Source organism: Streptomyces sp. NBC_00354, assembly GCF_036106915.1.
Classification (GTDB): domain Bacteria; phylum Actinomycetota; class Actinomycetes; order Streptomycetales; family Streptomycetaceae; genus Streptomyces.
The window spans coordinates 8,679,928-8,793,202 of the sequence record NZ_CP107983.1 but is presented as its reverse complement, the minus strand read 5'-3'; the positions used below and the strand labels follow the sequence as shown (position 1 = coordinate 8,793,202).

The 113,275-nt window shown below is 68.5% G+C and carries 107 protein-coding genes, 1 tRNA gene and 24 pseudogenes (2 of these 132 running past the window's edge); 52 read left to right on the top strand and 80 right to left on the bottom strand.

The annotated features are described in order from the left end of the window. Both OHT74_RS40770 and OHT74_RS40765 read right to left on the bottom strand, forming a co-directional pair. Positions 1-1,109, bottom strand: the 5' portion of a protein-coding gene (locus tag OHT74_RS40770; RefSeq protein WP_328623201.1) for a reverse transcriptase/maturase family protein. 673 nt of this gene lie to the left of the window's left edge; only the first 1,109 of its 1,782 coding nucleotides appear in the window; it begins with the start codon at positions 1,107-1,109; its stop codon lies off the left edge, out of view. Between the two features lie 534 nt (positions 1,110-1,643). Beyond that, positions 1,644-1,748: pseudogene (locus tag OHT74_RS40765) on the bottom strand (IS5/IS1182 family transposase); the annotation flags it as partial. A gap of 252 nt (positions 1,749-2,000) precedes the next feature. On the opposite strand from OHT74_RS40765, the gene OHT74_RS40760 reads away from it, so the two are divergent. Beyond that, a tRNA-Met gene (locus OHT74_RS40760) sits at positions 2,001-2,074 on the top strand. A 1,202-nt stretch (positions 2,075-3,276) separates the two neighbouring features. Here OHT74_RS40760 and OHT74_RS40755 read toward each other — a convergent pair. The 3 genes from OHT74_RS40755 to OHT74_RS40745 all read right to left on the bottom strand — a co-directional run bounded on the left by OHT74_RS40755 (position 3,277) and on the right by OHT74_RS40745 (position 5,169). After that, the gene (locus OHT74_RS40755) at positions 3,277-3,744 is read right to left on the bottom strand and encodes a lamin tail domain-containing protein (protein ID WP_328623200.1); all 468 of its coding nucleotides are present in this window, start codon (positions 3,742-3,744) and stop codon (positions 3,277-3,279) included. A gap of 650 nt (positions 3,745-4,394) precedes the next feature. Further along, positions 4,395-4,619 (bottom strand): hypothetical protein, encoded by a 225-nt coding sequence (locus tag OHT74_RS40750; protein WP_328623199.1) that lies wholly within the window; start codon positions 4,617-4,619, stop codon positions 4,395-4,397. A gap of 229 nt (positions 4,620-4,848) precedes the next feature. Then, positions 4,849-5,169, bottom strand: coding sequence for a hypothetical protein (locus OHT74_RS40745; protein ID WP_328623198.1), 321 nt, complete (start codon positions 5,167-5,169; stop codon positions 4,849-4,851). A gap of 156 nt (positions 5,170-5,325) precedes the next feature. Here OHT74_RS40745 and OHT74_RS40740 point away from each other — a divergent pair. The 6 genes and pseudogenes from OHT74_RS40740 to OHT74_RS40715 form a co-directional block, all read left to right on the top strand. Continuing rightward, a pseudogene (locus OHT74_RS40740) lies at positions 5,326-6,006 on the top strand (transposase); the annotation flags it as partial. A gap of 283 nt (positions 6,007-6,289) precedes the next feature. Next, the gene (locus OHT74_RS40735; protein ID WP_328623197.1) at positions 6,290-6,826 is read left to right on the top strand and encodes a hypothetical protein; all 537 of its coding nucleotides are present in this window, start codon (positions 6,290-6,292) and stop codon (positions 6,824-6,826) included. 197 nt (positions 6,827-7,023) lie between these two features. After that, positions 7,024-9,573, top strand: a complete 2,550-nt coding sequence (locus tag OHT74_RS40730; protein WP_328623196.1) for a DUF6603 domain-containing protein — start codon at positions 7,024-7,026, stop codon at positions 9,571-9,573. A gap of 107 nt (positions 9,574-9,680) precedes the next feature. After that, positions 9,681-11,948: a hypothetical protein gene (locus OHT74_RS40725; protein ID WP_328623195.1), complete on the top strand. Its 2,268-nt coding sequence runs from the start codon at positions 9,681-9,683 to the stop codon at positions 11,946-11,948. A gap of 38 nt (positions 11,949-11,986) precedes the next feature. Continuing rightward, entirely contained in the window at positions 11,987-15,448 is a 3,462-nt protein-coding gene (locus OHT74_RS40720; RefSeq protein WP_328623194.1) for a hypothetical protein, read from the top strand. A gap of 64 nt (positions 15,449-15,512) precedes the next feature. Next, positions 15,513-16,655, top strand: a complete 1,143-nt coding sequence (locus tag OHT74_RS40715) for a hypothetical protein (RefSeq protein ID WP_328623193.1) — start codon at positions 15,513-15,515, stop codon at positions 16,653-16,655. A gap of 151 nt (positions 16,656-16,806) precedes the next feature. On the opposite strand, the pseudogene OHT74_RS40710 reads toward OHT74_RS40715, so the two are convergent. Beyond that, positions 16,807-17,085: pseudogene (locus tag OHT74_RS40710) on the bottom strand (helicase-related protein); the annotation flags it as partial. Between OHT74_RS40710 and OHT74_RS40705 the strand changes: the two are divergent. After that, complete coding sequence (locus OHT74_RS40705) at positions 17,063-17,251, top strand: hypothetical protein (protein WP_328623192.1); 189 nt, start codon at positions 17,063-17,065, stop codon at positions 17,249-17,251. The pseudogene OHT74_RS40710 and the gene OHT74_RS40705 sit on opposite strands and share 23 nt — an antisense overlap. Before the next feature lie 285 nt (positions 17,252-17,536). Beyond that, the gene (locus OHT74_RS40700) at positions 17,537-19,108 is read left to right on the top strand and encodes an alpha/beta hydrolase (RefSeq protein WP_328623191.1); all 1,572 of its coding nucleotides are present in this window, start codon (positions 17,537-17,539) and stop codon (positions 19,106-19,108) included. A gap of 11 nt (positions 19,109-19,119) precedes the next feature. Here the strand turns inward: OHT74_RS40700 and OHT74_RS40695 are convergent, their stop codons facing one another. Beyond that, a complete protein-coding gene (locus OHT74_RS40695; protein ID WP_328623190.1) occupies positions 19,120-19,224 on the bottom strand; it encodes a two-component response regulator in 105 nt (34 codons plus the stop codon). A gap of 927 nt (positions 19,225-20,151) precedes the next feature. Between OHT74_RS40695 and OHT74_RS40690 the strand changes: the two genes are divergently transcribed. Continuing rightward, entirely contained in the window at positions 20,152-20,310 is a 159-nt protein-coding gene (locus tag OHT74_RS40690; protein ID WP_266673782.1) for a hypothetical protein, read from the top strand. Positions 20,311-20,326: 16 nt separating this feature from the next. Then, a complete protein-coding gene (locus OHT74_RS40685; protein ID WP_328623189.1) occupies positions 20,327-20,494 on the top strand; it encodes a hypothetical protein in 168 nt (55 codons plus the stop codon). Between the two features lie 279 nt (positions 20,495-20,773). Here the strand turns inward: OHT74_RS40685 and OHT74_RS40680 are convergent, their stop codons facing one another. Next, entirely contained in the window at positions 20,774-21,925 is a 1,152-nt protein-coding gene (locus OHT74_RS40680) for a hypothetical protein (protein WP_328623188.1), read from the bottom strand. Positions 21,926-22,212: 287 nt separating this feature from the next. Here OHT74_RS40680 and OHT74_RS40675 point away from each other — a divergent pair, with 287 nt between their 5' ends. Next, positions 22,213-23,238, top strand: a complete 1,026-nt coding sequence (locus OHT74_RS40675) for a hypothetical protein (RefSeq protein WP_328623187.1) — start codon at positions 22,213-22,215, stop codon at positions 23,236-23,238. Positions 23,239-23,268: 30 nt separating this feature from the next. Here OHT74_RS40675 and OHT74_RS40670 read toward each other — a convergent pair. Then, positions 23,269-23,789, bottom strand: a pseudogene (locus OHT74_RS40670) (transposase family protein); the annotation flags it as partial. A gap of 255 nt (positions 23,790-24,044) precedes the next feature. Between OHT74_RS40670 and OHT74_RS40665 the strand changes: the two are divergent. Continuing rightward, positions 24,045-24,209, top strand: a pseudogene (locus OHT74_RS40665) (dienelactone hydrolase family protein); the annotation flags it as partial. A 124-nt stretch (positions 24,210-24,333) separates the two neighbouring features. Beyond that, a complete protein-coding gene (locus OHT74_RS40660; RefSeq protein ID WP_328623186.1) occupies positions 24,334-24,684 on the top strand; it encodes a hypothetical protein in 351 nt (116 codons plus the stop codon). 18 nt (positions 24,685-24,702) lie between these two features. Here OHT74_RS40660 and istB read toward each other — a convergent pair whose 3' ends face one another. Further along, on the bottom strand, positions 24,703-25,473 hold the full coding sequence (gene istB, locus OHT74_RS40655) for an IS21-like element helper ATPase IstB (protein ID WP_328623185.1): 771 nt from the start codon (positions 25,471-25,473) through the stop codon (positions 24,703-24,705). Further along, positions 25,470-26,888, bottom strand: a complete 1,419-nt coding sequence (istA, locus tag OHT74_RS40650; RefSeq protein WP_328623184.1) for an IS21 family transposase — start codon at positions 26,886-26,888, stop codon at positions 25,470-25,472. The genes istB and istA overlap by 4 nt, the downstream gene beginning before the upstream one ends. 123 nt (positions 26,889-27,011) lie before the next feature. Between istA and OHT74_RS40645 the strand changes: the two are divergent. The 10 genes and pseudogenes from OHT74_RS40645 to OHT74_RS40600 all read left to right on the top strand — a co-directional run. Further along, positions 27,012-27,578 (top strand): annotated as a pseudogene (locus OHT74_RS40645) (dienelactone hydrolase family protein); the annotation flags it as partial. A gap of 266 nt (positions 27,579-27,844) precedes the next feature. Next, positions 27,845-29,041 (top strand): IS110 family transposase, encoded by a 1,197-nt coding sequence (locus tag OHT74_RS40640; protein ID WP_328623497.1) that lies wholly within the window; start codon positions 27,845-27,847, stop codon positions 29,039-29,041. Positions 29,042-29,142: 101 nt separating this feature from the next. After that, positions 29,143-29,553, top strand: a complete 411-nt coding sequence (locus OHT74_RS40635; RefSeq protein WP_266673776.1) for a RidA family protein — start codon at positions 29,143-29,145, stop codon at positions 29,551-29,553. A 117-nt stretch (positions 29,554-29,670) separates the two neighbouring features. After that, positions 29,671-30,236 (top strand): annotated as a pseudogene (locus tag OHT74_RS40630) (transposase); the annotation flags it as partial. Between the two features lie 104 nt (positions 30,237-30,340). Beyond that, positions 30,341-31,153, top strand: a complete 813-nt coding sequence (locus OHT74_RS40625) for an RICIN domain-containing protein (RefSeq protein ID WP_328623183.1) — start codon at positions 30,341-30,343, stop codon at positions 31,151-31,153. Between the two features lie 357 nt (positions 31,154-31,510). Then, entirely contained in the window at positions 31,511-31,828 is a 318-nt protein-coding gene (locus OHT74_RS40620) for a hypothetical protein (RefSeq protein WP_328623182.1), read from the top strand. A gap of 98 nt (positions 31,829-31,926) precedes the next feature. Then, positions 31,927-32,717: pseudogene (locus tag OHT74_RS40615) on the top strand (helix-turn-helix domain-containing protein); the annotation flags it as partial. A 589-nt stretch (positions 32,718-33,306) separates the two neighbouring features. Then, positions 33,307-33,522: pseudogene (locus OHT74_RS40610) on the top strand (NADPH:quinone reductase); the annotation flags it as partial. Positions 33,523-33,532: 10 nt separating this feature from the next. Next, the gene (locus OHT74_RS40605) at positions 33,533-33,766 is read left to right on the top strand and encodes a GNAT family N-acetyltransferase (RefSeq protein ID WP_328623181.1); all 234 of its coding nucleotides are present in this window, start codon (positions 33,533-33,535) and stop codon (positions 33,764-33,766) included. A 302-nt stretch (positions 33,767-34,068) separates the two neighbouring features. Next, complete coding sequence (locus tag OHT74_RS40600) at positions 34,069-35,469, top strand: glycoside hydrolase family 43 protein (protein ID WP_328623180.1); 1,401 nt, start codon at positions 34,069-34,071, stop codon at positions 35,467-35,469. A 211-nt stretch (positions 35,470-35,680) separates the two neighbouring features. Here the strand turns inward: OHT74_RS40600 and OHT74_RS40595 are convergent, their stop codons facing one another. The 4 genes and pseudogenes from OHT74_RS40595 to OHT74_RS42340 all read right to left on the bottom strand — a co-directional run bounded on the left by OHT74_RS40595 (position 35,681) and on the right by OHT74_RS42340 (position 39,194). Next, a complete protein-coding gene (locus OHT74_RS40595) occupies positions 35,681-35,830 on the bottom strand; it encodes a prealbumin-like fold domain-containing protein (RefSeq protein ID WP_266614052.1) in 150 nt (49 codons plus the stop codon). 221 nt (positions 35,831-36,051) lie between these two features. After that, positions 36,052-36,159 (bottom strand): annotated as a pseudogene (locus OHT74_RS42345) (YceI family protein); the annotation flags it as partial. 108 nt (positions 36,160-36,267) lie between these two features. Beyond that, positions 36,268-37,971 carry a cellulose-binding protein gene (locus OHT74_RS40585; protein WP_266674693.1) on the bottom strand — a complete coding sequence of 568 codons (1,704 nt, stop codon included), beginning with the start codon at positions 37,969-37,971 and terminating at the stop codon, positions 36,268-36,270. Positions 37,972-38,846: 875 nt separating this feature from the next. After that, on the bottom strand, positions 38,847-39,194 hold the full coding sequence (locus OHT74_RS42340; RefSeq protein WP_266674813.1) for a hypothetical protein: 348 nt from the start codon (positions 39,192-39,194) through the stop codon (positions 38,847-38,849). Between OHT74_RS42340 and OHT74_RS40580 the strand changes: the two genes are divergently transcribed. Beyond that, positions 39,090-39,350 carry a WhiB family transcriptional regulator gene (locus OHT74_RS40580; RefSeq protein ID WP_266674803.1) on the top strand — a complete coding sequence of 87 codons (261 nt, stop codon included), beginning with the start codon at positions 39,090-39,092 and terminating at the stop codon, positions 39,348-39,350. The genes OHT74_RS42340 and OHT74_RS40580 overlap by 105 nt on opposite strands. A 103-nt stretch (positions 39,351-39,453) precedes the next feature. Here OHT74_RS40580 and OHT74_RS40575 read toward each other — a convergent pair whose 3' ends face one another. The 7 genes and pseudogenes from OHT74_RS40575 to OHT74_RS40545 form a co-directional block, all read right to left on the bottom strand. Then, complete coding sequence (locus OHT74_RS40575; protein ID WP_328623178.1) at positions 39,454-40,092, bottom strand: hypothetical protein; 639 nt, start codon at positions 40,090-40,092, stop codon at positions 39,454-39,456. Between the two features lie 73 nt (positions 40,093-40,165). Continuing rightward, a complete protein-coding gene (locus OHT74_RS40570) occupies positions 40,166-40,312 on the bottom strand; it encodes a hypothetical protein (RefSeq protein WP_328623177.1) in 147 nt (48 codons plus the stop codon). Positions 40,313-40,664: 352 nt separating this feature from the next. Then, positions 40,665-41,108 (bottom strand): RICIN domain-containing protein, encoded by a 444-nt coding sequence (locus OHT74_RS40565; protein WP_328623496.1) that lies wholly within the window; start codon positions 41,106-41,108, stop codon positions 40,665-40,667. 18 nt (positions 41,109-41,126) lie between these two features. Continuing rightward, a pseudogene (locus tag OHT74_RS40560) lies at positions 41,127-42,743 on the bottom strand (glycoside hydrolase family 43 protein); the annotation flags it as partial. Between the two features lie 412 nt (positions 42,744-43,155). Next, complete coding sequence (locus OHT74_RS40555) at positions 43,156-44,958, bottom strand: family 43 glycosylhydrolase (RefSeq protein WP_328623176.1); 1,803 nt, start codon at positions 44,956-44,958, stop codon at positions 43,156-43,158. Between the two features lie 1,667 nt (positions 44,959-46,625). Next, positions 46,626-46,955 (bottom strand): annotated as a pseudogene (locus OHT74_RS40550) (transposase); the annotation flags it as partial. Positions 46,956-47,340: 385 nt separating this feature from the next. Then, positions 47,341-47,481, bottom strand: coding sequence for a hypothetical protein (locus tag OHT74_RS40545; protein WP_328623175.1), 141 nt, complete (start codon positions 47,479-47,481; stop codon positions 47,341-47,343). A 114-nt stretch (positions 47,482-47,595) separates the two neighbouring features. On the opposite strand from OHT74_RS40545, the gene OHT74_RS40540 reads away from it, so the two are divergent. Further along, a complete protein-coding gene (locus OHT74_RS40540; protein WP_328623174.1) occupies positions 47,596-48,222 on the top strand; it encodes a hypothetical protein in 627 nt (208 codons plus the stop codon). A 1,095-nt stretch (positions 48,223-49,317) separates the two neighbouring features. Here OHT74_RS40540 and OHT74_RS40535 read toward each other — a convergent pair. Both OHT74_RS40535 and OHT74_RS40530 read right to left on the bottom strand, forming a co-directional pair. After that, on the bottom strand, positions 49,318-49,761 hold the full coding sequence (locus OHT74_RS40535; RefSeq protein ID WP_328623173.1) for a hypothetical protein: 444 nt from the start codon (positions 49,759-49,761) through the stop codon (positions 49,318-49,320). A gap of 292 nt (positions 49,762-50,053) precedes the next feature. Continuing rightward, positions 50,054-51,578: pseudogene (locus OHT74_RS40530) on the bottom strand (ISL3 family transposase). A gap of 246 nt (positions 51,579-51,824) precedes the next feature. Here OHT74_RS40530 and OHT74_RS40525 point away from each other — a divergent pair. The 3 genes from OHT74_RS40525 to OHT74_RS40515 all read left to right on the top strand — a co-directional run bounded on the left by OHT74_RS40525 (position 51,825) and on the right by OHT74_RS40515 (position 53,312). After that, complete coding sequence (locus OHT74_RS40525) at positions 51,825-52,856, top strand: helix-turn-helix domain-containing protein (protein ID WP_328623172.1); 1,032 nt, start codon at positions 51,825-51,827, stop codon at positions 52,854-52,856. A 9-nt stretch (positions 52,857-52,865) separates the two neighbouring features. Further along, entirely contained in the window at positions 52,866-53,003 is a 138-nt protein-coding gene (locus OHT74_RS40520; RefSeq protein WP_328623171.1) for a DUF6233 domain-containing protein, read from the top strand. Between the two features lie 174 nt (positions 53,004-53,177). Next, positions 53,178-53,312, top strand: coding sequence for a hypothetical protein (locus OHT74_RS40515; RefSeq protein ID WP_328623170.1), 135 nt, complete (start codon positions 53,178-53,180; stop codon positions 53,310-53,312). Positions 53,313-53,357: 45 nt separating this feature from the next. Here OHT74_RS40515 and OHT74_RS40510 read toward each other — a convergent pair whose 3' ends face one another. Further along, positions 53,358-54,077, bottom strand: a complete 720-nt coding sequence (locus tag OHT74_RS40510; RefSeq protein ID WP_328623169.1) for a hypothetical protein — start codon at positions 54,075-54,077, stop codon at positions 53,358-53,360. A gap of 167 nt (positions 54,078-54,244) precedes the next feature. Then, a complete protein-coding gene (locus OHT74_RS40505; protein WP_328623168.1) occupies positions 54,245-54,499 on the bottom strand; it encodes a hypothetical protein in 255 nt (84 codons plus the stop codon). Positions 54,500-54,616: 117 nt separating this feature from the next. Here OHT74_RS40505 and OHT74_RS40500 point away from each other — a divergent pair, with 117 nt between their 5' ends. Next, positions 54,617-55,162, top strand: a complete 546-nt coding sequence (locus tag OHT74_RS40500; protein WP_328623167.1) for a hypothetical protein — start codon at positions 54,617-54,619, stop codon at positions 55,160-55,162. A 133-nt stretch (positions 55,163-55,295) separates the two neighbouring features. On the opposite strand, the gene OHT74_RS40495 is transcribed toward OHT74_RS40500, so the two are convergent. Continuing rightward, complete coding sequence (locus OHT74_RS40495; protein ID WP_266674729.1) at positions 55,296-55,847, bottom strand: GNAT family N-acetyltransferase; 552 nt, start codon at positions 55,845-55,847, stop codon at positions 55,296-55,298. Between the two features lie 249 nt (positions 55,848-56,096). Beyond that, on the bottom strand, positions 56,097-56,369 hold the full coding sequence (locus OHT74_RS40490) for a hypothetical protein (protein ID WP_328623166.1): 273 nt from the start codon (positions 56,367-56,369) through the stop codon (positions 56,097-56,099). 290 nt (positions 56,370-56,659) lie between these two features. Here OHT74_RS40490 and OHT74_RS40485 point away from each other — a divergent pair, with 290 nt between their 5' ends. The 3 genes and pseudogenes from OHT74_RS40485 (at position 56,660) to OHT74_RS40470 (ending at position 58,175) form a co-directional block, all read left to right on the top strand. Beyond that, positions 56,660-56,980 (top strand): hypothetical protein, encoded by a 321-nt coding sequence (locus tag OHT74_RS40485; protein ID WP_266674757.1) that lies wholly within the window; start codon positions 56,660-56,662, stop codon positions 56,978-56,980. A 365-nt stretch (positions 56,981-57,345) separates the two neighbouring features. Then, positions 57,346-57,732: a PP2C family protein-serine/threonine phosphatase gene (locus tag OHT74_RS40475; RefSeq protein ID WP_328623165.1), complete on the top strand. Its 387-nt coding sequence runs from the start codon at positions 57,346-57,348 to the stop codon at positions 57,730-57,732. Next, a pseudogene (locus OHT74_RS40470) lies at positions 57,669-58,175 on the top strand (PP2C family protein-serine/threonine phosphatase). Before OHT74_RS40475 ends, OHT74_RS40470 begins: the two are co-directional and overlap by 64 nt. A gap of 5 nt (positions 58,176-58,180) precedes the next feature. Here the strand turns inward: OHT74_RS40470 and OHT74_RS40465 are convergent. Continuing rightward, the gene (locus OHT74_RS40465; protein ID WP_266674759.1) at positions 58,181-58,336 is read right to left on the bottom strand and encodes a DUF6131 family protein; all 156 of its coding nucleotides are present in this window, start codon (positions 58,334-58,336) and stop codon (positions 58,181-58,183) included. Between the two features lie 93 nt (positions 58,337-58,429). Between OHT74_RS40465 and OHT74_RS40460 the strand changes: the two genes are divergently transcribed. Next, entirely contained in the window at positions 58,430-58,795 is a 366-nt protein-coding gene (locus OHT74_RS40460) for a hypothetical protein (RefSeq protein ID WP_328623164.1), read from the top strand. 86 nt (positions 58,796-58,881) lie between these two features. Here OHT74_RS40460 and OHT74_RS40455 read toward each other — a convergent pair whose 3' ends face one another. Continuing rightward, positions 58,882-60,162, bottom strand: coding sequence for an alpha/beta hydrolase (locus OHT74_RS40455; RefSeq protein ID WP_328623163.1), 1,281 nt, complete (start codon positions 60,160-60,162; stop codon positions 58,882-58,884). A 122-nt stretch (positions 60,163-60,284) separates the two neighbouring features. Here OHT74_RS40455 and OHT74_RS40450 point away from each other — a divergent pair, with 122 nt between their 5' ends. After that, on the top strand, positions 60,285-60,902 hold the full coding sequence (locus OHT74_RS40450) for a TetR/AcrR family transcriptional regulator (RefSeq protein ID WP_328623162.1): 618 nt from the start codon (positions 60,285-60,287) through the stop codon (positions 60,900-60,902). A gap of 5 nt (positions 60,903-60,907) precedes the next feature. On the opposite strand, the gene OHT74_RS40445 is transcribed toward OHT74_RS40450, so the two are convergent. The 33 genes and pseudogenes from OHT74_RS40445 to OHT74_RS40285 form a co-directional block, all read right to left on the bottom strand. Further along, the gene (locus OHT74_RS40445) at positions 60,908-61,168 is read right to left on the bottom strand and encodes a hypothetical protein (protein ID WP_328623161.1); all 261 of its coding nucleotides are present in this window, start codon (positions 61,166-61,168) and stop codon (positions 60,908-60,910) included. 103 nt (positions 61,169-61,271) lie between these two features. Further along, positions 61,272-61,817 (bottom strand): hypothetical protein, encoded by a 546-nt coding sequence (locus tag OHT74_RS40440; RefSeq protein ID WP_328623160.1) that lies wholly within the window; start codon positions 61,815-61,817, stop codon positions 61,272-61,274. Next, positions 61,814-62,275, bottom strand: a complete 462-nt coding sequence (locus OHT74_RS40435; protein ID WP_328623159.1) for a hypothetical protein — start codon at positions 62,273-62,275, stop codon at positions 61,814-61,816. Before OHT74_RS40435 ends, OHT74_RS40440 begins: the two co-directional genes overlap by 4 nt. After that, positions 62,262-63,530, bottom strand: coding sequence for a tyrosine-type recombinase/integrase (locus OHT74_RS40430; RefSeq protein WP_328623495.1), 1,269 nt, complete (start codon positions 63,528-63,530; stop codon positions 62,262-62,264). Before OHT74_RS40430 ends, OHT74_RS40435 begins: the two co-directional genes overlap by 14 nt. Positions 63,531-63,979: 449 nt before the next feature. Next, positions 63,980-64,774 carry a hypothetical protein gene (locus OHT74_RS40425; protein WP_328623158.1) on the bottom strand — a complete coding sequence of 265 codons (795 nt, stop codon included), beginning with the start codon at positions 64,772-64,774 and terminating at the stop codon, positions 63,980-63,982. After that, the gene (locus OHT74_RS40420) at positions 64,771-65,586 is read right to left on the bottom strand and encodes a tyrosine-type recombinase/integrase (RefSeq protein ID WP_328623157.1); all 816 of its coding nucleotides are present in this window, start codon (positions 65,584-65,586) and stop codon (positions 64,771-64,773) included. The genes OHT74_RS40425 and OHT74_RS40420 overlap by 4 nt, the downstream gene beginning before the upstream one ends. 367 nt (positions 65,587-65,953) lie before the next feature. Next, positions 65,954-66,925: a hypothetical protein gene (locus OHT74_RS40415; RefSeq protein WP_328623156.1), complete on the bottom strand. Its 972-nt coding sequence runs from the start codon at positions 66,923-66,925 to the stop codon at positions 65,954-65,956. 544 nt (positions 66,926-67,469) lie between these two features. Further along, entirely contained in the window at positions 67,470-69,881 is a 2,412-nt protein-coding gene (locus OHT74_RS40405) for a tyrosine-type recombinase/integrase (RefSeq protein ID WP_328623155.1), read from the bottom strand. Then, on the bottom strand, positions 69,874-71,079 hold the full coding sequence (locus tag OHT74_RS40400; protein WP_328623154.1) for a tyrosine-type recombinase/integrase: 1,206 nt from the start codon (positions 71,077-71,079) through the stop codon (positions 69,874-69,876). Before OHT74_RS40400 ends, OHT74_RS40405 begins: the two co-directional genes overlap by 8 nt. Positions 71,080-71,137: 58 nt before the next feature. Further along, positions 71,138-74,293, bottom strand: coding sequence for a tyrosine-type recombinase/integrase (locus tag OHT74_RS40395; RefSeq protein WP_328623153.1), 3,156 nt, complete (start codon positions 74,291-74,293; stop codon positions 71,138-71,140). 205 nt (positions 74,294-74,498) lie between these two features. After that, positions 74,499-74,654, bottom strand: a pseudogene (locus tag OHT74_RS40390) (site-specific integrase); the annotation flags it as partial. Between the two features lie 519 nt (positions 74,655-75,173). Continuing rightward, entirely contained in the window at positions 75,174-76,202 is a 1,029-nt protein-coding gene (locus OHT74_RS40385; protein WP_328623152.1) for an iron-containing redox enzyme family protein, read from the bottom strand. Next, complete coding sequence (locus OHT74_RS40380) at positions 76,199-76,465, bottom strand: CDGSH iron-sulfur domain-containing protein (protein WP_266674783.1); 267 nt, start codon at positions 76,463-76,465, stop codon at positions 76,199-76,201. The genes OHT74_RS40385 and OHT74_RS40380 overlap by 4 nt, the downstream gene beginning before the upstream one ends. Continuing rightward, positions 76,449-77,126 carry a HemK2/MTQ2 family protein methyltransferase gene (locus tag OHT74_RS40375; RefSeq protein ID WP_328623151.1) on the bottom strand — a complete coding sequence of 226 codons (678 nt, stop codon included), beginning with the start codon at positions 77,124-77,126 and terminating at the stop codon, positions 76,449-76,451. Before OHT74_RS40375 ends, OHT74_RS40380 begins: the two co-directional genes overlap by 17 nt. 361 nt (positions 77,127-77,487) lie before the next feature. After that, complete coding sequence (locus OHT74_RS40370; RefSeq protein WP_328623494.1) at positions 77,488-78,102, bottom strand: ISAs1 family transposase; 615 nt, start codon at positions 78,100-78,102, stop codon at positions 77,488-77,490. Further along, positions 78,099-78,458, bottom strand: a complete 360-nt coding sequence (locus OHT74_RS40365; protein ID WP_328623511.1) for a hypothetical protein — start codon at positions 78,456-78,458, stop codon at positions 78,099-78,101. Before OHT74_RS40365 ends, OHT74_RS40370 begins: the two co-directional genes overlap by 4 nt. 303 nt (positions 78,459-78,761) lie before the next feature. Then, entirely contained in the window at positions 78,762-79,004 is a 243-nt protein-coding gene (locus tag OHT74_RS40360; RefSeq protein WP_266674787.1) for a DUF6479 family protein, read from the bottom strand. After that, positions 78,955-79,281, bottom strand: coding sequence for a GYD domain-containing protein (locus OHT74_RS40355; protein ID WP_323139699.1), 327 nt, complete (start codon positions 79,279-79,281; stop codon positions 78,955-78,957). The genes OHT74_RS40360 and OHT74_RS40355 overlap by 50 nt, the downstream gene beginning before the upstream one ends. A gap of 515 nt (positions 79,282-79,796) precedes the next feature. Then, entirely contained in the window at positions 79,797-80,063 is a 267-nt protein-coding gene (locus OHT74_RS40350) for a DUF4235 domain-containing protein (RefSeq protein ID WP_266674791.1), read from the bottom strand. Then, positions 80,060-80,422, bottom strand: coding sequence for a DUF3618 domain-containing protein (locus OHT74_RS40345; protein WP_328623150.1), 363 nt, complete (start codon positions 80,420-80,422; stop codon positions 80,060-80,062). The genes OHT74_RS40350 and OHT74_RS40345 overlap by 4 nt, the downstream gene beginning before the upstream one ends. Further along, positions 80,419-80,832, bottom strand: coding sequence for a phage holin family protein (locus tag OHT74_RS40340; RefSeq protein ID WP_328623149.1), 414 nt, complete (start codon positions 80,830-80,832; stop codon positions 80,419-80,421). Before OHT74_RS40340 ends, OHT74_RS40345 begins: the two co-directional genes overlap by 4 nt. A gap of 167 nt (positions 80,833-80,999) precedes the next feature. Beyond that, positions 81,000-81,221: pseudogene (locus OHT74_RS40335) on the bottom strand (YhjD/YihY/BrkB family envelope integrity protein); the annotation flags it as partial. Beyond that, positions 81,212-81,373, bottom strand: a pseudogene (locus tag OHT74_RS42335) (ISL3 family transposase); the annotation flags it as partial. The pseudogenes OHT74_RS42335 and OHT74_RS40335, both read right to left, overlap by 10 nt. A gap of 600 nt (positions 81,374-81,973) precedes the next feature. After that, positions 81,974-82,546, bottom strand: a complete 573-nt coding sequence (locus OHT74_RS40330; protein WP_328623148.1) for a hypothetical protein — start codon at positions 82,544-82,546, stop codon at positions 81,974-81,976. Between the two features lie 406 nt (positions 82,547-82,952). Beyond that, the gene (locus OHT74_RS40325) at positions 82,953-83,276 is read right to left on the bottom strand and encodes a hypothetical protein (RefSeq protein WP_328623147.1); all 324 of its coding nucleotides are present in this window, start codon (positions 83,274-83,276) and stop codon (positions 82,953-82,955) included. Continuing rightward, on the bottom strand, positions 83,273-83,641 hold the full coding sequence (locus OHT74_RS40320; protein ID WP_328623146.1) for a DUF6247 family protein: 369 nt from the start codon (positions 83,639-83,641) through the stop codon (positions 83,273-83,275). Before OHT74_RS40320 ends, OHT74_RS40325 begins: the two co-directional genes overlap by 4 nt. 39 nt (positions 83,642-83,680) lie before the next feature. Continuing rightward, positions 83,681-83,878 carry a type II toxin-antitoxin system prevent-host-death family antitoxin gene (locus OHT74_RS40315; RefSeq protein WP_266659371.1) on the bottom strand — a complete coding sequence of 66 codons (198 nt, stop codon included), beginning with the start codon at positions 83,876-83,878 and terminating at the stop codon, positions 83,681-83,683. A 410-nt stretch (positions 83,879-84,288) separates the two neighbouring features. Continuing rightward, positions 84,289-84,870 (bottom strand): hypothetical protein, encoded by a 582-nt coding sequence (locus OHT74_RS40310; protein WP_328623145.1) that lies wholly within the window; start codon positions 84,868-84,870, stop codon positions 84,289-84,291. A 107-nt stretch (positions 84,871-84,977) separates the two neighbouring features. Next, positions 84,978-85,220 carry a hypothetical protein gene (locus tag OHT74_RS40305; protein WP_328623144.1) on the bottom strand — a complete coding sequence of 81 codons (243 nt, stop codon included), beginning with the start codon at positions 85,218-85,220 and terminating at the stop codon, positions 84,978-84,980. A gap of 71 nt (positions 85,221-85,291) precedes the next feature. Further along, positions 85,292-86,332, bottom strand: a complete 1,041-nt coding sequence (locus OHT74_RS40300; RefSeq protein ID WP_328623143.1) for a YihY/virulence factor BrkB family protein — start codon at positions 86,330-86,332, stop codon at positions 85,292-85,294. Between the two features lie 93 nt (positions 86,333-86,425). Next, positions 86,426-86,752: pseudogene (locus OHT74_RS40295) on the bottom strand (CorA family divalent cation transporter); the annotation flags it as partial. Positions 86,753-87,120: 368 nt separating this feature from the next. Beyond that, the gene (locus OHT74_RS40290) at positions 87,121-87,306 is read right to left on the bottom strand and encodes a hypothetical protein (RefSeq protein ID WP_328623142.1); all 186 of its coding nucleotides are present in this window, start codon (positions 87,304-87,306) and stop codon (positions 87,121-87,123) included. Between the two features lie 268 nt (positions 87,307-87,574). After that, positions 87,575-88,126: a hypothetical protein gene (locus OHT74_RS40285; RefSeq protein WP_443047666.1), complete on the bottom strand. Its 552-nt coding sequence runs from the start codon at positions 88,124-88,126 to the stop codon at positions 87,575-87,577. Between the two features lie 244 nt (positions 88,127-88,370). Between OHT74_RS40285 and OHT74_RS40280 the strand changes: the two genes are divergently transcribed. The 6 genes from OHT74_RS40280 to OHT74_RS40255 all read left to right on the top strand — a co-directional run bounded on the left by OHT74_RS40280 (position 88,371) and on the right by OHT74_RS40255 (position 92,629). Next, a complete protein-coding gene (locus OHT74_RS40280) occupies positions 88,371-88,931 on the top strand; it encodes a hemerythrin domain-containing protein (protein WP_266659380.1) in 561 nt (186 codons plus the stop codon). Positions 88,932-89,140: 209 nt separating this feature from the next. Beyond that, positions 89,141-89,659: a hypothetical protein gene (locus OHT74_RS40275; RefSeq protein ID WP_266659382.1), complete on the top strand. Its 519-nt coding sequence runs from the start codon at positions 89,141-89,143 to the stop codon at positions 89,657-89,659. A gap of 551 nt (positions 89,660-90,210) precedes the next feature. After that, positions 90,211-91,044, top strand: a complete 834-nt coding sequence (locus tag OHT74_RS40270) for a DUF1206 domain-containing protein (protein WP_266659386.1) — start codon at positions 90,211-90,213, stop codon at positions 91,042-91,044. 1,026 nt (positions 91,045-92,070) lie between these two features. Next, positions 92,071-92,202, top strand: a complete 132-nt coding sequence (locus OHT74_RS40265) for a hypothetical protein (protein ID WP_266659388.1) — start codon at positions 92,071-92,073, stop codon at positions 92,200-92,202. A gap of 17 nt (positions 92,203-92,219) precedes the next feature. After that, entirely contained in the window at positions 92,220-92,378 is a 159-nt protein-coding gene (locus OHT74_RS40260) for a DUF6233 domain-containing protein (RefSeq protein ID WP_328623140.1), read from the top strand. Positions 92,379-92,401: 23 nt separating this feature from the next. Continuing rightward, positions 92,402-92,629 (top strand): hypothetical protein, encoded by a 228-nt coding sequence (locus OHT74_RS40255; protein ID WP_328623139.1) that lies wholly within the window; start codon positions 92,402-92,404, stop codon positions 92,627-92,629. A gap of 79 nt (positions 92,630-92,708) precedes the next feature. Here the strand turns inward: OHT74_RS40255 and OHT74_RS40250 are convergent, their stop codons facing one another. Beyond that, complete coding sequence (locus OHT74_RS40250; protein ID WP_328622765.1) at positions 92,709-92,912, bottom strand: hypothetical protein; 204 nt, start codon at positions 92,910-92,912, stop codon at positions 92,709-92,711. Between the two features lie 259 nt (positions 92,913-93,171). Between OHT74_RS40250 and OHT74_RS40245 the strand changes: the two genes are divergently transcribed. Together OHT74_RS40245 and OHT74_RS40240 are read left to right on the top strand one after the other, a co-directional pair. Then, a complete protein-coding gene (locus OHT74_RS40245; RefSeq protein ID WP_328622764.1) occupies positions 93,172-93,597 on the top strand; it encodes a hypothetical protein in 426 nt (141 codons plus the stop codon). A gap of 1,372 nt (positions 93,598-94,969) precedes the next feature. Then, positions 94,970-95,146 (top strand): hypothetical protein, encoded by a 177-nt coding sequence (locus OHT74_RS40240; protein WP_266659394.1) that lies wholly within the window; start codon positions 94,970-94,972, stop codon positions 95,144-95,146. A gap of 156 nt (positions 95,147-95,302) precedes the next feature. Here the strand turns inward: OHT74_RS40240 and OHT74_RS40235 are convergent, their stop codons facing one another. The 5 genes and pseudogenes from OHT74_RS40235 to OHT74_RS40215 all read right to left on the bottom strand — a co-directional run bounded on the left by OHT74_RS40235 (position 95,303) and on the right by OHT74_RS40215 (position 98,321). Next, positions 95,303-96,313, bottom strand: coding sequence for a glutathione S-transferase family protein (locus OHT74_RS40235; RefSeq protein ID WP_328623138.1), 1,011 nt, complete (start codon positions 96,311-96,313; stop codon positions 95,303-95,305). A gap of 131 nt (positions 96,314-96,444) precedes the next feature. Next, complete coding sequence (locus OHT74_RS40230; protein ID WP_328623493.1) at positions 96,445-96,804, bottom strand: CDGSH iron-sulfur domain-containing protein; 360 nt, start codon at positions 96,802-96,804, stop codon at positions 96,445-96,447. Positions 96,805-96,847: 43 nt separating this feature from the next. Beyond that, positions 96,848-97,258, bottom strand: a complete 411-nt coding sequence (locus tag OHT74_RS40225; protein WP_328623137.1) for a methyltransferase — start codon at positions 97,256-97,258, stop codon at positions 96,848-96,850. A 148-nt stretch (positions 97,259-97,406) separates the two neighbouring features. Next, a pseudogene (locus OHT74_RS40220) lies at positions 97,407-97,661 on the bottom strand (metallophosphoesterase); the annotation flags it as partial. 279 nt (positions 97,662-97,940) lie between these two features. Continuing rightward, entirely contained in the window at positions 97,941-98,321 is a 381-nt protein-coding gene (locus tag OHT74_RS40215; RefSeq protein WP_266659396.1) for a hypothetical protein, read from the bottom strand. A 271-nt stretch (positions 98,322-98,592) separates the two neighbouring features. Here OHT74_RS40215 and OHT74_RS40210 point away from each other — a divergent pair. Beyond that, positions 98,593-99,524 (top strand): IS5 family transposase gene (locus OHT74_RS40210; RefSeq protein ID WP_443047665.1). Its coding sequence is split into 2 segments (ribosomal slippage): positions 98,593-98,970 and positions 98,973-99,524, totalling 930 coding nucleotides; the frame shifts between segments, so codons are not numbered across the junction. A gap of 15 nt (positions 99,525-99,539) precedes the next feature. Here the strand turns inward: OHT74_RS40210 and OHT74_RS40205 are convergent. Further along, positions 99,540-99,971 (bottom strand): RICIN domain-containing protein, encoded by a 432-nt coding sequence (locus OHT74_RS40205; protein ID WP_328623136.1) that lies wholly within the window; start codon positions 99,969-99,971, stop codon positions 99,540-99,542. A 470-nt stretch (positions 99,972-100,441) separates the two neighbouring features. Here OHT74_RS40205 and OHT74_RS40200 point away from each other — a divergent pair, with 470 nt between their 5' ends. From OHT74_RS40200 to OHT74_RS40190, 3 genes and pseudogenes are all read left to right on the top strand, one after another. Further along, positions 100,442-100,729 (top strand): universal stress protein, encoded by a 288-nt coding sequence (locus OHT74_RS40200; RefSeq protein ID WP_328623492.1) that lies wholly within the window; start codon positions 100,442-100,444, stop codon positions 100,727-100,729. A gap of 499 nt (positions 100,730-101,228) precedes the next feature. Next, positions 101,229-101,431, top strand: a pseudogene (locus tag OHT74_RS40195) (DNA polymerase ligase N-terminal domain-containing protein); the annotation flags it as partial. Between the two features lie 188 nt (positions 101,432-101,619). Continuing rightward, positions 101,620-102,567, top strand: coding sequence for an NmrA/HSCARG family protein (locus OHT74_RS40190; protein ID WP_328623135.1), 948 nt, complete (start codon positions 101,620-101,622; stop codon positions 102,565-102,567). Positions 102,568-102,651: 84 nt separating this feature from the next. Here OHT74_RS40190 and OHT74_RS42330 read toward each other — a convergent pair. Then, a pseudogene (locus tag OHT74_RS42330) lies at positions 102,652-102,750 on the bottom strand (SDR family oxidoreductase); the annotation flags it as partial. Between the two features lie 247 nt (positions 102,751-102,997). Next, entirely contained in the window at positions 102,998-103,201 is a 204-nt protein-coding gene (locus tag OHT74_RS40185; RefSeq protein WP_328623134.1) for a hypothetical protein, read from the bottom strand. A 180-nt stretch (positions 103,202-103,381) separates the two neighbouring features. Between OHT74_RS40185 and OHT74_RS40180 the strand changes: the two genes are divergently transcribed. Continuing rightward, positions 103,382-103,927: a hypothetical protein gene (locus OHT74_RS40180; RefSeq protein ID WP_328623491.1), complete on the top strand. Its 546-nt coding sequence runs from the start codon at positions 103,382-103,384 to the stop codon at positions 103,925-103,927. Between the two features lie 196 nt (positions 103,928-104,123). On the opposite strand, the gene OHT74_RS40175 is transcribed toward OHT74_RS40180, so the two are convergent. Beyond that, positions 104,124-104,462: a PRC-barrel domain-containing protein gene (locus tag OHT74_RS40175; RefSeq protein ID WP_328623490.1), complete on the bottom strand. Its 339-nt coding sequence runs from the start codon at positions 104,460-104,462 to the stop codon at positions 104,124-104,126. Between the two features lie 162 nt (positions 104,463-104,624). Here OHT74_RS40175 and OHT74_RS40170 point away from each other — a divergent pair, with 162 nt between their 5' ends. After that, positions 104,625-105,077, top strand: coding sequence for a DUF6479 family protein (locus OHT74_RS40170; protein WP_328623133.1), 453 nt, complete (start codon positions 104,625-104,627; stop codon positions 105,075-105,077). 140 nt (positions 105,078-105,217) lie between these two features. Here OHT74_RS40170 and OHT74_RS40165 read toward each other — a convergent pair whose 3' ends face one another. The 3 genes and pseudogenes from OHT74_RS40165 to OHT74_RS40155 all read right to left on the bottom strand — a co-directional run bounded on the left by OHT74_RS40165 (position 105,218) and on the right by OHT74_RS40155 (position 107,324). Further along, positions 105,218-105,475 carry a hypothetical protein gene (locus OHT74_RS40165; RefSeq protein WP_328623132.1) on the bottom strand — a complete coding sequence of 86 codons (258 nt, stop codon included), beginning with the start codon at positions 105,473-105,475 and terminating at the stop codon, positions 105,218-105,220. A 244-nt stretch (positions 105,476-105,719) separates the two neighbouring features. Beyond that, a pseudogene (locus OHT74_RS40160) lies at positions 105,720-106,675 on the bottom strand (TIGR03557 family F420-dependent LLM class oxidoreductase). A gap of 202 nt (positions 106,676-106,877) precedes the next feature. Then, positions 106,878-107,324 carry an SRPBCC family protein gene (locus OHT74_RS40155; RefSeq protein WP_328623131.1) on the bottom strand — a complete coding sequence of 149 codons (447 nt, stop codon included), beginning with the start codon at positions 107,322-107,324 and terminating at the stop codon, positions 106,878-106,880. Between the two features lie 248 nt (positions 107,325-107,572). On the opposite strand from OHT74_RS40155, the gene OHT74_RS40150 reads away from it, so the two are divergent. Beyond that, positions 107,573-107,839: a hypothetical protein gene (locus tag OHT74_RS40150; RefSeq protein ID WP_328623130.1), complete on the top strand. Its 267-nt coding sequence runs from the start codon at positions 107,573-107,575 to the stop codon at positions 107,837-107,839. Positions 107,840-108,501: 662 nt separating this feature from the next. Next, on the top strand, positions 108,502-108,786 hold the full coding sequence (locus OHT74_RS40145; RefSeq protein ID WP_328623129.1) for an isoamylase early set domain-containing protein: 285 nt from the start codon (positions 108,502-108,504) through the stop codon (positions 108,784-108,786). Positions 108,787-109,794: 1,008 nt separating this feature from the next. Here the strand turns inward: OHT74_RS40145 and OHT74_RS40135 are convergent. From OHT74_RS40135 to OHT74_RS40125, 3 genes and pseudogenes are all read right to left on the bottom strand, one after another. Beyond that, positions 109,795-110,532: an IS3 family transposase gene (locus OHT74_RS40135; protein ID WP_328623128.1), complete on the bottom strand. Its 738-nt coding sequence runs from the start codon at positions 110,530-110,532 to the stop codon at positions 109,795-109,797. A 340-nt stretch (positions 110,533-110,872) separates the two neighbouring features. Further along, positions 110,873-111,898: pseudogene (locus OHT74_RS40130) on the bottom strand (IS4 family transposase); the annotation flags it as partial. Positions 111,899-112,258: 360 nt separating this feature from the next. After that, on the bottom strand, positions 112,259-112,570 hold the full coding sequence (locus OHT74_RS40125; RefSeq protein ID WP_443047662.1) for a transposase: 312 nt from the start codon (positions 112,568-112,570) through the stop codon (positions 112,259-112,261). Between the two features lie 71 nt (positions 112,571-112,641). Between OHT74_RS40125 and OHT74_RS40120 the strand changes: the two are divergent. Then, a pseudogene (locus OHT74_RS40120) lies at positions 112,642-113,034 on the top strand (LysR substrate-binding domain-containing protein); the annotation flags it as partial. Between the two features lie 221 nt (positions 113,035-113,255). Here OHT74_RS40120 and OHT74_RS40115 read toward each other — a convergent pair. Further along, on the bottom strand, positions 113,256-113,275 hold the final stretch of the coding sequence (locus OHT74_RS40115) for a TetR/AcrR family transcriptional regulator (RefSeq protein ID WP_266673795.1). 652 nt of this gene lie beyond the right edge of the window; 20 of the gene's 672 nt are visible here — the last part of the coding sequence; its start codon lies off the right edge, out of view — the gene reads right to left on this strand; the stop codon is at positions 113,256-113,258.

Genomic DNA, 113,275 nt, shown 5'->3' with positions numbered 1-113,275 from the left:
TTGACACGCCGGTAACGGCCAGTCTTCTTCGTGTCGTTGTGCTGAGTCGTGATCTCGTAGCCGAGGAACCTCGCAGCCCCGGTACGGGCATGAGTGATCAGCGTTTTGGCCTGGGATAGTTCCAGCCTGAGTTCGTCACGCAGGAACTCCGCCAGGCGGTGCTTGATCTGCTCGGCCTCGGCTTTCGGTCCGGTGAATCCGAGGAGATGGTCGTCCGCATAGCGGATGTAACGCAGCCTCCGGTATCCAGGATCGTTCGGATCCGCGCTCGGCAGGCTGACCATCTGCTGACGAAGTGCCCGGGCTTCTGCCCGGTCGCCGCGCCGGCGGGCTTTCGCCAGGAGATTCTGCAACTCCAGATAGGCGGGGTTGCGGGCCCGGCGGTCTCCCCGGGTGTATTCCGGGATCAGAACTTTCTCGACGAACTCGTCCAGCTTGTGCAGGTAGATGTTGGACAGGACCGGGGATGCCACTCCACCTTGCGGCGCTCCGGAGAGTGTGGCGCCCCACTTCCAGTCCTCCAGGTATCCGGCTGTCAGCATGTTGCGCACCAGCCGCAGAAACCGCTGGTCATGGATCTTCTCGCCAATGATCGACAGCAGGACCTCGTGGTCCAGGCTGCCGAAGCAATCGGCAATGTCGCCCTCGATGAACCAAGATGTCCCGGTCCACGTGTGGGCCACCTCCCGCAGAGCGGTGTGGCAGCCCCGGCGGGGGCGAAACCCATGAGAGCGGTCGGAGAATGCCGGATCGTAGTACGCCTCCAACAAGAGGCGGACGACTTCACCGACGAGTTTGTCCGACCAGGTCGGCAATCCCAGCGGGCGTGTCTTCCCATCCTTCTTCGGGATGAACACGCGCCGGACCGGCCGGAAGCGGTATCGCTCGTGACGCACCGCTTCGATGATCCGGCTGATCTTCCGCTGAGACATCCCGTCCACGGTTTCCGGCGTGACCCCGGGCGTCATCGCACCATGGTTGGCATAGATGCGACCGTAGGCCATGAGATACAACTGCGGGTTGAAAAGCTGTCGATACAGTTCGTCGCACGACAGGCCGCGCCTGCCGCGCTCACGCAGGACACCCAGCACCGTTTTGGCGCTCTGCATTACGCATACCTCCCAGGTCTCGGTGTCCGAATCACCTGGCCCCCTTCGCCCTGCGGACAGCTTTCCCGTCCCCCTTGGCCGGTCCTGACTCCGGCGACTACTACGAGGCCTCCGTCGCCATGGGACTCGCGTCCCGTAGGCGATCCCACGTTCGTCTCTATCTGTACGTTCTAGCGCGACTTAGGCGTCCCACTCATCTCCTTGAATGTCCTCGCTGGACATCGCCCCGCACCCCGGAAGTGCCCCGGCCAACAATCGAAGCCAAAGCAGAGTGCGGCGCCGGTTTCAGTAGTCTTTCCGGCGGATGGGAACTTGCATCTTCTGGAGATTGGGCTTCAAACAATCCAGTCTTCGCCATATCGCGCGGGCCGCCCAGTACACCGTCCCTGACAACTGGGCCCGGTTACTGGTTTCCTGACATGCTGTTGTCCCCTTCACCTTTCGGATCCAGGTAAGTCATTCGGCCCAGGAACCTCCTTCCGAGTTCCTCCCGGCTCAGCCGGGGATACAAACAGAGCGCCTCGTGGCGCACATGGTCCGCTCCACGACCCACCGGTAGACGCCGAGGCCGGATCCGTGCGGGACACCTCGGCGGGCAATCACCGGTTTGACGCCCAGCGCCCGGACGAGACGACGGTATTCGGCCCGGCTCGACTGCCGTCGGCCGTCAGGTGGCGCCCGCGGCCCGCGAGTGAGCGCTTCCCGACGTCCGGGGCCAGCATGCCCAAGCGCAGGACCCGCCGAGCGGCGAATACCCGAATGCGTGCACCGCCTCGAAACGCGCACCGCTCAAGGAGACTGCCGTCGCCCCAGAGGAACCTGCCGGCCGGCACCCTGCAGGAAAGCCGGTCGAGCACGGGCCGGGCGGTGCCGTAGGGTGGGGTTAACCGACGCGGGGTGGAGCAGCTCGGTAGCTCGCTGGGCTCATAACCCAGAGGTCGCAGGTTCAAATCCTGTCCCCGCTACTACACCGGCAGGGCCCGAATCCTCAAAGGATCCGGGCCCTTCTGCCGTATTGGGGCGCTTCGAGCCGCGGGGCCCGGTGACACATGGCCCGCTGTCAGCAGCAGGAGAGGGCGTAGGAGTCCGGACCCGCCGGATCGTTCTGCTGCGCTACGGCTACTGACAGCCGGAACCCTTTCCGCCGAGGCACAGCGCCAATCACGCCCAACAGGTGAACGGCGCAGATCGGCAGAGCAGGTGCCGTCAACACGTCAGCGCACATGGTCCGGACCGGGAAGGAGACCAGGTCGCGACCGAGGGGCCGGGGGCGGGGGGCGGGGGTGCTCATGAGCGGGTTCCTCTTGGCGGGCGGCACTGTAGTGACCCGTTTCGCCCACCCGGCATTCCCCGGCCCGCCGCGTCGCGGCGGCCGAGGAGCAAGAGCTGCGCCTCGCGGGGCGGCGGGTCGCCGGAGCGGTGCCGTCAGCCGTCCCCGGCGAGGATCAGATCGGCTGCGTGGTGCGGGCAGGCAAGGGTGTGCCACATCACCGCAAGGAACTCTCCCTCGGCGCTGAGAGTCCGCGCTCCACCAGTGGTCGCAGTGGCCCGGCAAAAGCCGCAGAAGACGACCTTCGAAGGGAACAGGTCCGCCGAAGGGCGGGCTTGTGACGTCGGTTCCATCGTCTGCTCCAGCAGTGCCGGCACGGGCAAGACCTCTCACCTATTACCCACCGACGCTCCCAGCAGTCACAGACATGCAGGGAGAAACCGTGGAAAACCAGCCCGGCAACAACAGACCCGCACTTCCCGTCAGACATGGCAAGACCCCGGGACAGGGGGGCCGTCCCGGGGCCACCGGTCGCGGCACCGCAAGAGGGGGGAGCGGTTGTGCATCTGACGCGACGATACGGATAAACGATTCAGCAGCCGCACGGTTACGGCAGCACCCAACCAGCCCCGCGCCATCACAGGCTGCACAGGTCAGCCACTGGAGGACTGTACGCCTTCCCCGAACCCAGCACGTCGGCCACAGTGTCATCCAGGCGCAGCAGGGCGAAGCGTTGCGGGGCGGCGCCGACCCCCTCGGTCGATGGCGGTGTTGGCGCTGATCTCCGCGACCGGTTACGGGACCACGAGTGGGCCGAGGGGCTTGCGGCGGTCCCCCTTTAGGTGCGGTGTCGGCGGCCGCCCGCCGTCCAGGCGGCCGCCGACACCTTGACACCGGTCAGTGGTGGCGTCGGCCCCAGGACTCGGTGTCGACCGTGCGGCCGCGGTCATCGCGCAGCGTCGCGGTGTCGGCGTGGTTGTCCCAGATGTAGTCGCGGCGGTTCTGGAACAGGTCGGTGCGGGCGTTGTGGCCGGTGCCGGTGTGGATGCGGATGGTGGCGCGGCCGTTGATGCGGATGTTGTCGAAGCGGTAGCGGTTGCCGTCGTCGTCGCGCAGGGTCCAGCCGCGGAGGTTGACGGCGGCGCGGGTGGTGTTGGTGATCTCCACCCACTCCGCGTTCAGGGACCGGTTCGAACGGTCCTCCCGTCCGGGGCTGTCGGCCTGGACCCGGCTGATCTCCACCCGCGGGTGCTGGCGGCGGTCACGGTCCTGGGCGGCCGCCGGCAGTGCGGCAGCGCCGACCACGGCCCCGGCGGCCAGGACGGTCGCGGCGATACGACGGACGGAGGAAGAAACAGACGACATGAGTGACGCTCCCTCAACAACGCTGCTGCCAGCCGAAACCGGCGGCAGAGGCGGTGTGGAATCCCGGCGCGGAGTGAGCCGAGGGCCACACTCTCCACCCCGCACCTGCCCCACCACAGCCCTTGCCGAGGCCGGTTACCAGACACGGACATACCCGTCATACTCGCCTGCATATTGCACACATACTTCCCAGGCGTGACCCTGACATCCACTGGCGGCTACACCCACCCAGCCCACGGCTGGCACCCGGGAACAGCGCGCTCCGGCGCACCCCCAGGCGCAATCCTCCCCCGCCTCACCCACCCGGAGCAGTTGATCAAGTAACAACCGTTCTGCGGAATTCTTCGCACCCACGCCTGTAGTTCGACAAATCCTTCGCGCCCTGCGCGAACCGAAACACTCGCCCGTCCACAGCCACCCGGCGTCTCGGCGGAACCAGCCGGACAACCCGTCCTCCCCCGCCGCTTGATCGGCCAAGGCCAGCCACCGATCACCGAACTGGAACCGGCATCCACCCGAGCCGACCAGCACACGAGGCCGCCCGCACGCTCCCGTTCCGGCAAGAACATCCGTCGGGCTGCAGACAAGATGCGGTTCCGGACCGGCTCACACCTCGCCTGACCCTCCCGCGGGCACCAGGCCGTGTTCGTCTACAGCGCCGGCTCGCCTCGAAGACGCAGGTAATCGGTCTGCATCGCGAAATCGGTGTCTGATCTGCGCCGGTCATAGACCGTCTCGGGCCGGATACCCGCGGCGAGGACCGCATGCCCGAGCGCACCATGGGCCGCGAGGTGCTCGTAGAACACGGTCCACTGCGCGTCGGAGGCGGCGTCGACGGGCTCGGGCGTGCCGAGGGCGGCGGTGGCTTGGTCCATGGCAACGGCGAAACCGGCATCGCGACGGCGGCGCTGGTAGACCGTCGCGGAGGTGATGCCGACCTCGGCCGCGGCCTTCGTCGTCGCGATGCCAGCGTGCAGGTGGTCGAGGAACTGGCGGCGGCCTGCGGGGTGAGAGACCAGAGATCAGATCATCTCGGTAAACCGGACGGTGCCGTTGACGGCTCCAAGCACCTGCAAGCCCGGGTTCCCAGAGCAGCGAAAATCCTCAGGAGGGCACGGCTTGGCCCAGATGGCCTTGCCACTGGTACTGCCACGGGGCGGTATTGCACCGGACGGGGCGTGCCGAGGCATCGAGCCGGTCCCCGTGCACCATCGTGATTTTGTGGAGCCTGAGATCATCGTCGGCCTCGTCGGCCTCGGAGGCACCTTGATCGGTGCTGTTGCCGCGTTCGGGGGCGTTGTCTAGCAGCAGCGCAAGCAGGCAAAGCATGCGCGAGAGCGGCGGCGCGATGAGCGGGCCGAGTCCGCCACAGACAGTCTCATGGCAGATGTGGAGACCGTACGAAAGCTCGTCATGGCTGGACACGGCAAGGATCTTTCGGGCGACTCGGAGGAGGCTCGCCTGTGGAGGGAAGCGCTGGACGAGACCGTCATCGGGATCCGTCTCGGCTCGCTCCGGATCCCAGACGAGGACCTACGCCGGACCATCCTTGCGGCTTGTGCGTTCGACTTCGGTCGGCACCAGGGCGTGGGCCTCCTCGAATGCGCCCGCCGCCTCCAACTGGCCCTGAACACCGTAAAACGCTATGCCCGCGCCGACCGGCCGGAGCGGATGCTCCGGGTCCCCAAATACCGGTCCAGCCTCGTCGATCCCCACCGCGAGCACCTGCGAAGACGCCGGGCCGAGGACCCCGCCGTCCCCGTCCAGCACCTCTTCGAAGAGATCAAGGCCCTCGGGTTCACAGGCTGCCTCAACCTCCTGCACAAGTACATCAACCAAGGCCGCGCGGACGCCGACCGCAGCCACATCTCCCCACGCAGGCTCGCGCGGATGCTCCTGACCAGGCCCGAGAACCTCAAGGCCGGACATCGCGATCTCCTGGACCAGCTGACCGCTGCCTGTTCCGAGATGACCTACCTGGCCACCGCCGTCCGGTCTTTCGCCCCGCTGCTGAAGCCTCAGCCCGAGAACGCCGACGCGCTCGATCTCTGGATCGCCCAGGTCCGTACTGCCGACCTGCCGCACCTGCATGCCTTCAGTCGCGGCCTCGAGCGAGACCGCGACGCCGTGATCGCCGCGGTCACACTTCCGTACAGCAACGGCCCGACCGAGGGGATCAACACCAAGACCAAGCGGATCGCCCGCCAGATGCACGGACGAGCAGGCTTCACCCTGCTCCGCCACCGCATCCTCCTCGGATAACACCACCCTCCGTCACCACCGAATCTGAGACAGAGCCCGGTCAACGGTGCCGTCACCCGATCAGTGGCCACTCTGAAAATGCTCAGTGCACCGAGAGCCCGGGCGGCGAGGGTTCACCCCCGAGCCCAAACGGTGGGTGGTCGCAGACCCTTGGCACCCTCATGCTCCACAGGGGCCTCACACGCGAAGCCAGCCAGCTCGGCGACGTGGATCCACTGGTCCATGACCGACGTCATGCTCCGCCGCCTCACCTGCACCTCCACCCGACCTGGCGCGCCCCGCCATGGCACTGGGAGCGTCCAGGCGACAACTTCTGGAGGCGATCGAGACCCGACAGCGGCTTGTGGCCGAGACGGCTGAGCGGCTGCATGGACAGATCGCCCACCTCACCGGGCAACTCGCCGCCGCAGAACGCACCCTGGAACGCCTGAACATCACGCATGAGACCGTTCTGGAACTGACCTCCGAGGACGGCACCGAGCCGCCCGGGCAACTGCCACCCGGCTACCGCGAAATCCTCATCCTCTTCGCACGGGAGGAAGAAGGACTACGCGCCAAGGACGTTTCCCACGCGCCCGGTACCGGACTGGAGCCACGACCTACCGAAGGCATCCGCGCCAAGCTGAAACACCTGGCCAACCGCGGCAACTCACCGACCCCGGACTCTTCACCCTGCTCCGGCCCACACCGCCCAAGCCGGACACCGACTCAAACTGAACCACGGCGAATCACCGTGGAACACATTCTGCGATCTCCAGGGAAGGCCGGTTGCCGGCCCCGGATGCCTTCCTTGCTCCATGGAAACGCTTCTGCAGATTAGGTCGACGGTTTGCGGCAGATCCACACTCTGGTGAAGTTCGCAGACTCCTTTCAGCCGTTTTCGTCACTCGGAGTATTTAGATCAACACTCAGAGTGCTCCATTGGTTGGGCTCCTCGCAGCGGACACGTCAGCCCGTCGTCGGACCGGCACAGGCTTCCGCCTTCCCCTTTTGCCGCGAGTAGAGGGCTGGATTGCTGTGACAGCACGCGTAGAAGACGTTCGGAAGCTTCTCGACCAGGCGGCGGGTGGTGCGGTCGAGATCCCGGTGTCCGTGTTCGCCGACCCGGACGCCGCGGCGCTCATCTTTCCGGGCGGCACGGTGCGGATCGACGGCGCATTGTGCGATCCGCAGGCCCTGTCGGTCGGCGGGCAGGCCACGATCACCGCGTCCTCGGCACCGGTGGATCTCGCGTTCACCGTCGACGGCGAGTGGGTGACCGGAACGGTGGCCATGGTTGATCTCGGCGAGGCCCGCGGCCTGGTCCTGGTCGACGGTGCCCCGGCCGGCACTGATCTGCCCGCCGGTGCCTGGGCGCTGGCGGACGGCCGGGCGCTGCGGCTGACCCGGCGCATGCCCGCGCCGTCGACCGACCCCGAACGCCTGGACGGCCTGGGCCGCGCCCTGCCCGCCGTGAAGCACCGCGACGGAGCCGCATGTGACCGCACCCCGCAGGCGCTGGTGACCGAGCACGGCATCCTCACGCCCCGCCCCGGGCCGCGTCGCCGCAAGGGCATGCGGGTCCTGGAGGCGCCGTCGGTGCGCGGCTGGTCGCCGATCGGCACGCCCGGCGGCGACAACGGCCTGAGCGTCGACTACTACAGTCCGCCGCTGCGGATCGCCGGCGCGCTGACTGCCCTGCCGGCTCCCGACGGCTATCGAACAGTGGTCGGCGGGGTGTTGCTGGTGGACACCGGTGCGTTCAACGGCACGGCGATGGGCGCGTACGTCGTACCAGACGGCAGCGGCACGGACCCGTCGCTGTTCGCCTACGGCTCGCTCGGCAGTCAGGTCGGCTTCGGCCCGCCGCTGTTCCAGGTGCGCGGCATCTCTGCCGGGTTCGGCTGGAACAGCCGCGTGCGCGTTCCGGCGGCCGACGCGCTGGGCAGCTTCCCGTTCCTGGTCGCGCTCGACAACCCGGGGGAGATCGGCGCGGATGACGAGGAGGTCGACCCGCTCAGGGTCCTGGGCGAGCTGATCGGCGGCGGAAATCCGTGGGTGCGGCCGCAGGAGGGCGACCTCTGGTTCGCCGCAGGCCTGGCCTTCGACTGCTTCGAGACCTTCCGCGGCCATGCCATGGCGCTGGTGCAGACCGGATCGGACCTGACGATCAGCCTGCTCGGCGTGGCCGGGATGCAGCTGCCCACCAAGAGCGACAAGAAGATCGCCCGGGTGGAGATCGGCATCGAGGCTACCTTGCGGCCCACCGCGGGGGAGCTGAGCATCGGCGCGGCGTTCACGGAGAAGACGTTCCTCATCGACCCGAACTGCAAGCTGCGCGGCGGCGTCGGCATGAAGTTCTGGTTCGGCAACCACGCCAACGCCGGCGACTTCGCCTTCATGCTCGGCGCGATCCCCGCAGGCCGGGAACTGCCCGCCCGCTACCCCAAGCAGCAACCGGCTGGTCTGACCTGGGGCGTCGGCTCCAACGTCAACATCACCGGCAATGCCTACGCCGCGTTCACGCCCAAGTCCCTGATGGCCGGCGGCTCGCTGGACGTCGTCTTCCAGTCCGGGATGCTGCGCGCCTGGCTGAGTGCCCGGGTGGACGCGCTGCTGGAGTGGAACCCCTTCTACTTCGACGTCGGCATGGGCATTCGGGTCGGGGTCTCCGCGACCATCAAAATCTGGTTCGTCAAGATCAGGATCTCGATCGAGGTCGGCGTCAGCGTCCGGGTCTGGGGCCCCGCGGTGGGCGGCGAGGCCACCGTCCACCTGTGGTTCATCTCCTTCACCATCGGCTTCGGCGCCGACCGCCGCAACCAGACCCCGGCGCTGGACTGGGGCGGCTTCCAGGGGATGCTGCCGCCGCCCGAGAACATGGTCCGCACCACCCCGATCGCCGGATACACCGGCGAGGGCGCCCCTGCCACCCGCGGCGCGGTCAAGCCGTGGCTGGTCAGCAGCGGCGGCTTCACGTTCACCGCCGACACCCAGGCCCCCGCCAGCAAGGTCTACCTGAACCAGGGCGGCGACACCCTGGAGATCGCCAACGACAGCCGCGGGGTGGACATCCTGCCCATGCACTTGCGGGGCAAGGGCAGCGAACTACGGGTCTGGCTCACCCGAGACGGCAGCCCGTACAAGCTGACGCCCTGGGGCCGCGCCATCCTGCGCGGCAATGTGCCCAACGGCCTGTGGGGCGAGCGGGCCGACGCTCCGAACGACGGGATTATCCCCGACCGGATCCTCGGGATCCGGCTGACGTCGCCGCCGGTCGACCACGGCACCTCCACCGGATTCCTTGACGAGGAGGCCATCTCCTTCGACCCGATCAACCCCGACGGCAACGAGCCGCTGTCTGCAGGCGAACCGGCCACCGGCCCGGAGCCGACCCGGCCCGGCGGGGTGATCGCCGCGATCCAGGACGGCATCGACACCACCGCCACCCGCGGCAACCGCACCGCCCTGGCCCAGGCCCTCACCGGCCTCGGCGCGAACCTCGGCGCGCTCGACACCGACCTGAGCGCCTACGCGAACACCGCGGGCACCGCCTTCACCGCCGAGCCGATGATCGTCGCCGGCTGACCGGACACGCCGCACCGGGCCGCCAACACCGTCCCCGTGGGGCGGCCCGTACCGCCGTGCGCTGCCCCCCTTCGCCCTCCGCCGCGTCTTGTCGAAAGGCACGCCCTGTGACCACCACGTCCGAACCCGCCCCCCAGCCGCGCACCACCGCGCCGGGCGCCGAGCACCGCACCCGGTTCTTCGACCACCGCATCCCCTCGCTGTACGCCGGCCGCTACCGGATCGACAACCGGCAGACCCTCAAGGACCTCGACGGCGCGGACCGCGTCATCGACGCCACCCCGCAGCCCTTCGACGTCGTCCAGCCGCGCTTCAGCTTCGACCCGACCGGCATCAACGCGCAGTTCCCCGTGCCGGACGCCGTCGGCACCTACAGCTTGACCCTCGCCCACATCAACCTCGACGCCCCCGGCCTGCCCTGGAACCGCCCACTGGGCCCGGGACAGCCTGCCGCTGTGCCGTGGATGGCCCTGCTGCTGTTCCGCGAGGACGAGCTGCCGGAGGACCCGGACGCGGTGGGCCTGGTCAAGGCCGGCACCGTGCGCCGGCTCCTGGGCGATGCCCTCGGCGACGGCCAGCCGCCCGCGCTGCCGCCCGCGAGCCTGCGCCCGGACGAGTACGACGAGCAGTGCGCCACCATCTTCGTCCCAAAGGCTGTCTTCGACGCGGTCAAGCCGCTGCCCGTCGAGATGGGCTACCTCGCGCACCTGCGCGAGGGCGGACGCCCCGACGCCACCGAGCTCAGTGACGCCCCTGAGCCGGACGAGGGCGAACTCAACGCTGTCCTGGTCGCCAACCGCTTCCCCGCCGCCACCGGCGGACGACACGTCGCCCACCTGGTCTCCCTCGAAGGCCACGACCGGTACCTGACCGCCCCCGCGCCCACCGAAGGTCTGCGCCTGGTCTCCCTCACCAGCTGGTCCTTCACCACCGAGCCCGACTCCGGCATCGGCTTCGGCGACCTCGCCCAACACTTGGCCGCCACCACCGACGGCCCCACTGACGATGCCGTCCCGCGCCCGGCGGAGGATCTGCGCCTGCGCGTACCGACCACCGGCCCGGCCAATCCGGCCGGCCCGCAGAAGGAGGCTCTGGACCGCATGGCAGGCGGGGCCGTCGCCCTGCCGCAGCGGCTGGAGACCGGCGAGCGCACCCTCGCCTTCTACCGCGGACCGCTCACGGCCCAGCCGGCTCGGCGGCTGCCCCCGGCGGCCGCCACCCGCCTGGACTCCCCCGGCGAGGCGCTGATCTACCTGCAGCAGTACGGCGTCTTCGACACCGCCTACGCCGCCGCGTTCACCACCGGCCGCACCCTCGCCCTCGCGGACGCCGAGTTCCGAACGGCCCTACTGGAGTTCCGCTCCGCCGCCCGCACCGCGGCCCGCCGCCTGGCCTCCCACCCCGAACTCGCCGCCAGCGCCGCGAGCGCGCTGACCGGCCGGCACCTCACCGCGCCCCTGGCCTGCGAGGCCTTCGACCGCCTCCTGGCGGACGGCGACAGCCGTTCCGGCGGCGCCCGCCTCACCCAGGCCCTCACCCAGGCCGGCCCGCAGCTGCGCGCCGGCCGCCGCCGCACCGCCACCCGCACCCGACGCAGCCCCGGCGACGCGCGCGCCGTCCTCGCCCAGCCCGGCGTCGCCGCCCTCCTCACCCAGGCCGCCCCCGACGACTTCGCGAAGGTCACCGGCTGGCTGGACGCGCTGCGCCGCCTGGAACTGCTGAGCCTGTCCCACCTGGTCCCCCACCCGCGCGCACTGCCGGCCGAGAGCATCCGCTTCGCCTACCTCGATCCCGCCTGGGTGCAGGCGGCCGTCGACGGCGCGCTGAGCGTCGGTGTCGGCCACACCCTGGACGCCGACCTCAACGCCCTCGCCACCGGTGGCGGGCCCGTCCCGAAGTGCGCGGTGCTGATCAACTCCAGCCTGGTGGCGAACTGGCCCAACACCATCGTCACCGCCTACAAGGGCACCGAAGTCGTCGAACCCGTGCGCGACGCCGTCTTCGGCACGGAGATCCGCTTGATGCTCTTCCCGGAGGTCATCGACCGCTTCGAGCTGGCCGAGCCGCCGCGCGGCCTGTGCTTCGGTATCAGCGATGTCGGCACCATCGAGCTGCGCGAGATCACCGGGAACCGGATCGGCCACCCCATGGGCGAGTTCCCGACCGCCGACACCCTCTCCGACATCTTCGGCCGCTTTGCCCGCTTCCTGCGCCCCGGCGGCCGGGACGTCCTCAACGTCGACGGCACCGGCGACGCACTGCTGCCCGCCCTGTCCCGGGCCCACGGGCTCCAAGGGACCCAGCGGATCTCCTCCGCCCAGTTCGCCCTGCAGATGATCAACGCACCGCAGGCACAGACCTTCTCCCGGCCCTGAGCCCCGACCACCCCGCACCGACGAAAGGACCCTGGGCCATGTCCGTGGACAACACCCTCATCGTGCCGGTCGAGGTCGCCGCCCTCGCCGTCAACCGGCAGACCCGCGACACCGGAACCCCGCACACGTTCCACCGGTGGATCACCAACTACAAGGACATCGGCGAAGGCGTCCCCCCGGAGCCCGACCCGTTCTCCAGCCCCGAGCCGTGGACCGGCCGGGAGGACCGCCTCGGTGTCTACCTCCAGTGGGAACTGCCCGCCGCTCTCACCCGCGGCCGCCACGACGAGGATGAAGGCATCGGGGACTTCCCCCTGGTGCCCAACCGGTGGCTCGTCGTCCGCTACGCCGACAGCACCCGCACACTCAAAGCCTGGATCGTCGAGAGCGACTACCTCGACCCCGAGAAGGGCAGCGTCTCCTTCCAGGACCCCGACTTCGACCCCGGCAGTGACAGCGAAGAAGCCGCCGCGACCCTGATCGGCAGGTGCCACGAGCTCACCGGCCCTTGGCGCGAGCCCACCGACCGCCGCGCGCCGTTCCTCACCGCGATCGGCCCCGGCCTGCTGACCTTCTCCGTCTTCCAGCCCTACAACACCAACGTCTTCTCCCTCCACGACACCCTCCTGGACACACCCGAGGGCGAACTGCCCGCACAGGAACAGCTCAGCTACCTCGTCGCCGGCTGGTACGCGGATGCCGACAGCGACATCCTCGACGGCACCGACGACCTTGCCGCGCTGCTGGAGCGCCTGCAGTGGAGGCCGCCCGTCGGCTCCGGCAGCGGCATCCGCTCCTCCGTCTACTCCGGCACCGTCCTGCACCTGGACTGGGACCTGACCGGCCCCGTCCCCGACTCGCCCTGCCCGAAGCCGGGCGACGTCACCCCGATCGTGTCCAACAGCATCGCCGAAGCCGTCGCCGAACTCGGCGCCCAGGTAGACGGCGAAGGCGCCCTGTCCGCAGATGAGGCCGGCCTGTTCCGGGCGTTCCTGCTCGGCGGCATCGACGCCCTGGAGGAACGCGACCGCCCCGAGGCCGACATCCTCACCGACCGCCGCGCCCACGACAACGCCTTCGGCCCCGTCGCCGGCGGATACCGCTGGTTCATCGGCGAACGCGGCGAGGAAACCGGCCGCAGCACATCCCGGGCGGCCCGGGCGGCGGAGGCCGAGACCGTCGCCGACCTCAACCGCCGCCAGGCCGCCCACGACGCCACCGAAGCCGAACTCGACACCGCCCGCGAACACCTCTACCACCTGTGGTGGCTCACCCACCTGAAAAAGAAGTCCGCAGACTTCATCGGCCGCATCGACGACGAACTCGACCCGAGCAACGCGGACGGTGCGGCCGGGCGCGTCTTCGCCCTCGCCGGCGACCTGGCCCGACAGCGCGCCGACCTGCCCTGGGGCAGGAGCGAGGCCGACCTCGCGGCGCGTATCGACGCCCTGTATCCGGCTTACGGCGCCCGCGCCGCCCGCCGCCTGATCCGGGTGCCCGCCGAGGAATTCGAGTACAGCGCGGATCCGGTCCTCACCCTGGAAGGCGCCAACCTCCACGCCCCCCTCACCCGCGACACCGCCCTGCCCTGCCGCACCCCCGAACGCCTGGTCACCCGCGCCTCCGGCATCACCACCACCGACGTCGCAGGCGTCGCCGCCCAGATCAACCTCACCGGACAACAACCGCCCTGCCTCCCCGCGCTGCTCAGCGAGTTCCTCATCCTCGACCGCGCCCTGCGCAGCGGCGCGATCCGGGACGTCACCGGCACCCTGCCCGAATACGGCACCGCACCGTGGACGATGCCCTGGCAGCCGCTGTTCCTGCTCTGGAAGGCCGAGTACTTCCCCCTGCCATTCCGCGACGGCGACACACCGCACTGGGAGTTCATCGACGGCTCCCGCTACCGGTGGAAGGGCACCGGAGAACCCGGCACCCCGCTCGTCGTCTCCGGCCGCCAGATGCTCGCCCCCAGCGCTGGCCACATCATCGACGGCACCCTGCAGAGCTACGCCCGCGTGCGCGACCAGCTGCCCGCCGACACCGTGCGGCACGTACGCTCGCAGGCCCGCGAGGCGGACTACCTCTCCCAGACGCTCGACGGCTTCGGCGCCGCTATCGCCCAACGCCAACCCCTTGCCGGCCTCCAGCCCACCGGCGAGCTCGCCGACCTCATCGGCAACGGCGACTACCCCCCGCCCAACCCCGGCCCGATGAAGGTCGGCGACTGGGACCCCGACCCCGTCTCCACCTTCCAGGAACTACGCGCCGGCCAGCTCGCCTTCCTCGACCTCGCCGTCGTCGACCGCTTCGGACGCTCCGTCGTCGTTATCCACTCCCAGCCCGAGATGCCGGACACCATGCGGCCGGCCCACCCTGTCAGCGGCTACGACTCCGACCGGCTGGTCGAGCTTGGGCCACGCCTGCTCCAGCCCGCCCGGCTGCGCTTCGACTTCCTCGCCGCCACCACCGACGAGGACACCGACCTCACCCCCGGCACCAACCCCGTCTGCGCCTGGCTGCTCCACAACCGCCTCGACCAGTCCCTCGTCGTCCACGCCCCCGACGGCGCCGCACTCGGCGAACTCCGCGTCACCCTGAACACCACCGGCCAGCGGGAGGTGTCCTGGTCCGCCCTGCCCGGCTCCGAGGTGACCCGCTTCGAACAGCTGGAGACACTGGCCCCCCACCCCTACCGGCTGCTCGACGCCGTGAGGACCCGCGGACCCGAGACCTTCGACGCGTTCCGCGCCACCGTCGACCAGGCGCTGCAGGACATCGACCCGGACGGCCCGGCCGACCCCGGCCTCGGCTTCCTCCTCGGCCGCCCGCTCGCCCTGGTCCGCACCCGCCTCACCATGAACCTGCGCGGCCCCCTGCGCACCGACGTCAGCTGGCAAAACCTCTTCCAGCCGTCTCCCTCCCAGCTGCCCACCTACCCCTGGGCGATCCGCCTCGGCGAGGAACTGCAGAGCGACGACGGCCTGGTCGGCTACGTCCTCGACGACGACTACGAGCACTTCGAAACGGTCGTCGACCCGGCCACCGGCAGCGGGGAGTACCTGCGGCCGATCGGAGAGCTGCCCAGCCTGGAACTGGACTTCGGGGAGCACAGCACCGCGGTCGCCACCGTGCTGCTGGACCCGCGCGCCGCCGTCCACGCCACCACCGACATCCTCGCCACCAAGAAGGTGTTCGTCCCCCAGGAATTCACCGACTCGGCAATCGCCCGCATGAGCGTGAACTTCCGCACCGGCCCGCTCCTGGCCGCCACCACCACCCTGCGCGGCCCGCAGGGCGACAGCGAGGAAACCGTCCTCATGCCCACGCCTGCCGGCGTGGTCGGCACCTGGAGCTGGTCGGAGAACCGCGGCGGCGCGTGGGAGAAGCTGCCAATCCTCGGCCAGGACCAGTACGACCTTCCCCTCGCCGAACCCGAGATCCGCTCCGGCTTCCTCACCCTCGACGACGCCGCCGCACACAGCCGCAACCACCACTGAACCGCCACCACCGTGCCGCCCCCGCCCGGGGCGGCACAGCTACCGAACTCCTGAGGAGCCAGCCGTGACCCTGGTCGTCCAGATGCAGGACGCAGGCACTACCGCAAACGACCCCCTGCTCTCCTACTCCGTCACCACCGACCCGAGCCCGCTGAAGGCCTCACCGGAGAACCCGCAGGCCCCGGAAGAGAGCGGGGAGATCGTCATCGCCGTCTCCCGGAACAGCGGAACCCCGGCCGATGTGAAGTCGATCCGGCTGCAGGTACCCGCCGGCACCATGTCACCGGACCTCGCCACCGACCTCGCGAAGATCAGCCCGAGGATCACCCTCACCGGCTGGAGCGCACGACTGGACGCCGCAGCGAAAGAGTTCATCTTCTCCCCCGCGGTCAGCCACACGCCCATCGGCCCCGACCTCGGCTTCACCATCCAGCTGTCCGACATCCCGATGAGCCGCAAGGTCGGCACCGCCCCCATCACCCTGACGGAAGAATCCCGCACCGGAAGCTCCGCGTTCCAGGACCGGACCACCGTCTTCAACATCGGGAAGTTTCCCGCCGACTTCTACCTGCGCAACTTCCTGTGCGAACCCTCCATCATCAACAATGGCGGCGACGTAAGGCTCACCTGGGAACGCTCCGCCAACGCCAAGTACGAACTGCTCTACCCGGGCGTCGAACGCGACGTCACCGACCGCACCAGCCTGGAACTCGAAGGCATCAAATCCGACACCACCTTCTACATCCGCGCCACCACCGGAGACCCCACCAACCCCGTCACCCGCATCCTCACCACCCAGGTCACCGTCCTCAAACCCGACCTCGACATCGGCGGACTCACCGCCGAGGGCCCCACCTCCCTGAACGGATCTCGGACAAGGCTCCTGGTACATGACGTCAGCCTCGCCGGGAACATCGTGCGCGCCAGTTGGAAGGCCCATTCATCGGGATTCGCGTTGGCCAAGGTCTACTCCTTCGGTAGGCACATCCGCGCCATCGTTAACGACATGGCCATCTCCGCCCACGCCCCGACGGGGAACGCGGACGAGAGGGCCTACAACACCAACCTGGTGCCCATCGCCAAGGGAGAAACCATCCAGATCCACATGCTCCGCGATGGGCAGCATGCAGGGGGATTCGAGCTGCACTGGGTCCCGCTGGGGCTCCAATCTCCTCCTCCGGAACTGGAGCACAAGGAGATCACCTGACCCGGACCTGCGGTTTGAGAACACCTCGCACTATGTATCGGCTCGTCCGGAGCGGCGCGGGGCCGCAGAGAAGGAGTTCGTCTTCTTCTCCCCTGCGGCCATCCACCCACTCATCGGCCCAGACCTCGGCTTCATCACCCAGCTGTCCGACACGCCGGCTTGCCAAGGAAGACGAGGGCTGCGGTCGTCGAGGGCGGCGAGGGCTCTCGCCGGAGGTGAGGACCACGTCGGTCAGGGCGCGTTTGCAGGCGAGGAGTTCGTTGATGTGGTCTTCCACGGTGCCCTCGGTGATCAGGTGGTGGACGTGGACGGTGCGGTGCTGGCCGATCCGGTGGGCGCGGTCGGTGGCCTGGTCCTCGACGGCGGCGTTCCAGCTGCGACCGTAGCGGATGATGTGGCCCGCGCGGGTGAGGGTCAGCCCGGTCCCGGCCAGCGTCGTCGGCACCTGGAGCTGGTCGGAGAACCGCGGCGGCGCGTGGGAGAAGCTGCCAATCCTCGGCCAGGACCAGTACGACCTTCCCCTCGCCGAACCCGAGATCCGCTCCGGCTTCCTCACCCTCGACGACGCCGCCGCACACAGCCGCAACCACCACTGAACCGCCACCACCGTGCCGCCCCCGCCCGGGGCGGCACCTACCAACGCCGTCCAGGATCGCGCCGGCCTCGGATGTCGGCAGCACCAGCGTGGCCGGGACGGCCCTCAGCGCAGCCCCGCCGACGGTCTCCTCCCGGAGGAGGAGGCCGGACCGGGCCGCAGGTCCCGGACCAGGGGGTGGACGGGACCGGGGTCCTCGTGCCCTTGGGCGATGTGCCGTACCAGGGCGGGTTCCTAGCCTCGGGGCATGCGATCACACGAAGCGGACGATGCTCAAGGAGACCCCGTGACCACTGTCAGCCCCGCCGCACGCCGTGCCTTGGCCGTGGGCCTCACCCTCGCCGCCTGCCTCACGTCCTCCCCCGTCCTGGCCACGGCCGCCGAGACCCCCGCCCAGGACAGCTCCGGGGCCGGACTGGACCGGTACTACCGCCAGCACCTCGGCTGGGGCAGCTGCATCAAGGGCCCCGACGACACCACGGGCCGCGATCTGGACCAGGCAGGCGTGCAGTGCGCGGACGTGACCGTGCCCCTGGACTACGCCGACCCCCGGGGGCGCACGATCACCGTGGCGATCTCCCGGCTCAAGGCCACCGACACCCGCCACCGCATCGGCGCGATCCTCCTCAACAACGGCGGTCCGGGCGGTCCCGCGCTCCAGTCCCCGCCGCAGGCCCGTGCGTCGATGAAGGAGGTCGGCGCGCGCTACGACATCGTCGGCTTCGACCCGCGCTTCATCGGGCGCAGCACCGCGCTGGACTGCGGCTTGCCCGTCGGCATGACCTGGCTGTCCGCCGGCACCGGCCGGGCGGGCTTCGACCGCCAGGTCGCCCTGCAGAAGAGCCTGGCCGACAAGTGCCGGGCCACCGACGCCGCGGTGCTCCCGCACATCACCACCCGCAACACGGCCCGCGACATGGACGTCATCCGCGGCACGCTCGGCGAGCGGAAGATCTCCTTCCTGGGCTACTCGTACGGCACCTACCTGGGCACGGTCTACACGCAGATGTTCCCCGGCCGCCACGACCGGATGGTGCTGGACGGGGCGATCAACCCGAGCGACTACCGCCCCCGGCTGCTGAAGGGCACCGAGCGCGAGAACGAGAAGGCGCTGTCCGACTGGGCCGCCTGGGCCGCGGAGCACCACGACACCTACGGCCTCGGCCGCAGCCGCGCCGAGGTGCTCGCCGCCGTCGACCGCATCGTCGCGGCGGCCGCGCGCGGTCCGCTGACCATCGGCGCCGGCGCCGATGCCTTCCGGATCGACGACAGCCAGGTGCCGCTCCTCCTCTTCTCGGGCATCGCGGACGACACCGCCCCGGCGCGGGCGTCGTTCGGCGAGCTGCTTTCCGTACTGGCCAAAGCCGCGGAGGGCGGGCCGACGACCGTGCCGCCGATGCTCGTCCCGGAACTCCGGTACGTGCTGCGCGGTGAGGGCGAGCCCACCGGCGCGCAGTCCGCCGTCATCTGCGGGGACGTGGCCGCCGCGCGCGATCCCGAGCTCTACTGGCGGGACATCGAGCGCAACCGCACCGCGCACCCGCTGTTCGGCGCTCTGACCAACAACATCAACCCGTGCGCCTTCTGGGACTCGCCGCGCGAAGAGCCAACCCGGGTGCGGCGCGATGCCCCTGCACTGATCGTCGCCGCCACCGGTGACCCGCGTACGACGTACAAGGGAAGCGTCGAGCTGCACAAGCAGCTGCCGAGCTCCAGGCTGGTCACCCTCGAGGGCGCCAACCGGCACGCCCTCTTCGGGCGCTACGGCAACGCCTGCGTGGACGACCATGTCAACCGGTACCTGGCCACCGGCAAGCTGCCGGCGAGGGACCGAACCTGCCTCAAGCAGGCGGGGTAGCGGCCCGCGGTTCACGTTCCGAGTGCGCGGGCCAGCAGCATTCTGCGGTTGTTCGTCGCGGTCTTGGCGAACACCGACTTGAGGTGGTCCTGCACGGTGTGCTCGGAGACGAACATCTAGCGGGCCACCGTGTGGCTGTCCCGCCCTTCACCAGATGGCTGTCACCGAGGAGATCCAGCGAGACGCTCTCGCGTCGCCCTGACCAGATTCTGAAGTTAGATCGGCCCCGTCGAGCCTCATGGATCCGGAGGCTCGGCGGCGCCGATCTGTAGGGTCGAGCCGCCTCAGAACTCGATGATGCTGTTGAGGAACATGACGGTTCCAGCGAAGGAAACCACTGCAGTACCGGCCCGCGACAGCCGGATCGAAGCGCCAGGTCCAGATGCCGGCCGCAGCCGCGACGATCACGCCGCCGAAAAGGATGAGGGCGGATCACAGGGACACGATCGGCCCACCAGGCGTGGTCACGCGGCGGCTCCCGGGTTCTTGCCGGGTGCCGGGCGCCTCCAGTCCACGAGGTCGTACTTGTGGACTCGGGTGTATCCCAGCGGGGACAGCGGCTCGGACCTGAATGCGATCTCTCGCTTCACGTCAGTACGCGACCTGGGCGTCTCTCACTCAACGACAGTGGATAAACCCCGATCTCTCACATCCATGACAGTGACCACACACCCCGAAACAGCCCCCGACCAGCATCAACACACCAGAGCCCACTGTCTCTCACACCGCTGTCACCGAACCGAGAGATCGCACCAGGGTCCGGGCGGGGCGCGGAAGCGTTCCAGAAGGGCGTCCAGGCCCTCACGCAGTACCAGAAGCGGGAAGCGGCGGCCCGCCCGGGCGGGCGCACGTCGAGCAGCTCCCCGACAACAGCGAGCACCGCACCGGGGGTGTGGATCGTCAACCAAAAGCAGCGCCGCGAGCGACTCCCACCCCGACCAACTCGCCGCCCTCGCCCACCTCGGCGTGGACTGGGCGCGGGCGTGACGACCCGTCCCGCCTACACGCGGTGTCCAGCTCACAACAAGATCGTTGGAGAGGGTATGAACCGTCACACCACACGGGCGATCCTCGCCCTCACCGCAACCGCGGCCGCCCTCGCCATCGCGGCGCCCGCCCACGCCGCACCCTCCGCGCCGACAACCCAGACCGCGGCCCCCGCCCAGCCCGTGCCCGACGAGGGCGACGAAAAACGCGACTGACAGGGGCAGCATCGGGATGGCCCTCGACCTCCTCACCGGTACGGCCCCGGAAGCCTCCCCCAGCCCCGGAGGACTCGTCGTCCACACCGGCTCGGGCGGCCAGTTCCACCAGGCCTACCCCGGCACCGTCCCCGGCTACGGCGGCTACGGCGGGTTCGGCGGCGGGTTCGGCCCCTACTTCTAGGCCCCCACCCTCCCCTACCAACAACAGCACCAGGCGGTGCCCGCTCCTCCCGCCACACCAGCCGAAGGAGCGGGCACCCATCCGGCCGGCCTATGCATCAGCCGGGCCACCGAACCAGAACGGGCACTGCCAGGTCATCGGGCAGCGCCAGCACCCGCCGAGGGTGCAGCCTCCGTCACGACGCCGGTACGCCTGCGGGCCAGCTCCGCGCACCGGATACCGCCGCCGGAGTGCCACTCCAACACCGAGCCGGCGGCCGTTCCGTGCTCCTCGCACCAGTCAACAGGGACAACTCCGCCGCAGTCGTGCCGCTTGCACGCGCATGCCTCCCCCGGGCCGGCAATACGCCACCCCGTGACGGACCACACCGCCCGCCGGCCCCTCCGCAGCGGCACCCCGCAGACCGGCCGGCCAGGCCAACGTCACCCGCAGGCCACCCGACCCCGAACGGAACCGCTCGATCACCCGCACCTCCCCCAGCACCGCCAACGGGCCGGTACCGGGCGCGGCCAGCCGGCGCAACGACGCCCCGAACTCCCCCGCCGCAAGCTCCGCCAGCGCGTCGGCGTCCGCGTCGGTGGACCAGCCCGACAACTCGTCCTCGCCGGCCGCGTCGTCGGCCAGGTCCAGCCACGGGTCATCGAGGCGGAACCGGTGCGTGGCACCGTGGGCCCCGGCCAGCACCAGCGAGGCGACCGTCGGCCCCGTGGGCACTTCGATCTTGTCGTGAGTGAGGAGCCAGGCCACGACCGCGCGGCGGTCGAACCGCGGGTGCACGTCCGTACCGGCCACCGGGTCGGGGAAGTCGGGCTGCCGGCGGCGCCAGTTCACCACCGCGGCCCAGCCCACCCTGGCGATCCGCGCCACCTCCGCCAGGAACACCCGGTCACCGCCGGGCGCGGCTGGGTGGAGGCCTGCGAGCGGGGAGCGGCGGCCAGCCGTGACGGTGCGCACGGCCCGCCAGTCCACGGAGGGGCGGACCACCTCCAGCAGCGCGATCTCCTGGGCGTCGTAGAGGGGGACCGCGGTCACCCCGCCGTGGTGCTTGTAGTCGACGTCCACGGAGGCGACCGGGGACAGCCACCCGAGCCGGCCGGCGATCAGGTCGAAGTCGGTGCGGCGGACCCCGAGGCGGCGCGCGGCCTGGTCCGGGCCGAGGGGGACGTGCCGGTCGAGGAGGGCGGGCAGGTCCCGGCGGCGGGCGAGCGCGGCCACCTGGTCCGGGTGGACGTCGGGGAACTGCGTGTCCCCGCCGAGGCAGACCAGGAGACCGGCCCTCACGAGGTGGCCGACCACCGAGGCAGTCACCCTCGGCCGGAGGATCGGGAGCGGCTCCCCGAGGGCCTCCGTCAGCCGGTCCGCGGCCACCCCGGCACTGATCGGGCCCCGCAGGGCCGCGCGCACCTGCTCCGGGTCGGCGGCCTCCACCACCGCCCGCGACCACAGCCCACGGCCGGCGTCTGCCGGCGGGACCAGACCCGAACCGACCGCCCACCGCCAGGCCGCCAGGCCGCCAGGCCGCCAACGGCACCCGCAGCCCAAGTCTCTCCGGTGCCCAAAATCCGGGGTCAAGGCCCGTTCTGGAGGGCGGAGGTGATAAGCGAGAAAACCGCCACTTCGTGACGGATTGTCAGATTCGGTGGCGGTGAGTGCCGACACCGAGAGTCACGGCGGACGCTCTTATCTTTCACTTAGAACGTGTCCCTAGCGTCTCGTTCATGATGATGCAACGTGGTGCAGTCGGATCTGTTGTCCTCACGGCCGTGGCCTTGACGGCCACCGTCGGGGTGGCCGTCGCGGCTCCCGCCCCAGACAAGGCCGCCTCGGTGTCCCACGGCAAGGTGACGGACAATCTATACATGTCGCTCGGCGCATTCGAGGATGCCACGTCCGGCGAGGACCCTAAGGTCAAGGCCGCGATTGACCGTACGGACATCGGCGGCGTACAGGTGGTGGTGCCCTGGAAGGCCCTTGAGGGGAAGAAGGGGGAGTACAAGTGGTCGCGGCTGGACAATGCCCTGAAGTATCTCCAGGAACGCCACAAGAAACTGTTCGTCCAGGTTCAGGATCGGTTCTTCGATGTAGCCATGAAGGACGCCAACGTGCCCCAATATGTGAAGGACGAGGGCGGGGTCGCGCCGACGGTCGATGAGAACCCTGACAACCCCACCACGCATGGGGCCATGGCCGCGCAGTGGAACAAAGAGGTGCGAGCAGACTTCCAGGCCATGCTGAAGGCGATGGCGGAGAAGTTCGACGGCAAGCTCGCCGGGGTGAACCTTCCGGAGACTGCGGTCGAGGTGGACACCAAGAAAGATCAGACCAAGTACACCTCGAAGTCCTACATCGATGCCGAGATCGATAACATGCGCTACGGCAAGAAGGTCTTCACCAAGACGCAGTTCATCCAGTACATCAACTTCCTGCCGGGTGACGACGACCACAAGCGCATGAAGGAGATGTTCGACCTCGCCAGGGACAAGAAGATCGGCATCGGAGGACCGGACACCCTGCCGGACCGGAAGTACCAGATGGAGAACTCCTACAAGTTCCTCCACGAATACAAGGATGCCCTTCCCCTCGTCGCGATGGCCGTCCAGGAACCCGACATCAACGCCAAGGACCCCAAGACCGGTAAGCCTTACACGCGCGAACGGTTCACGGACTTCGCCCACGACTACCTCGGTGCGCGCCAAATGTTCTGGACCACCGAAGCAGACTGGCTGCAGAATCCCCCGGCATGACACGTGCACGTGTGCGGCCACTGAGCATTTTCAGCGGTAAGTCTCCAGAGTGAGGATGGCTTTGGTGACTGACGTCAGCTTGTTGGGGCTGCAGCGTGCTTCGCGGAGGATGCGCCAGGCCTTGATCCGGGCGATGGCTCTTTCGACGGGCCATCGGAGGCGGGAGTGTGCCCGGTTGACGGATTTCTGTTCGATCGTGAGGTCTTTCCCCGGTCGTCGTCGGTGGGGAACTGCGATGGTGTCTCCGGCTCCCTGGTAGGCCTTGTCGGCCAGGACGGGGATGCCGAGCCGGACGCATGTGGCGATGATCCGGTGTCGGCGGGCCGCGGTCAGATCGTGGACCCGGCCTGCCAGAGCGGGTGAAATCCAGACCAGCTTGCCGTCCGGTGCAATGATGACCTGCAGGTTCACCCCGTGGCGGCGGCGTTTTCCTGAATAGTCCGCGCGGCTGTCGCCGACGAGGTCGCACTCGGCGAGGTCCCTTCGAGGAGGACATACCGGGCGTCGGCGGCTCTGAGGGATGCGGTCAGGCCTGGTGCCCGGGCGGCCAGGGTGCTGTTCGACCTGCTCCTGGAGATCTTCGAGGAACGAGGTGTGAGCGTCATCCTTCGGTGAGAGCCTGTGAACAAACCCCGTCTGCGCGCAGCGGCGTCCGGTGCGCCCGCCCTTCGGGCGGACGGCGGTTTGTTCACAGGCTCTGAGCTGAACCGCTGACGGGGTGGTTCCGGAATACGCCAGAGACCTGCCTTCTGCCAGCGGCAGAACACCGGCCCGACCGGGCTCGACGATCACTACAGTCCAGGTTCATGACGACAGTTACAACGCGCACGATCGACTACGCGGCCGACGGCCTGACGATGATCGGGCACCTCGCGCTCCCGGCCGGTGTCGACCGCCGGCCCGCGGTCCTGATCGGGCCTGAGGGGGTGGGGCTCAGCGACGTCGAGCGCCGCCGGGCCGATGCGCTCGCTGTCGACGTACGAGTGGAAGGCCCCAGCTCGGTACGGATGAACGTCCCCAGTTCGGTGGCTCGGATCGTGATGGTGCGAGGATGTGCGGGTGGGGACTCCTGGGGCTTCTTTCCGCTGGCAGCGCTTGATCGAAGCGCTTGCGGTACTTGGTGCGGACTCGGCCGATCAACTCGCCTGGATCGACAAGCACAAGGTCGTGACCGACGAGCTGGCCCTGGAATTCGATGACGCCTTTCGCCTGATGGCCGACCGCCAGCAGGAAGAGTTCCTGGATGCGGAAGCCTCGGGCAAGCTGCAGCTGATTGACGCGGTGCTCGAGGAGATGAGCGGCAGTGAGAATGCCGAGCGTTGGTCAAGGGAAGCGCTGGCCACCGACGCAGGGTGGCGTCAGGTTCGGTCCCTCGCGCGCGACCTGCTGGTCAGCCTGCAGGGTGATTGGCGTCGGCCACTTCCCGGGATTCACGTCGTGCGATGACAGGATCGGGCAGTTCGTTCAGGCCACGTCGGTGTCCCGTTCGATGGCTTTGAGGCGGTTCTTGAGTCGGTAGCTGGGGCCGTTGATGGAGATCACGTCGCAGTGATGCAGGAGGCGGTCGAGGATGGCGGTGGCGAGGACTTCGTCGCCGAACACCTGTCCCCATTCGCTGAAGGTCTTGTTCGAGGTCAGGATGATCGAGCCCTTTTCATACCGCTTTGAGATGACCTGGAAGACCAGATTCGCTTCTCCGCGTTCGAGGATCTCGTAGCCCACCTCGTCGACGACGAGGACACCCGGCCGCAGGTAGGTGCCGAGCTTGTTGGCCAGGCGCCCGGCTGCCTCGGCGGCTTTGAGGTTGCGGACCATGTCGTCGAGGCTGGTGAAGTAGACCGAGTAGCCGGCCCGGCAGGCCGCGACGGCCAGAGCGACAGCGATATGTGTCTTGCCCACTCCCGGCGGGCCCAGGAGAGCGGCGTTCGCCTTGGCCTCGACGAATGAGAGGGTGGCCAGGTCCTTGACCTTGCGCGGGTCGAGGTCGGGCTGGAACGAGAAGTCGTACTCATCGAGCGTCTTGTGGTGCGGGAGCCGGGAGAGCCGCAGGCCCTGGCGGAAGCGGCGGTCGTCGCGGACGGCCAGTTCCTCGGAGAGGACCAGGTCGAGGAAGTCGAGGTAGCCCATCTTCGCCTCGTCGGCCCGGCGGGTGAACTCGTTGATGGTTTCCGCGAGGTGGGGCAGGCCGAGCTTGCCGGCCGTGGAACGGATGCGGTTGCCGGTCAGCTCGCTCAAGACGGTTCCTTCGTCGCTCGATGGGTGGTGAAGGGACGGGTGCCGGTCAGCTCGTCATAGACCGACAACGGCCGACGTCCGACCTCGATCCGGGTGGCCGCGGCCCTGTTCAGCAGTGCCTGCAACGGGCCTGTCTCCTCGCCCCGCGGCCGCTCTTGCCGAGGCTGGATGGGGATGTCGCCGGTAGTGGTCCGGCGGTTCTTGCCGGTGGGCAGGCCGTCCCAGTGCGATTCGTCGACGACACGGGCACCGCGGCCGATCGCCCGGGGATGGGCGGCCAGCAGTGTGCTGCCATGGATGTCGGCGAGGGTGCCATGCAGCATGACCTGGGACTTCGTCGCCCGGACCTCGACCAGCTGACGAGCACGGACTCGCCGGGCCGGCACGGAGTAGAGGTTCCCGTCGAAGGAGACCAGGCAGTCCTTGCCGACGTGCCGCAACTGCCGCTCGGCCACCAGATACGGCACCGACGGCAGCGGCTTGAGGGCCGCGTGGTCCCTCGCGGCCCTCTCCGCGATGACCTCCCGGTGCGTCTGGTGGATCTGGGCCCGCCGCAGCGGCACCCAGGCGGTGAACGCGGCGTCCATCTCCTCGACGGAGGAGAACGACCGGCCGGACAGAACGTGGTCGCGGACGATCAGGACCTGCCGCTCGACTCGGCCCTTGCCCTGCGGGCGGTAGGCGGCCAGCACGTCGATGTCGAAGTCGTAGTGGCCGGCGAAGCCGACCGCTTCCGGATGCAGCGGGACCGCCTCACCAGGGGCAACGTGGCGTCGGACGACGGTCTTGGTCCGGTCGTAAACGATCGTCATCGGCGCCCCGCCGAAGTGCGCGAAAGCCCGCCGGTGGCAGTCGAAGAAGGTCTGCAGGTCCTGGCTCGTGGTGAAGCAGCAGAACGGATCGCGCGAGTACGACAGCGTCATGTGGAAGGAGTAGACCTTCGGGATGCCCATGTGAGCGAGGATCTTCCCCTCGTCACCCCAGTCGACCTGGGCCTGAGCCCCCGGGATCACCTCGAACCGGCGGTGCATCCCCGCCAGTTCCTTGGGCGTGATCCCGAGTTCCTCGGCGATCCGGGGCCGGGCCGTCTGGACGTAGAGCTTGACCCGCTGATAGTTCCCGGTGAACCCGTAATCCTGGGTCAGCCGCTCGTGGATGACCGCGGCCTTCATCAGGACCTCGGCCCGGAGCATCGAGTCGATCAGCGGCCTAAACTCGTCGATCACCCTCGCCCGAGACCGCCCACTCGGCGACCGCCGCGGAGGCGTCGCCGGACCCGGTGCCGACAGGTATTTGCGGACCGTCTTACGGTCCAGCCCAGTTTCCCTGGCGATCTCCGACAGGCTCATCGCCCCGGACTCCAGCAGGCCGCGAAAGCGTCGAAGCTCCAGCCAACGCTGCGGATCCAAGACCACTGCCAGCCCCCTCCGCCGCCCGAATCGACCAAGCAGCAGAGTGCCGAGCAGCAGGTCTCACCGCATCAGCAACTGCCCCTTTTCATTCGTACGAGGCTGGGGACGTTCACGTGTACGCCGACACTCGCCGAGCTGGGATACGTGGCGCTGGCCTTCGACCTCCACGGCGGGCGCTATTTGGGCGACCCTGAGGAGATGTTGGCCCGTTGCATGCCGCTGCTCGCCGACCCCGACCGGATGCGAGGCATCGGCCACGCGGCGCTCGACGTGCTCCGCGCCGAGCCGCGGACCGACCCGGACCGGATCGCCGCCGTCGGCTACGGCACCGGGGGCGCAATCGCGCTGGAACTCGGGCGCGACGGCGTCGACCTGCGCGCGATCGCGACAGTCAACGGACTGACCACGGGCCGACCAGGCGAGACGGCGCGCATTCACTGCCCGGTGTGGGCCGGGGTCGGGTCGGAAGACCCGATCATGCCGCCCGCGCAACGGGACGCATTCACCGCCGAGATGCAGGCTGCGGGCGTCGACTGGCGCCTCGTGGTCTACGGCGGCGCCTTGCACGCCTTCCATCACCCACCGGTCGACCACATCGTGCTTCCCGGGGTCGGTTATCACCCTCAGCACGCGCAGCGAGCTTGGCGGGACGTCGTCGACCTGCTCGCCGAGTGCCTGCCCATAACGGAGTGATCTGGGCAGACTGGGGATTGTTCACAGGCTCTGACCTTGTCCTACCTTCCAAGCGTGGTTCTGAGCCGGTCATTCGTAAGATCGGCAGGGCCCAGGGGTTCGGGGTATGGCTGTGAGCTTGTCGCCGTTGGATGGCTCAAAGAACTTGGCCGCCCTGGACCCCGCGACGACTCGACCGCTAATTGGGATACGCGACTCGATCGCTTCGTAGGACAACGTCGGCGAGGTCGTCTGCGGGACTGTTCTTGGACGACGAGCTGGCGGAGGTGACCGTGCCCCAGATCTGGGCCGGAGTGGACATCGGCAAGAAGCATCACCATTGCGTGGTGCTCGACGCACAGGGTGAACGCCTGCTCTCGCGGCGGGTTCTCAACGACGAGTCGGCCCTGCTCGAACTCATCGGGGATGTCCTCGCGCTCTCCGAGGACACGCTCTGGGCCGTCGACATCAACCACGGTGGCGCCGCCCTGCTCATCGGGCTCCTGCTCAGCCACGGCCAGCCGATGGTCTACCTCACCGGCCTGGCCGTGCACCAGGCCTCGTCCGGATACCGCGGCCAGGGCAAGACAGATGAGAAAGACGCCTTTGTCATTGCCGACCAGGCCCGCATGCGCCGCGACCTCGGCCTGCTGCGAGCCGGCGACGAGAAGGCCGTCGACCTGCGGATACTGACCACCCGCCGCACCGATCTAGTCAGTGACCGCACCCGCCAGATCAACCGGCTGCGAGCCCAACTCCTCGAGATATTCCCTGCGCTGGAGCGGACTCTCGACCTGAGCAACAAGGGGCCCGTCATACTCCTGACCGGCTACCAGAGTCCGGCTGCCATCCGCCGCAGTGGTGCTCGACGCATCGGAACCTGGCTGAAGAACCACAAGGTCAAGAACGCGGACGCCGTCGCCCAGGCCGCAGTCGAAGCGGCCCAGTCCCAGCAAACCGAGCTGCCCGGCGAGAACCTGGCCGGCACTATGGTGGCCCGTCTCGCGAAGGGGGTGATGGCCCTCAACGCGGAGATCGCCGAACTCGACGCTCTCATCGAAGCCCGATTTTACGAGCACCCGCACGCTGAGGTGATCCGCAGCCTGCCAGGCATGGGCGCCCTGCTCGGCGCCGAGTTCATCGCCGCCACCGGCGGCGACATGGAAGCCTTCGGGACCGCCGACCGCCTAGCTGCCTTCGCCGGCCTATCCCCAGTGCCACGTGACTCAGGACGCGTCAGTGGCAACATGCGTCGGCCGCGTCGCTACCACCGCGGCCTCCTGAGGGCCTTCTACCTCTCCTCGATGGCCAGCCTCAGATCGTGTCCTGCCTCGCGGACCTACTACTGGCGCAAGCGGAGCGAAGGGAAGGGGCACAAGCAGGCACTGCTCGCCCTCGCCCGCCGGAGAGCCAACGTTCTCTGGGCGATGATCCGCGACGGAGCGTGCTACCAGCCCTCACCATCCGTCACCGCAGCCGCTTGACATCAGCATTGGGAAGTTCTTTAACCTCACGTCACTGCGGAATGCTTGCCGGTGGAGAAAATGCGGTGCGTGCTGGCACCACGCTGGTCAGACTCGCTGACATGACTGAGAAGATCACCCGCATCAACCCCGAGCAGCTGCATGAGACACCCGGCTACCACCACATCACCGTGGTGGAGGCAGGCCGTACCGCCTATCTGGCGGGGCAGTGCCCGCTTGATCGGAATGGTGACCTCGTCGGTTCCGGTTCCCTCGAGACGCAGGTCGACCAGGTTGTCGCGAACGCGCTCGCTGCCCTGGCAGCGGTGAGTGCCCAGCCTGAACATGTGGTGCGGTCAGTGATCTACGTGCGGAGCGATGAGAGGGACATTCTCGGAGCCGCATGGCGTCGGCTCACCGAGTCTGCCCTGGGGCCGGCATTCACCACCGCCAGTACGCTCTTGGGCGTCGCCCAGCTGGGCTTTCCGGGACAGCTCGTCGAGGTGGATCTCACCGTGGCGCTGCCTGACTGACTTCGAACGGCGTATCGAACTGGGTAGCCCAGCTGGGCATTCGCGGGACGCTGGGGCGGCCTTCGTCTGATCATGTGCTCCGACCAAGGTGCAGCGATCGAGACGAAGGCCGTGAAGGTGAGTCTGCTGCCTGACGCCGGTCCCGGGGAAGCGTTCGCGCAAGCGTCACGCTTCCGGGAGGACCTATTCGACTGCCTGACCGTGCGCGGGGACGAGCTGTTCGAGCTCGTGGACGCATTGCTGTGCGCGGACGGCCCGGTGACGTCGCCGGTGGATCTGACGCTGGTGGCCGAGCACCGGCGTGGGCACGGTGCGATGTACGAGGCGTTGAACCACGGGAACGTGGACGTACCCCGGTTGCGGCAGGTGCTGGCCGGTCTACCGATGCCGCGGGCCGACGACGGGCGCCTGGTCCTGGCGGTTGATGTCAGCAACTGGCTCCGCCCTGACGCGCCGACCAGCGCGGATCGCCTGTTCTGCCACGTCTACGGCCGCAGCGGACGGTCCTCGGACCAGTTCATCCCCGGCTGGCCGTACTCGTTTGTCGCCGCCCTCGAATCGGGCCGGACGTCCTGGTGCCAGCTCCTGGATGCCGTCCGCCTCGGCCCGAGGACGACGTCGCCGAGGCCACTGCCTCCCAGCTCCGCCGGGTGGTCACCGACCTGATCGAGATGGGCCGCTGGCAAGGACCTGGCTGATCATCGCCGCCCGCAGCCGGTCGCCCTGGCTCTTTCCCCTCGGCCGTACCCAGCGCGACTTCGCGCCCAACCGGCTGTGGTACGGGCCGGTGAGCGGTGGCGGCCTGCTGTGCACCGTCGACTGCTGGGAGCAGGACGAGAGCGGCGCCTACGAGCAGTACGACGGGATTCTCTACGAGTTTCTGCAGCAGAGTCTGGAGGACCTCAAAGACCCCACGACCTGGATCCAAGCTGTTGAGGAATTCGTCGCGGAGGGGTTCGCAGGAGGCCTCGCCAGTCTTTTCATCGAACTGGTGGCCCATGCCATCGCCATTGGGATCGCGGCCATCATCGAGGCCTGCACCTCTTGGATGGCTGACGACCACGTCGCCACCTCTGTCCTCGCCCTCACCCTCGACGCCCTGAAGGACATCACAAGCCAGGAATACACCCTCTACGTCGACGGGCGGGACCACGGAGAGGGAATGGCCTACCTCTACCTCCAGCTCGACAGGATCAACCAGCCGCTGCGCACGGTGCTCAACGTCTACAGCGGCAAGGCCCTGGACGTACCGGATGGGAACCGCAACGAGCACGTCTACATCCAGCAGTACGAACCCAACGGCACGGAAGCCCAGCAGTGGCTGTTCGAGGAAGTGGCCACCAACCAGTACGTCGTGTGGAACGCCGGCAGCATGCGAGTCCTGGACCTGAGGGGCGGGTGGACGGACAACGGATCCGACATCTGGCAGTTCGACTACAACGGCACTCCCGCGCAGATCTGGCAGCTCGACGCTTTCGGAGACGAGCGCGTCTTCAAGCACCCGCCCCAGGTCGATCACGACCCGTTCGGCCGGATCCCCGGCCGCTCGGCAGGTCTACTGTTCCCCGACCTGCCGCAGGGATGCCGAACGCTACCGTGACCAGGCCCGCGAGCAGGACCGAGCCCGCCGCCTCGGCGAAACGCCTCACCCGGCCGCGGCCTCGCCTCCCGTGATGCCCGGCCTGCCGGCGACACCCAAACCCGCGACACGAGCCGTCTACCGCCAGGCTCCGGAACGGGACCCACTGGAGCCTACGGCAACCCGCAACTGCCCCCACTGCCAGCAGCCCGTCACCATCGTCGCTCTCCTCGCAACGCCGGAAGTCGCCCGGCCCTCCATGCCGACCGGGCTTCCCGATGTCGTCCCACTCCGCAGGGCTCCGTGACAGCGCCATCAACGGGTCGGCAGCCTGGAAATCCAGCTGCCGACCACAGGCCCTGATGGCAGAGTCCGCCCATGGTCTTCCTACGTTGTGAAGCGGTCCGGTGGGTCGATGACGAACCCCGGCCCGGCCTGATCGAGGTCCGCTTCACCGACGCCCACCATCAGCAGTGGGCCTTCATCGACAAGTGGCCCGTCTTCGCCGGAGGCGACAACCTGGCCCCCGACTCCCGCTACCCCGCCGAGGTCAGCATCCTCTGCAACATCCTGACGACCGGCAACACCACGGACACCTCGGACACGGTCAAGATCTCCGTCACTCCTTGGGGACTCGAATCGCTCGAAGGGCACGTTGAGTTCGAGGTGCGGGCTGATCAATTGACTACCAGCTGAGGTTCACGATCACCGGGCCCCGCCGACCTGACGGTCGACGGGGCCCACGCATGCTCTCGGGCTCCCCATCTTCCCCATACCGTTCACGCTGCAACGAAGTGAGGCGAAGAGCGACAGCGGCCGTTTTCAAGAATCCCCATCACGTCCGTGAGATCGATGACGACGAGGGCCGGCGGCTGCTGCGGATCATCCGCAGGGGTACCGGGTCGGTGGTGACCTGGCGGCGAGCCCAGATAGTGCTGCTGTCTGCGCAGGGCATGCCGGTGGCAAGGATCGCCGAGGTGTCGTTCACCAGCGATGACCGGGTCCGCGATGTGATCCACAACTTCAACGCCGCTGGCTTCAGCTCGCTGTATCCGAAGTACCAGGGCGGCCGCCCGAAGACGTTCACACTGCCCGAGCGGCGCGAGATCAAGAAGATCGCGAAGTCCAAGCCGACCGAGCACGACCTGCCGTTCTCAACCTGGAGCCTGACCAAGCTGGCGGACTTCCTGGTCACCGAGGGGGTGGTCGACAACATCAGCCACGAGGGCCTGCGCATCCTGCTCCGCGAGGAAGGCGTCTCCTTTCAACGCCTGAAGACCTGGAGAACCTCCCGCGATCCGGACTACGCAGCCAAGAAGGCACGAGTCGAGCACCTCTACGCGATCGCCGACGGCGAAGTCATACCCGAGGACAGCGAGCCCGAAGTCATCTTCTGCATGGACGAGTTCGGCCCCCTCAACCTGATGCCGCACCCAGGCCGACAATGGGCCGAACGCGGAGGCAAGCACAAGGATCCCGCCGGTGGCCCAGCCGACGGTGCCGCGCGACCTACAACCGCTACGGCGGAGTACGGCACCTGTTCGCCGCCCTGGACCTGGCCAAGGACAAGCTCTACGTCCACATCACTGCAAACCGGTCAAGCGTCGGTGCACATTCTGATACGCCATGCGAGGGGCCGGGGCTTCGGTTGAAGAGCCCAGTCCGCACTGCTCGGCCCGACGTCCGTGGCGAGGTCGAAAATCCCAGGTCCGGTCTTCTCGCTTGGCGGGGTTCGTTCGCGATACCGGGAGGTCTAGCCAGGCACGCGGCACCGCTACCGTCCAGCTCCGCATAACGATCACCACATTGGGTGTGGAAGGGGCGGTCGGCGGGGCGGGGTCTGTGGCTGTGGCTCGCCGAGTTTCCGTACATCACGAGGGTGAAGTCTGGGATGCGCACAAAGGGGCCGGTCGCAGTCTATCTGTACGAACCAGAGCTCTGGGAAGCGGTCTACGACGCCCAGCGGGAGATTTTGGCGGCGCTGCGCCATCCGCACGCACACACCACCCGGAAGGCCTGCGCGAGGACGGCGGGCCTGCCCGTCTTAGGCCGGGACTTGTCCGCTCGGCTCAGTTGACGGTGACGGTGTAGGTGATGCGCTCGGGCGCCTGGGAGGCGGTGGTCGCCCCCGTGGTGGGTGTGGCGGAGGGCCCAGTTGCCTCGGGAGGCAGGGCGAGATCCCCTTCTGGCCGCTGCTGTTCAACAACGTCACCCTGCGACTGCTCGGCAGCGACGACTTCCCCGCCGAGGCCAAGCGCCAGGCCGCCCGCGACCTCACCGCCGCAGCCGCCGTCGGCGCCCGTCACCCGCTGGACGACATCGCCAAGGCCCACGACCACGTCGACGCCGGCGGTGGCCACGGCCGCATCCTGCTCACCATCCCCCAATAGCGCAGACGGAGTGCTGGCCGGCCACCGGGGGAGGGGCGTCGCGCTGGCGATGAAGCTTCTGGCGATCAGCTTCGCGCGTTCGCACGGCGTGCACTGGATGCGGGCCTTCCACCACCCGGGCAACGCTGCGGCCATCGGCATGAACCGGCGGCTGGGCTTCGTCGAGGCCGACGTGCCCGTCCGGGACGACGGATCGGGTCGGGCTGCCATTCCCGGCCGGGCAGCGGGACGACCTTGCGCGTGACCTTGACGCGCTACTCGGGCTGACCCATAGTGATGGCCACCGAGCCGCTCTCATCTACCGCGTGACCTGGCTGAATTGATTGTTAGCGCTAACATTCGATCCTGCTTCCACCGTCCCCGCACTCCCGACGGGCTGGGCTCCACGGAACGGGGAGCAACCTCCCGCCCCGGGACGTAACGTCCGCGACCACCCGCGGGACCCGTTGCATCCCGTGGTCCGGGCGCCCCCGCCCAGCACTGCGACGGTGCATGCCGTGACTGCCGAGAACGGCCGCCCGCCCCCCCACGCACCCTGGAGCGCAAATGACCGCAACAACCGGCCCCGGCCCCCACCCGTCGCGACGCCTGTTCTTCGGTATGGCCGCCACCGTCCCGCTGGCCCTGTCCGGAACGCTGGCCCTGGGCGCACGGCCCGCCTACGCCGCGGACGCGGCCTACGTCATGGGCTACTTCACCGAGTCCGCGACCATGCTGGAGGCCGACTACGGCCTGCACCTGGCGGTCAGCACCGACGGCCTGCGCTGGATGCCGCTCAACCAGAACAACCCCGTGGTGACCCCGACCGCGGGTGCGGGCGGTCTGCGTGATCCGTTCATCATGCGCAAGCAGGACGGCACCTTCGTCGTCCTCGCCACCGACCTCAAGGGCACCGACTGGGGCTACAACAGCCAGTACATCCACGTCTGGGACTCCGCGGACCTGCGCACCCTCACCGGCTACCGCCGGCTGAAGCTGCACGACATGGTGACCCACAGCTGGGCACCCGAGGCGTTCTGGGACGCCGGCCGCGGCGAGTACGGGATCATCTACTCGTCGGTCAATGCCAGCGGCCACAACGTGCTCATGGTGAACTACACCACCAACTTCCAGACGGTGACGTCCCCGCAGGTCTTCTTCGACCCCGGCTACGACATCATCGACGGCAACCTCGCCGTGGGCGTGAACGGCGTCAACTACCTCTACTACAGGGGGAGGGACCAGGCCCTCGTGGGCGCGCGGTCGACCACCCTGCAGCCGGGCAGCTTCACGCCCTTCAGCACGGCGGCCGCCCACGGCGGCACCGAGGCGCCGACCCTGGTGAAGTCCCTGACCTCCGGATCCTGGTACCTGTGGGGCGACACCTACACGCCGAACGGCGTCTTCTACGCCTGGCAGAGCAACGACCTCGCCGCCGGCACCTGGACCGCGCTCGACCAGCGCGACTACACCCAGCCGCTCAACTCCAAGCACTGCACCATCGCGACGATCACCACGACCGAGTACGACAACCTCGTGGCGAAGTGGGGCAGCCCCGCCTGGAACCGGCTGAAGTCCTACAACTACCCCGACCGTTACGTCCGTCATGCCAACTCCGTCGGCCGGATCGACGTCTACCCGTTCGACCCGTACACCGACTCGCAGTGGAAGCTCGTACGCGGCCTGGCCGACAGCGCGGGCGTGTCCTTCCAGTCGGTCAACTTCCCGACCCGCTACCTGCGGCACTCCAACTACGACCTGCGGCTGGAAGAGAACGACGGCACCGCGACCTTCGCCGCGGACGCCACGTTCCACAGGACCGCCGGCCTGGCCGACTCCTCCTGGTCGTCCTTCCGTTCGCACAACTTCCCGACGCATTACATCCGGCACACCGGCTACGTCCTGCGCATCGACCCGATCGCCACCACCACGGAGAAGGCCGACGCCACCTTCCACGTCGGCTACTGACGGGGGTCGGCTCGGGCCTTTGGCGTCACGGCCGTTGGGAAACGCCGGCCTGGTCCCTTCGGGGTGAACCCGAAGGGACAGGCGGTGTGTGGGGAGATCGACCCGGACGGGCCCGTCGACCGTACGCGGTGGGGCAGGGGGAAGTCCGGTTACGGAAGGTGAACGCGGGCGCGTGTCTTGACGCGCACCGCGCGGGGCTGGCTTCATGTGCCTACGAATGGGAGTGCTCCCAGCGGTGCGGTGCTTTGGTCTCCTGCCAGTAGTAGCTCCCCAGCGGGACGGTCGCGGTGCAGACACCGTCGGCGCCGGTGGTGCAGGTGGCGCCCACGGACGTGTCCGGGGCGGCGCTACCGGTCTGCAAAAGGCCGGAGATCAGCAGCGGGGCGGGGCGCAGCGATCGGCGCTGCCTCCTGCGGTGCGCCAGACGTAGCGCCAGTTCCGGTAGATGCCCCGCATGGTGGCATCGGTGGAGTCTGCGAACAGCACCGACCCGGTCTCGTCCCGGAAGGTCAGAACGGCGTCGAGGAGTCGCCGTTCGATGCCCTGACCCCGCCAGGCGGGCAACACCGCCAGGTCCCCGAAGATCGCGAAGTCCTCACGCGGCAGTTCCACGGTGGCCCGGAACGCAGCCGCCTGCGGGCCACCCCACGGGCCGGGACCGGTGCCGAGGTAGGCCAGGTCCAGGTCAACGACCCCGGCCTTGTTTGTTACCTGACCGCCGGCGCGGAGGCCGACGGCCCGGCGCGCACGCCACGGGTGGGTGGCGTGGCTGCCGGGCCGTCGGTCACTCACGCGGTCTCACTTCCCGTGCAAAGCCTTGCGGCGACGTCCGCGAAGCACCAGGACGCTGCCGGCAGCGATGACCAGCAGGCCACCGATGGCGCTGTACGTGACAGCGTTGCCCGCCCCGGTGGAAGCCAGGCCGCCGGACGTGCTGCTCGGGGTCGGCTGGCCGACGGGTGCGCCGATCCCCGCCTGCGCACGGGTGCCGGTCGTGCCGGAGACAACCGGTGTGGGGACGGTCGGCGTGGGGACGGGCGTCGGCTTGTCAGCGCTAGCAGTCCCCGCCGCGGGCTTCAGCTGAAGAGTCGTGATCGAGTACGGCGGCAGCGTCTGTGCGACCGCCGTGCCCCGCTCCGCCGTCGTCAGGGCGGTGCCTTCCTTGGCATACGAAACGGTCGTGACCGCCCCGGCGGCCGGGGTGAATCCGGCGTACGAGAGCGACACCTCCGCCGCGTTCTCCGGGCTCTTGTTGGTCAGCATGACGTTCAGACCGCCGTTGCTGCTCCGCACCGCGTGCACGGTGACCGACGAGTTGCCCGAGGACGACTTGACTATGGTGTCACCAGGCTGCGCCAGTGCGGTCAGCGAGCGGATGCCCCAGTAGGTGGGGAAGGTTGTGTCGCGCGGCGGTTGGCACTTCCCCCCGGCGCAGGTTCCAGCGGAGAGAATGCCCCCGTCCTGGTAGTCGGTCTGGCCGTGGACGGTGGTGGGTGCTTGGTCCGTGCCGTTGTGCAGGTTCCACCAGTCCACGTGGGTGGCACCCTGCTCGAACCAGGTCATGTAGGTGTCCGGCGCGAACAGGGCCGCGGCCTGGCTGGTCAAGGCGGGCGAGCCGACGCCGTCGGTCTCGGTGACCGCGATCTCCACCGAAGCGGCGCGCGAGCCCGTGTACTTGGCGATCAGCGAGCGCAGCTCGGACGTGGTAGCGGCGATCTTGGAGGGGGTGTTCAGCAGGTCGGCCGTGGTGGTGCCGCCCGGATACCAGTGGACGATGACGAAATCGATCGAGCTTCCCGCGATGGAGAGCACCGTGTTGTTCCAGTCGGCGGTGTCACCGGGAGCCTTCTCCTTGTCCGGCCAGCCGCCGGGGGTGGTGAGCACCGCTCCGATCTTCACCGTCGGGTCCACGGCCTTCATCGCCTTCGAGTAGGCGACCAGGTTCTTCCCGTACTCCCTCGGGCTCTTGTCGGCGTGATCGTCCCTTTCCCAGCCCTTGCCGTTGCCGTAGTGCCCGTTGCCGTAGACCTCGTTGCCGATCTCCCAGTACTTAACGCCGTAACCCTTGTCGACGTTGGAGTACTTGACCCAGTCGGCGGCCTCCTGGGCGGTGCCGGAACCGTAGTTCGCGGTCAGGATCGGCTGGGCGCCGACCTTCTTCGCGATGTCCATGAAGCGGTCGAAGTTGGTGTTGGAGGGGATCCAGCCCTTGCCGTCGCCGGAGGTGTGGGTCTTCCAGTGGTATTCGTCCGCGCCGGAACCGCCGGGATAGCGCAGCTGCCGAACTCCCGCGGCCTTCATCAGCGAGGTCACATTGGCGTCCCCCATGTGCTCGTCGCCGAAGCCCAGATTGAGGCCGACACCACTGCTGGGCACCGTGCCCAAGGAGGCACCGGCATTCACACTGATGTCGACGGTCGGCGCGGCGCCCGCGCTGGGCGCCAGGGCGCCGACACCGGCCGAGGCGGCGAGCACCGCCCCCGCGACAAAGCGCCGGCGCATCCGGCTACGGCGGGGCGTGCGATCCGAGGGCATCGGCTGCTCGGCGGATCTCGGGTCGTCTGATGACACGTGGGGCTCCGATCGGGTGTTGACATAGAGGGCGTAGCGCCGCTGATCACGGCTCGCCCTCGTCGGTACACCCCTAAGTGGCCACTCAGAGCGGAAAGGTTGCCATCTCAATCATTTTTTCTCCGAGACGCGGTCGCACCGTCTCACCGGACCCGGTGGCCCCGTGACACGCCCGGGCTGGTCCTTGCCGCCGGGGCCGCGGGCAGGAGCGCCACCTCGGAGCGTCTATCAGTAGGTGCCCGTCCTGGCGCTGGATAGCTTGCTCCCGTCCACCACCGCGTGACGCCACCGGTGGTGCCGCTCGTTGGGCCCGGGTGACAACTCCTCCCCCGCTCCCGTCCGACCCCGGCGACCGGCCGCACCCGGCGGCGGCCGCAGCGGGCTGCTACTTGCGCCCCGACGGCACACCCGCCGTCCCCGCACTGACCGTGACCGTGCGGTCGGCCACCATCGGCCCGGTCAGACGAGTGCGGCTGTGCCGCTTCGCAAGTGACGTCTGCGGGGTAACGGTCGTTGAACGTGAGTCAGCGCAGTGCACACAAACCCCGAGTCCCGTCATGGTCTCGGGGTTTCGTGCTGCCCGGCAGGCACCCCGGCCCGGTCTCACAGCTCGGACCGGCGACGCCGAGGACGATCCGCCCCCGACCCGGTGGACCGACGGCTCCGAACTGGACAAATGGTTGTGCCCAACACCCTGCTTAGCCTGTGCCGCATCTTGCTTCGGCGCACGATACCCCCAGGTCAGCGGGTTATGGAAACAACCCCTCCCTCCCGTCCCTGGAGGCCGGGCCGACGGGTAAGACCGATCACACGAAGGCCAGTCGTTGCTGCCGCGCAACCCAGCTGCGGCCAAGCGCACGTTCACCCGTAGGAGTTGCTGCCTGATTCCGATGTTCCGTGCCCCGCCCGATTGGCGTACCGTCACCGAACTGCCAACGTCCCATGGTGGGGGGCAGGCCGATCGGGGAGAGGACGGCATGGGGGCGGTCGCGGGTGATGACGACGAATGGGGCGAGCGGGCACTTTGCCGTACTACTGACCCCGAAGAGCTGTTCGCAGAAGGCGCCGCCCAGAACAGGGCGAAGGCTGTCTGTGGCGGCTGCCCGGTGCGCACGGAATGCCTCGCCCATGCTCTTGATCAGCGTATCGAGCACGGTGTCTGGGGAGGTATGACGGATCGGGAGCGACGCGCGCTCCTACGCCGGCGCCCCACGGTGACGTCGTGGCGAAAGCTGCTGGAGGCCGCCCGCAGGGAGCACGACCGGTCAGCGCGTGCCGCAAACGGAGCGGGCTGGCAGGCAGCCGGCTGACGCGGTCGGTACGAAGCCGACGAGGCGACCCCTCTTCACAAGTCCGCGTTTAAACTCCGCGGCCTCGCCCGAGGGGCCAACCTGACACGGGGGGCCGAAAGGCTCACCCCAACATGGGCTCGAGGACAACGTCGATCGTCAGGGCGAACCGGGGCCGTGTGGTGCGACTGGTGCCTTGAGCCGCCTGGAGAGTCCGATCGCTGCTGCTGCCGAGCCACAGCCCCACGACGAGATCGGGAAGGTACTGCTCCATGGGGACCGCAGTGTGCCGGATCGCTGCGTGGCCGACGGTGAACTGCTTGGACGAGGGACGGGCGGCGGCACCCTCGACGGCGGCAAGGAACTTCGCCGGAACCACGAGAACATCCCCGGTGCCCCGAATCAGCCAGTACACCGCACTGGCACTGTGCTCCAGCAGGTCGTGCAGCTGACGGCGCTTGATGGTCCACGTGTCCTCGCGCCCGGTGCGCCCCGGCGTCAGCGCGGTGGACTTCTTGACTTGGATGAGGTCTCCCGTCCGCAGCTGCAGCCGGCCGGGCACGCGAACGTCGACGACGACCCCGATGTCGGCGCCGTTGGTCCGCTCCTCCTTCTTCGTCACGGTGCGGTGACCGACCCGCAGATGCGGGTCGGTCACGCCCGTCAGCCGCGCGTGAGAAGGAAGGGCGGAGAACTCGCGGACGAGGCCTTCGAGCAGCGTGGCGGTCAGGTGCTCTTCCTCGGCCGCCCCGAGGTCGTCCATAGAACCGGCGAACCCAGCAACCGCGCGACGAGTCGCACCCCGAACAAGACCCTCTGGCCCCAATACCAGTGACTTAGAGCGGTTTGCGCTGCTTGTTGGCGGAGACGGTGCGGTAGTGCAGTGCGATCCGGACTGCCTCGGCGGGGTCGCGGGTGGGTTGTGGCCAGTTCCGGTGCGGGATGCGTTTGAGTTTGTAGTTGGACATCTTGCGTTCGACCACGTGGCGGTTGCTGCGTCGTCGCCGTCTCGGCAGGAGCCGGGCCAGGATCTCGCGGACCCCGTCGAGCAGTGCGCCGGCTAATCGCGCAGCGGGAAAACGCGACCTGCCGTGCCTGGCACACGGCTCAGGGCGGCGCCACGTCTCCCGAGCGCGCGGCGCGGCACGCAGCGGTCAGGACCGGGCAACCCGGCGTTCGATCCTCTTCAGAAAGGGTTGCCGTCCGGTCCAAGATTCTTTCGGACCTCGCTGTCGGCCGTGCGACCTCGGGCGCGCGCAGACCGAAACTCCCCCTGCCCAGCGGGCAGGGGGAGTTTCGGTGGGCTTGAACCGGATACCGGTGTCAGCAGGAGGACTAGCCCGTGGAGCCGACGCGGACGAGCTTCCACTGCTGGTTCACGCCGCCCCAGTCCGAATACTGGACGATGTCGGTCCCGTCGGCGGAGGAGAAGCCCGGTACCTCGACGGCCTTCCCGCTGTTGCGGTTGATCAACCGGACGTATCCGTCCGGTGAGTCCACCAACCGGAACTGCTGGTTCACACCACCGTGGTCGCTCCACTGGTGGATGGCGGCGTTGTCGGCCGTCGACCAGCCGGAGACGTCCAGCAGCTTGCCGGAGTGCCTCGCCTTCAACCGGTAGTAGCCGCCACCGGAGTCCACGAACTGGAACTGCTGGTTGGGCCCGTCGTACCGGGCCCACTGCGTGAGCGCGGCGCCGTCCGCGGAGCTCACGCCCGCCACGTCCAGTGCCTTGCCGCTGTTGCGATTGACCATGGCGTACCAGGCGTTGGTGTCCACAGGGGCCGCTTGCTCCGCCGGCGCGCGCAACTCGAAGCGTTCCACCAGCACTTCGCCGCCGAGGGCCCGGGTGGCGTGGTTGAAGACGGCGAAGCGGTGGCCCATGAAGAAATGAGGCCTCTCGCTCATGGTGAAGGCCGGGCCGAGCCGGGTGAAGGTCGTGCCGTCGGTGCTGTAGGAGAACGTCGCCTGGCGGCCCGGCCCCGGGCTGATGTCGGCGGCGGCGCGCAGCCAGACGCGGCCGCCGGACGCGGGGAGGTCGGCGCGGGCCTGCTCGGTGCCGGTGCTGCTGGTGTTCCAGCTGGCGTCCATGGTCAGGCCGTCGAACATCACCAGCCTGCTGACGCCGTCCTGCCGTGTGACGCCAATCCAGGCGGAGGAGTCCCGCAGCATCGCCAGCCCGGCCCGGTCGCCGTCCGCCATCCCGGAGCAGTCGAGCACGACGGTCGCGGTGGAGGCGGGGCCCTGGATGCGGCGGGTGAGGGTGTTACGGGCGTTGTAGAGGTCGTCGGTGACGGTGGCGGTCCTGAGGGTGAGCCCGTTGTTGACGGTGAACGCGGCGGTGTCGGGGTTGTGGTTCCACTCCCAGTACGGCGCCAGCGCCGTTCCCTGGAAGGTGTCGGCGCCGGTCATCGGCGGGAGCGGGTGCGGGGTGACCGGGTAGGGGTATGTCTCGCCCCACGTGCCGTTGACGGTCTGGAGCTCGGGCCAGCCCTCGGCGTTCCAGGTGACCGGGGCCAGGGCGGGGACGCGGCCGCCGGGATAGGCGTCGATGAAGCCCATGTAGTACCAGTCGCCGTTCGGGGTGTCGACCAGCGAGCCCTGGTGCGGTATGCCGCCGCCGGGGATCGGGCCGGGCAGGTTCAACAGCACCTCCCGCATCTTGTACGGGCCGAAGGGGCCTGATATGGATTTCCAGATGTACTGGCCGTTGGGCGGGCGGGTGACGAAGATGTAGTAGTTCCCGTTGATCTTGTAGAAGCGGGAGCCCTCCATCAGGTGCAACGCGTCGGGCTTGGTGAGCACGTGCTCGGACCTGACCTCGGTGCGCATGTCCGGGGAGAGCTGCGCGACGTGGATCTCGTTGGCGCCGTACGCCACGTACGGGGTGCCGTCGTCGTCGAAGAGCAGCCCCGCGTCGTAGTAGATGCTGCCGATCTCGGCGTGCCGGGTCCAGGGGCCCGCCGCGTCGGTGGCGCTGTATACGTACGACCGCTGCCAGCCGATCTGGCCCAGCCAGTAGAAGGTCTTGTCGCTGGGGCGATAGCGCATCGAGGACGCGTAGATGCCCGCGACGTACGCCCGCCCGCCGTTGAGGTCGTACGCGTCGCCGAAGTCGAGGACCGGCACCGAGTGGCCGATGAACTCCCAGTTGACCAGGTCGTAGGAGCGCAGGACGGGCGCGCCCGGCGAGAAGTGCATGGTCGAGCCGGTGTAGTAGTACGCGTCGCCGACGCGGATGACCTCGAGGTCGGCGAAGTCCTGCCAGATCACCGGGTTGGTGAACCGCTCCTGCTGGGCCGTCGTGGCCGCCGCCGCGCTCGCGCCTATCGCCGTCAGCGTGTTGCCCGCGACCAGGCCGACGGTGGCCGCCATGACTTTCCGGCGGCTGTGGGGGTGTTGGAGCCAGGACATACGAGATCAGCTTCCTCACGCGTGGGGGACCGAGAGCCGAAGTGTTAGCGTTAACATTTCCGAGGACGAGCCGTGCAGGGGGTGATCTGAGTGTCCCTCAGCATGTGCAGGAGCAGCCAGAGTGTTTGTCATTTCTGTCTACAAGAGGCCACCAAGGGGAAGCGAATGCTCCGCATCGGAACGAACAAGGGGACCGAGGGCTAAAGTTCGACATATCGGACATGATTCTGAATGTCGAACGAGAATACCAGCGTGCCATGGCGCCATGCCCCGGGAGCGCCGCGCCCTGCACCTCGTTAACGTGACCCGAGGGCTGACCCAGGCCGGGCGGCGAGATGAAGCCGTCGCGCAAAGGCCCTGGACGACAGGGTCGGGCACCGGGTTGCCGGCCCGGGCCCGACCCTGTGTTGGTTCAGCTCTTGCCGGTCAGGCGCCAGACCTGGTTCTTTTTGGTGGCCAGGGCACTGGCGGAGTCACAGGTCCACTGGTGGACCAATGCTCCGACGGCGGTGGAGATCCCGCTGACGTCCACGCACTTGCCGCTGTGCACCGCGACGAGCTGGTAGTCGTTGGCGGCGACACGCCGCAGCGTGAACTGCTGGTTCGTGCCGCCGTGGCAGGTCCACTGGTGGACCGCCTCACCGTCGGCGGTGGAGACACCGCGGATGTCGAGGCACTTGCCGCTGTGGCGGTTCACCAGGGAATAGGTGTCCGCCACCCCTTGCACCGGACGGAAGTCGAACCGCTGTTCCTCACCGGCGCCGCAGGTGTACTGCCGGTACTGAGTGCCGTCGGTGGTGCTCTGGTTGGGGTCGTCCAGGCAGTGCCCGCTGTGCTGGGCGACGGCGGTTGACGAGAGGGTGGACTGGCCGGTGGTGAACTGCCACCAGTTCATATTGAACAGGTACCCGCTGCCACCGGCGAAGCGCAGGTACAGATCGTGGGTCCCGGTCGCACCGGTAACAGGGCACGAGACCGTGCTCCAGGTCTGCCAGCCTCCGGTGCCCGACACCGCGCATGTCCCGACCGTCGGCCCAGTAGGACTGTCCAGGTGCAGCTCAACTCGGCCGCCGCTGGTGTTTGATGCCACCCTGGCGGTGAACGAGCCGGCACCGGTGCCGAATGCTACGCCCTTGACCTTGATGTAATCGCCGTTTTCAATCCAGCTGATGTTCATCCCGCCCTCGCTGGAGGGTTCGGTTTCGATGCCGCTGCCCCACGCGATGGACTCGGCTTCCTGGCGGACATAAGGATCGAGCGTGCCGGCCTGCGGCGCCCCGGCCGTCGTCATATTGATCGTCGGGATCGTTCCGTCAGCGTTGTAGGAGAACTTCTCCACTGCGACCGAGCGGGTGAAGCCGCCGCCGCCCGGGAGGGCGCCGTTGTGATAGAAGAAATACGAGTTGCCCTGCAAGTCCACGATGCCCGCGTGGTTGGTGAAGCTGTTGCCCTGGGCGGGCATGACTGTTCCACGGTATGTCCACGGCCCGGTCGGGCTGGGTGCCGTGGAGTAGGCGATGAACTCCGAGCAGCACTTGGCCGCATACACCATGTAGTACAGGCCGTTCCGCTTGTAGACCCATGGTGCTTCTTCGTACAGCGTAGGACGGTCGGGGTTGTCGGTGCGGGACCCGAAGCCCTCGGTGGTGAGCGGAATTCTGACGGGGCTGCCTGCGTAGGACGTCATGTCCGCGTTCAGCTTGACGTACCAAAGGTTCGGGTTGCCCCAGTACAGGTAGGCCTGGCCGTCGTCGTCGATGAAGACGGTCGGGTCGATCTCACTGTTCTCCACCAGCGGGTGGCCGAGGGCGTCCCGGAACGGGCCGGTGGGGCTGTCCGACACCGCCACGCCGATGGCGAATTGGCCGGTCGCCCGGACCGACACCGGCACGTACCAGTAGAACTTGCCGTCCCGTTCGACGGCCTGGCCCGCCCACGCGTTGGCGCCCGCCCAGCTGAAGGTGTTCAGGCTGAGCGGTGAGCCGTGGTCGGTCCAGTTGACCATGTCGGCGGAGGACCACACCCGCCAGTCATTCATCACGAAGGAGGAGGTGGAGCCGTCCTCGTCGTGCCCGGTGTAGAGGTAGACCCGCCCGTTGTGCACCAGTGGGGCAGGGTCGGCGGTGTAGACGTGCTGCACGATCGGGTTGTCGGCCCTGGCCGCTGTGGGATGCACCGCGGCGGGAAGGACGGCGAACGCCAATATGAGGATCATCAGCACCCAGGCTGCCCGGGCGAGGCTCGTACCGGCGGCGGGTGACCTCACTGCAGTCGGGTGAGCCGTTGGCCTGTGGACGGCGGCACTGGCCATGGTGTGGTCCTTCCTGGTGCTGCGCGTCGGGGACTGAGCAGCTGGTCAGATGCGGAGGAGGGACGTTGCTGCGCTCGGGGTGTGGTCAGTGTGAACCGTGCGATGCGGACGGAGCCGCCGAGCGCTGGCGCTCCGTCAGACCGTCTTCGCCTACTCGGATGCCGGGTGGGCGGCCGCTGCCTGCACGGGAGTTGGTGGTGTCGGCCATTGTGCTGCCTTTCGGTCGTCCGGGCCGGTGACCGTGTCCCGCATCGGGGCGGCTGGTCATCTGGATTGGTGCGCTGAACTGCGCGAACGGACTGTTTGTCCGGGGCGGCGGCAAGACGTGACCCCTGCGGGGTGGGGATGCCGGGCCTCCGGCGCATTGTTAGCGCTAACAACTTGAAGCCGAACATCCGGTGTGTTGCAGGGAGAAAACCACGGCGCATGAGAGGCCGTCAAGTACCCGCGTCGCAACCTGCCCGTTACTGAGGCGTCATCAGAATCTCGTCCTGTCAGAGTTGCTGACGGGACGGACGTGAGCTGCCGTACCGGCCGGGCCTGCTCACCCTGCAGCGCTGATCCGCCTGATCCGCCTGATCCGCCTGATCCACGGTGATCGCGCTGTGGTGCGGTCCGCCGACGTGTAGACGAGCGGTTTACGGCGTGGGCAACTCCACCTGCTGACCGAAACTCACCGCACCGAGGAACCCCAGCCGCGCATCGGCTGGGGTTCCTCATCCTGTGCGCAGGCGGTTTCAGGGCCCCCGGTTGGGGAGCCTGGACTGCCTGTCGTGACGGACATCTCAGCAGGGAGCGGCAGGACAGGCCGGAAGCGGCGGCGGCGACACCACCATCACCGTCAACGGCATCACCGTGACCGCGAACGGGGGCCGCGGAGGCAGTGCCTACGAAGCAGGCGCCGGCAGCGGCGGAACGGCGGCCCCGACGTCCTGGCGCAATATCGGTGATTTAGGTGGGTTTTCGCTTGGTCGGGCCGGTTTTGGTTGGCCCGACCAGCGCGACCGTGGGGATGCCGGGTTGGGGTGGGCCGAGGTGCTCGGTGCGTTTGAGTGCCCAGTTGGACATCTTGCGTTTGATGACGCGGGGGTTGGAGCACAACCGCCTTGGGGGCAACAGTCGTTCGTGGATCTCACTCAGAGCTCGGGCGAGTGCTCGGGCGAGTCGGGGGGTGTCTCTATGTCCTTCGTCAAGGATGTGGTGCCGGGTATGGGGCTGTTTGGGGCGGTCATGAGGCGAGGGTGATGGGGGACTGTAAATCGTTCGGCTCTGGCTCACTTCCGGTGGTGACTGACAGTCATGCCGTGGGTTACAGGGTGTGCGTATCTGATCTCTGCAGGCCAGGGGCCGAGTTCGTGACGTGCCGTTCTCCACTGCGCGGGCAATGCAACCGCCGAGTCATCGCTGGGGAGTGCCTGCCAAACCAGGCTGTTCGGCGTGGCAATCGGTAAAGATCCAGCTCAGAGCAGATCTCTGCACCACCCGGAAGAACAACACTCTCCGTCACCACCGAATGTGAGCCAGAGCTTCGATCGGCTCTGTCTCAGATTCGGTGGTGACGGAGAGTGTTGTTATCCGAGGAGGATGCGGTGGCGGAGCAGGGTGAAGCCTGCTCGTCCGTGCATCTGGCGGGCGATCCGCTTGGTCTTTGCGTTGATCCCCTCGGTCGGGCCGTTGCTGCACGGAAGTGTGACCGCGGCGATCACGGCGTCGCGGTCTCGCTCGAGGCCGCGACTGAAGGCATGCAGGTGCGGCAGGTCGGCAGTACGGACCTGGGCGATCCAGAGATCGAGCGCGTCGGCGTTCTCGGGCTGAGGCTTCAGCAGCGGGGCGAAAGACCGGACGGCGGTGGCCAGGTAGGTCATCTCGGAACAGGCAGCGGTCAGCTGGTCCAGGAGATCCCCGCACCTGCCCCACCACAGCCCTTGTCGAGGCCGGTTACCAGACACGGACATACCAGTCATACTCGCCTGCATATTGCACACATGCTTCCCGGCGTGACCCTGACATCCACTGGCGGCTACACCCACCCGGCCCACCAGCGGCACCCGGCAACAGCACGCCCCGGCGCACCCCCAAGCGCACTCCTCCCCCCGCCTCACCCACCCGGAGCAATCGATCAAGTAACAACCGTTCTGCGGAATTCTTCGCACCCACGCCTGTAGTTCGACAAATCCTTCGCTCCCTGCACGGGCCGAAACATTCGCCCGTCCACAGCCACCCGGCGTCTCGGTGGAACCAACCGGACAACCGGTCCTCCCCTGCCGCTTGATCGGCCAGGGCCAGTCACCGATCATCGAGCTGGAACCGGGCGTCCATCCGCGCCGCCCAACCCGCGAGGCCGGCCGGCACGCTCTTGCTGCACTCGATCCTGGCGTTGGCCAGCAGCCAGGCCACGACCGCCAGCCAGTCGCACTCCGAATACAACTCCGTGCCACCCAACGGGTCCCGGGGCCGTCCAGCAGCACGTATTTGCCATGCGCACGCCAGCGATCCTAGAGTCGGCGCGTTCTGATCATTGACACGGGAGTTCCGGCCACCATGCGCATCCAACGACTCGTCGCCGTCGCGACCGCGGCCCTGCTCTCCCTCGCGACTCTGACCGCGTGCGGGAGCGAGAGCGGAGCCAGTTCTATCGATGGTTCTCTGGGCAACCCGGCACCCGCGAAGAACGGCGGCACCGACGCACTGGGCGGCACCGACCAGAACGGCAAGGCCGGGCTGCCCAAGGCGGGCTCGATGGCAAAAGCCGCCCAGATCGTCAACACCTACGCCGACTGCAACGACCTCTCCACCGACCCGCACGACGACGACTTCTTCCCCGGCGACGAGACCTACGACCAGAAGTGGGGCGTTACCGAGCGCGGCGCCTGCGGCAGGGGCACCCGCATCTTCATGTTCAAAGACCTGAAGACCTTCCAGGCCAGGTACAAGGCTGAACTCGACGAGGACCGGAAGGAAAGCCCGAACAAGGGCCACCGCGGCAAATTCCTCCTCGGCCAGGACTTCGCCGTCCTGCCCGACCAGAAGGCGGTCATCCGCAACGCGATCAAGCCCGGCGGCCTCCTGATCCTCAATTGCCACCCGGACTTCAACCCGCCCAGTGGCTACCGCAAGGACCCCGCACTCGTGAAGGGCTGCGTCCTGACCAACTACTTCGAAGACTAATCCGCCACTCCACGCCGCAGGAAGCTCCTCTACGCCGAGGCACTGCGCAGCACGGGAGAACGCAGAAGCCCTCGCCCCACCGCGCCAGGCCTGCCCGAGACGCCCGCGTGGCTGATCGAACGCGGCACCTGATCGGGCGGCCTTCCGGTCCGTACCCGCTCCCCCGGCTTGGACGAGACACTGACCTGCTGAACACCCTGCTCGACGCCGTCACCGAGCCACGCCTGGAACTCAACCTCCCGGCTGACAGCTCTCCTACGAGTCCGCATCGGTGAATGCACCATGAGCCGGAACAACCGGTCGATGACGAAATGGCCGCATGCCGAGGCCTCGAAGCGTGCCGTGTCGCGGTGCAGTCGTCGAACAGGCCATCCGGCAGGCCGTGGTTGCCGTCCCTTGCCCACGACGACGACGGCCGGGTCGTCAATGGTCAGGCGGCCGGGGCCGGACGCCAGCGGACGGGTAAGCGAGTGCTGTCGGCCCGGCTGCGTGACGGCGACGTGTGACGGCGGCCGATGCCCGGCCGACAACCGACGCGGCGGGCGGACTCCTCGCCAAGCCCCATCTCACGCGTTCGGCATCCCGCGTGACATGCGCGGACGAGGTTGACGCCCGACGCTGACACCAGCCACCCCCACAAAGCCCTCACCCTTCTCACATCCACCCGCCGACCACGCGCAAGCAGCCCCAGCGTCGCAGCGGACCGAGGACGCGGAGTCGCCTGTTGTGTACGCCGGGGCATGGTGCCGGCCGCTTCCACCAGCAGCACGGCCCCGGCCTGCGAGACCACCCCGCGACCGCCGCCCTCAGCGCGGACACGTGGGTACGACCCGATACGCTTCTTCACCTGGAAAGTGCCTCCGGCAGGGGCGGGAACAAGGGCCTAGACAATCCTCATTCTCGCTGGTCAGAGGCACTTTCTGCTGTCCTGATCACCAGCTGGACAGCCCGCTTCGTGAAAGCGCGAGGCTAGCTCGATTTGCCCTGAGAGCCTACGGCGGTGCGCACGGCGTCGATAGAGCCTGCTGTTCAGCCGCCGCATCGCCCAAGCCGCCCCACACTTCCTGAGCGGCGGGTGTTCAGGAAGGAAGAGGCTCAGCTAACCCACTTCGTGCAGACGGCACCGTGGTTGGGATAGGCCATGCAGGCGCGCAGGGACGTGCCGTCGGGCCAGTACTGCATCGAGCCGTGGAACGTCGACTTGAGCGCGAACATGCCGCGCAGCCCGTCCCAGTGTGCCCCGCCGTCCGTCGAGCGGTCGATCCACCCGTGCCAGTCGTTCCCGGTCCCAGTGGGATTCGATATCTCGGCCCATCCGAACCACTGCCCGTTGTGGCGCCCCGATTTGAGCGCGATGTTTATCCACTCACCTCCGGACGAGTAACTCTTGTTGGCGTCGCTGTCCTTCTTCTCCCAGCTCAGTCCGTAGGGGTCCCAGTTGTCGCAGCCGTACCCGCTGCAGTCCCAGCCTGAGGCCGCGGCTGAGCTGGTTCCCGTGGCCGCGTAGAGAGCGGCGACAGTCGCAGCTGTGACAGCCAAGATCTTGAATGTGTTCCGAGACACGTGGTCCTCCCGTTCGAGTTGTGTGCCAAACAGCGTCCGGACCCCGAACTATGAGGCTTGACGGAGCGCAGTCAATTTCCTTGGAGCTGTCAGCTTCTCCCGGGATGAAGGGGGTGTCATTGTCCTGGTGTGCAGAAAACGTTGGCTGTGCGTGCGAGGCGGGCAATGCGTGCTCCTACTCGCTCAGCGGAGAGCGGCTGTTGAGCGACGTTGGGGTCTGTCAATCGTTCGGGTCTGTCCCGTAGTCGGTGGTGACGCGGGGTAGTGGTCAGGGCAGGAGGATGCGGTGGCGCAGGAGGTCGAAGCCGGCGCGTCCGTGCATCTGTCTCGTGATCCTCTTGGTGCGGGTGTTGACGCCTTCGGTTCGGCCGTTGTGGTAGGGCAGGGTGAGGCCGGCGTCGACGGCGGCCCGGTCGATTTCGAGGCCGTTGGTGAGGCTGCGCAGGTGGGGCAGGTCGACGGTGCGGGCGGCCGTGATCCACTCAGTCTGTTTCACGTCGTTGCCCTCGGCCGGTTTCAGTAGGGCTGCGAAGCCGCGTACGAGTTGGGCGAGTGCGGCCATCTCCGGGCAGGCTGCGGCGATCTTCTCCAGCAGGACCGCTTCCTTCGGGCGCAGGTCCTCGGGGGTCGGTGAGCAGGAGGCGGCCGACGTGACGTGGGGTGGTGACGGGGCGGTCGCCTTCGGCGCGGCCCTGGTTGAGGTAGCGGACCAGCAGGTTCGCGCTGCCGGTGTAGCCCAGCTTCCGGATCTCTTCGAGGAGATGGGTGACCGGGACGGCCGGCTCCTCGGCGCGGCGCCGGCGCAGATGGTCGCGGTAGGGGTCGACGAGGGTGGGCCGGTAGGCCGGGGCGATGCGCAGTGCCTGTGGTTCGGGTATGCGGGCGTAGCGTTTGACAGTATTCAGGGCGACGCCCAGGCGGCGGGAGCAGGCCGACGCCCTGGCCGAGGAGATCGTGGACTTTGTTCCAGCGTTCGCGGGTGGTCTGCTCGCGTACTCCGCCGGGGCGGGGCGGGTTGATCGTGGCCCAGCAGCCGGCATGCGCTCGGACCTCGAGCTGGACTTTGTCGCAGAGATTTCGCCACAGGTGCCACCGGTCGCTGACCTGCACCGCGTCGGGCAGGGCGCGGCGGACGGCCTCAGCATAGGTGGCCGAGCCGTCCCGGCACACGATCTCGACACCGGGATGTGTCCGCAGCCAGACTTCCAGGGTGGCGCCTCGCGGTCGGGCAGGACCTCGAGGGGTCGGCCGGTCTCGGCATCCGTGATGATCGTGGCGTAGCGGTGGCGGCGGCGCAGGGCGAAATCATCCACGCCGATCACTCGCGGGATGGCCTGCTGTGGCAGTGGCAAGCGTCGCAGATGGCGCAGTGCGGTGCTGCGGGAGACCGGAACGGCCAACAGGCCGGTCAGACGCGCGGCCGCCCGACCGCATAACTCCCGCGCCACCTGGGATATCTGGGCGGTCAGCCGCGCCGTGCGGCGCTGATGACGCTCCAGCAGCCCGGGGATCTGCTCGCGGAAAGTCTGCCGAAGGCAGCCCGGCACCGGACAGACCAGCCGTCGTACGCGCAGGTGGACGACGACCTCGCGGCCGTCGACCGGCACGTCCGTCACCGTCCGGCGGTGATAGCCGTGCCCCTTCGCTGTCGGGGTCCCGCACACCGGACACGGCACCGCCACAGTCCGGGTGCGAGCCGTGACCACCACCGCGTCACCGCCGTCCGCCACATCCTCGACGACCAGCGCCGACAGACCGGAAAACACCGTCCCCAGCAGGGACTTGAAATCCATCACAAATTCATGATCAAGGACAGCTACCCGGCGTCACCACCGACTACGGGACAGACCCGAACGATTTACAGTCCCGGGGATGGACAGTCGAACGGTGTACGCCGGGCAGCATCTACACCGCATGGCCACGAGTATCACTAGGACTCCGCTGCCCATGCTCTAGCTGTCAGCGCACGCATTTGGCGTGGAGTGCACCCCGAAGGTGACCGGCAGGGTGCTCGCCCGCCACCCGCTAGGTGCCTGAGCATGAAGGTGGACCTGGTGACCGGATGGGCTAGGGGCGCGATGACAGCCAGAGAAGTTGAATCGGAGCTGTCCGTCTCCGTATCCACCAACAGCGTCAGCGATCGGGACGGCTTCGAGTGGTGGAACGGGATGGTCAGCGAAGCAGTCGGGGCTGTGTCGATCACCAGCCAGCATGCCGACCGCTTCAGAGGAGCAGCGACGTCGCTGCGTCTGCCGCAGACCGAGGTGTCTTCTTTCTCCTTCTCGCCGATGTCGGCCCAGCGGGCACCCGCGGACATCCGGCGCTCCGACCCGGACTGCTACTTCCTCTTCCTGGTGCACGGCAGCCCAATGGGGCTGGAACAGCGCCGCAGCAACACCCTGCTCAAGGCCAGAGACATGGCCCTGTTCGACACCTCCCGATCTCTGGCCTGCGAGTTCGAGGATCACAGCAGACTCTCGCGCGTCACCCTGCTCCGGCTGCCCAGAACCACCCTGCCGCTCCCACCCGACCGGATCGACAGACTGCTGGGCACCCGCCTGTCCTCCCGCACAGGAGCGGGCGCGCTCCTCGCCGGCTACCTGGCCGGCCTGCGCGAGAGCACCGACCGATGTGAAGCCGACGAGCTACAGCGCTTGGGCGCCATCGCGGTCGATCTGGCCACGGTCTTCCTGGCCAGCCGACTCGACAGTCCCCCTACCCTTCCGGCCGAGACCCGCCACCAGGCTCTGCTCGCCCGGATCCAGGCCTTCATCGACCACAACCTGGCCGACCCCGATCTAACTCCGGCCACCATCGCAGTACACCACCACATCTCCGTACGCCTACTGCACCAGCTGTTCCAGCAGCAGCCGGAGACGGTTGGCGCCACGATCCGCCAGCGCCGACTGGAGCGCAGCCGAGCCGATCTCACCAATCCGCGGATCGCGCACCGGAGTATCGGCCAGACCGCAGCCCGATGGGGCTTTCGCCACCAGGCTCATTTCGCCCGCGCTTTCCGCCTCGCGTACGGAATGTCTCCCAGCGACTTCCGACGCATGGTCGGCACGTAAGGGACCGCGTTGCACGCCGGGGACTGCTGGGACGCCCGGAAACGCTGCATGGCCCTGAGCACCGACGAGGCGCGTCGGGCGCTGGCCGAGGGGGTACCCGCGTGCCCGCACTGCCGGCCTGACGTCGCCCTCGGAGTGCTCGAGTGACCGGGGGGCGCGCCGCGTCCGCTGCGCCGGCGTAATCCCCGGCCCCACCCCGGTCTCGGCAGCCTGCCCGGGGTGCCCCCGGGGGTGACGTCCGGGTCTGTGCGGCGTTGTCCCCGGCATGGACGAGACACTGGACCTGCTGGACACCCTGCTCGACGGCGTCACCGAACCCGCGTGAAGCTCATCAGCGAAGACGAGTTCCGGGCGTTGATGGTGCTCTTCGGGCTCCTCGATGACACCGGCCAGAGCGATGACATCCGCCGGGCCGCAGGCGAGATGCGGTTCCGGATCGGCTCCCGCCTCGCCTGACCTCCCACGGCATCAGGCCGTCTGCGACTACAGAGCCGGCTCGTCTCAAAGGCGCAGGTGGTCGGTCTGCTGCGCGAAATCGGTGTCTGATCTGCGCCGGTCATAGACCGTCTCGGGCCGGATCCCCGCGGCGAGGGCCGCCTGCCGGAGCACGCCGTGAACGGCGAGATGTTCGTAGAAGATGGTCCACTGCGCATCAGTGGCGGCGCCGGCGGGCTCCGGGGTGCTGCGGGTGGCGGTGGCCCGGTCCATGGCCGCCGCGAAACCCGCATCTCGGCGGCGGCGCTGATAGACCGTCGCGGAAGTGATGCCGACCTCCGCCGCAGCCTTCGTCGTCGCCATCCCGGCCCGCAGATACTCGAGGAACGGGCGGCGGCGCTCCGGGGTAAAGCGGGAGGGACGGCGCTCCGCCCGCTTCACGGTCGCGGTGGCCACCGCATCGCACGCGGCGGCGAACGCCGGCTGCTCGCTGCGCCACGTGTTGGCCTGACCGGCACCGTCAAACAGGATCTGGGAGGCCAGGCTGGGAGACGCGCCCAGGGCCAGGAGCCGCAGGTAGTCCGCCCGGCCGACGATGCCCACCATCTCGATGCCGTCCGGGTCCACTCCGGCCAGCGCGAGCGCCAGCCCCGTATCGCTGCGTGCCGCGCGGAACACCTCGCGGACCGGTACTCCCAGATCCTCTGCCACCGTCTGGACGGCCTCACCGGTGCGCAGCCGGGCCAGCAGCGGGGAGCGGATGCGGGCCGGGAGCTTGTCGGGCATGAGCGCACCGTAGGACGACGCCTACGGTGCCGGCCCTCCCGACACACCAGGCCCGTGGCGACGGTCACCACCGCCTGACGCGTCGTGCCCTCGCACGAATCTGCATTCCGTGTGTCGCGCATGCTCCGTCGGAGGGTGCCAGCTCCCCGGAAGCGCCCCGCCGCTCCTCACTGCTTCTTGGTAATGACCATCGTGCCGCCCGTGACGGCGTACCTTGCTCCCTTGACGTCGGACAGGGTGTCGGCGAACAGGATCTGGGACGCCAGGCTGGGAGACGCTCCCAGGGCCCGCAGCCGCAGGTAGTCCGCGCGGCCGACGATGCCCACGGTCTCGATGCCGTCCGGGTCCACTCCGGCCAGCGCGAGCGCGAGCGCCAGCCCCGCATCAGTCCGGGCCGCGCGGAACACCTCGCGGACCGGCACTCCCAGATCCTCTACCACTGCCTGGACGGCCTCACCGGTGCGCAGCCGGGCCAGCATGGCGGAAACAACGAGGCCAACGATCGGATGGTCTGAAAGAAGCGGGCCTAGCATCCCCTCATGAACACAGTGATCTTGACCGTCAGTCTGGCCTTCGCCGGCTACCTGGCGACGTACCTCAATGGGCTGAGGCTCGCGCAGCGACAGGCCCGGCTCGCCCGGGTAAACCAGCAGCTGAGCGACTTCTACGGTCCACTCTTCGCACTCATGGAGGCTAACAGCCGTGCCTACGAGGCGTTTTGCGAGAGATATGTCCGCTCTGATGGGGTCCACCCCTTCGACCACGACATACCCCCCACCGAGGAGGAGATCGCCGAGTGGCGCACCTGGGCCACGACCGTCTTCCTGCCCAACATCCAGAAAATGCGCGACGTGGTCGTCACCAAGGCCGACCTCCTCATCGAGGAGGAGGTGCCGCCGGTCCTGCTTGACCTGTGCGCCCACGTCTCTGGCTACGAGATCACCGCAGCGCGCTGGGCATGTGGCGAGTTCGGCGAATACAAGTCCGTCATCCAGTTCCCGGGACCGGAGCTGAAGGAGTACACCACGACGCGCTTCGCTCGACTCAAGAAGGAGCAAGCTGCCCTTCTCGGCCGACGCCGGTGAAGCCCTCACGAGGACTGGCTGGGCGTACATGCCAGACCAATCGCATGGGAGGAGTCTCTCGCTGCTGTTGATCAAGGTTTGGGCGGGCAACCCCGCCGCCTGATGGCTGACGGGGCGTGTGCCGGACGGACATTCAACGCGTAGTGTCCGGCCATTCCTCGCGCAGCATCCCGAACAGCACGGTGTCGTAGCGCTTGCCCGCCACCAGCACGGTGGACCGGCGTCGGCCCTCCTCGCGGAAGCCCGCCTTGGTGAAGGCGTGGACGGCCCGCTCGTTGCCGCTCCAGGTGTCGAGCTCGATCCGGTGCAGCCCGAAGACCCCGAACAGGTGCCCCACCAGCAGTCGCAGCGCGTCGGAGCCATGGCCGCGGCCCCAGCGGTCCCGCTCGCCGATGGTGACGCCGACCGTGGCCAGCCCGGCGAACGGGTCCAGGTCGCGGTAGTCCACCATACCGATCACCGACCCGTCGGCCAGATCCTCGACCGTGAAGACGGCCGACTCCATCGGGTTCAGCCGCAGCATCGTCTCGAAGCCGAGCTCGACGGCCTCCGCCGTGACGGGGCCGAAGCGCGGGTTTCCGCCAGCGGCCCAGTGGACGACTTCCGGATCGTTGCGCCACCGAACGTGATGGCCCGCATCCCGCGCACGGAGTGCGCGAAGTCTTACCAACTGTCCTTCGATCATGGACAGATCATAGGTCTCGACATGATCGTCGACGACCTTGAGATCGATGGCCTGCACCTGACCCGTTTCCTGTGCGACAGGCACATCATCCTCTGGACGGGCACGAGGCCAGACCGGGGCTGAGCTCCGCTCAGCCGCTCCTATCTCTCTCGGCGACATTCCACATGCCAGGGACCGCCATGTGCTCTCCGTCGCCACCCGATAAACGGTCTCGGCAGTGATGTGCGTAGCCAATCCGAAAAAGACGGCCTAGGTGTGCAGGCGGCTGTTGGGGCCGTCGTGGTCGGTGCTCTCGTCGTTGAACCAGTAGTCGCCCGCCGCCAGGTAACGGAAGGACTGAGTCGTTGCGCCCGGGAGTGCGACCGTCACCGCCCGCTTGCCGTCCTTGCGCGGCTCGAGCGTGTGGACTCCGGGCTGCCAGTCGTTGAAGTCCCCCACCACGCTCACCGGCCCCGGCGGATCCTCCCGCGGCAGGACGAACGTGACCTCGGTACCGTCCTTGCGCGGCCTGCGCTCCAGCATGAGTGGCTCCAAATCGGCGAGGGGCACAACGGAAACCCCATCCTCAGGTGACCCGATGCCGGCCGCGCCCCCCGCGCAGCCGAAGGCGTGAGCGTGTCACCCGCCCGGCCCACCCTTCCCCCTGCCCGGCGCGCAGTCGGGGGTTCGTGCATGTCAGGGTGGCAGGGCGATTTGAGGGTCCACACGCGCGGGACCCGGCCGGTTGAAGCCACCCCGGCCGGGTCCCGCCACGGACCGGGGCAGCGCCACGGACACCCCACACGCCCTGGCAGGCCCTCTACAGTGGGCCTGTGGATGATCACGAGACGGACCTCCTGGACGCGGTGCGCACCGCTCTCATCGAAGCAGGGTTCGACCCTGGAAGCGGGGGCGGCCAGGGCGTGCATCTGGTCCGCCACGCCCGGGGCGTGATGGTGGGCTGGATGCCCGAAGAGATCGACGAGTTGCTTACCCGCACCAGCGGTGCGCACGCGTCGGCCGAGGGCGGTACGGGGCTGGCCGGGCTACACCACGCCACTGGTCTCGCCCTGGCTGCCGCACTCCGTACCGCAGGCTTCACCACCGAAACCCTCGACGACCACATCCTCGTACTACCCCCACCACCAGCGTGAAAGCACCGCCGCAGCCCCGGTCGCTGTGTCCTTCACCCAGTGTCGTCACAGCCCCCGGACGGGCCCACCGCACCGGTCAGGCCGCCGACCCGGCGGCTCCCGGCCAGCACCAGCGGCCTGGAGCTGCGCACCGGCCCAGGACGTTGAGGAAAGCCGAATGGGTGAACAGCCCCAGCGCGATGGGATGACTGGGACTGAATCGGGTCAGGCAGCGGGCTCGTAGACGAAGGTGGTCGTCGGGCAGTCCTCCGCGAGACCGAGGAGCGCCTGGCGCTCGGCCTCGTCCACAGCCAGATCCCAGCGCAGCTTCGTGCCCACCCAGGTCGCGGCATAGGTGCAGGATCTGCTGGGCCAAGCGGCACGAGGTGGGCGTCACCGAGCGTGCCACCCTCACCGCCGCGTCCAGTTACATCGCGCAGGCGGTGGAGCTCGCCCTGTACCTCGACGAACGCATCTCCGTGGCCCGGCAGCTCCAGGAAGCCATGCTCACTGATCTCCCCCTCACCAACCCCGTTGAGATCAGCGCCTTGTACCAGCCGGCCGCGGTCGGCGACATGATCGGTGGGGACTGGTACGACGCCTACCACCTGCCGCCCGCCTCACCCGGCGGTGAGCGCGGAGCACTCATGGTCACGGTGGGCGACATCACCGGCCACGACATGCACGCCGCCACGATCACGGGCCAGAGATCCGCAGCAGGCTGCGCCAGGCCACCCTCGACCACCCGCCGTACAGCCCCGCCACGGCGCTGACCGCCCTCGATGCAGCGTGCTCGGTCCTGCCCATCGACGCCAGCGGCACACTGGTGCACGCCCGCCTCGACCTCCCCGACGGCGGTCCCGGCTGGACGCTGACCTGGTCCAACGCCGGCCACCCGCCGCCGCTGCTCCGTACTCCTGACGGCCGGGTGACCCCCCTGGTGGAGCACGACGTCCTCTTCCACCCTGGCCTCGGGCCGTTCCACCGCACCGAGGCGTGACACAACCCTCCCACGGGCTCAACGCTGTTGCTCTATACGGACGGGCTCATCGAACGCCGCGGCCACGACATCGATGTCTCCATCGCACAACTCGTCGCCCTGCTCGCCCGCTACGGTGACCGGCCGCTGGCCGAACTGCTCCGCCGGATCAGCAGCAAGCCGGCGGACCCAGCTCCCGGAGACGACGTCGTCGTGCTGGCCCTGCGCGTTCCCTGACGGCACTACCAGTAGTGTCGGCGGCCGCCGACCGCGTGACCGGCCGCTCCCAGGATCCAGAGGACGGCCCCGATCACGAGCAGAATGATCCCGATGGTCCACAGGATCGAAATTCCCGACACGAAGCCGATGACGAGAAGAATGACGCCGAGGACGAGCATGATGTGCTCCGTTTCAGCTTGACGGTTCACAACCAGGGTGGGCGCCAGCCGTGTCCGGCGGCTTGTCCGGGCATGGATCCAAGGAGCAATTCCGTGATTCTCATCCTCGGGCTCATCATTCTGATCACCGCTATCGTGGTCGGCTTGGCCGGAGTATTCGGCAATACCGGTGCGGGGCACGATCTCGGCGTCGGCGGCGATTTCTCGATTTTCGGCTACCACGCAACTGGTTCGACCGGATCTCTCTTTCTGATCGGAATCATCGTCGGAGCCATAGCCCTATTGGGACTGACTCTGGTCATGATGGGCGGCCGCCGTTCGGCCCGTCGCTCGGCGCAGGCCCGACGGGAACTCGGCACATCACGGCGTGAGGTCGCCGCTGTCGACCGCGAGCGCGACGATCTGATCAAGCAACGTGACGACGCCCGCGCCGAGACCGATGCTCCTTTTCCGGACTAAGAACTCGTCCTTGGCTGTACTTCGCGCAAGAGCCCGGGCGGCTTCGCGGTTTCGTCCGTCTACGCCGGTGCCGGGCTGCGACGACTTCATTTGTGGTTGCGCATGAAGGTAGGGATCTCGTCGCGGGTCGGGTAGTTCGGCAGGGGGGCCGGCTTGTCCTGAAGGAACGCAGTGATGACGGCGGCGGCCCGGTCGTTGTTGTCGTCGAGGCCGTTCCACATGTGATGGCCGACTCCGGGCATGTACTGCGTGCGCTGGATGGCGGGGTCATTGGCGAGGGTGGCGGTCGCCCATTGACGGACCTGGGAGGAGCATTCGGCGATCATCAGCATCGCGGGGGTCCGGGACTGCCTCAGTAGCGGTGCGATGGAGGGCGAGTCCTTGACTGTCTGCTGGACGCGGAGGCTGGCGGCGGGGCTGAAGGAGAAGTTCTGTTCGGTGTCCTCGCTGGGGATGCGGTGCGCGTCGCCCGCGCAGTAGGCGGATGCGGTGTCGCTGCCGAGGTCTGCGGCGGTGAAGGCGTTGGCGCCTTCGGCCTGTCCGATCAGTCCGGTGTCGGGGCTGAGGAGTCCGAGTCGCATGAGGCCGAATGACACGGCGTACCGGGGGACGTGCGTCGATCGCGGTCCGGTCGGGTTCGGGGCGAGGCTTTGTGCGGATGCTCGGCCCTTGTGCCCGGTGATGTGTGCGGTGGGGCCGTCCATGGGCCCGGGCTCGGCGATGATCGCCCGGTGCAGGCGTGTGGCGACGCCTGGGTCGGCCAGGGCTCGGGTGAGCACGACTCCGCCCCCGGAGAATCCGAGGATGTCGACCTTGCCCTTGTCCAGGCGGTCGACGAAGGCGGCGAGGTCACGGATCGCCCTGGAGATCGTGTACTGGTCCATGGGGAGCAGGTCGCTTCGTCCGCCGCCGGCCTGTTCGTAGGCGTAGACGTCGTAGCCCTGGCGTGCCAGGAGTTGCAGAAAGGTGTGGTCTTGCACCGAGATGCCGCGGATGGGTCCTCCGTGGAGGTACACGAACGGGACGGGATGCCGGGGGCCGGGGTTCGCAGGCGGGTAGCGATAGACCGCGACCCGGCTGCCCGTGGCCAGGTTCCAGTGCTGAGTGGACACGAACGGCAGCGCGGGCGGATACCGCCGGGCCGTCGGTGCGGTCGGGATGCAGACCGCCGCCGTCAACGCCGCCGCGACGACCACCGGCAGGAACAGCACGAGCCGCGCCGGCCAGGTGCGGTGCCGACCCCGCCACAGCGCGAGGACGGTCCCGGTCCCGAGGGTCGTCAACCACGCGGCGAGCCCCGAACCCGCCCCGTCCGTGAGTGCGATCAGCGCGAGGAAGACGACGACCAGCGCCGCAACGGCGGCCAAGGCCAACAGTAGGCGTCCGGTGAAGCGGACGAGACGTATGGCGGACGTGGGCACGGCGGACCTCCGACAGTTTCAGAACACTGTTTCAAAACGACGTTATCAGAGGGGGTAGGCTGCTGACCGTGGGTAGGCCCAGAACAAACGACGAGGCCGTCAAAGAGCGGCTTGTGGAGTGCGCGACCGAGATGCTCGCCACCCGTCCGCGGGAGTCCGTCACGGTCCGCGCCGTGGCCACTGCCGCCGAGGCGTCGACGACGGCGGTGTACTCCTTGTTCGGCGGTAAGGACGGGCTGATCCGTGCGGTGCGCGACAGAGCCGTCGCCGGCCTGTTCCAGGACCTGTCGGCGGTACAGACCTCCGCGGACTCTCTCGCCGACCTCTACGCACTGGCCGTCGCCTACCGTCGTTGGGGGCGCGGACACAGCCACCTCTACACGGTGCTGTTCGGTGGTGTGCAGTCCTTCGACCCGTCGGGAGAGGCCGGTGCCAGTGACCCGATCCGCCCGCTCCTCGCGGCGATCGATCGTGCCTTGACCGCGTCCGTCCTCGCCGGCGAAGCAACGTCGATCGCCCTGTCGATCTGGGCTGCCCTGCACGGGCTCGTGACTCTCGAACTCGCCGGGGCCCTCGACGCCACCACGGCCGAGGCCGCTTTCCGCTCGACGATTCACGCCACGCTGCGCGGATGGACGACCCCGGAGGTGTTCCGCAGTCTTCGCCAAGCCGAACTCGCCCGGTGACCGGATCAGGGCCGGAATCCAGGCTCTCCCGACCCTGGCTGAAGCCGTGGTGCGTGGTCGGTGAAGACCGGCATGCCAAGGTCAACCAGGTGCGGCCGTCCATCGGTCGGAGCCCGTTTGAGGCTGTTGAGCTTGGCCATCGCGGCGTCAAAGCTGACTTGAAGTCCTTCGACCTCGCCGAGCCAGCCGTTGGCGCGGGCCTCGCGGAGGCGCTCGCGGAGGTTCTGGATGATCTCCAGGAGGCGGGGCCGCTGGCGAGGATCCATCTGGAGGACCGGGCAACGGATGCAAGCTTCTCTGAACTACCGCTTGGTTCCCGCCGGATGAGCTGTCGAGCTCATCCATGCGGTAGGCGCGGGCCTCACGACCTCAGCACATCTTCCCGATCTTCAATGCTCGCGCCCGCTCTCCACTGTTCTCCGGGCGGATTCGCTCAGCCAGGCAGTGCCGGTGGGAGATGACGGTGTGGCTTCCCGGCCCGTCGTTGCTCCGCGAGTCCAGGACGAGGGCGTCTCCACCTGGGCTCAACGTGATCGGTTCACCACAGAAGTCGCAGCCCCAGGTCAGCGACTCCAGGTCGGCAGGTCGGATGCTGAGCCGCACTGATACCGGCGGATGCGAGCGACGGATCTGTTCGATCACCGCGTCGACCTGCGAACCGATGGGTGGAAAGAGCGCGAGTAGTTCGTCGTGGCCGCTCGTGGTCTGGGAGAACTGCTGGATCATGTCGATAGAGGCCGACAGACCAGCGTTCTCGTAACCAACGATCTCAACGAGCACACCCCATGGGTGATGGCTGAGGACCCTGGCCTGCACCTTCTGGCCAGGCATGAGTGCCAGACTCTCCGTCTCGAATCTATCCATGAACCGCTTCCCCATCCCTAAGCCCAGCAGGCCGCGCCTGGTGGCGCTCATGCGCGCGTGTCGTCGACGTCGGAGCCGATCACCGCGCTCAGGGCTTGCAAAGCGTCATCGTATTGGTGACGGTCAAACTGGAACGGACCGAATGCCAAGTAGTCGCGCGCCTTGCGGTGCGGTTGCTCAAAGGCGTCCCAGGTCACGAAGTCGGCCGTCGCGGTGATGCGGGCCATGAGGGGCCAGCATCCCCACTCGCCGCATTCACAACCGAGAACGGGTGTCTTCGGCCCCATCGCGTTGGTGGACCGTCCGAGGAAGTGATCCTGCATCGGGCCGAACCGGAAGAACTCCGGGATCAGACCGCCGTACGCGTCGCCTGCGGGCTGCATCCCATCGGTGATCTCGAACCCGTCGATCAGCTCGGTGAGTGGTGCTCCGTCGATGCGGGGGACGATCACGAGCGGGCCGCCGTCGCCACGGTGCTGGCAGTCGAACTGGATGTCATTGCTGGTCATCCAGTGATTGTGTCAGCGAAGCCGTTCCCTCCGCCTGGGCGGGTTGAGCTGCGGCTATGCGCGGCATGCCGAGGTCGATCGTCGTACCGCCGGAAGTTCGTCGGTTCATCTGAGCAAGCTTGTCTTCAGCGCCAGCCAGGCTGACCCGGAGCCCTTCGACCTCCCCGAGCCAGCCCTCGCGCTCGGCCTCGGCGATGCGGGCGACGAGGTTGTCGCGGATCTCCTCCAACCGGCCGCGCTGGGCCGGGTCCGGCCGGAGAAGGGAGCAACGAACGCAAGCGTGTTCATGAACACAGGGGCTTGAAAAGGCGCGACCGCAGGTGCCAATGGAGACCTTGCGCTTCTCGAAGTGCGCGAGAAAAGTGTCCCATTCCGCCTCGGTCGGCGTCCGATACTCTTCGCTGGGCCGACTGGCCCTGCGACGTGCGATGAAGGCGCGATGGGCCTCGATGGTCTCGGCAGGGTAAATCGCCTTGTAGCCCATCGTCGTGTCAAGACTCTTATGCCCGCAGATCACTTGGGCGATGTGTGGTGGAAGTCCGTTCATGATGGCGTCGGTCACGAAGATCCTGCGGAAGTCGTGCGGGGAGAAGACGAGTGGTTCGCCGGCGGCATCGGTGAGGCCCGTGGTGGCCAGCGCGTTGATCAGAAGCTTGCGGAGCGCGGTCGGGGTGAAGGCGCGGTGTTCGGTGCCGATATCTCGTTGGAACAGCAGCGGCATCGGCGGGTTCCAGACCCGCTCGTGGACGTCGTAGGAGGTCACCAGCGGGATCGCACGGTTGCTTCCTCGCAAGCGGCGGATGATGGTGGAAAGGATGTCCGCCAGTTCCGGGCTGACCAGCAGGAGCCGTTCGCTGTCGGTCTTGGACGGGGCGACCTGCAGCAGAGGCACGACTTCGCCGGTGCTGGGAAGCCGGTATTCGGTGATGCTGTGGTGGGTCAGCTCCAGGAGCTCCTCGTTGCGGATGCCGGTCAGGCGTAGGACCTCAACCGCGGCAAAGGCCCAGAAGGCTTCACTCTCCTCGTAGGTGAGGTTCCGCCGCCGCCCGGTCGAGGTCTCCTCGGCCCAGGTCAGGTGCCCAGCGGCCTTGGACGTGACGGCTCTGCGCAAGGCTCCGGCGGTGTCGGGGACCAGGTCCCCGGGCCCGGTGTGCTCGGCGGCCGCAAGTAGTTCGGCTGCGGCGCGTCGCCTGCGGTCGACGGTGTCGGCCAGCACCGGCAGGACGGGAAGCCGCTCGCGGGTGCGCTGGTCCATCCGGGCCTTGCGGTGTTTGCGGTCCTTGGCCTTGCTGATCTCGTCGTCGCTGATCGGGCAAGGCACCACCCACGGGGCCCAGCGGGCTGGCTCTTCCGCAGCCCAGTGGGCGATGTCCAGATAGAAGGCGCGGACGCGGATGAGCTCGTCCTTGGCGTTCAGCCTGGGGCTGGCGACCTCGACGGCGGTGCCGTCCGGGCCGCTTGTGGTGCGCTTTTTGGTGGCGATGTCTGTCTTCCAGGCGCGGGCCAGTGCCGGTGGCAGCCGCAGGGAGTCGATGCCTGGTGAGAGCGCTTCGAGCCGAATCCAAAACAGCCCGGCCAGGGTTCGCGAGACCGCATCCAGGCTGGTGTAGTCCAACGACGGCTGCCGTTCGCGCAGGTAGTCCACGATCAGGTCGCGGACCGGGCGGCACCGGATCGGATAGCGATCCACGAGTTCTTCGATGCTCAATCGGCCGGCGGCAAGCCCGAAGGCCCGGATCGTGGCCGGGGCGTCCTCAGGGAAGACTCCCAGGGCCCGCAGTCGAAGGTAGAAGTCGACTTTGCGCTGACCACCGCGGACATGGACCCAGCGCAAGGTGTCGACCAGCTCCACGCAGTCGCCGACGGTGATGTCCGCGATCGACCCGCCCTGCAGGCAAGAATCATGGCGATCCGGGTCGCCGAGGTGGTGGCCTCGCCTCGGGCGCTGGCCGGCCCGGACTCGGCCAGCTGTGCCAGCTGTGCGAACCCCTCGGGGTCGCGGACCTCGGCCATGACAGGGGCCAGGTGCTTGTGGGTGCGGGTGAGCATCCAGGCCAGGTCGGGACGGATGATATCGCCGCAGGCCAGCATCAGAAGCCCGGAGGTCAGGTCAACGCGCTCATACGACGGCGACGGCCCACTCTCGCGCAAGAAGCGCAGCGGGAGATCTGTCCAGTCCGCGCCAGGGATCTCCTCGGCGCGGCTGGCTTTCCACCGCTGCTGCCAGGTATCCCCCGGGAGGCTGGACAGCCAGCGCAGAAGTTTGGCGACCCCGCGCCGCCGCCCGGCCCGGGTGGCGTTCGCGGCAGCCAAAAAGGGTGGCGTCGTCAGCCGCCGCAGCACCTCGTCCGCTGACTGCGCTGTCGCCGGCCACCACGCCTCCGCAGAGCGGGGCGGGAAGCGTTCCCGCAGCACGTTGTTCCGCGCGCGGGCCTGTTCGACTGTTGCATTCGCGGTCTGCATCTGTCGGCGCGTCGAGTGCTTCGTGGTGATGGTCATGAAGATCGCCCGAACAGCACGTCCAAGGCTTCGGGGTCGTAGCCGGGCGCTGGAGGCGGCGGCACCGGCTCGGCGAGCCGGTCTGCCCGCCGGGCGTGGTGGGCCAGCACCTCGGCCACGACCTCGTCCTGGCGCGGCGCGAGGTAGATCTCGGTCGTGATCAGATGCGCGTGCCCGAGAACCCACTGCACGTCGGTCAGCGTCAGCGCCGGGTCGCGCACCATCCGGGCGGCGACGCTGCGACGAAGGTCGTGAAGGGTCCAGTCCGCGCCGAAGGCAGCGTTCACCCGCTCGAACATCCGGTGGGCCCCGTGGTAGGTCAGTGGGTGAAACGGACGCCGCAGCGTCCACCACACTGGCTGTGTTCGGCCCCGTGGCACCAGCCCGTGCAGCTCCTGCTGATAGAGCCGCAGCCACACGAACGCATCTGCCGAGGCCGGTACCTGCTGCCGGGCCCGCGAGCCCTTCCGCACAACGCTGATCAGCTGCTGCCCAGGGTCGACGTCGCACTGCCGAACGCCGATCAACTCCGAGGCCCGGACTCCGCTGGAGATCCAAAACGCGATCATTGCCCGGTCACGGTTCGACCGCAGCGCCGCGAACAGCGAGTTGAACCACTCGTCCGGGATCGAACGCGGAATGCGGCGCGGAACCGTGGGTCGGTAGCGGCCGGTCCGCTCTGGCGCCCAGCCTTCCATCGGGTTGTGGTGCGCGTGCGTGCGGCCGGAACGACGAGCCAGATCCAGCGGGAACGGGTTGAGCAACGGCCCGGATCCGGCATCACGGTGCAGGTCGTAGAACTTGCGGAGCACCGTCTCGCTGTGGGCGACGGTCGACGGGGCATAGCCGAGCCCAGGGCTCGTTTTCCCGGTCACCAGGTTCGGGGCGCCGACTGTACGGGCCGACCGCCGCCTGGCTGCGGTCGCTCGCGGCTTGACCGTCCGCTGGATCCAACAGCTGAAATCCCGAGCGTCCACGCGTGTCGCTCGATCCCACGGCACCTCGACCGCGTGCAGGAACCTTCTCTGCACCAGTCAAGTCGGGCCTCGACAGGCGCGGTAGCGAGGGTGGCCGCCGCGGTACCGATGCCCTGGGTCGCTGAGGGAGATGCCGACTGCCGCAATGCACGCCTGGGGTGCCCGCTTATGAGAGAATGCAACCTCACAGCGCGCTCGGCTTCTATTTGGCGTCGCCCAACTCGGCACCACCCGCTGCTGTAGGCGTCCAGCTCACGAGCGAGACATGTCCAGGCAACGTGAAAGAACCGGCCGGACTCTCGAAACTAATATTCTTTTTCCCGGTATTTTTGAAGCTATCTGTCGCAGTCGTTCCATCTGGATGCTTTACGGAAAACTCCAGGCCGTCAGCAGCCGGGCCTGATATGTCGTAAAAGAAGCGCCCGGTCATACATCGAGTCCTGAGCGGTAGCCAATCTCCTGCCGGATAGACTCGGACCAGCTTCTTTGTCGTGTAAGTTTTTCCGGCAGGGACTTTCACGTCGTCGGGATAGAGTGACGATACCTCTAGCTCGCCAGAGTCGATGCGTAGAAAATCATCCTCATCGATGACCCATGAGGCGTCATCGTCTGGAATCTCCAATCGCCAGGCTATGTGCCTGGCCTTGTACTTGCTTGACGAAGACATCAACCACAATCCTACGTCCGGATGAACTGGTTCATCGATGCTCGTGCCTGTTGAGTTGACTTCCAGTTCCACTTCGAGCTGACCATCGTCAGTCCGGTCGAAGCGCATCTTCCAAGTAGTTCGCCGGTAAAATTCCTTGCTTTTCGCCAGAGAAGTAATGGCATGCCGCATTTCATCCGGAACATTCTTGCGCTGCACAGCCCACCAAAGTTCAGTCGCCGTTTGACTTGCATACCATGAGCGCATATATGGCTCGACGACGACGGCCACCAAGTAAGCAATAATCAGAGCTTCGCCCAGCCCGCGACCAATGAAGGACAAGGCATTTAGCGCATCCTGCTTCCAGTCGTTGAAATGCATCAAATCCAGTAAGGCCGCAACGACGATGAGTGCGACCCCGAGTGACAATATCCGAGAAATAAACAAGAGGAACGTCTCGTCATCGTTGCGAGATGAGGATTTCTGCAGGGGGTTAGTGAATATATCCTTGGGGATTGAGATTTTCATAACTGCACCTCAATTGCCATCCTTTTGTCTCGAAATTATCGAGAACGGGAGGCCTTGGGGAATTCCTCAATATCAAGCTTCTCTCTGTTCAATGGCTGGCGCCACTTGGAACCCGGTGTCGCCGAGGTCACCGCCGCCCGCATCCACGCACTACTGCCTGGGCTCTATAAGGCGGCCGAGGGCCTGTCACCCCTGGCGGACAAGGGCTACATCGGCGCGGGGATCGGCATCCGTATCGTCGTCCGCCGAGGCAGGTCCGAGGAGGAACCTCACGTTGGACACCCGCAGGTTCAACAAGCTGCTGCGGCTCACGAGAGCTCTCAGCGAGCGCACTGCCGCCGAGCTCAAGCCGCGATGACCTCCTGCCCTGCAGTACGTCACGGGTCAGCCCCCAGCCAGATCGGCAACATCGCCCGCGCCCCCGACGGAATCTGGAAGTGATTACGGCTGAGAAAACCTCACTGAGCCTTTGACAACTTCAGCCTGACGCCGTAGGCGCCCGGGAGAGTACAACTGCCCACTGAGACAGGTGGCGCCGGGCGGCTCATGATGGACCGCCAGGTCGGATGCCCGGCATGCCGAGGTTGACGGGCGCGATGCGGGTCAGCCGCTGGGTCTGTTCGCGTTTCTGCTGGAGGAAGGTGAGGGTGAGGTCGAGTCCTTCTACTTCTCCGAGCCAGCCCTCGTGTAAGGCGCGCCTGCGGCGGACTTGGAGGTCGTCCTCGATTTCGTCGAGGCGGGGCAGCATCTTCGGATTGATGGTGAGCATGGGGCAACGCAAACACGAATGCTCATGCTGGCAAGGGGTCCCGTAGGGGCGCGCGCATCCTCCCAACTCGACTTTGCGCTGGTCGAAGTGCTCCTCGAAACCGAGCCATTCGGGTTCGGTGACCGGCCGGTACTCGTCTGTTGGCCTGGCTTGGCGGCGCCGGTCGAGAAATCCCTGGTAGTGCCGGACGACGTCCTCGTTGAACACGGCGACGTAACCGCGAGTCGTTTGAAGATTCAAATGTCCGAGTAGGGCCGCTCCAATGTGGATCGGGAGCCCGCTGTTCACCAGTTCCGTGGCCAGGAGCCTGCGGAAGTCGTGTGGGGTGAAGCTGGTGGCAAGGAAGCCGGGGTGCTGTTCGGCGAGCTCCACGCAGTGGCGCTTCAGCATGTTCACCACGGTGGTGTCTGACATGACCTCGTGCTTGGTACCGATCTTGCGTTGGAACAAGAACGGCATGGGCGGGCTGCTCTGCCGTTCCTTCGGGTCGTAGCGGGGCAGCAGCGGGATGGTCCGGCCGCCAGCGGTGTGGCGGCGGACGATGGCCGCGATGACGGCGAACAGCTCGGCGGACATGGGGATGACGCGTTCCCGGTCGCTCTTCGACGGGGCGACCACGAGCAAGGCGATGACCTCGCCGTTGGGCCGCTGGTACTGTCGGATGCTGAGATGGGTGAGTTCGAGGGCCTCTTCTATACGAACGCCTGAGTGCCGCAGGACCTCAACGATCGCCCACTCCCAGAAAGCGGCGTCCTCGGCATGCGTGACGTTGATGTACTTGTTACTCTCCACGTCGAGAACGCGGACATTCGCCGATCCTCCGAGCTGGACGCGGCGTTCATCCACCCGGCTCCACAGGCGCCGGTAGGTGCGGCCCTCCAGAGTGACTGTCTGTCCGCCGGCCGCTTCCGCGGCCTGCGCGAGTAGGTCACGGAGGTGGCCGTACCGGTTCTCCAGGTGTTCCAGGAGGGTACTCAGCAGCGGTTGCCGTTGCCGGGTGCGGTCGTCCATGCGTTCCTTGACGCGTCGTTTGCGGATCCCGTAGCCGCGGACCTCGGCGTCGGAAGCCGGACAGGGCGCCACCCAGATCGCCCACTGCTCGGGTTCCGCCGCGGCCCACGCCTGCAGATCGGCGTAGAAGGCGCGGACTGCCCGCAGGATGGGGTCGAAGTCGCGCCGTCCTTTGCCATCCACGCGGACCGCGACCCGCTCCCGCCACCGTTGGTAGAGCTCGCCGTCGATGCGCAAGTCGAGCTGACTGGGGGCGAGTTGTTCGATGGTCGACCAGAAGTTGCTGGCCAGATGACGGGACAGGTTGTCCAGCGTTGAGTAGTCCAGCTCGGGTTTGCGCCGTTCCAGATAGGCGACGAGCAGGCGCCGAACCCCGGTATTGCCGATCTTGTAGCGGTCGACCAGTTCTTCGACCGTCAACCGCCCGTTGAGCAGGGCGGCCTTCAGCGTCGCCGGCCCGTGGGAAGGGAAGTGCTCCATCGTGTGGAGCACTTGCCAGGCCAGGTGTCCGGGGAACCGGCTGCCGGCTCCGCGTGCCCCCAGTACCAGTCCTTGACGGCGGCACTCCCACGCATAGTGCAGAAAGGCTGCGGGCGTCAGGTCGGCCAGGGCGATGCCCTGCGTGGTGAGGGTGACCGCGATGTCGAACAGTGCAGTCCCGTGGTGAATCGGGTTCACCGGCGTGGCCTGGACCTTGGCCCAGAACTTCTCCAGCAGCGGGTCGTTTTGGGCGGTGAGGAAGCGCTGCCCGTAGTAGAGGAAGGTGTTCGACCGGAATGCCTCCAGCGAGGGCTGGATGATCCGCAGACACATCAGGCAGGCAGCGCCGGTGCCGATCTGGCTCCTGTCCCGGGGTGCCGATCGCAGGACGGACACGGGGTTCCCGCCCTGGTTGAACCCGCTGGCCTCCCAGCGCTCCTGCCAGGTCTCGCCCGGGAACTGGCTCAGGTGGTGAAGGAGGTCCCGTGCGCCGCGGCTTCGGTTCCAGCGGTTGTCGGCTGACTTCGTCGGCCATGTTGTGCGTACCGCCTGCGCGATTTCCTCGATGGAGGCCCTCGTCAGATCGCCTTGAGGGCGCGGCGGGACTGCGGGGGCTGGAGCGGGGGCGGCGTTCACGCTGACGAAGCGGCTGATGCCCTTCCGGCTCGGCTGGGTCAGGGCCTCAAGTTCAGCCACCGAACACCGCCTTGATGTCCTCCGGGTCATACCCGGAGGCGAAGGTGCGCTGGGGGCGGGGCTTGGTGTAGTGCTCCTGCAGCTTGTCGTGCAGGTCCTCCACGCGGGCCGTGAGGTAGCGCCCGGTGGTATCGAGGTGAGCGTGCCGCAAGATCGTCTGCACCTCGGCGAGGGTGAGCCGCTCGTCTCCGGCCATCCTGACCGCCGCCGTGTGACGAGCGTCGTGCAAGGTCCAGTTCGTGCCGAGCTTGTCGTTGGCCCGCTGGAGAACGCGTCGCATCGCCCAATACGTCAAAGGTCTCGGATCCCCGCGGCGGGTGCGCCACACGGGTTGGCTCGGGTCCGGCAATCCATCAGTGGCCAGGTAGCTGCCCAGATAGCGGAAGGCGTTCGGGGATGCGGGCACGGGCTGCCGGATCCGGGTGCCCTTGCTGATCACGTATATCAGCTGGCCAGACCAGTCGATGTCGTCCAGACCGACACCCAGCAGCTCGCTCGCCCTGGCCCCGGAGGAGACGTAGAACTCCAGGAGCGCGCGATCGCGTTCGCAGCCCATCCCGGCGAATAGTTCGTCCCACAGGTGGTCGGGGATTGATCGTGGGGCCTGCACCGGCACCTTCTGCCGCAGCCGACCCCGCCGGAACACCGGCACCGGCTCCAATGGGGAACGGTGCGCGAGAGCCTGAAGACGCCCGCGTGAGGCCGGCACCGGATTGACCACCGGACCAGCACCGAACCGCGCATGAAACGCATAGAACCCGCTGACCACACTGAGGTTGTGGTTGATCGTGCTCGGTGCGTACCCCTCCCGGAGCGATGGCTTGCCGGTCTTCAGATTCACCGACCCCGCGGGGGGAGACGCACCGTTCCGCTTCCGGAGTCGCTGCGGGTTGCGTGCTTCCCGTAGCCAGCCAACCAGCGCCGCGACCTCGGCCTCCGTAGCCTTGTCCCAGGAGATCTGCAGAAACCAGAGCAGCCGGTGCCACCGCAACAACCCGAACCCGTAACTCCGGCAGGTCAGCGGGCTGACGTCCCCCAACATCAGATCCCTCAGGTAAGCACTGACCGGCCCGACCTCGCAGCCGTCAGCGTCCACCAGGACGAACGGAAGGTCTCTCGTCGTCCCCGCGGCCACGGCTCCGACTTCGGGAAGCGAGCATTTCCCCTCCATCAGGGCACGTCTTACGTCCTCCACCACACCACGCTCCTGGAAAGACCAGACGATCCGCCTGGTTCACGATCGGGACATGGTGCAGTTAACAGGTCGCCACCACCGCAGCAGGTCCATGCCATACGAGCGGACTGTCGCCGCCGTCTTCCCGGCTGCGAGCAGCTCCTGGAAGAACACCGCGGCAGGCATCACAGCCGCGCCGTCGGCGTCGACGAGCCGGTAGGGCTCGTACCTGTCGCCAGTCTCCACCAGCCGACCCCACCGAGGAACGGTCAACCTCGACAGATTCCGCTCGGGCACACCATCGTTCATCACGACCGCAGACCGTACTGGTCGACGACCTCACCCGTGCCCTGAACTGCACAATCAATGTGGTTCGTTCAGTCAACGGGGCATGCTCGTGCTTGCAAGGGGTTCCGTAGGGTCGCCCGCAGGTGCCCAGGGAGACTTTGCGGAGCTCGAAGTGCTGCTGGAAGTCGTGCCACTCCGCAGGGGTCGGTTCGCGGTATTCCTCTTGGGGCCGCTCGGCTCGGCGCCGGTCGAGGAAGCCCCGGTAGGTCCGCACCAGGTCATCCTGGAACACCGCGAGGTATGCCTGAGTGGTGGTCAGCGTCTTGTGACCGAGGATTCGGGCAGCGATATGGACTGGCAGGCCGCCGGTGACGGCTTCGGTCGCGAACATCCTTCGGAAGTCGTGCGGGGTGTAGCGCAGTGGCTCGCCAGCGTGGTCGCGGAGTCCGGTGGCCTCCAGGGTTCGGTCCAGTGCGCGCTTGACCCCGGCCTCGCTCATGACCTGTGGCTGCCAGTAGGGCCGCCGCTGGAAGAGGTGTGGCAGTTGGGGGCCCGTGACCCGCTCGTGCGAGTCGTAGCGGGAGATCAGTGGGACCTTTCCGCCGTTGGCGTCGCGCAGGCGCTTGATGATCGTGGCCAGAACACTGGCGAGCTCGGGGCTGACCAGCAGCAACCGTTCCTCGTTGCTCTTGGAGGGAACGATCTGGAGCAGCGGGACGACTTCGCCGGTGTCCGGAAGCTTGTAGGAGACCAGGGCGAGGTGGGTGAGTTCGGTCAGTTCCTCGGCTCGGACTCCTGTGTGCCGCAGCGTTTCGATGATCGCCCAGGCCCAGAAGGCGTCGTCCTCCACGCGGCTCTGGTTGATCCGGCGCCTGGTGCTGCCGACTTCCTTGATGAAGATGTGCCGCGAACCGTGATCGAGTCGGCTGGGCACTTGATTCACCTTGGGAAGGACCCGCAGGTATCGCGTCCCATCGTGCTCGAAGACAGCATCGAAAGGAGCGACGCGGGCTGCCTCCAGCAGCGCGACGGCCTCGCGGTGCACTCGCTCCGCTGTCTCCAGCAGCACGGGAAGGTGCGGTAGCCGCTCGCGGACCCGCTGGTGCATCCGTGCCGTGGTCTGCTTGTAGATCTTGTGATTCCCGGCGCCGTCACCCCGGGTGATCGGGCTCGGCACTGCCCACTGAGCCCAGAACAGATCCTCGTGCGCCCACTCCTGGACGTCGAGGTAGAAGCCGCGCACGCGCATCATGACGTCGATGCGGGACCGGCGTTCTTTGACCTCTCCGCTCTTGTGGACGTAGGTGACCAGGCGTTCCTTCCAGCCGTCAACGACTTCGTCGGGCAGCCGGAGGGTGTCGATCCCGGGGTGGTGTGCCTCGATGTCCGCCCAGAACACGCCGGCGAGTTCGCGTACGAGTCCACGGAAGGTGCCGTAGTCGATTCCAGGGCGGCGCTCATCGAGGTAGCGGACGAGCAGGTTGCGGACCTGCGTGGACTGGATGTTGTAGGCGTCGACCAGCTCGGCGGTGGGCCGCTGGCCGTGCCGGAGCGCGTCCTTGAGGGTGTCCTTCGACTTGATGACCCCCGCTCCACGCAGCAGGTCCCACGCGCTGTGGGTGCCCACATATGCCTCGCCGGTCTCCCGTCGCCCGACGGCCCGGAGGTAAAAGACGTCCTCAGCGGTGAGCTGGTCGAGGTCCCGGCCCGTGTGCAAGATCATTGAGGAGATGACCCGCAGGCCCTCGTCGATGTGCCGGGGTGTCATGCCGACCTCGGCCCCGGACTCACGCATCCGCTCCAGCCGCCCGGCAGGGAACATCTCCTGGACGTCCTTGAACAGCCGCATCGCCTTGTAGCCGCGCAGGAAGACGTAGCGCGGGAGAACCACCCGGCTGACGAGCAGGCTGTTGAGCCCCATCATGAGCTCGTTGCGCTTGGACTCCGCGCAGCGCGGGTCGCCCTCATTCAGGGCAAGGATCGGCTCCTTGCCCCGGTCGGCCCCGGCCGCCAGCCACCGACCCTGCCACCCGTCTCCTGGGAAGGTCAGCAGCCAGTCGAGGATCTTGCCTGCCCCAACGAGCCTGATGGTTCCGGGCCACATGCCGCGGCTGTAGGTTCTCTGCGGCCAGAGCGGCGAAGCCGGCAGCAGTGCCAGGACCTTGTCCCGGCTGAGGTGGTCGTGCGGACCGATTCGGTCCTTATCTGCTTTGAGGTCATGCTCCACGAACAGCGGCTTCGGCGGCGTGGGGCCGGTTCCGGCCCGGCGGACGGAATTGGCGCGGCGGCTTCCCTGTCGAGTCACGACTGGCCACCTCCGAACAGCACGGCCAGGTCGCTCGCCTCGTAACCGGTCGCGGCGGCGGCCGGCATGGGGTGCTTCGCTCGTTCCTCGATCGGCCAGATACTCCTGGACCCGGGCGATGACCTGCGCTTCCTCCTCCACCAGATACACGTCGGCGGCAGTGCTCAGGTTGGCGTGACCAAGGATGGTCTGCACGTCCCGCAGCGAGAGCCGCTTGTCCCGGGACATTCGTAGCGCGGCGGTATGGCGCAGATCGTGCATCGACCAGTTCGTGCCCAACAGGGCGTTGGTCCGGCGGAAGACTGCCCGCAGGGCCTCGTAGTTCATGGGCTGGTAGGCGAGCCCTTCGCCGTGATCACGGCGACGCAGTGTCCACCACAAGGGCGCCTGCGGGTCCAGCGGCGGTCCCTCGCTCTGGTAGAGCCGCAGCCAGATGAAAGCCTCCGGGCTGGACGGCAACCACTGCTCGGCCTGGGACCCCTTGCGTTCGACGCGTACCAGCTGGTCTCCCCAGTCGACGTCGACGCCGCGTTCTCCGAGCAGCTCGGAGGCTCGGGCGGCGTTGCTGATCCCGAGGGCGAGGATCGCCCGGTCCCGGTTGGACCGCAGGGCCGCGAACAGCTCGTTCCACCGTTCGTCCGGCATCGTTGACCAACGGACCGCTGCCCGATTCGATCCAGAACTCGTAGAAGCTGCGGAGCACCGCGTTGCTGTGCCGAATGGTGCGCGGCTTGTAGAAGTCATCCAGGTAAGGCTTCTTCGTGATCGTGTTCGTCGTCCCGGCAGTCGCCGCCGAGTACGTCCGCGCCGACGCCCGCGGCTTCGTCGCGACCCGCAGCCACAGCACGAGGTCACGGACCTCAGCAGACGTGGCCCGGTCCCACTCGACCTGGACCACCCGAAGCCAGCGCCACCAACGCAGAAGGTCGAAGGCGTAGCTGCGGACGCTGCCCGCCCGGTTGTCCCGAGCGACGAAGTCGACCAGGAACCTTCGGATCGGCTCCACCGCTCGGCCCTCCTCATCGAAGACCAGCCAGGGCACCGCCCCGCCGCCTTTGGCTACCCGCCCCCAACGCGGCAGGCGAATCAACTGGATGTCACGAGATGCTGCGTCCAACTCCGTTGCGCTCCTTCGTCATGCGGATGCACAACGAGTAACGGTTAGACCAGGCAGGTGATGTGCACATCGGCGGCGCGTCGGCCCGTAGTCCGGTCAACACCTCAGTGGCGGACGCCCCCGCAGTCGACGCCACTGGTTCGGCCACCAAACCGCGCCTCACTGAAAGCAGCGGTCCCCCGCGGGCAACCCCCGGACCCGGTCAGCGTCGATGACAGGCGATGCGACTCCCCTTCCGCTTCCAATCTCCCCGGTTCCTGGCCGGCGGGCACGCTCAGCGGGACCGGCGTGACACAGTTGCCCGACCCTAGGGACGGCGGACTCCGGCCTGCTCCGACTCCTCCTGCAGGACCACCAGACTCCCCGGGTTCACGGTGGCGGGCCGCCCCTTTGGCTGGAGTCCGCCCCTCACTCCTCCGGCAGGGGCGAACGCAACGCACTGCGCCTCTGGTCCCAGGCCTCGCGGATGTAGGTCGCGAGGCGGTCCTCCAGCAGGAGGGTAGCCGCGCAGCCGAAGGCAACGTCCGCCTCGAGGCTCGGCTCGTGGGCCAGCAGTCCTGCGATGACCTCGTGGCGTACGACCTGTTCGTGGACAGCGTCGGCCTCAACGTGTTCGGTGTAGAAGTGCTCGGCGGCAGGGCCCGCTCCGCAGCTCCGCATGGCCTTGGCCAGGCGCCTGGACCCGGGCGACGAGGTGACCTCGACGCACGCGAAGTGACCGACGAGCGCGCCGCGCAGGGCGCGGTGGAGCCCGAAGAGGGACATCAGGTTCACGGTCGCGAGGAGCGGCGCCGGCGCGCGGTCCAGGTAACGGCCGTAGGCGGGATCCAGATCCAGGTCGGCCATGAGGTCCGCGAAGAGCTGCGCGTGGATACGGTCGGCGCGGCCGGCGCCGAACTCGTCGTACTCGATGGCGACCATGGCGGCCTTGGCTCGTCCCGTTAGCCGGGGGATGACCCAGGCGTGCGGATCCGCCTCCTTGAGGTGGTACAGGGAGCGAAGGGCCGCGTACTCGCGCAACTGCCAGAGCTCACCCTCGGTTTCCAGGTGGTGACTGAGACTGCCGGAGAGGTCAACAGGCTCGACGAGGAGCGGGGTGAAGGCCTCCTCGACCGATCGGGGAGCGCCGGGCAGCTCGGTGCGCAGGGCGTGCAGGACGCGGGTCTCCATCGACTGGCGCAGCCGCAGCAGCTCCGGGTCCCATTCCCGTTCGTCGTCCACGCCGTCGAAGCCGCGGTAGTGCAGCTCATACAGCAGGTAGAGGGCGAGCTGGAGGTCCTCACCCCACGGGTCCGCCTTCAGCACGGACCCCGTGGCGTACACCGGCGGGCCGCCGGATCGCAGGGCTTCGGTCACGGCGCGGGACAGGTCGCCCCGCCCGTCGACCAGACAGGGGCTGGCGGCCGGCGCCACCGTGCTCGGGCTCGGAGGGTTCACAGCGGGTTCCTGTCCTCGGGCGGCGAGTCGGCTCGCTCACGACGGCGGTGGCTGGTGTCGCACCAGGGATAGGCACGGCTGCGGCGGCAAGTGCACACCGCGACCATGAAGCGGTCGGACCGGGCGACCGTCCCGTCGTCCAGGACGATCTCGACCGGCCCCTCGACCAGGACCGGGCCCTCCGGGTCCACGGACACCCGGCGGGCCGGCGTCCGTACGGAGGCCCGGACCGGGGCCGGGGCACTGTCAGAGGTACTGGGCACGGATGATCACCAGCTCTTCCCACTCGTCGGCTGCTGCCGCCAGGCTCTGCTGCTCCAGCCAGGACCGTCGCGAACGCAGTACGGGACCCCACGGCACCGAGGCACTCGCCGTGACCTGCGCGGCCAGCCCCACCCCGGTCAGGCGGTCAAGCGTCTCCCCGGCCCCGCACATCGCCGAGTGCACCATGAGCAGGACACCCCCAGGGCTCAGCAGGGCGGGGGCGCCGGCACAGATCCGGTCGATGACCCCGCGTCCGTCGGGGCCGGCGTCCCAGGCCCGCTCCGGCCCCCGTGACGGCAGCCAGACCCCGGGGGCGGGGACGTACGGCGGATTGGCGACCACCAGGTCGAAGCGACACCCCGCGGTGCGCGCCGCGAAGTCGCCGTGCAGGACACGCAAGGGCAGCCGCCTGCGCAAGGAGTTCAGCCGCGCCGTGACCACAGCGGGCCAGGAGACATCCACCGCCGTGACCCGGGCTCCCCTGCCCGCCGCGTGCAGGGCCAGTGCACCGGTGCCCGTACCGATCTCCAGCGCGTCCGTCCGCGGCCCGAGCTCCTCCTGCGCAAGCGCCTGCGCGAGGAGAAGGGTGTCCGCCTGCGGCTGGTAGACGCCCGGCAGAGCCATCAGGGCGACTGGCAGCAGGGGCAAGGACAGAGCCATGGCGGGCACCGCGTACCTCCGGATTCGAATGCGGCCCACGGAACGGACCACGGAAATTGACCGACACCCTGCGACTGCCCTCGACTGAGCGACCCATCCGAATTCTCGTCGCTCTTCAGAGGTTCAGACGAATACCGGGCCTAAATTCTCCGGATTACCACAGGCGGTCCCTTCCACCCAAGGGACTCAGGCCGCCGAATCCGCGATGGCTACAGAGCACGGCAATATCTGACACCCCGCTCCCAGTTATTCGAGCGGTCTTCGCTGCGGCGGCGCGTCTCGTCGCTCCCGGATCGCAGCGGGCAGGCTCACACGCGGGCAGGGGCGTTTCAAAGTCGTGGTGCTCACGTGGACCTCCTGGTCAGGGGATGTCCAGCAGGTCCAGCGGCCGGTTGAACGGGTCGTAGGAGGCGTGGCGGAGGCCGGCGGCGATGTTGTGGTGCCCGTGCTGCCGGAGGGTGTTGATCGCCAGGTTGCGCAAGGTGGCCATGTTCTCGGGCCCGTGTCCGGTGCGGATCTTGGAGGCGTCCTCGCCGAAAGTGGTGTCGCGGACGAAGCGGAGCCGGTTCTCGATCGTCCACTGTGACCTGGCGAGTCGGCTGAGCCGCTGGGGCGAGGCTTGCTGTGAGGTCAGGTCCGTGATCGCGTAGATGGTCTGGCGGCTGCACTTTCCGCTCTTGAGGTCGGTGCGGTGGCGCAGGACTCGCACGGCCTGGACGGCGTGAGGGAAGTCGAGACCGAGGCCGGTGATGGTGAGGACCCTGGTCGCACGGGTTTCCTTGCGACCGTGGCTCATCTCGCGGTCGTAGCGGCGTGCGGTGACCTCTTTCCATGGCAGCGCGCGGAGTCCGCGGTGCAGTCCGGGCTGGTTGGCCTTGACCACCAGCAGGTAGTGCGCGTTCTTCTCTTCCACCAGGTAGCGGGCGTGGTCGCGCTGAGTGTGCAGGGCGTCGGCCGTGACGGTGACGCCGCTCAGGTCGTAGGGCTGCAGCAGGGCGGCGAAGCACGTGATTTCGTTGGTCTGTCGGGAACTCGCAGCTGGGTGACGGTGCGGCCGTCGCCGGTCCTCGCGGCCAGGAGGTGGGCGGCGGGGGTCTGGCCGTGCCGTGAGCCGCGGACGGCCTTGCCGTCCACGGCCACCGAGTCCGCGCCTCCGGGACAAGCGCCGGTCAGGTCGGCCTGGCCGCCGGGGCAGACCAGGCCGATGACCCGCCGGATCGTGGCGGCGCTCGGCGCGACACGTACCCCGAGCTCGCCCGTCACGCGGGCGCCGAGCCGGGCCAGGGCGTGCTGCGGAGCACTCGCGGACCACTGGCCAATCGCCGCATACAAGCGAGCCGCCGGCGATCACAGCCGACGCGGCAACCATCAGCACCGCCACGAACGGGTGACGCACTCCACGTCGTCGGCGCGGATCAGGCAGTTCTCGCAGCCGCTCCATCAGCGAGAGCTCCGCGACGCCCTCCAGAGCAGGCGACTTGACGAGACATACGGTGGCAGACTGGCGACACATCGAAGCTCCGGCGGTTCAGGGCGACTTGGGAAGGTCACCCCCTTCAACCGGAGCTTCGTTGCATCCGTGACGGGCCGGCTCGGACTACTCATGCGACTGTGGCCTGCGGACTCACATGATCACTAGGACTTTGAAACGCCCATGCACACGCGGGGCCCTTGGTCGCCAGCGTCGTCGTCCGGCGTCTGCCAAGAGTCCTCGCGCCGCTGCGCCACGGGATTCTGCTCGGTCGGCCGGGCAGGGGCCCGGCGTCGCGCGCTGCGTCGGCTGCCGTACCAGAACGCGCCGATCAAAAGGGCGACCACCACCAGACCGCTACGCGCCCGGCGCCCGGTACCGGACTCGTTCGGCTTTGCGCAGGGCATCCATGGTTTCATCGACGGTCAGGAGAACTGTCGTCTCGAACGAGCTAAGCGCGCCGCCTCCGCTAATCGCCAGCGCAACCGCGGCCATGGACACGTTGTCGGGGGCCTCCCACAGGTTGTAGCCGTCGTGCGTGCCGAAGGCGTACCAGAAGCCGTGGAGCTTCCCGCCAACGGACTCGATGTACGACTGAGCAGCCTTTGCGCGGTCCTCGGGGTGGACGATCAGCCTCGCCCAAGTCTCCGGTGTGTAGCTGAACCTCGATAGATAGAGCGGCATCATGTCTCCCTTTCGTTCCACCAAGGGATGCCCCGGCGGGGCGGGAAACGCGCCGGATGCGGCCCGCGTATCCCCCGAATGGCTGGGGACGATGACCGGCACGGCCACGGCCAACGGGTGAGCGACCTACCCGGGCGCTCTGGCCCTGCTTCGTGCACGGTGGCTGATACGTCCGCGTACGGTTCGGTCCGCGTGACCACTACCAGTCACACCCTGCCCACGCATGCGAGCTACTTCATCTCACAACCTGAGAACGCATCAGCCCTGGACCACCACCACGCCGGCGAATGAGAAAAAGCGCTCCTTGGCCTTCGGCCGCGAGAGTTTCGGTAGGAATAATGGCTCGCGCCTACCCGCAATCGCCGGGCTTACCGGCCATCTACCTGGAATGCCAGCACGGGCGTCGGCCATCGGGGGCACCGCGCACCGGACCTCCCCCGACCAAGGCGTCACGTCCCTGCCCCGGTGGTGTGACCGTGCCGGTCTGCGCGGGAAGGGGCCGATATCGCTGCGGGTCACCCCGGCCAGGTGCCCGTCACGCGACGGGTGGCCACAGCGCCCGAGCGATCGACAGCGGCCTTGACCACTGCGAAGATCGCGCCCTGGATGGCGGCGGCGACCAGGATCTGCCGCCAGGAGCGATCTTCGTCCGTGGCACTGGGAGCGTCGCCGTCGCCTTCGACGATCTTCCAGACCTGCTTGAACGCGGCCCCCGCGATCAAGCCGCTGACAGCGCCGAGGGCCAGCCCGACCGGTTTGTAGGCGACCTTGGACGCTTTCATCGGCTTCGGCGGCTGCGCCGCACCATCAGGAGGACGAGCAGAGCAACGCCGGCAACGAGCAGCGGCTTACGGTTGGCACGTGCCACCGTCGCAACCTGGCCAGCCTTGTGGAGGACCGGATCGGGTGTTGTGTCCTTCACCAGCTGCGCGGCATGCTGGATCTGGTCGGCGACCAGGGCGGTCTTCTCGGCGGCCTGTTCCTTGACGGCGGCTGTCTTCTCCTTCGCCTGCGCCTTGATGTCGGCCTTGGCGGCCAGTGCCTCGATGGTCTGCCCGAGCTCGTCGCGGGTGTGCTCGACCTGCTCGCGCAGCTCGTCGGGGGTGGGCGTGCCGATATTGGTTCGGGGTTCGTTGGTCATCGGTGCGCTTTCTCCTTGATCTCGGTCAGGTCAGCCTTGACGCTGTCGATGGTCTGCTCCGGTACGGGGGCGCCCGCCTCGGCGATCTGCTTCTTTCCTGCCATTGCGGTCACTGCGGCAACCACCGCGAGCACCGCCGTGAGGATCAGGGCCGACGCCCACACCGGGAGTATCAACGCGAGGGCTGCGATGCAGGTCGCTACCAGGGCCTGGGCTGCCAGGATTCCGATCAGGCCCGCCGCGCCGAAGAGGCCGCCGCCCCTCCCGAAGCGTTTCCCTTTATGAGTCATTTCTGCCCGAGCCAGCTGCATCTCCTCGCGGACCAGTTCCGAAATTTGCTGGGAGGCGCGCGAGACCAGCACGCTCACGGATTCATCGGTGCTGTGGGTCTGCCGCTCCATCGTGCTCATGCGGAGTCTCCCCTTCACGATGCGCACGCTGTTGTCGTGGCGCGCCTACCCGGTAAATGAACGAGCACCCACGCGACGAGCAGGTACTTCTGGCACTCAGCGGCGCAAGAGCAGAACTGCGGGATGTTCCAGCCGTTCGCTCCTGCCGGCCGAGCGTCCCTACGCGATCACTTCTCCATGCGGCGGCGGTCCTGGTCGCTCCAGGCGCGGGTTTCCCGGGGCCGGACATAGGGTTCCTCGTCTTCGGGCAGCCCTCCGGCGATCGCCCGCTGGCGGGCCAGTTCCGCGTCGAACTCGAGCCCGAGGAGGATCGCAAGGTTGGTGATCCACAGCCAAACCAGGAAGACGATCACACCCGCGACCGTGCCGTACGTCTTGTGCCGTGCCCCTTCGCTGTCGGGGTCCCGCACACCGGACACGGCACCGCCACAGTCCGGGTGCGAGCCGTGACCACCACCGCGTCACCGCCGTCCGCCACATCCTCGACGACCAGCGCCGACAGACCGGAAAACACCGTCCCCAGCAGGGACTTGAGATCCATCACAAATTCATGATCAAGGACAGCTACCCGGCGTCACCACCGACTACGGGACAGACCCGCTCGATTGACAGACCCGCGACAAGAACTGACAGAGGGACGAGGCGCTCCCCACCGTGGGGTATGCCTTCTGAATGGGATGTCCGGTTCCGGTCGTTGGACGGTACGGGGCTTGCCGGAACCGTGATGGAGCCGGAGGGTAACGGCGTCCGGTCTGGTTGAGCTGGTACTCGGTGCGGGCGTCATCAGGCAAGAGGGCGGCTTTTACGTGGCTTGCCGCAGGGCTGGCGGCTGCCGGGCTGATGTCACTGCGGTTCGACCCGCGGGTGCACGGGGCGAGCGGCAGCCTGACGGGGGAAATCACGATGGCCGAGGTAGCACCTCACCCCCACCAAACCCGGACACCCCTGGCAGGGACGCCGCTTCACGATCCTTTTGTAGCCGGGTACCAGGCCGGCTGCGTTCGCGTGCGCTCGGAAGCCGCAGTGACTGCCGGGTCTGAACGGGAGCTGCGTGCTGCCTCCGGGCGCCGTGAGGGGGAACAGGCAGGAGGCGAGGCGAGCGTTCTTGTCGCCGCAGCTCTGCGGCTCGGGGTGAAGCGGCTCACCTGCCGTTGCAGACCCGGTTGAAGGCGCGGTTGGCCGCCTGGGTCCAGGCCTGCCAGTAGGCGTCGCTGTGCTGCTGGCCGGACTTGTCCGCCACCGGCTTGGTCTCGCAGCTCTTCTTGGCCGCCGCGGCGCCCGCCTGGGTGCCGGCCTCGCGGCCCTGAGCAATGTCCCGCCGGGAACCCGGCTGGACCGGGGGCGTGTTCTGCGGGTTCTGAGGCTTCGGTGTCGCCGCCGAGCCCACCTTCTTGCAGTTCACGAAGATGAAGTTCTGGTCCTCGTTGACCGCGAGGACCGTGTAGTCGACGTTCTTCTGGAAGCGCTGCACGCGGAAGGTTCCGTCCGGGCCTATCGCCAGGTCCACGGTGCTCTCGCCGTCGTTGAGCTTGCGGGGTCCCGTGAACCCCTCGCCGGTGATCACGACGTACGTGTCGTTCGGCCCCGGCGTGACCGTACAGCTGGCGGCCGGAACTGCCGCGCCAGCGGCCGGTGCGAAGACGACGGCACCGCCGCATACGACCGAGGAGACGAGCACGGACGTGACTACGGCGCGCCGGGTGCGTCGGTACATGAGAGTTCTCCCATCGGGGAGGGGGAGGGGCACAGGACAGGGCAGCCCTCGAGTTCATGCTCCCCCGCCCGTCACAGGGTGTCGACCGGAGGCCCGTGCGGCAGCCGCGGCCGCCGAGCCGACGTAACACTGGCGGCCGCCGCCCAGCCCGAACATCTCCCGCCACACCTTCGCCAGCATCGTGCGGTAAGGCATCCGGACCACGCCATCGGGGAAACACTCGCGGACCTACCGATGGATCAGCCGCTCCGTCTAGGTCCCGCCGCGGCGGCACGGACGGCAGAGCGGTTGAACGTTCCCGTCCGTGTCCGTCCCGCCGAGCGTGATGCCCTCACCGCCATGATGGGGGCTTTCACATATCCGCAGTTCAGGCGGCAGTCATCACATAGGCCGCTGCGACTTGCGATCAGGCCCAGAACGCGTCGGTGACCGTGATCTGGGGGTCGGCGTGGCGGCGGATGAAGGTGAAGATGAGCCAGCCGCGGCCGCCGGCGAGGTCAGCGATGTGCGGGCCGCCGGGGCTGGTCGAGGCCAGCGGGCGCACGGTGATCCAGTGCGGCAGGGACACGTCGGCGTCGATGCCCCGGTAGTAGGGGTCTGAGGCTGTGATCAGCTCGGCGCGTGCCGCCAGGAACAGCTGCTTGCCGTCCTCGGGCATGTTCTCGAATTGCTGGAGCGCCTCTGCCGTCCAGTCCATCTTCCAGGGCGGGCGTGGGAGCTCATCTGTCACCGGCCGGGCTCCACGGCGGCCGCCTGCCGGCGCAGCCGGCTGTACTCGGCCAGGAGCTGGGCCGACTCCTGGGGGTCCTCGGACTTCGCGGCGCGGGCTTCGAGGTCGCGCAGGTGTGCTTCCAGGCCGGGGTCGCGGGCGATGGCGTACTGCGTCCACCACAGGCGCATGAAGGCCGGCACCGGGGTGAGGTTGAAGGCGTCGCCGATCGCGCGGCGCCAGTGGGCCTCGAAGTCCGGCAGTAGATGCGGGGCGTGTTCCTGGATGGCCAGGCGCAGAGCCTGGGGGGTGCGCTCGGGCATCGGCGGCACCCTGCGGGGCTTCTCGCCGCCGGGTCCGTCAAAGCGAATGGGCTGCGCTGTCATGGCGATGGGACTCCTGGTCTGCCTGCGGTCCGGCCCTTTTCAAGCCGCGTCCTGGTCGGCGCCGGAGGCCGGCGGGCGGTGCGCCATGTACTGCTCGAACCATTCGGCGGGCACAAGGTAGGCCAGGGTCTTGCCCTTGCGGGTGATCGCAGCTGGCTCACCCGCGATCCGGGTGCGGTCGAGGATCTCGCCCATCTGCTTGCGGAGGTCGATCGTCGTGTACGTCTTCGGCTCCATCCCCCCAACCTACCCCAACTATCATAGTTGCGATAGTTCAGCAGTCCGAAGACTCCCGCTCACGAAAGCCAGCTCGCCCGCGCCGACGCCGACCTCGAGCGGGTTCCTCGCGACCCAAGGTGCCGGTCAAGCGGAACACCTCGCGGCTCCCCATCGGCCCGTTTCGGCCGAGCCGCTTCGATCAGCTGCCGCCGGTCCGCAGGTCGCCGAGGGGGGCGGCCCGGTGGTACCGCCCCCAGAGCGCATCTGGCACCGGGCCTCGCCCGCGCACGCCATATCGGCGCGGATTGCAGCAGACCCTAGCGGGCCCTGTCAGGGCGTGCCCCCGTTCCATACGAACTGGCTGACCCGCTCAACCCGCCCAGGTGACGGGCCGCGTGACAGACGCTGCGACAGGCTCCGGGGCAAGGTCAGTCCGGCCGATGCGAGGCGAGCGGGACCAGAGCGCGGTCCGAGCGGCGCGGGCCAGGCGTGGCCGGCACGTCCAGACCGAGGAGCAGGGCGACAGCCGGGTTGGCAATGTCGGGGCGCAGGCTCCACGGGACGGGCGGGGTCGCCGTCAGCCAGCCGTTCGCCAGCAGCCGGTTGACGATGTAGGCGTGCACGGCCCGGGATTCCCGGTCCCAGCCCAGAGCCTCGCAGAGCTGCCGGGTGGAGGGCCCGTGCCGGTGCACGGACCGGAACGCCGCCGCGAACCGCGCTGCGGCCGCGCCCCGGTCCGGCTGCTGGTCCTTGATCTCGTGGTAGCGGCGCTTGTCCCGCTTGTTGATGAAGGGCTCCCGCTGGGGCTGGCCGAAGGCGGCGCCCATGAAAGCGCCCGCTACCGATTGCGGGTCCAGCGCACACAATGCGCACTGCTCTACCGCCTCCGCGTGCCGGCGCAGGCCCGGCCGAGCCTCGGACTTCCACACCGCCCAGGCCTGGAGCTTCGCCGCACGCTGCCGCCCGAGGTAGGCGGCTCTGGCCACGGGATCCTTCGGTTTGCTCGTCACGCGCCCACCAACGACCCCGCCACCGGCATGGGCACGCCCGAAGCTGACATCTCACACTGACACCACCCGCCTGCACGACAAACAGAAGAGGCTGGCCGCGATGTTCTTCACCCCGGGCGTTCGGAGGGCGCCGATGGCGAGGTTGCGCCAGGTGGCCATCGCACTTGGCGCGTTGCCGGTCCGTAGCCGGCGGCGTCCTCGGTGAAGGTGGTGTCGCGGGCATGGTGCAGGGCCTCGATCTTCCAGTGGTCGCGGACGACGAGTTCGGCGAGCTGGGCCACCAGGCCGCCCGGGACGATGCCCCCGCGGTCGTGCCGCTTGCACGCGCCACGAGCAGGTACTTCTGGCACGCAGCGGCACAAGAGCAGAACGGCGGGATGTTCCAGCCGTTCGCTCCTGCCGGCCGAGCGTCCCTACGCGATCACTTCTCCATGCGGCGGCGGTCCTGGTCGCTCCAGGCGCGGGTTTCCCGGGGCCGGACATAGGGTTCCTCGTCTTCGGGCAGCCCTCCGGCGATCGCCCGCTGGCGGGCCAATTCCGCGTCGAACTCGAGCCCGAGGAGGATCGCAAGGTTGGTGATCCACAGCCAAACCAGGAAGACGATCACACCCGCGACCGTGCCGTACGTCTTGTTGTACGAGGCGAAGTTCGCGACGTAGAACGCGAAGCCGGCCGAGGCGGCCATCCAGATCACCAGGGCCAGGAAGCTACCCGGTGTCACCCACCTGAATCCGCGGCCCGTGGCGTTCGGCGCCGCCCAGTACAGGAGCGCGATCATGATGGTGACGAGGAGCACCAGGACCGGCCACTTCGCGATCGACCACACCGTAAGCGCACTGTCGCCGATCCCCAGGGCGGTGCCCGCCCGCCGCGCCAGGCCGCCGGTGAAGACGACTATCAGCGCGCCGGCGCAGGCGAGGACCATCAGCGTGACGGTGAGCGCCAGGCGCAGCGGCAGCACCTTCCACACCGGGCGGCCCTCGGGCACGTCGTAGACGGCGTTAGCGGAGCGGATGAAAGCGGCCACGTAGCCCGAGGCTGACCACAGCGCCACGACGAGGCCTACGACCGCCATCAGCGACCCGACGCCGCTACGGCCCTGCAGCTGCTCGACCGCGTCTCTGATCACGCCCCGGGCGGAACCGGGCGTCAGCTGCTGCACGTTGTCCAACAGCCGCGCGGTCGTCGACTCACCGGCCAGGCCCAACAGGGACACGAGGACCAGCAGGGCGGGGAAGAGCGCAAGTACCCCGTAGTAGGTCAGCGCCGCGGCGCGGTCGGCCAGCTCATCGTTCTGGAACTCCTTGACCGTGCCGCGCAGGACTGCTTTCCAGGAGCGTGCGGGCAGCTCCGAGGGCTGATCCGGGGCCCGCTCCTCGACCAGCTCGCTCGGGCCCGCGACGGCATTCCGCTCGGTTTCGGCGCGGTCGCTGCCCTGGCCTCGGTCCGGTAGGGGTGTCATACCCGGCGGCTTTCCACCGCAGCGCCACTCATGCCCGTACAGCAATCCGAAACAGATTCCCTCGCGCCGCACGCAGCTCCCGGAGCCGTTCTTCTAGAGCCAGCCGTTGCGACGGAAGGCGCGATACAGGCAGCCTGACGCCATCGCCATGAGGCCTACGGCGAGTGGGTAGCCGAAGCGCCAGCCGAGCTCCGGCATGTGCTCGAAGTTCATTCCGTAGACACCGGCGACCATGGTGGGGACCGAGAAGATCGCGGCCCAGGCGGAGATGCGCCGCATGTCATCGTTCTGCCAGGTGCCGACTCGGGCCCGCTGTGCGTCGAGAACCGAGTTGAGCAGTTCGTCGAGCGTCCGGACCTCGGTGTCGGTGCGGTGCAGATGATCGGCCACGTCGCGGAAGTAGGGCAGGACCTTCACCGGACGCTCTTCCTCGGCCAGACCGCTCGTCGCATGCGTATCCCGACCTTCGTCCCCGACGCCGCATGCGGGCACGAACGTGCCACGCCGGAGGCGGAGGGCTCCGCAGGGTCCTCGAACGCGATGGCCACCCGCGGATCGAACGTGCTCGCCGTCGCTGTCAACCCACGTCTGCGTGAGCTGAGGCGCCCCGTCAGGCATCGTCGTCGCGATGGAGCAGGTGCTGGGGCGAGGCAGCGGCGACATACGCACCGCCGGTGACGACAGGTTCCTACTCATCGCCGAACTAATGAGCGCCTGCGGCGCAGGCCAGGGAGTCGCAGCGCCGTCGCCGCCTTCGGTGCGCGGTGGCGCGTACCCCCGGGCGCGGGTCAGTCGGTCGGCTCTTGGGGCTTGGCGTTGCCCGGGCCGGGAGCGGGCTGCTCGACCTCCTCCTCGCTCCTGCCCTTCTCGGGGCCGTCGCGCCGGGGCCGTCCGGCCATGGCGTCCGGGCGGTCGGGAGCGCTCGGGCCGACGGGCGGCAGGTCAGGTGTGACAGCGTCGCGTTTCTCCGGCACACGATCCGGAGTTTCAGGCTCCGACGGGGCCCTGTGCATGACAGGTCTCGTTGCACACGGGGTCGACGGGGCAGCAGGGCACGACAGCGAGCCTGCCGCCCTTCCTGTTCTGCCTGCCCCGCCCTCGGCACCTCACTCGCGCAGGGGAGACCGACATGGGCGGCGGCGCCGCTCAGTGGGCCCGTGAGGCCAGACCTGATCAACCGTGCTCGACCGTGACCACTACCGGGCGCTGCGCCGGCCGGGCGAGTCCTGGGGGTATGCCCCCTTAGCGGCGGAATCGCCCTTGGTTAGGCTGGGACGCCGAGACCGGCCTCGGGGCCCAAGGTCGTGCAAGCCCTGGTCGCCGGAGCCCATGCGCTGCTTCTCCGCGCGCTTGCCCCGGCTCTTCACCGGCATGCTGTGGGGGTCGCCCGCCTCGCTGACGCAGCCCCGAGCCGTGAAACGCCTCGATGTTGCCGGAGGCCGACCACACCGCGACGACCAGGCCCACGATCGCCACCAATGATTCAACGCCGACGTCGCCCTGCAGCTGCTGCACCGCGTTGGCGATCACGTCCCGAGCCTTGACCACGAAGAGCGAGTTCTCGTCGGGGGCGATCGGCTCCACCAGGTTCTTGTGGCGGCCGGCGAGGGCGGTCCCCAGGGTTTCGCCGTGGTGAGTGCGCCACTCCCCAAAATTGCCTTTCGCGTAGACGACGGGCGACTCACTGGCGCGGGCGCGCTTCAACAGCGTCGTGATCCTGGGAAGTGCCTCTCGGACGGACGGGACCAGGGTCTCGGCGTCCTCGTATGCGTACGTATTGATCGTGTCGATCACGATGAGCGCCGTACGAGGCATGGGAGGCGCCGGAGCGGGCTGGCCGCCCGCTCCGCGCGGCGCGGGACCGGTGCGGCGCGGGGTCGGCGCGGGGCGGAGCAGGGGAGCCATTCGGACCGGCGAGGGTCTCCGATCGGATGGGGATGCGTCGGGGCTGGCTCTCATGCCCCGCTGTGGGGGGATCACTGTTGACCGGGCGGGATGAACCCGGTCCTGACAGCAACCAGTGAGAGGCGGATGGGTGATGGGACATGGCGGGAATGTGCTCGAGGAGCTGATGGCGGACCACCGGGAGGTCGAGGAGATCTTCGCCCGGATCCAGGCCATGACCGGTGGGGGGCAGGAACTGCGGGACCTGGTCGACGAGGTCACCATCGAGCTGGTGCGGCACTCGGTCGCCGAGGAGCAGTACCTGTATCCGGCGGCCCGCGAGCACCTCGAGGGCGGTGACCGTATGGCGGACAAGGAGATCGAGGACCACGGCCGGGTCGAGAAGATCCTCAAGCAGCTGGAGAAGATGAAGACCGACGATCCGCAGATGAGCCCGCTGCTGCAGCAGCTCATGGAGGAGGTCGCCGCCCACGTCCAGGACGAGGAGAACAATCTCTTCCCGATGATGCGGCGTACCTGCTCTGCCGAGACGCTCGATGGTCTCGGGGACAAGGTGCGGCGGGCCAAGGCCATGGCTCCGACCCGCCCGCACCCCTCCGCGCCCGCCACCCCGCCGGCGAACAAACTCCTCGCGCCGGGTGTCGGTCTGGTCGACCGCGCCCGCGACTTCGTCACCGGCCGCGGAAAGTCCTGACCGGTCCGGCAGCCGGGATCAGCGGCGTGAGGCGGCCGCGCGCATGCGGCCGCCCCACGCACCCCCAGTCGGCGGCATGAGGCAGGTCACGTCTCAGGGCGCGTCGGCGGCCTACACTGGGCGGTCACGAGCGGGGCAGAGCGGCTCCGTACAGACAGCTCCCCCGGTCAGCAGCCTGGGTGAGCTCGTTCCCAAAGGACCGATCGCCCGTGCCCGCCGACCTGACTGCGCTCATAGCCGCCTCTGCCCGCTGGCTTACGACGGCCTACCAGCCCCCGACGGGCGCACTCAGCCGCGCGCTGGCAGAGGCCCAGGCCCGCCAGGCCACCGCGCTTGCGGCAGCCCTGTGCTATCCGACCAGCATGGACGTCCAGTTGCTCCACCTCCTCGCCCCCAGCGGATCTCACCGGCTGGACTGGCTCACCGGATGCGAACCGCACCCCGAAGACACCGACACCGCCTGGCGCACCTGGGTGGATGAAACCGTCGTCAGCTGGGCAGCCTGCCTCCTGGCCGAGCCCGCCCTGGCCACACGCGCCCACCAGGCCCTGGCCGCCACCGAGCACCACGCCGAAACCGGCAGCCTGCAACGCCTGACACACCCCAGCGCCCTCGACAGCGAAGCCGCCGCCTTGCTGCGCCACCCCGACCTCCTCGAAGGCATCGCCGTGCTCCACCGGCCCCAGCTCCTGCAACGGCTGAACCTTCATGGCGCCGAACTACCCTAATCCCCCACACCGGTAGAAATGCGATACGGATGCCGCTGCTGGGGGGCGGCGCTGCGCCGCGAGGAGCAGATCGCCGTCCATCGCTGCAGCGCCCGCGCCGCCGGTCGTGGATGGCTTCGGGCCGGATGCCCGCGGCGAGGGCCGCCTGCCAGACCGCGCCATTGGCGGCGAGGTGCTCGTAGAACGCCGTCCACGGCACGTCGGTGGCGGCGTGTGCGGATTCCGGGCTACTGCGGGTGGCAGCGGCCTGGTGCATGGCAGCAGCGAAGCCGCCATCGCGTCGGCGACGCTGATAGACGGCCGCGGTTGTGATGCCGACCTCGGCCGCAGCCTTCGTCGTCGCCATGCCGGCCCCCGGCCCTCCATGCAGCCCGGACTGAGCCTGCACGGCCCCGAGGAAGGCCCCGCTGGCTGCCCAACGGCACAGCACGTAAGAATCCTGCCGCGCGGAGGCACGGTGTGTATCCGTCCATTCCCCGAAGGGCGGGGACTCTGCGACCGCGGCCGTGTGGGTGGGGTATGAAGCAGGGGCGCGGGGGTAGTCGCGGGGCATGACGGCTGGCGAAACGGCGCGTGAGGGTGTGGAAGCCGCTTCCAAGGGCGGCGCGGGTCGGGCCGTGATGGCCCGCTGCGGGCTGGTGGCGCGCGGCCTGCTGTACGTGATCATCGGTGTGCTGGCGGTGCGCGTGGCGTTCGGTGAGAGCGCGGGCGGGGAGGAAGCTGACCGTACGGGCGCGTTGCAAGAGCTCGTGGAGAAGCCCTTCGGCGGCGTCCTCGTGTGGGCCGTCGGCATCGGCCTGGCCTCTATGACGCTGTGGCGCCTGTCGGAGGCTGTCCTGGGCGCGGCCGGTCCCGACGGGGACAAGGCCGGCAAGCGACTGGCCGCGGCGGCCCGGGCCGCGTTCTACGGGGTCGTCGCGTTCTCCGTGCTGTCCTTCGCCGCCGGCTCCGGCGGCGGGCAGTCCGGCGACGAGCAGTCGCGTGATGTGACGGGCCGGGCGCTCGACGTGCCCGGCGGCCCGTGGTGGGTGGCGGCGGCCGGGGTGGGGATCGCCGTCGGTGGTGTCGTGATCGCCGTGCAGGCGGCGCGGCGCACCTTCCGCAAGCACCTCGCGATGGACCGGCAGCCCGAGGGGGTCCGCACTGCGGTCGAGGTCCTCGGCGTGGTGGGCGGTGTGGCGCGCGGCGCCGTCTTCGCCTCGGCCGGCGCCTTCCTCGTGCACGCCGCGGTGAGCTATGACCCGGCGAAGGCGAAGGGCGTCGACGACACCCTGCGCACGTTCACCCAGACCCCGGCGGGCCCGTGGCTCCTCGCGGCGGTCGCCGCCGGGCTCGTACTGTTCGGGCTCTTCTCCTGGACTATGGCCTGCTGGCGCCGGGTCTGACCCGCCAACGGGACGCCGGGCCAGGGCCGAACCCCACTCCGCCGCGCAGCCGCTCATCGGATTGGGGGCGTTGATCGGCTTGACGGATCCTTTCGAGCAGGAGGGACTCGCGGCCATTGCGGACCCAGGTCGGTGAAGGCTCGGGCGAAGTCGCACGCCCGGGTGATGTCCGGGCAGCCGAGCCGGACTTCGAAGAGGCGTTCTTCCTGCTGGTCGGTGAGGATCTCGCGGGGTCTCATGCCGAGAAGTCCCAGCCCGTATCCGGTCTGCTGTGCCGGCCCGGCTGCGCACTGGTGAGCCGGTGGCATCCGGGGTCCACCCCTGCCTGCCGAATGCCGATGCTGCGGCTCCGATCGCAAGTCGCGTAAGCGCAGCAGCTCTTAACGTCTCCTCAGAACTCCTGCGCGGAAAGTGTTTGGGGGAAGACGGCCGGGATACACGCGTGGTTACCGGAAGCTACCGCCTTCAGGTGGGGACCTTCCGGAGCGGGCCTCAGCCGCACGGCGCCCCTCCCCCGGCGCCATGCGGCCGGCCCGCCCGCACGACGGGCTGCCGCCCGGATCCGTACGGAACCCGGACGCCCCGGGTTCCCGGCCCCTCCCCGCCGGGAACCCGGGACCGCCCGGCCAACCCCCGACGACGGCGCTCGTACCGCCGCCCCCGGGCAATGGACCCGACGGCAGCAGCCCGGCACACCCACCGCACAGACGCGTCAGCCCCGTCGACTCTGCTGACCATCGCGCCCCGTCGCCGCAGGCCGCTGGCCGCCGGCAGCCGGCAGCCGGCAGCAGCTGTCGCCAGCCGGGAGGCGGAACAGGTGCTGGTGCTGGGACCTGACCAGGCCCGGTGAGCGAGTCAAGGATGAAGGCGGAGGCGTGGAAAAGGCACACGAGGAGAGCATCGATCAGGACGCCGAGGCCGCGCCCAGCCCCCAGGTCCGCCGTCATGGCGCCGCACGCGACCTGTAGAAACCGCTGGAGTTGGAGTGTGTTGCGTTCCTGCCGGACCTCGTTGGTCCTCTTTGTCATGGCTCTGCGAATCGTGGTCACGTACCTGCGGGCCGAGCTGGGCCGGGTCGAGCGGGCACTGAGCACCGGGGAGGAGCGGGAGGCCCTCGCCGCGCGCCGACGCCGCCGCCCGAGCCGCCCGAGTGGCTGATCGAGCGCGGCATCGGCGTGGGGCGGCTGCCGGTCCGTGTACGTGCCGGGGAATGCTGGGATGCACGAAAGCGCTGCGCACCTATGAGCCGCGCAGAGGCGTGCCGGGCCCTCGCCGAGGGAGTACCCAGCTGCCCGCACGGCCGGCCCGATGCCGCCCTCGGCGTGCTCGCGTGACCAGGGCGCGGCAGGGTGGAGGGATGAGCCCCGCCGTGCGCGTGATCGTCTACCCGCCGGACGCCCAGGGCGGGCGCCGCGTCCGCTGCGACGGCGAGATCCTCGGGCGCGCCCTGAGCCCAGGCGGCCTCCTCGAGCTCCTGCGGCGGGTCGGCCTGGACCCCGACGACGTCCACCTGGACGATGCGCTGCTGATCGAGTGGCGCGGCGGCGGGCCTACGGTGTGGAGCCCGGATCTCGGCGAGGAGTGAACGCGGCAGTGCGGGCCGCCTCCCGGCGAAGGTAGCGGACCGCACTGCCGCGCTGGTCAGCGGCGCCTGCCGCGAGGATCTAGGCCTCGGCTGCCGAACGCAGGCTCATCACGTAGGTCTGGGCGTCGCCCTCGAACAGCGTCACCTGCTCAGCGCCACCGTCGAGAAGCTCCTTCCACACCTCACCGATCCACACCTCGGCATCCCCCTGCGTAGTGAACTCCTCCGGCTCAACCGCAGGCGCCGTATCCGTGCCGTAGGCCGCCTCTTCACCCTGCGCCACCGGCGAGGAGTGAACATTCCGGGATTCGGTCCGGCATGCACGGCCGCCGCTGCGGCCGTCCGCACCGACCATCTATCAAGATCGACTCTTGGCGTCAAGCCACGTATTCGAGTGGCGTGACGCACACCCTCCCGCAGGGTTTATTTGAAGTACGCCCTCACCGGGGAAACCCACCGGAGAACAGCAGGCCGAAGAATTTCCCCGGCCTATTCCGCGGGGCGGCTCACAAACCCTTATTCATGCCGAATGGAGAATTCCAATGTTCGAGCGTTTCCCGACCCGTCGTATTGTTCTGGCCGGAGCTTCCCTGGCACTGGTCGGCGGCGGCATCGCCCTCCCCGCGACCGCCATGGCCGCACCCACCGCCGCCCCGCAGCAGGCCGTCAGCCTCCTCCAGGACGACAGCGCCGACGGAATTGGCACCGGCGGCGACGCCAACGCCGAGAACACCACCGTTGGCGGCGAGGCCACCGGCGGCAACGCCAACTCCGGCGTCGGCAACTGTGAGGGCGGCTGCGAGGTCACCACCGGCAACGCCACCGGCGGCAACGCCAGCGCCGACGCCATCAACACCGGCGACGCCACCGCCGTAGGCGGCGACGGCACCGGCACGGGCGGCCAGGTGAACAAGCAGACCATCAAGGACCAGCTCAAGGACGAACTCAAGGCAAAGCTCGGCAAGTGAGACCCCACAACCCATAGCGCCCCGGGAACACTCCCCGGGGAGCCCCCCCGACACAGCACACACGCATACGCCGGAGCGGCCCACCACCTCTCCGGCGTCCGCATGCCCAGCCGCGACTCCCCCACACGCCAACGTGCTCAAAACCGATGACTTCGCCGCCCGCCGCCCCCAGCCTCGAAGAACACGAGTCCGTCCACCAGATCACAGCGCGGCGCCGACCTTCGAGGCTGACGGGGATGCGTCAGGCCTCGTCTCGTCGAGGGACTGGGAGGAACACGCAAGCCTCGACGGCACATGTGTACAGGCCCGCAGGTCACCGTGGGCGACACCGCGACTACGGCTCCCACTCGTCTCGAAGGTCTCCTCATAGGCGCTGCGCACGCAGCCGGTCGGTCTGCTTCGCCAAGTCGGTGCCTTTTTGCGCCGGTCGTAGACGGCCTCGGGCCGGATAGCCGCGGTATGAGTGGCGGCGCCGGCGGCTTCCGGGGGATGCTGCAGGTGACGGCGGCCCGGTCTATGGCATCAGCGAAGCCGGCATCACGGCGGCGGCACAGGGTAGACCGTCGCGATGGTGATGCCGACCTCGGCCGCGGCCTCGTCGTCGCCTTCCCGGCCCGCAGACACTCAGGGAACTGACGGCGGCGCTCCGGCGTGAACCGGGAGCAACGGCGCTTCGCGCGCTTGGTGGTGGCGTCGGCCGCCGCGTCGCGTGCGGCGGCGAACGTCGGCTGCTCGCCGCTCCGGGTGTTGGCCTGTCCGCCGCCGTCGAAGAGGATCTGGGAGCGCAGGCCGGGTGGGGCGCCCAGGGCCAGGAGCCTCACGTAATCGGCGCAGCAGACGATGCTCACCGCCTCGACACCGTCCGGGTGCACTCCCGCCAATGCGAGTGCCGGTCCCTATCGGTCCGGGCCGGGCGCACCACCTCACGGACCGCGACCCCCACGATCCTCCGCCACCGCTGGACTGCCTCACCCGTCCTCAGCCGGGGCCAGCACGGCGGACCGGATGTGGGCCGGGAGCTTCTCGGGCATGAGCGCACCGTAGGACCGCGCCCACTCCGCCGGCCCTCCCGACACACCACTCCACAGGCAGACCCGAGCGGCGATCACCACCGTGTGGCGCATCGTGCCCTGACACCCGTCCGACGACCGCTCACCCGGCGGCCGCAGCCGACCCGCCCCCTACCGTGAGCACCTGGGCGAACCCCGGGCCGAGGACCTCGCCGTCCCTTTTCATGCCGGGACGGGCGCGGTCGACCGGCGACGGTGTCGGCTCCCCCGAGCTCGACGGCGATCGCCCGGGCTCCGCCGCGGCTCGCCCCGGACGTGGCCACCGCAGCGAGCGCCTCGGTAGGGGCCGGACGATCGAAGAGGTGAGTGGTGCGGCGGGCGAGGGCAAGGGTCCGGACGTCGTCGCGATGGTCCTCAAGGACCACTGCAGCATGGAGGAACCGTTCCCCCGCATGCGGAGCGTCGAGGCCGACCGGGAGGGAGCCAGGGAGAAGTTCGCGGCCCGGTTCATCGCGCACGGCGAGGGCCCGGGAGGCTGACGTCTACCCAGCTCAACGGGGCCAGGGAGACCGTCCCCGTCGAGCGCAGGCCAGCCTGGGCACCGTGTTCCTACCGGACCGCGAGAAGCAGCTGGCCTCCGACTGCGGCAGCATCGAGAACGTACGCGAGCCGGTCGGCGGGCGGCAGGGGTCGGTTCAGGCGACGAGCGGGGTGTGGCCGGCCGGTACCGCTTCCCCGGGAGCGACCGGCCCGGGGGCGGTACCGGCGCCGAACGGCCGTCCGCCCAGGGCGGCGCGGCCGTGCGGCGCGAGCCAGCCCGCCAGGTCGGGGCCGGCCGGCACGATTCCCGTGGGGTTGATGTCGGTGTGCACCAGGTAGTAGTGCCGCTTGATGTGGTCGAAGTCGACGGTGTCACCGAAGCCGGGTGTCTGGAACAGGTCCCGCGCGTACGCCCAGAGGACCGGCAGCTCGGTGAGCTTGTGCCGGTTGCATTTGAAGTGGCCGTGGTAGACCGCGTCGAAGCGGACGAGCGTGGTGAACAGCCTGACGTCCGCTTCGGTGATGGTGTCGCCGACGAGGTAGCGGGACCGTTCGAGCCGGACGGTCAGCCAGTCCAGCCGGGCGAACAGCCGCGCGTATGCCTCGGCGTAAGCCTCCTGACTGCCGGCGAACCCGGCTTGGTAGACGGCGTTGTTGACGTCTGGGTAGACCACCTCGTTCACAGCGTCGATGTGCGGCCGCAGCGCGGGCGGGTAGAGGGTGGGCGCCCCGGGGCGGTGGTACGGCGTCCACTCCAGGGACATGTCGAGCGTGATCCGCGGGAAGTCGTTGGTCACGACCTTCCCGCTCGGGACGTCGACGATGGCCGGCACCGTGATGCCGCGGTCGTAGCCGGGGTCGCGCGCCAGGTAGGCCTCCTGGAGCCGCTCGATGCCGAGGACCGGGTCACGCCCGCCGGGTTCGAGGTCGAAGCTCCAGCTGCGGTCGTCGTGCACGGGCCCGGCGACGGCCATGGGGAGGGCCTGCTCCAGGCCGAGCAGCCGCCGTACGATCACGGCCCGGCTCGCCCAAGGACAGGCCCGGCTGACCACCAGGCGGTAGCGGCCGGGCTCCACCGGGTAGCCGTCGCGCCCGTCGGCGGTGATCCGGGTCGTGATGTACCGGCTGTCACGGGAGTACCCCTTGCCGGGGCTTACATAGCTCACCCCCGCCATCTACCCGCGTTCGGCGAGTGAACCCGCCCCCGATGTTCAGGCCGAAGGCGGCGGAACTCGTCGGGCCGGATCGGGGACGGGTTCGTCCTCATGAGCCGCGCGCACTTCGCACAGCCTGCTCGTCACGCGCCGCCAAGTCTCCGAAAACGTCCCCTGCGACGACGACGTTGACGAGCACGTGGCGGCCGTACGGGCCTACGTGTACGCGGCTTCGAAGCGGTGTACGTCGGGCAGAGCGGCCCTGGGAACGAACCGCTCCTCGCGGCGGACCACGAGAAGGGTGCTGCCCGCCCTGAGCTGATCTCCCCCGGCGCAGGCGTGCCCCGTTGGCGGGGGCGGGGGCTGGTGTCGCACCAGGGGTAGGTGCGGCAGCAGGTGCACACGGCGACCATGAAACGGTCGGAGCGGGCGACCGTGCCGTCCTCCAGGACGATCTCCACCGGCCCCTCGTTCAGGACCGGGCCCCGCGCCTCGACCGTCACCCGGCGGGCGGGGCAAGCCGTCGACGCGGACGCGGGAGGACGGTCAGGCACGCTGGGCACGGATGATCACCAACTCTTCCCACTCGGAGATCTCGCCGGCCAGGCCCCGGCTCTCCAGCCAGGCACGACACCCACGCAGCACCGGCCCCCACCGCACGGAGGCCCGCAGGACGACCCTCGCGGAGAGCGCGGCCCGCTCCAGGCGCCGCACCGTCGTCCGCGGGCCGCACATCGCGGAGTGCACCATGAGCAGCACGCCGCCGGGCCGCAGCATCGCGTCGGCCGTCGCGCAGACCCTGTCGGTGATCAGACGTCCCGTCGGACCGGTGTCCCCTGCGCGTTCGGCTCCGCCCGTCGACAGCAGGGTGTCCGGGGAGAGGACGTAGGGAGGGTTGGCGAGGACGAGGTCGAACCGCCGCCCCCGGGTGCGGGAGGCGAAGTCCCCGTAGAGCACGCGCAGGGGCAGCCGGGCCGCAGGGCGTTCACGAATGTGACTGCGACAGCGCGCCACGAGACGTCGACCGCGGTGACCCGGGCTACCGGGGGCGGGGTTGTGGCCGGAGCGTCCGTCCGGCGGCCGTTGCGGTACGGGGCAGTCCGGCTCACCTCCCGTCCGCAGCGGACCCGCGCGCCGCGGGCACCTGTCCGTTCGGGGTGACGTGGTATATGGCGAAGGCCCGGTCGATGACGGGCATGGCGACGTTGCGGACCCGGATCCCGCCGGCCGTCATGCCGTGTTCGGTGCCGAGGTGGGCGTGCCCGTGAACAGCCAGGTCGGCGCCCTCCTCGTCCGTCGCCTCCGCGAGCAGGTAACTGCCGAGGAAGGGGTAGATCTCGCGCGGCTCGCCCGCCAGGGATCGTCCCCGCGCTGCTGGACCGCTACCTCGCCCGCACCGGGTACGAATCCCAGCAGACCGAGGAGCCCAAGAAGCCGCACCGGCCGCACAATCTCTAGCACCCCCTCGACGACACCGGCGGCCACGACTTCGGCGCCCACGGTTCCTTCGACGCCCGTTCCCACGGCCGTGCCCCGCAGCTCCGGCTCTCGCAGCTGAGACAACGACCGTCAGCTGCGCGCCGTCGGCATCCGGCGCCGCATGCCGCTGCGCTTTCGCCCCTGAACGGAGCGGGTGGGATCACGCGGAGCGGATCAGCAGGTCGGTCTCCTTCTCCTGGTCTCCCGCAACCGTTCCCGTCCCGTCGACCACGAAGGCGCCCGCGAGGGCGGCCACGACCCGGTCCACCGCGCGGGGGCTGCCTTGCAGCCCCACACGAACGGTTCCGTTCAACCGGATGGGATCCGCTGTCCGGGGCACCTCCGCGGCGTCAACGGTCGTGCTCCACACGGTGGCCTTCGCGCCCGGCCCCGGCTCTCGGGCCGGGCGCGCCGCCGGCGAAGCCGGGAAGGCACGCTCCAGTACGTCCACGAGGACGTGGGCGGCTTCCTCCGAGCACTCGGTGGCTGTGACCAGGACTTCTGCTGAGGACTGCCGCGGTGCGCCGCCGTCACTGGTCATCGCTTGCCGCCTTCCTCGTCCGCCCCTTCGGCTACTGCCTGTTCATCGTAGAGCGATCCCACATATCGTGCTTCTTCGCTGCCATAGGCCACCGCGCCGGCCCCGCGCGGCCACGCCGCAGCCCGGTCGGCGTGCCATCGCCGCGGGTCTCCTCGTCATTACTCTTCATCGCGCCTGCGTACCTATCACCCTCGCGGCACCGCCGCCGTCGGCACTAGGACTTGTCCGGGCGATCATGTGACTGCTCTGTGCCCGGGTCGTTGATGTCGACATGGGGCGGGGTGATCTGAGTGATGCCGAGTGGGAACGGTTGCGGCCGTTCCTGCCGGTCAGCAACAGGCGTTGTGGCAGGTGGCGGGACCACCGGCAGGTGATCGACGGCATTCTGCACCGGGCCCGGACCGGCGTGCAGTGGCGCGACCTGCCCCAACGGTTCGGACCGTGGAAGACGGTCTATGAACGGCACCGGCAGTGGTCGGCTGACGGAACCTGGGAACGCCTGCTCCAGCAGGTCCAGGCCGAGGCCGATGCAGCGGGAGAGATCGACTGGGACATCTCCGTCGACTCCGCGATCGTGCGGGCTCATCAGCACGCGGCCGGTGCCCGCACCGATCCGCCGCCGGCTCCCGCTTCAAAGGGGGACGTGTCGGCAGAACACCAGGACGAGACGCCGTGGCAGAGCATCCACGCCCGCCTGGTGGAGGTGGTGCTGGAGGTGAGGGTCTGGGCCGTTCGCGTGGCGGGTTCACCGCCAAGCTCCACCTGAGCGCGGACGGCCGCTGCCGCCCGCTGTCCCTGGTCGTCACACCAGGTCAGCGGGCGGACCGCACCCAGTTCAAGCTGGTGCTGGAGAAGATCCGCGTCCCCCGGCTCGGGCCGGGCAGGCCCCGCAAGAAGCCGGACAGCCTCGCCGCGGACAAGGCCTACAGCAACGGGCCCTGCCGCGACTACCTGCGACGACGCGCTATCCGGCACACCGTCCCGGAGAAGACCGACAGCCAGGCCGCCCGCCGGCGCAAAGGCTCACACGGCGGACGGCCACCGGGCTTCGACGAAGAGCGGTACAGGAAACGCAACACCGTCGAACGAGCCATCAACAGACTCAAGCAGCACCGAGCCGTGGCCACCCGCCACGACAAGCGCTGCTACGTCGACCTAGGTACCGCAACCGCCGCAGCCCTCGTCGTCTGGCTCCGCACGTGACCGGCCAAACAGGTCCTAGCCCAGGCGGAAGTGCTGGTTGGGCTTGTTCTCGTCAGCCCACTGAACGAGCTTGTCGCCGTTGGCCGTGCCGGCGGCGAGCACGGACAGCAGCTTGCCGCTGTGGCGTGCCTCCAACGAGAAGTAGTAGTAGTCGTCCCGCTGGATGAGCTTCCACTCCTGGTTCTGCTTGCCCTGGACGTAGTCCCACTGGACCACCTGGGCACCGTCCGCCGTGTCTTCAGCGAGTACGGACAGGCACTTGTTGCTGTGGGTCGCGCGGACGAGGTAGTAGCCGCCCGTCGTTGCTTCGAGATTCCAGATTTGGTTCTTCTTTCCCTGGACGTAGTCCCATTGCACGACCTCGGCACCGTTGGCGGTGCTCTCTGCGAGGACGGATGCGAGCTTGTCGCTGTGGCGAGCTACCAGGGTGGCGGTAAAGATGGCCATGGTTCTCCTCGAATCATCCGATGTGGCAGTTACATCGCCTTTGGTAGCAGTGGCGTTTGCTGTGCCCTATGCAGACCACTCTGAATGGCTGGTCAAACGCCTATCAACGGCCCAGAACCGCCCTTGGACTTCAAGCGCCAGTGCGAGCCACGCCCCCAATCCGGGCAGAAATCCGAACACAACGGCTCAATCGCTCTGTCTCGTGGGACGAGCGGTACAAGAAACGCAACCACTTCGAACGAGCGATCAACCGCTTGAAGGAGCACCGGGCGGTCGCCACTCCGCTTGCGGCAGCCCTCGTCATCTGGCTACGACCCTGATCGCCCGGACAAGTCCTAGGAGCCGGTGCATGTGTGCGGGTGGCAGGTTGGTTGGCGTCGCCGGCTGCGGTGATCGGGACAGATTAGGCAGGAAGGTCCCCAGCGTTTGGGGGGTCGGGCTTTGCTCTAGGGGGCCTTGACCATGTTGCGATTGTCAGTCGACCACGGCATACGACCGGCTACTCCTCACGGTGGGCAGGGCGAGCAAGCTGCTGCCGATACCGGCGCGGCGAAGGCGCGCATCGGGCATCGGCCGGTGCGAAGCTGTTGGTCGTGGGCAGCGGGAGGCTGGGCGGGTTCGCCGGCCTGCTCCCGGGCTCGGTCAGCCAGCAGTACGCCGCGCATGCCGCATGCCAGGTCGTCATCGTCCGGCGGGACACGACCAGCGATGACGACACCACCGACCGTGCCCGGCCGGCGCTACCGCCTATCCCCTGACGATCAACGGGAGAAGCCATGACGCATCCGAAGACCGGTCCGCCTACCCATAACGTCCCGCAGCTTCCTTCCGATCCGGATCCGGCGCCTCCCACCCGCCCGTGGCCCAGTGATCCCCAGGCACAGCGCCCGGCACCCGAACCCGGCCCGGAGCCTGAGCCGACACCGGGTCCAGCGCAACCTCCGCCCCTCCAGGATGCCGCCGCACCGGGCACCCCACCGAACGACCCCGTACCGCCCACCCCCACTCCGGCGCCGGGCCCGGGCCCTGGCCCCCACCCCGGGCCGCTGCCCGGCCCCGTACCCGCTCCGGGCGGGCCGGACCCGGTGCCCCCTGCACCGCCGCAGCCGGAACCCGATCCTCAGCCGCCGCCGGCACCGCGGCCCGAGCCGCACCCTCAGCCGGGGCCCCTTCCCGGGCCCGCCCCGGCACCGGAACCAGTCACGTGAGGGCGGTGGACCGAACTCCCTGTCCCCCTTGCGCATCCTGGAGGCGGCCATGCCCGCCACGAACGATCTCGTGGAGTACCGGCGCCGGCGTGACTTCTCGAAGACCAAGGAGGCCAAGGGCAACGCACCGGTACCGCCCGTGATCCGGACGAGCGGCCCTTGTTCGTGGTGCAGGTCCACGACGCGACCGCTCTGCACTTCGACTTCCGGCTGGAGGTGGATGGCGTACTGAAGTCCCGGGCGGTACCGAAGGACCGCGGGCGGCTTGCGTTGCGCGCCTTCCCGCGCCCGCACCCCCCATGCCGGCCGGCCAGGGAAGGTGCGCCCATCCGGGCGGGGTCGGCGTGTATCGCCGGTCGGGGTCGACCCCCATGGACATAGTTTTCGCAGCGGAATGTGCCTGGCCGGGCACCGAAGGAAACAGGAAGTGAGTGCCGCCGATGACCGAGCAGCGAACCGTCACCGTCTTCGGCGCGACGGGGCACCAGGGAGGCTCACTCGTACGAGCGATCCTCGCGGACCGGGACAGCGGATTCGTGGTCCGCGCTGTGACCCGTCGGCCGGACTCGGACCGGGGCAAGGAGCTGGAACGGCTCGGGGCAGAGGTGGTCCAGGCCGATCTGGATGACGAGGAGAGCCTGGTCACGGCACTCGAGGGCACGTACGGGGCGTACCTGGTGACCAATTTCTGGGAAGACATGGACGCGGCGCACGAGAAGGCCCAGGCGGCGGCCCTGTCCCGGGCGGCGTCGCAGGCGGGTGTGCAGCACGCCATCTGGTCCACCCTGGAGGACACCCGCGAGTGCATCCCGCTGGAGGACGACCGGATGCCCACGCTGCAAGGCTCGTACAAGGTCCCGCACTTCGACGGCAAGGCCGAAGCCGACCAGTACTTCACCGACGACGGCGTACCAACCACCTTCCTGCGCACCACCTTCTACTGGGAGAACCTGTTCGGGGCGTTCGCCCCGCAGCGCGGCGAGGACGGCACCTTCGAGCTGAACTTCCCTATGGGCGACAGCAGACTCTCCGGCATCGCCGTCGACGACATCGGGAAGACGGCGCTCTCCATCCTCAAGCGCGGCACCGACTTCATCCCCGCCACCGTCAGCATCGCGGGCGAACACCTGTCCGTCGCCGACATGGCCGCGGCCCTCTCGGAGTCACTCGGGGAGCCCGTCCGCTACCGCCCCCTGGCGCCGGACGCGTTCCGCGGGCTGGGCTTCCCGGGCGCCGACGAGGCCGGCAACATGTTCCAGTTCTACGCCGACTGCGAGGCCCGCTTCACCGGCGCCCGGGACCTCGACGCCGTCCGCGCCCTCAACCCGGCCCTCCAAGACTTCTCCACCTGGCTCGCCGCACACCGGGACAAGTTCCACTGGAGCTGAGGGCTGCGAGCACCGTCGGGTGTGCAGGTGGGCCGTTGAGGCTTCCTGTCCGTCGGCGGGTCGTCGTTGCATCAGTAAGGATCATGCCGCGCGCTGGGAGCACAGGAACGGTCCCACGAGGTCCACGTCCAGGACCGGGCGGAGCCGGTCGAGGCCGATGTCGAGAAGCGGCTCGTCGGTGCCGGGGGGAGTCCGGCGGGGGGGCGCGGCGCATCGGGTACACGATGATGACCGAGCAGGCCGGCCCCCGGGAGCCGGTCGAGCACGTGGTCGGCGCGGAAAGGGCCGGTACGGCCCGGCCTGCTGCCACACCACTTCGCCGTCCTCCAGGAGAGGCCCGCCGTTGCGCTGATGCCGCGCCGCAAGCCAGGCGCCGTGCCCGGGCGCCGGGCCGCCGGGGCCGCCCGCACCCCGGCCCGCCGGCTCGGGCTCAGGCCCGGTCATCGGTGGCAGGGTCGTCCACGGCCAGGAGCGTCAGCAGTACGTACCCGCGTACTGCCTGCCAGTACGGGCAGACCCGTCCGCCTGGTGCAGCAAGGGCTGGAGCTCCGTCGCCCGCCACCCCGGCAAGGCTGACCGCGAGGCCGTAGCCCGCAGGCGTGTCCGTGGTGCCGAGCTGCACTTCGCAGGCCACGCGCCCGGCGGAGGCACCCGCTCGGACTCGGCGGCGAGCTCCGCGAGCGCGGAGGTGAAGCAGGCGGCGAAACCGGCCGCGAACAGCTGCTCGGGGTCGGTGATGCCGGGCACCTTCTTGCGTCGTACGTAACCGGGTACGGCACATCTCGTCCGGGGCCTTGGAGCCGGCCGCCGGAAAATCCAGCCAACCTCCTCGTACTCGGATGTCGACCCGGCCGACCTCACGGGCCTGTTCGTGCCCGGTGGCCACGCCGCGGGCATGCGGACGCCACTCGAGAACGCCACCGCCCAGCAGCTGTTCGCCCGGGTCATCGCCCAGGGGCTGCCGGTGGGGGCCGCCTGCCACGGCGTGCTGCTCGCCGCCCGGGCCAAGGATCCCGCCACCGGGCGCTCGGTCCTCCACGGCCGGCGGACGACGGCCCTGACGTCCCTGCTGGAGTTGACCGGATGGAACCTGACCCGGTTCTGGCTGGGGCGCTACTACCGGACGTACCGCACCACCGTGCAGCAGGAGGTCACCGCGGCGCTCGCCGATCCGAGCCACTTCCTCGCCGGCCCGCCGCTGCCCATCCGCGACACCTCCGCCCGGCCCGGACGCGGCTTCACCGTCAAGGACGGCAACTACGTCCCCGCGCGGTGGCCCGGTGACTGCCACCGCCTGGCGGCGGAGTACCTGGGCCTCGTCCGTGCCCATGCGGCGGGAGCGGTGCACCGCTCGGGTTGAGTCCGGCCGCATCGCGCCGGCGGGCGACCGAAGACCATCTCCGAACGCAGGTGCCCGGCAGGCGGGCCGTCATTCAGTCCTTCAGCGGTTGACGAGTGCGTAAGGACGGCCCCTTCCGCGGCTGGGCGGGCCGCCCGGCCTGAGTTCTCCGTGGGCGGCGAAGCCTCGGCCGGGCAGCCACGAAGGGGGTTCGCCGCTACATGTGCGGCTGGCGGTAGTACCGGGCGAACTGTTCGAGGTAGGTGGGTTCGCCCGCGTGCTTGGCCTCGTCGAACTCGGGAGCCTCCTTGATCAGATCCTTCGTCCGGTCGACGTAGACCGTCTCCTCGGCGATGTCGATCAGCCTGATCGTCCCGGCGGGCAGCAGGACGTGCTTGCCGAAGATCCACACACCGGTGTCGACGACCAGGTACGAGGCGCCGACCTCTTCGGAATGATTGCTGATCTTCCCGATGCTGCCGTCGGTGGCCTCGACTTTGTATCCGATCAGATCGACACCTTCCCGATAGCCCGTATTCGGGCGGTATCCCCAGATATCGAACTAGCTCACAGCCAGACCTCTCTCCGGTTAGTGACAGATTGCGGAGAATCTGCCGAATTTCACCGGACGTGAAACGGAAGTCCAGAACTCCCACCCGGCTGCCTGCCCTCTCCTCGCGTACCTGCTGGGGACAGTCCGAGCGCGCCTCTGCTGTCAGTGCCCGACGGGGCGGTCCGGGCAGGTGCGTCACTGCCCGTGTGGTTGGCTCGCTCAGACGCCAGGATTGCCACCTGCCCAGCTCGTCGGCCACAGGTCGCGTCGCCGCACCGTTCGAGGTCCTTGGCGTTACGGTCCCCTGCATCGGGGAAGGCGCTGGGAAGCAACGAAGACGACGGAAAGGCGAAACCCATGCTGGACTCAGTCGCTCTTCTCGGCATCGGCGTGATCGTCACCGCCTTGCTGATCTGCGCCGTGTGGTGGGGCATCAGGCGGCGCGCCGCCGAGCCGCCTCCGGGAAGTACCGCCACGCCGCGCGACCCAGTACGTGACGTGCACCGGCCAGAGGCCGACGGCACCGAGTTCCCCGCCGACGGCAGTCGTCGTACGGCCCATGAGTTGAAAGGGTACGGGAATCTCGGTACCCGCGGCACGGGAGACGATCAGCGATGAAGACCTGACCGGCACCCGGACCTGCAGGTGCTCACCGCCGAAGGGTGGGCTGCCCTGCAGGGGCAGCTTGGCGGCCGCCGCGGGACACTGCGCGGCGGCCGGCGAGGCGGTGGGATCAGGGCGCGGTTCGCGCAGAGTCCTCAGCCGGCGAGGGCGACGAGCCTTCGGTATTCCAGTTGGTCCGTCCGTCTGGCCGTGAGGTGGACGTGAACGTCCGCAAGGTAATCCTTCAGGGTGGTGTAGGCGGCCGTGTAGGCCTCTTCCTCACCTCCGGCATCCGCCGGCATCCAGAAGACCAGCAGCTGTTCGTGCATGCGCTCCCCTTCGGGGGTGGCGAAGAACAACTCGTGGGCGACCAGGCGCGCCTCGTCCGCGCAGGGCCTGAACCAGTTCGTCATGGGTCAGATTGCTCTCCACCTCCACCACGAGCACATTCGGTTCCGCGAGGCGGAAGATCACGGTGTTGATCTCCCGCGTCCCCTTCATGTGAAGGAGGGCATCAAGGCAGCCTTTCGAAAGACCGATTTGGATGCTCACAGAAACCTTACTTCGCTCATGGCCGGAGCCTGTGGATCAATGCGGTTATGCAGCGAGCAGTTCCGGGCTCCGAACCGACGGCACGCGTGTCCAGGAGCTGTCACCTCATCTGGTGAGCGCGGGCAGCACCTTGTCGCGGTAGCCCGCGAAGAACGCTTCGGCTTCACAGCCGATCTGCCCGATGTACACCTCTTCGAAGCCCGCGTCCACGTAGGCGCGTACGGCCGCCACGTGCTCCTCGACGTCGTCACCGCAGGGGATGTTCTCGGACACCTGGCGGCGGGTGACGAGGCGGCTCGACTGTTCGAAGTGCGCGGGGGTCGGCAGGATCTGGTTCAGCTCACCGGGCAGCTGTTCTGTGGGCCACAGCCGGTGCGCGGTGTCCACGGCCTTCTCCCGGTCCGCGCCCCATCACACCTTGAGGCCCCCGATCACCGGCTTGCCTTCGCCTCCCGCGGCCCGGAACCGCCCCATGGCCTCCTCATCGGGGCCCATGAGGACGAACCCGTCCCCGATCCGCCCCGCGAGCTCCGCCGCCTTTGGCCCAAAGGCCGACACAAGGATGGGAAGCCGGCCGTGGGGAGCCGTGTACAAGCGGGCGTTCTCCACCGTGTAACGCCGCCCGCGGTGGCTCACCTGGCCGCCGGTGAAGAGCTCCCGCATCACTTCGACGGCTTCCTCCAGCATCTCGGCGCGCTCCGCGAAGGGCGGCCAGCGGTCGCCGAGGACATGTTCGTTGAGCGCCTCGCCGGTCCCCACGCCCAGCGCGAACCTGCCGTCGAGCAGCCTGCTCGAGGTGGCCGCGGCCTGGGCCGTGATCGCGGGATGCAGGCGCATCGTGGGACGGGTGACCAGGGTGGTCACGGGCAGGTGCACGGCCTGCGACAGGGCTCCGATCATGGACCAGACCGGCGGGCTGTTGCCCTGTGCATCGTTCCAGGGTGGAAGTGATCGGAGATCGCCAGGCGGGTGAACCAGGTGTCGGCGGCGCGGCGCGCCTGTTCCAGGAGCTGGCCGGGAGCGAATTCCTCGCAGGCCAGGAAGTAGCCGTATGACGTCATCGGTCTCGTGCCTCCGGGATGAGGAGAACGGCCTCCGCGTCGGCGCGTGCCCCTGGCCCCGCCGGACAAACATCGCGACAGGGTCCCCGGCCGACTGCCGCCAGGCGCAGGGGGGCAGTAGTTGGCCCCACTGCGGCAGCACATCGACGCCGCCGACGAGTTGGTCCACCGGGGGGTCAACAACAGCGTCCGGGGAGGGGGGTCAGACGATTCCGCGCCACGATCCCGTCGCCGTGCCGCGGTCCTCGATGAAGTGCTTGAACCGCTTCAGGTCACCCTTGACCTGCCGGTCGACGAAGCCGAACTTGTCACCGATGTTCTCCGCCATCCCGTCCGGGTCGAAGTCCATCATCAGCGTCACCTCTGTATGGGCCGGATCGATCGGCCGGAACGTGACCAGCCCCGACTGCTCCGTCTCGCCCACCGTCACCCAGGCCACCTTCTGGTCCGGGACCTGCTCGGTGATCTCGGCATCGAACTCCCGCTCCACTCCGGCGATCTTCGTCACCCAGTGCGTCATCGTGTCCGTACGCTGCTCGATCCTCTCCACACCGTCCATGAACTCCGGGAACGACTCGAACTGCGTCCACTGGTTGTAGGCCGTCGTCACCGGCACAGCAACCTCGATCGATTCCTTCACCTGCGACATCAGAAGAGTCCCTTCACGCCTACGGGGTCCGCCGGCGATGGCTGGCGACTGTCGGTTCATCCCTCCCCGGTCCCACGCGCCTGCCCTGCTTCACCAGGCCCACACCACCCACTCGGTACCACCCGCATCGGCATGTGCCCCGGCCCCTTGTCGGCCGGCCAAGGGCTTCGGCCGTGCGCTGGTGGACCCAAACCGTCATGAAGGGGCCCCCGATGGTGCGACGGGGACCCCTCACTCACTCTGGATGCATGGGGTCGATCATCGTGCTGTTCGAACTGGAACCGGACCAGGCCATCGGACCGGACGGCGTGGAGCCGGTCGTACGCAGGGTCCACGCCGCGGGCGCGGACCCCGACGCGCCCGAAGACCCACTCCCGCAGACCCTCTGCGGTCTGGACACCGACGCGATGGAGCACTCCCATTACCGGCCGACCGGCCCGAGCGAGCCTTGGTATCCCCTCGCACTCCACGAGCAGCGGTGCCAGCGGTGCGAGGCAGGGCTCCGCACCCTGTGAAAGCCGGGACGCGGCCCCGTCGCGGCCGGGAGGCCTGACCGCGCCCCGGTATCAACCCCCTACCCGAATACAGCCCTGGCACCGGCTGCAACAGCAGCAGGTCCCGCAGGCGGCCCGCACCGCTGATGCGAGCTCAAGCCCGTCTCCGGAGCCGTTGACGGGACCGGCACCGGACCGGGCTGAGGACCGGGTCCGGGGCTCGGGGCCGGGTGGGACCGGGCGGAACCAGATCGATGGGAGGGGAGCCATGAAGCCATTGCCCTCCGTCGGAAAGGCCGCGGCGCGGGCCTACCGGGGTGGTGGCAGGGGTTCAGGCAGCGGCTCCGGACCGGGGACGGGCCTGGGTATAGGCCTCGGTGTGTGGGGATCGCCGGGGAAGGGGTGCGTGGGAGGTACGGGGCCCGGCTCCGAGGGGAGCGGACGGGTCGGTGCGGCAGTCTGTGTGTGCTCGTCGATGGAAGTGTTCGTCATGGTGCATCCGGTTGTCCTGGATGGCTCTCTCACTCGGCTCCTGCCCGCTCTCATCCGGCCGAAGCCCTGTTGACCGTGACCCTCCGGTCCGACGCTGCGCCGCCCGAGTGCCCGTCCGCCGTGTCGCCGGGGGGCAGGACCGGCCTCGGTACAGGATGTGGCGACGTTTCCCGACCTGCAGGAGCCGTCCCGTGCTCGAACGAAAGCGCCGCAAAGGCAGCAAGGCCCACACGGAGATCACCTTCATCCTGCCTATGGGCACCCCGCCGGGACCGGTCAGCGTCGTGGGCGACTTCAACGGCTGGCAGCCGGGCACGCACGAGCTGCAGCCACGCGAGGACGGCACGCGGGCCGTCACCGTCGCCCTCCCGCGTGACCGCACGCATGCGTTCCGCTACCTGGCGGCCGGTGACTACTGGGTCAACGACGAGGGCGCCGACGCACTCGACGGCCCCAACGGTCTCCTCCGTACCTGACGGACTGCAGCCACCCACCCGCGCACCGCCTTCGGGAGCGCCCACGACTGGCGCGGAAAGGTCTCCCGGGCGCGCACCAACAGATGGAATCGACTCGTGCCGACGTCGCGTCACGCATCATTCGGCGCACGGTTCCGGCCGGGCCGCACGGTCGATCACTTCCTGTCGCAACTCAACACCGTCTGTCACCGCGGAACGAGGACCAAGCCCGGCGCGCCGGTGCGCCGAGGTGGGCGGGAACCGCGTGAGGGATATCGATCGGTGAAATGCGGGCCTTGAATAGGAGGAGCTGACGGGTCCGACTCCTGTCGTCCGGGGCAAGTTCGGGTCGAAGATCCACTTGATCACCGCGCGGACCGGTCTGCCCCTGTCCGTCAGGGATCTCGGGGGCGACCCTGCACGACAGCCAGGCCCTTGCACTCTCGTCCGCGGCATACCGCCCATCGGGTCGCGATGTCTCTTGGAGCCAGCTTGTCTGTGACTGTTACACAACGGCGCTTTGACCGGCTTCGCCGTATTCAGGGTTTGGATCCCGAGCGGGACTACGAGGAGATCTGGCAGCTGGTCACCGCGTGCGAGTTCCCGTGGGATTACTGGCAGTCGGTATCCCTGGCCTTCTTCCGTACCCTTCGCGATCCCGTCCATCAGCGCCCTGCTGGAGGAGACCGGCGAGATTGCCGGCCACACCTAAAAACGCGCGGACGACACCCTGCTGATCACGTACGAGATGGGCCGCCTGGGCCTGGAGAGCCCCGAAGGGCGGGCATATCTGCGGCGCATGAACCAGATGCACCGGCGCTACGTCATCGGCAACGACGACAACCTGTACACCATCGCGCTGTTTATCGTCACGCCGGTGCAGTGGATCAACCGGTTCGGCTGGCGCCGGCTGACTGCACGAGCAGCGGGCACTGACCAACTACGGCAGGCGCCTGGCCCAGCTCATGGGCATCAAGGACGTCCCGGCCACCTTCGCCGACGGGCCTTGACCCCGGATTTTGAACACGTCTATGTGGCTTGGGTCAGGGTAGTTGCTGTTGGTTGGAAGTCGTTCTCGTGGGCGATCGGGGACCGCTGGCCGAGTCGGGAGTGCCTGCGTCGGGTGTTGTATCGGGTCAGCCAGCGGAAGGCATCGAGCCTGGCCTCACGCTCGCTCGACCAGGCCTTCCGGCCTTTGAGCGTCTCCCTCTTGAAGGCAGCATTGAAGCTCTCCGCGGCGGCGTTGTCGGCGCTGGACCCGATCGCTCCCATGCTCTGCCGGACCCCTGCTGACCTGCAGATTTCAGCGAAGGCCCTGCTCGTGTATTGCGAGCCGTGGTCGGTGTGCATCACCGCTCCGGCCAGGCTCCCTCGGGTCCGCTCGGCGGCCGCCAGGGCGTCGATGACGAGCTCTGTGCGCATGTGGTCGGCGATCGCCCACCCGGCCAGCCGGCGTGAGGCGAGGTCGATGACGGTCGCGAGGTAGAGCGGCTTCGCGCCGCTGACCGGCAGGTATGTGATGTCGCCGACGTACCTTCTGTTCACCTCTGCCGCGGTGAAGTCACGGCCGATCAGATCCGGCGCCTTCGCCGCGGCCGGGTCCGGGGTGGTGGTCCGGTGCCGGCGGCGCAGACGGACTCCCTCCAGCCCGATGGTCCGCATGATCCTCGCGACGCGTTTGTGGTTGATCGGTATCCCCTCGTCGCGGAGTTCGGCGGTGATCCTGGGGGCTCCGTAGGTCAATGCCGGGAAGCGTAGCTTGATCATCTCGTGGGTTCGGTCGGTGTGCGGTGGTGGTCGCGGCGGATTGACCTGGGATGATTTCGATCCGGTACTCGACGATTTTCCTGCTGTGGCTGTCTGGCCCGACGGGTTTCGATGGGTAGATGGCGTTGGGCCGCTTCACTGCCCGGGGGCAGACACGCAGGCGCCGTTCAGCCGGGTGCAGGTTCGCCAGCAGTGTTGCGGTCGTCTCGGCGAGGTGGGTAGCGATCTGTGCTGTGGTGCGAATCGGGGTGTCTCTGGCGACGGTCAGGGCGATGGTGAAGGAGAGCCGGTCGGCATCGAGCCCGTGGTCTGCAGCGGTGGTCGTGATGGTGCGGCGGATTGCCTGGTGGGTGACGAGATACGCCCAGATCTCCTGGTTGACCAGCGTCGGTGTCGTCGATCGCAGCACGGCGCGTGGCCCGCGCTGGGTGATCTTCAAGTCCCGGAACTGGAGCTCGGATTCCCACCGCTGGGGATACAGGGCGGCCAGCTCGGCGGCCGGGTAGGCCGCATGGTCCAGCGAGTGGTGATGAGCCGGTGGGGCTCGCGGCGCCGCGAGCCGTCGGCGGCCTCGATGACGACCGCCATCTCGACCACCCGGACCCGCACCCGAGCGAGGCCTCCCTGCCAGGGCTTTCCAGATGTTCTTGTGTGCGTGACGGGTCGCGAGCCATGAGCCGTCGGGCAGGATTTCATCGGGCACCAGCAGCACGGCCGCTGAGATCCGCCAGAGGAGATGGGTCCCGCAGGCGGCGGCGTCGACCCACAACAGCCAGCCCGGGAAACCCCGGTCGGCCAGCACCAGCATCCCCGGGCGCATACGGTCCAGCAGGCGCCGTGTCAGGTCCTGTTCACAGACCCGGCGGACGTCGAATGCCGCCCCGAGCAGCGCCCGGGTCCCACACTCGATCAGTGCGACCACGTGGACCTGGGGGAACGCTGCGATACGCCGCTGATTGCGGGTGCGGCCGAACACCGCGTTCACCGCGGTGTCGGCGACCTCGAGATACGTGCCGTCCACCGAGGCCAGCCGAAGTCCCCGCCAGAACACCCCCGGCATCGTGGCCGTGCCGACGGGCCCGGCGATCCGCTCGAACAGTAACCGGAACGGCTCCGGGCCCAGCGTGAGGCGGCGCTGCCTCAGCGCCGAGGAGGAAACCTGCTGGCCACGCGCGGCCAGACGCGCCGTCCCGCCGGCCAGCTTCGACAGCACCGACCGGTAGCCGTCTCGCGGGAACACGGTCAACGCGAGCACGAAGAACACGCACGTCAATGCAGACAGCTTGTCGGCACTACGCCGATCGCCACGGCCGGAGGCCGCCAACGAATCGGTGACCATCTGCCGTGTCACAACCTGGCGCAACACCCCCAACTGCCCCGTCGCGCGCGCCGGCTCGTCTATGCCACACTGCCAGGACAACGATGCTCCTGTTCTGAACAAAACGATCGTGGTAGATCGCTCGTTCTAAGGAGCATCGCTGCATTCAGGGCCCGAACCCACAAGATGATCAAGCTACGCTTCCCGGCATTGCTCCGTAGGTGCCGCCGGAGTCCTGGTGGACCTTGCGTATCCGGGCAGCGAGCCAGGCCTCGGCGGTCTGCCGGGCCGCTCTTGCGGCCGCGGTGCGGCGACAGTAATAGAAGCTCGAGCGGGAGAGGCCGAGGATGTCGCAGAGCCGCTTCACGCCGTGCCGGCGCTGGTGATCTTCAACGAACTGGCAGCGGTTCACCAGCGCGTCTCCGCCGCGAAATACCGGGCCGCCTTGCGGAGGATGTCGCGTTCTTCCTCCAGCTCACGGATCCTCTTACGGGCTTCGGCCAGCTCCGCCTGAACGTCGTCGCCATCTGACGTCGCCGCGGTCGCCAGCACGGAGTGGGATCCGGTACGCCGCCCGTCGGAGGCCCGGATCCAGTTCCGCAGTGTCTCGGTGTTCACTCCGAGATCGCCGGCCACCGACTTGATCGTCGCTCCTGGCCTCGACCGGTACAACGCGACCGCGTCCGCCTTGAACTCGGCGGGGTAATGCTTCATCCCCACAGGGACTCCGTTCTCCTGGACCACCAAGGTCCAAGTCTCTCCGGTGTCCAAAATCCGGGGTCAGGGCCCATATCGCGCTGACCCGCGCTCCGTTCGACGAGACCGGCCTCACGGTGCACGAGCTGCGCTCCGACCCGGTGGGAGCCGTGCTCCGCTCCGACGACCCGCTGGCCCGCCATGACCGCCTGATGCTGGCCGATCTGGCGGACCGGCAGTGGTTCCAGTTCCCGGACGGCACCGACCCGCTCTGGCGCACGTACTGGAACGGCGGCGAGCCCCGCCAGGGCCCGGTCGTGCGCGCCGTACAGGAGTGCCTGCAGGCCGTGCTCTGGAACGGCACCGTCGGCATGCCCCCCCTCGGACACAAGCCACCCGAGGAGCTGGCCGTGATACCGGTGACGGACATGGCGTCGAGCCGCGTGGTAGTGGCGTGGAAGGTGGGCGACACGAACCCGCTCATTCGTCCGGATCGCGACCACGGCCTATCGAGGCTGAGCCCTGCGGCTCCGCTCGGCCGGACGTGCGGGCGAAGTCGGCGGGTGTGCGGCCGTACAGGCTCTCGAACGCTCGGATGAAGTGGCTGCTGTGTGGTGAAGACGCCTGGGGAGTGGCTGAGAGCGGGTCCTGGCTGCCCCGAGCGCCGGCAGGGGCGGGGGGCGCGGAGCCGAATCGAGGCGGGAGCCGCTCAGGTCGGGCGGTGGGGGC

Bases quoted from the DNA above. Each gene is read 5' to 3' on its own strand.
- OHT74_RS40755 (WP_328623200.1), bottom strand. From the start codon at position 3,744: ATGTCGTCTGTTTCTTCCTCCGTCCGTCGTATCGCCGCGACCGTCCTG.
- OHT74_RS40750 (WP_328623199.1), bottom strand. From the start codon at position 4,619: ATGGACCAAGCCACCGCCGCCCTCGGCACGCCCGAGCCCGTCGACGCC.
- OHT74_RS40735 (WP_328623197.1), top strand. From the start codon at position 6,290: ATGGCACTGGGAGCGTCCAGGCGACAACTTCTGGAGGCGATCGAGACC.
- OHT74_RS40720 (WP_328623194.1), top strand. From the start codon at position 11,987: ATGTCCGTGGACAACACCCTCATCGTGCCGGTCGAGGTCGCCGCCCTC.
- OHT74_RS40695 (WP_328623190.1), bottom strand. From the start codon at position 19,224: ATGTTCGTCTCCGAGCACACCGTGCAGGACCACCTCAAGTCGGTGTTC.
- OHT74_RS40690 (WP_266673782.1), top strand. From the start codon at position 20,152: ATGAACCGTCACACCACACGGGCGATCCTCGCCCTCACCGCAACCGCG.
- OHT74_RS40685 (WP_328623189.1), top strand. From the start codon at position 20,327: ATGGCCCTCGACCTCCTCACCGGTACGGCCCCGGAAGCCTCCCCCAGC.
- OHT74_RS40675 (WP_328623187.1), top strand. From the start codon at position 22,213: ATGATGATGCAACGTGGTGCAGTCGGATCTGTTGTCCTCACGGCCGTG.
- OHT74_RS40635 (WP_266673776.1), top strand. From the start codon at position 29,143: ATGACTGAGAAGATCACCCGCATCAACCCCGAGCAGCTGCATGAGACA.
- OHT74_RS40620 (WP_328623182.1), top strand. From the start codon at position 31,511: ATGGTCTTCCTACGTTGTGAAGCGGTCCGGTGGGTCGATGACGAACCC.
- OHT74_RS40600 (WP_328623180.1), top strand. From the start codon at position 34,069: ATGACCGCAACAACCGGCCCCGGCCCCCACCCGTCGCGACGCCTGTTC.
- OHT74_RS40585 (WP_266674693.1), bottom strand. From the start codon at position 37,971: ATGCGCCGGCGCTTTGTCGCGGGGGCGGTGCTCGCCGCCTCGGCCGGT.
- OHT74_RS40575 (WP_328623178.1), bottom strand. From the start codon at position 40,092: ATGGACGACCTCGGGGCGGCCGAGGAAGAGCACCTGACCGCCACGCTG.
- OHT74_RS40555 (WP_328623176.1), bottom strand. From the start codon at position 44,958: ATGATCCTCATATTGGCGTTCGCCGTCCTTCCCGCCGCGGTGCATCCC.
- OHT74_RS40540 (WP_328623174.1), top strand. From the start codon at position 47,596: ATGCGCATCCAACGACTCGTCGCCGTCGCGACCGCGGCCCTGCTCTCC.
- OHT74_RS40525 (WP_328623172.1), top strand. From the start codon at position 51,825: ATGAAGGTGGACCTGGTGACCGGATGGGCTAGGGGCGCGATGACAGCC.
- OHT74_RS40510 (WP_328623169.1), bottom strand. From the start codon at position 54,077: ATGCCCGACAAGCTCCCGGCCCGCATCCGCTCCCCGCTGCTGGCCCGG.
- OHT74_RS40500 (WP_328623167.1), top strand. From the start codon at position 54,617: ATGAACACAGTGATCTTGACCGTCAGTCTGGCCTTCGCCGGCTACCTG.
- OHT74_RS40495 (WP_266674729.1), bottom strand. From the start codon at position 55,847: ATGATCGAAGGACAGTTGGTAAGACTTCGCGCACTCCGTGCGCGGGAT.
- OHT74_RS40490 (WP_328623166.1), bottom strand. From the start codon at position 56,369: ATGCTGGAGCGCAGGCCGCGCAAGGACGGTACCGAGGTCACGTTCGTC.
- OHT74_RS40465 (WP_266674759.1), bottom strand. From the start codon at position 58,336: ATGCTCGTCCTCGGCGTCATTCTTCTCGTCATCGGCTTCGTGTCGGGA.
- OHT74_RS40445 (WP_328623161.1), bottom strand. From the start codon at position 61,168: ATGGATCCTCGCCAGCGGCCCCGCCTCCTGGAGATCATCCAGAACCTC.
- OHT74_RS40440 (WP_328623160.1), bottom strand. From the start codon at position 61,817: ATGAGCGCCACCAGGCGCGGCCTGCTGGGCTTAGGGATGGGGAAGCGG.
- OHT74_RS40435 (WP_328623159.1), bottom strand. From the start codon at position 62,275: ATGACCAGCAATGACATCCAGTTCGACTGCCAGCACCGTGGCGACGGC.
- OHT74_RS40430 (WP_328623495.1), bottom strand. From the start codon at position 63,530: ATGGACCAGCGCACCCGCGAGCGGCTTCCCGTCCTGCCGGTGCTGGCC.
- OHT74_RS40425 (WP_328623158.1), bottom strand. From the start codon at position 64,774: ATGACCATCACCACGAAGCACTCGACGCGCCGACAGATGCAGACCGCG.
- OHT74_RS40415 (WP_328623156.1), bottom strand. From the start codon at position 66,925: ATGAAAATCTCAATCCCCAAGGATATATTCACTAACCCCCTGCAGAAA.
- OHT74_RS40395 (WP_328623153.1), bottom strand. From the start codon at position 74,293: ATGCCGGACGAACGGTGGAACGAGCTGTTCGCGGCCCTGCGGTCCAAC.
- OHT74_RS40375 (WP_328623151.1), bottom strand. From the start codon at position 77,126: ATGGCTCTGTCCTTGCCCCTGCTGCCAGTCGCCCTGATGGCTCTGCCG.
- OHT74_RS40360 (WP_266674787.1), bottom strand. From the start codon at position 79,004: ATGCCCTGCGCAAAGCCGAACGAGTCCGGTACCGGGCGCCGGGCGCGT.
- OHT74_RS40355 (WP_323139699.1), bottom strand. From the start codon at position 79,281: ATGCCGCTCTATCTATCGAGGTTCAGCTACACACCGGAGACTTGGGCG.
- OHT74_RS40350 (WP_266674791.1), bottom strand. From the start codon at position 80,063: ATGAAAGCGTCCAAGGTCGCCTACAAACCGGTCGGGCTGGCCCTCGGC.
- OHT74_RS40345 (WP_328623150.1), bottom strand. From the start codon at position 80,422: ATGACCAACGAACCCCGAACCAATATCGGCACGCCCACCCCCGACGAG.
- OHT74_RS40340 (WP_328623149.1), bottom strand. From the start codon at position 80,832: ATGAGCACGATGGAGCGGCAGACCCACAGCACCGATGAATCCGTGAGC.
- OHT74_RS40330 (WP_328623148.1), bottom strand. From the start codon at position 82,546: ATGTACCGACGCACCCGGCGCGCCGTAGTCACGTCCGTGCTCGTCTCC.
- OHT74_RS40320 (WP_328623146.1), bottom strand. From the start codon at position 83,641: ATGACAGCGCAGCCCATTCGCTTTGACGGACCCGGCGGCGAGAAGCCC.
- OHT74_RS40315 (WP_266659371.1), bottom strand. From the start codon at position 83,878: ATGGAGCCGAAGACGTACACGACGATCGACCTCCGCAAGCAGATGGGC.
- OHT74_RS40300 (WP_328623143.1), bottom strand. From the start codon at position 86,332: ATGACACCCCTACCGGACCGAGGCCAGGGCAGCGACCGCGCCGAAACC.
- OHT74_RS40280 (WP_266659380.1), top strand. From the start codon at position 88,371: ATGGGACATGGCGGGAATGTGCTCGAGGAGCTGATGGCGGACCACCGG.
- OHT74_RS40270 (WP_266659386.1), top strand. From the start codon at position 90,211: ATGACGGCTGGCGAAACGGCGCGTGAGGGTGTGGAAGCCGCTTCCAAG.
- OHT74_RS40265 (WP_266659388.1), top strand. From the start codon at position 92,071: ATGGCTCTGCGAATCGTGGTCACGTACCTGCGGGCCGAGCTGGGCCGG.
- OHT74_RS40255 (WP_328623139.1), top strand. From the start codon at position 92,402: ATGAGCCCCGCCGTGCGCGTGATCGTCTACCCGCCGGACGCCCAGGGC.
- OHT74_RS40245 (WP_328622764.1), top strand. From the start codon at position 93,172: ATGTTCGAGCGTTTCCCGACCCGTCGTATTGTTCTGGCCGGAGCTTCC.
- OHT74_RS40215 (WP_266659396.1), bottom strand. From the start codon at position 98,321: ATGACCAGTGACGGCGGCGCACCGCGGCAGTCCTCAGCAGAAGTCCTG.
- OHT74_RS40205 (WP_328623136.1), bottom strand. From the start codon at position 99,971: ATGGCCATCTTTACCGCCACCCTGGTAGCTCGCCACAGCGACAAGCTC.
- OHT74_RS40190 (WP_328623135.1), top strand. From the start codon at position 101,620: ATGACCGAGCAGCGAACCGTCACCGTCTTCGGCGCGACGGGGCACCAG.
- OHT74_RS40165 (WP_328623132.1), bottom strand. From the start codon at position 105,475: ATGACGAACTGGTTCAGGCCCTGCGCGGACGAGGCGCGCCTGGTCGCC.
- OHT74_RS40155 (WP_328623131.1), bottom strand. From the start codon at position 107,324: ATGTCGCAGGTGAAGGAATCGATCGAGGTTGCTGTGCCGGTGACGACG.
- OHT74_RS40150 (WP_328623130.1), top strand. From the start codon at position 107,573: ATGGGGTCGATCATCGTGCTGTTCGAACTGGAACCGGACCAGGCCATC.
- OHT74_RS40135 (WP_328623128.1), bottom strand. From the start codon at position 110,532: ATGATCAAGCTACGCTTCCCGGCATTGACCTACGGAGCCCCCAGGATC.